Source organism: Sporotomaculum syntrophicum, from assembly GCF_009932395.1.
GTDB classification, from domain to species: Bacteria; Bacillota; Desulfotomaculia; order Desulfotomaculales; family Desulfallaceae; genus Sporotomaculum; species Sporotomaculum syntrophicum.
Map to the genome: position 1 here is coordinate 1 of NZ_LSRS01000002.1, position 83,649 is coordinate 83,649.

71 protein-coding genes, 1 pseudogene and 5 riboswitches are annotated in these 83,649 nt (G+C 45.0%); of the genes and pseudogenes, 9 read left to right on the forward strand and 63 right to left on the reverse strand.

Features of this window, described 5'->3' with window-relative positions; all coding sequences use genetic code 11:
• From SPSYN_RS02475 to panC, 16 genes are all read right to left on the reverse strand, one after another.
• Positions 1–461 (reverse strand): hypothetical protein (locus SPSYN_RS02475; protein ID WP_161820950.1); only part of this gene is annotated, 461 nt, incomplete at its 3' end.
• Positions 462–618: 157 nt separating this feature from the next.
• On the reverse strand, positions 619–2,127 hold the full coding sequence (locus SPSYN_RS02480) for a stalk domain-containing protein (RefSeq protein ID WP_161820951.1): 1,509 nt from the start codon (positions 2,125–2,127) through the stop codon (positions 619–621).
• Positions 2,128–2,309: 182 nt separating this feature from the next.
• The gene (locus SPSYN_RS15675; RefSeq protein WP_202623711.1) at positions 2,310–10,142 is read right to left on the reverse strand and encodes an FN3 associated domain-containing protein; all 7,833 of its coding nucleotides are present in this window, start codon (positions 10,140–10,142) and stop codon (positions 2,310–2,312) included.
• Positions 10,143–10,256: 114 nt separating this feature from the next.
• Positions 10,257–10,376: riboswitch (molybdenum cofactor riboswitch) on the reverse strand.
• A 29-nt stretch (positions 10,377–10,405) separates the two neighbouring features.
• Positions 10,406–11,779, reverse strand: coding sequence for a stalk domain-containing protein (locus SPSYN_RS02500; RefSeq protein ID WP_161820952.1), 1,374 nt, complete (start codon positions 11,777–11,779; stop codon positions 10,406–10,408).
• Positions 11,780–11,852: 73 nt separating this feature from the next.
• Positions 11,853–12,149 (reverse strand): DUF2149 domain-containing protein, encoded by a 297-nt coding sequence (locus tag SPSYN_RS02505; protein WP_243152883.1) that lies wholly within the window; start codon positions 12,147–12,149, stop codon positions 11,853–11,855.
• Complete coding sequence (locus SPSYN_RS02510; protein ID WP_243152884.1) at positions 12,121–12,792, reverse strand: MotA/TolQ/ExbB proton channel family protein; 672 nt, start codon at positions 12,790–12,792, stop codon at positions 12,121–12,123. Before SPSYN_RS02510 ends, SPSYN_RS02505 begins: the two co-directional genes overlap by 29 nt.
• 5 nt (positions 12,793–12,797) lie before the next feature.
• Positions 12,798–14,462 (reverse strand): FN3 associated domain-containing protein, encoded by a 1,665-nt coding sequence (locus tag SPSYN_RS02515; protein ID WP_161820953.1) that lies wholly within the window; start codon positions 14,460–14,462, stop codon positions 12,798–12,800.
• 73 nt (positions 14,463–14,535) lie between these two features.
• Positions 14,536–18,540 carry an FN3 associated domain-containing protein gene (locus tag SPSYN_RS02520; protein ID WP_161820954.1) on the reverse strand — a complete coding sequence of 1,335 codons (4,005 nt, stop codon included), beginning with the start codon at positions 18,538–18,540 and terminating at the stop codon, positions 14,536–14,538.
• A 23-nt stretch (positions 18,541–18,563) separates the two neighbouring features.
• Complete coding sequence (locus tag SPSYN_RS02525; RefSeq protein ID WP_161820955.1) at positions 18,564–20,144, reverse strand: purple acid phosphatase family protein; 1,581 nt, start codon at positions 20,142–20,144, stop codon at positions 18,564–18,566.
• Positions 20,145–20,589: 445 nt separating this feature from the next.
• Positions 20,590–20,706, reverse strand: a riboswitch (molybdenum cofactor riboswitch).
• A 149-nt stretch (positions 20,707–20,855) separates the two neighbouring features.
• On the reverse strand, positions 20,856–21,431 hold the full coding sequence (locus tag SPSYN_RS02530) for a biotin transporter BioY (protein WP_161820956.1): 576 nt from the start codon (positions 21,429–21,431) through the stop codon (positions 20,856–20,858).
• Between the two features lie 108 nt (positions 21,432–21,539).
• Positions 21,540–22,511, reverse strand: a complete 972-nt coding sequence (locus SPSYN_RS02535; RefSeq protein ID WP_161820957.1) for a biotin--[acetyl-CoA-carboxylase] ligase — start codon at positions 22,509–22,511, stop codon at positions 21,540–21,542.
• A 97-nt stretch (positions 22,512–22,608) separates the two neighbouring features.
• Positions 22,609–23,466: a carboxylating nicotinate-nucleotide diphosphorylase gene (nadC, locus tag SPSYN_RS02540; protein WP_161820958.1), complete on the reverse strand. Its 858-nt coding sequence runs from the start codon at positions 23,464–23,466 to the stop codon at positions 22,609–22,611.
• Between the two features lie 38 nt (positions 23,467–23,504).
• Positions 23,505–25,085, reverse strand: coding sequence for an L-aspartate oxidase (nadB, locus tag SPSYN_RS02545; protein ID WP_161820959.1), 1,581 nt, complete (start codon positions 25,083–25,085; stop codon positions 23,505–23,507).
• A gap of 15 nt (positions 25,086–25,100) precedes the next feature.
• Positions 25,101–26,015, reverse strand: coding sequence for a quinolinate synthase NadA (nadA, locus tag SPSYN_RS02550; protein ID WP_161821390.1), 915 nt, complete (start codon positions 26,013–26,015; stop codon positions 25,101–25,103).
• Between the two features lie 158 nt (positions 26,016–26,173).
• Positions 26,174–26,554 carry an aspartate 1-decarboxylase gene (gene panD / locus SPSYN_RS02555; protein ID WP_161820960.1) on the reverse strand — a complete coding sequence of 127 codons (381 nt, stop codon included), beginning with the start codon at positions 26,552–26,554 and terminating at the stop codon, positions 26,174–26,176.
• Positions 26,555–26,558: 4 nt separating this feature from the next.
• The gene (gene panC / locus SPSYN_RS02560; protein WP_161820961.1) at positions 26,559–27,404 is read right to left on the reverse strand and encodes a pantoate--beta-alanine ligase; all 846 of its coding nucleotides are present in this window, start codon (positions 27,402–27,404) and stop codon (positions 26,559–26,561) included.
• A 647-nt stretch (positions 27,405–28,051) separates the two neighbouring features.
• Here panC and SPSYN_RS02565 point away from each other — a divergent pair.
• Positions 28,052–30,244 (forward strand): DNA topoisomerase III, encoded by a 2,193-nt coding sequence (locus SPSYN_RS02565; protein WP_161820962.1) that lies wholly within the window; start codon positions 28,052–28,054, stop codon positions 30,242–30,244.
• 149 nt (positions 30,245–30,393) lie between these two features.
• Here SPSYN_RS02565 and SPSYN_RS02570 read toward each other — a convergent pair whose 3' ends face one another.
• Positions 30,394–31,335 (reverse strand): class I SAM-dependent methyltransferase, encoded by a 942-nt coding sequence (locus SPSYN_RS02570; RefSeq protein ID WP_161820963.1) that lies wholly within the window; start codon positions 31,333–31,335, stop codon positions 30,394–30,396.
• A gap of 264 nt (positions 31,336–31,599) precedes the next feature.
• Here SPSYN_RS02570 and splB point away from each other — a divergent pair, with 264 nt between their 5' ends.
• Positions 31,600–32,619 carry a spore photoproduct lyase gene (splB, locus tag SPSYN_RS02575; protein WP_161820964.1) on the forward strand — a complete coding sequence of 340 codons (1,020 nt, stop codon included), beginning with the start codon at positions 31,600–31,602 and terminating at the stop codon, positions 32,617–32,619.
• Positions 32,620–32,723: 104 nt separating this feature from the next.
• Positions 32,724–33,842, forward strand: a complete 1,119-nt coding sequence (locus tag SPSYN_RS02580) for a nitroreductase family protein (RefSeq protein ID WP_161820965.1) — start codon at positions 32,724–32,726, stop codon at positions 33,840–33,842.
• Positions 33,843–34,056: 214 nt separating this feature from the next.
• A riboswitch (molybdenum cofactor riboswitch) is annotated at positions 34,057–34,175 on the reverse strand.
• 92 nt (positions 34,176–34,267) lie between these two features.
• Here the strand turns inward: SPSYN_RS02580 and SPSYN_RS02585 are convergent.
• The 4 genes from SPSYN_RS02585 to mobB all read right to left on the reverse strand — a co-directional run bounded on the left by SPSYN_RS02585 (position 34,268) and on the right by mobB (position 38,604).
• On the reverse strand, positions 34,268–35,467 hold the full coding sequence (locus tag SPSYN_RS02585) for a VWA domain-containing protein (RefSeq protein WP_161820966.1): 1,200 nt from the start codon (positions 35,465–35,467) through the stop codon (positions 34,268–34,270).
• 62 nt (positions 35,468–35,529) lie between these two features.
• Entirely contained in the window at positions 35,530–36,822 is a 1,293-nt protein-coding gene (locus tag SPSYN_RS02590) for a molybdopterin molybdotransferase MoeA (protein WP_161820967.1), read from the reverse strand.
• Entirely contained in the window at positions 36,761–37,792 is a 1,032-nt protein-coding gene (locus SPSYN_RS02595; RefSeq protein WP_161820968.1) for a molybdopterin-binding protein, read from the reverse strand. The genes SPSYN_RS02590 and SPSYN_RS02595 overlap by 62 nt, the downstream gene beginning before the upstream one ends.
• A 167-nt stretch (positions 37,793–37,959) precedes the next feature.
• Positions 37,960–38,078: riboswitch (molybdenum cofactor riboswitch) on the reverse strand.
• Between the two features lie 13 nt (positions 38,079–38,091).
• The gene (gene mobB / locus SPSYN_RS02600) at positions 38,092–38,604 is read right to left on the reverse strand and encodes a molybdopterin-guanine dinucleotide biosynthesis protein B (protein ID WP_161820969.1); all 513 of its coding nucleotides are present in this window, start codon (positions 38,602–38,604) and stop codon (positions 38,092–38,094) included.
• A gap of 237 nt (positions 38,605–38,841) precedes the next feature.
• Positions 38,842–38,960: riboswitch (molybdenum cofactor riboswitch) on the forward strand.
• A 474-nt stretch (positions 38,961–39,434) separates the two neighbouring features.
• Between mobB and SPSYN_RS02605 the strand changes: the two genes are divergently transcribed.
• Entirely contained in the window at positions 39,435–41,552 is a 2,118-nt protein-coding gene (locus tag SPSYN_RS02605; RefSeq protein ID WP_161820970.1) for a molybdopterin-containing oxidoreductase family protein, read from the forward strand.
• 171 nt (positions 41,553–41,723) lie between these two features.
• Positions 41,724–42,530 (forward strand): formate dehydrogenase accessory sulfurtransferase FdhD, encoded by an 807-nt coding sequence (gene fdhD / locus SPSYN_RS02610; protein ID WP_161820971.1) that lies wholly within the window; start codon positions 41,724–41,726, stop codon positions 42,528–42,530.
• A 159-nt stretch (positions 42,531–42,689) separates the two neighbouring features.
• On the opposite strand, the gene SPSYN_RS02615 is transcribed toward fdhD, so the two are convergent.
• From SPSYN_RS02615 to SPSYN_RS02700, 19 genes and pseudogenes are all read right to left on the reverse strand, one after another.
• Positions 42,690–44,207, reverse strand: a complete 1,518-nt coding sequence (locus SPSYN_RS02615; protein ID WP_161821391.1) for an acyl-CoA carboxylase subunit beta — start codon at positions 44,205–44,207, stop codon at positions 42,690–42,692.
• Positions 44,208–44,452: 245 nt separating this feature from the next.
• Positions 44,453–44,689 carry a hypothetical protein gene (locus SPSYN_RS15680; protein WP_202623735.1) on the reverse strand — a complete coding sequence of 79 codons (237 nt, stop codon included), beginning with the start codon at positions 44,687–44,689 and terminating at the stop codon, positions 44,453–44,455.
• Between the two features lie 117 nt (positions 44,690–44,806).
• Positions 44,807–45,451 carry an MtnX-like HAD-IB family phosphatase gene (locus tag SPSYN_RS02620; RefSeq protein WP_161820972.1) on the reverse strand — a complete coding sequence of 215 codons (645 nt, stop codon included), beginning with the start codon at positions 45,449–45,451 and terminating at the stop codon, positions 44,807–44,809.
• Between the two features lie 9 nt (positions 45,452–45,460).
• Entirely contained in the window at positions 45,461–46,090 is a 630-nt protein-coding gene (thiE, locus tag SPSYN_RS02625; protein ID WP_161821392.1) for a thiamine phosphate synthase, read from the reverse strand.
• Positions 46,091–46,207: 117 nt separating this feature from the next.
• Positions 46,208–46,600 (reverse strand): annotated as a pseudogene (gene folK, locus SPSYN_RS02630) (2-amino-4-hydroxy-6-hydroxymethyldihydropteridine diphosphokinase); the annotation flags it as partial.
• A gap of 23 nt (positions 46,601–46,623) precedes the next feature.
• The gene (gene folB / locus SPSYN_RS02635; RefSeq protein ID WP_161820973.1) at positions 46,624–46,986 is read right to left on the reverse strand and encodes a dihydroneopterin aldolase; all 363 of its coding nucleotides are present in this window, start codon (positions 46,984–46,986) and stop codon (positions 46,624–46,626) included.
• Positions 46,987–47,019: 33 nt separating this feature from the next.
• Positions 47,020–48,219, reverse strand: a complete 1,200-nt coding sequence (gene folP / locus SPSYN_RS02640; protein WP_423828272.1) for a dihydropteroate synthase — start codon at positions 48,217–48,219, stop codon at positions 47,020–47,022.
• Between the two features lie 87 nt (positions 48,220–48,306).
• Positions 48,307–48,891: an HD domain-containing protein gene (locus tag SPSYN_RS02645; protein WP_243152914.1), complete on the reverse strand. Its 585-nt coding sequence runs from the start codon at positions 48,889–48,891 to the stop codon at positions 48,307–48,309.
• A gap of 152 nt (positions 48,892–49,043) precedes the next feature.
• Complete coding sequence (locus tag SPSYN_RS02650) at positions 49,044–49,487, reverse strand: DUF134 domain-containing protein (protein ID WP_161820975.1); 444 nt, start codon at positions 49,485–49,487, stop codon at positions 49,044–49,046.
• A gap of 237 nt (positions 49,488–49,724) precedes the next feature.
• Positions 49,725–51,485 carry a formate--tetrahydrofolate ligase gene (locus SPSYN_RS02655; RefSeq protein ID WP_161820976.1) on the reverse strand — a complete coding sequence of 587 codons (1,761 nt, stop codon included), beginning with the start codon at positions 51,483–51,485 and terminating at the stop codon, positions 49,725–49,727.
• Positions 51,486–51,602: 117 nt separating this feature from the next.
• Positions 51,603–52,001 carry a thioesterase family protein gene (locus tag SPSYN_RS02660; protein ID WP_161820977.1) on the reverse strand — a complete coding sequence of 133 codons (399 nt, stop codon included), beginning with the start codon at positions 51,999–52,001 and terminating at the stop codon, positions 51,603–51,605.
• Positions 52,002–52,176: 175 nt separating this feature from the next.
• Positions 52,177–52,626, reverse strand: a complete 450-nt coding sequence (gene ndk, locus SPSYN_RS02665) for a nucleoside-diphosphate kinase (protein WP_161820978.1) — start codon at positions 52,624–52,626, stop codon at positions 52,177–52,179.
• Between the two features lie 12 nt (positions 52,627–52,638).
• The gene (ftsH, locus tag SPSYN_RS02670) at positions 52,639–54,465 is read right to left on the reverse strand and encodes an ATP-dependent zinc metalloprotease FtsH (protein WP_161820979.1); all 1,827 of its coding nucleotides are present in this window, start codon (positions 54,463–54,465) and stop codon (positions 52,639–52,641) included.
• Between the two features lie 119 nt (positions 54,466–54,584).
• A complete protein-coding gene (tilS, locus tag SPSYN_RS02675) occupies positions 54,585–55,991 on the reverse strand; it encodes a tRNA lysidine(34) synthetase TilS (RefSeq protein WP_161820980.1) in 1,407 nt (468 codons plus the stop codon).
• A 170-nt stretch (positions 55,992–56,161) separates the two neighbouring features.
• On the reverse strand, positions 56,162–58,594 hold the full coding sequence (gene spoIIE, locus SPSYN_RS02680; RefSeq protein ID WP_161820981.1) for a stage II sporulation protein E: 2,433 nt from the start codon (positions 58,592–58,594) through the stop codon (positions 56,162–56,164).
• 101 nt (positions 58,595–58,695) lie between these two features.
• Entirely contained in the window at positions 58,696–59,577 is an 882-nt protein-coding gene (locus SPSYN_RS02685) for a Ppx/GppA phosphatase family protein (RefSeq protein ID WP_161820982.1), read from the reverse strand.
• A 104-nt stretch (positions 59,578–59,681) separates the two neighbouring features.
• The gene (locus SPSYN_RS02690) at positions 59,682–60,068 is read right to left on the reverse strand and encodes a S1 RNA-binding domain-containing protein (RefSeq protein ID WP_161820983.1); all 387 of its coding nucleotides are present in this window, start codon (positions 60,066–60,068) and stop codon (positions 59,682–59,684) included.
• Positions 60,069–60,160: 92 nt separating this feature from the next.
• A complete protein-coding gene (locus SPSYN_RS02695; protein ID WP_161820984.1) occupies positions 60,161–60,505 on the reverse strand; it encodes an FtsB family cell division protein in 345 nt (114 codons plus the stop codon).
• A 207-nt stretch (positions 60,506–60,712) separates the two neighbouring features.
• Positions 60,713–60,997: a transcriptional regulator gene (locus SPSYN_RS02700; protein ID WP_202623712.1), complete on the reverse strand. Its 285-nt coding sequence runs from the start codon at positions 60,995–60,997 to the stop codon at positions 60,713–60,715.
• A 119-nt stretch (positions 60,998–61,116) separates the two neighbouring features.
• Between SPSYN_RS02700 and SPSYN_RS02705 the strand changes: the two genes are divergently transcribed.
• Positions 61,117–61,785, forward strand: coding sequence for a stage II sporulation protein R (locus SPSYN_RS02705; protein ID WP_161820985.1), 669 nt, complete (start codon positions 61,117–61,119; stop codon positions 61,783–61,785).
• A 7-nt stretch (positions 61,786–61,792) separates the two neighbouring features.
• Here the strand turns inward: SPSYN_RS02705 and yabQ are convergent, their stop codons facing one another.
• The 14 genes from yabQ to SPSYN_RS02775 form a co-directional block, all read right to left on the reverse strand.
• Complete coding sequence (gene yabQ / locus SPSYN_RS16400) at positions 61,793–62,302, reverse strand: spore cortex biosynthesis protein YabQ (RefSeq protein ID WP_423828276.1); 510 nt, start codon at positions 62,300–62,302, stop codon at positions 61,793–61,795.
• A gap of 72 nt (positions 62,303–62,374) precedes the next feature.
• A complete protein-coding gene (gene yabP, locus SPSYN_RS02715; RefSeq protein WP_161820987.1) occupies positions 62,375–62,659 on the reverse strand; it encodes a sporulation protein YabP in 285 nt (94 codons plus the stop codon).
• 100 nt (positions 62,660–62,759) lie between these two features.
• Entirely contained in the window at positions 62,760–63,707 is a 948-nt protein-coding gene (locus SPSYN_RS02720; protein WP_161820988.1) for a SpoIID/LytB domain-containing protein, read from the reverse strand.
• A 200-nt stretch (positions 63,708–63,907) separates the two neighbouring features.
• Positions 63,908–64,168 carry an RNA-binding S4 domain-containing protein gene (locus SPSYN_RS02725; protein ID WP_161820989.1) on the reverse strand — a complete coding sequence of 87 codons (261 nt, stop codon included), beginning with the start codon at positions 64,166–64,168 and terminating at the stop codon, positions 63,908–63,910.
• A 36-nt stretch (positions 64,169–64,204) separates the two neighbouring features.
• Positions 64,205–64,480: an HU family DNA-binding protein gene (locus SPSYN_RS02730; RefSeq protein WP_161820990.1), complete on the reverse strand. Its 276-nt coding sequence runs from the start codon at positions 64,478–64,480 to the stop codon at positions 64,205–64,207.
• 118 nt (positions 64,481–64,598) lie between these two features.
• Positions 64,599–66,080 carry a bifunctional methyltransferase/pyrophosphohydrolase YabN gene (gene yabN / locus SPSYN_RS02735; protein WP_161820991.1) on the reverse strand — a complete coding sequence of 494 codons (1,482 nt, stop codon included), beginning with the start codon at positions 66,078–66,080 and terminating at the stop codon, positions 64,599–64,601.
• Between the two features lie 155 nt (positions 66,081–66,235).
• A complete protein-coding gene (gene spoVT, locus SPSYN_RS02740) occupies positions 66,236–66,796 on the reverse strand; it encodes a stage V sporulation protein T (RefSeq protein ID WP_161820992.1) in 561 nt (186 codons plus the stop codon).
• Positions 66,797–66,927: 131 nt separating this feature from the next.
• Entirely contained in the window at positions 66,928–67,959 is a 1,032-nt protein-coding gene (locus SPSYN_RS02745; protein WP_161820993.1) for a peptidylprolyl isomerase, read from the reverse strand.
• A 174-nt stretch (positions 67,960–68,133) separates the two neighbouring features.
• Entirely contained in the window at positions 68,134–71,652 is a 3,519-nt protein-coding gene (gene mfd / locus SPSYN_RS02750; protein ID WP_161820994.1) for a transcription-repair coupling factor, read from the reverse strand.
• A 70-nt stretch (positions 71,653–71,722) separates the two neighbouring features.
• A complete protein-coding gene (locus tag SPSYN_RS02755; protein WP_161820995.1) occupies positions 71,723–71,953 on the reverse strand; it encodes a hypothetical protein in 231 nt (76 codons plus the stop codon).
• A gap of 34 nt (positions 71,954–71,987) precedes the next feature.
• A complete protein-coding gene (locus SPSYN_RS02760; protein WP_161820996.1) occupies positions 71,988–72,356 on the reverse strand; it encodes a hypothetical protein in 369 nt (122 codons plus the stop codon).
• 39 nt (positions 72,357–72,395) lie between these two features.
• Entirely contained in the window at positions 72,396–72,971 is a 576-nt protein-coding gene (gene pth, locus SPSYN_RS02765; RefSeq protein ID WP_161820997.1) for an aminoacyl-tRNA hydrolase, read from the reverse strand.
• A gap of 155 nt (positions 72,972–73,126) precedes the next feature.
• The gene (locus SPSYN_RS02770; RefSeq protein WP_161820998.1) at positions 73,127–73,414 is read right to left on the reverse strand and encodes a hypothetical protein; all 288 of its coding nucleotides are present in this window, start codon (positions 73,412–73,414) and stop codon (positions 73,127–73,129) included.
• A 70-nt stretch (positions 73,415–73,484) separates the two neighbouring features.
• Complete coding sequence (locus tag SPSYN_RS02775; RefSeq protein ID WP_161820999.1) at positions 73,485–74,114, reverse strand: 50S ribosomal protein L25; 630 nt, start codon at positions 74,112–74,114, stop codon at positions 73,485–73,487.
• Positions 74,115–74,222: 108 nt separating this feature from the next.
• Here SPSYN_RS02775 and SPSYN_RS02780 point away from each other — a divergent pair, with 108 nt between their 5' ends.
• A complete protein-coding gene (locus SPSYN_RS02780) occupies positions 74,223–74,993 on the forward strand; it encodes a PRC-barrel domain-containing protein (protein ID WP_161821000.1) in 771 nt (256 codons plus the stop codon).
• A gap of 49 nt (positions 74,994–75,042) precedes the next feature.
• On the opposite strand, the gene SPSYN_RS02785 is transcribed toward SPSYN_RS02780, so the two are convergent.
• The 6 genes from SPSYN_RS02785 to ispE all read right to left on the reverse strand — a co-directional run bounded on the left by SPSYN_RS02785 (position 75,043) and on the right by ispE (position 80,467).
• Entirely contained in the window at positions 75,043–75,987 is a 945-nt protein-coding gene (locus SPSYN_RS02785; protein ID WP_161821001.1) for a ribose-phosphate diphosphokinase, read from the reverse strand.
• Between the two features lie 41 nt (positions 75,988–76,028).
• The gene (glmU, locus tag SPSYN_RS02790; protein ID WP_161821002.1) at positions 76,029–77,393 is read right to left on the reverse strand and encodes a bifunctional UDP-N-acetylglucosamine diphosphorylase/glucosamine-1-phosphate N-acetyltransferase GlmU; all 1,365 of its coding nucleotides are present in this window, start codon (positions 77,391–77,393) and stop codon (positions 76,029–76,031) included.
• Between the two features lie 197 nt (positions 77,394–77,590).
• Positions 77,591–77,845, reverse strand: a complete 255-nt coding sequence (gene spoVG / locus SPSYN_RS02795; protein ID WP_161821003.1) for a septation regulator SpoVG — start codon at positions 77,843–77,845, stop codon at positions 77,591–77,593.
• Between the two features lie 261 nt (positions 77,846–78,106).
• Entirely contained in the window at positions 78,107–78,865 is a 759-nt protein-coding gene (locus SPSYN_RS02800) for a nucleotidyltransferase family protein (RefSeq protein WP_161821004.1), read from the reverse strand.
• Positions 78,862–79,545 carry a GntR family transcriptional regulator gene (locus SPSYN_RS02805; RefSeq protein ID WP_161821005.1) on the reverse strand — a complete coding sequence of 228 codons (684 nt, stop codon included), beginning with the start codon at positions 79,543–79,545 and terminating at the stop codon, positions 78,862–78,864. The genes SPSYN_RS02800 and SPSYN_RS02805 overlap by 4 nt, the downstream gene beginning before the upstream one ends.
• A 49-nt stretch (positions 79,546–79,594) precedes the next feature.
• Entirely contained in the window at positions 79,595–80,467 is an 873-nt protein-coding gene (ispE, locus tag SPSYN_RS02810) for a 4-(cytidine 5'-diphospho)-2-C-methyl-D-erythritol kinase (RefSeq protein WP_161821006.1), read from the reverse strand.
• A gap of 129 nt (positions 80,468–80,596) precedes the next feature.
• Here ispE and SPSYN_RS02815 point away from each other — a divergent pair, with 129 nt between their 5' ends.
• A complete protein-coding gene (locus SPSYN_RS02815) occupies positions 80,597–81,169 on the forward strand; it encodes a L,D-transpeptidase family protein (RefSeq protein ID WP_161821007.1) in 573 nt (190 codons plus the stop codon).
• Positions 81,170–81,186: 17 nt separating this feature from the next.
• A complete protein-coding gene (locus SPSYN_RS02820) occupies positions 81,187–81,906 on the forward strand; it encodes a ZIP family metal transporter (RefSeq protein WP_161821008.1) in 720 nt (239 codons plus the stop codon).
• Here SPSYN_RS02820 and SPSYN_RS02825 read toward each other — a convergent pair.
• Genes SPSYN_RS02825 through SPSYN_RS02835 form a run of 3 tightly spaced genes read right to left on the reverse strand, consistent with a single transcriptional unit; the run spans position 81,895 to position 83,256 of the window.
• The gene (locus tag SPSYN_RS02825; protein ID WP_161821009.1) at positions 81,895–82,341 is read right to left on the reverse strand and encodes a DMT family transporter; all 447 of its coding nucleotides are present in this window, start codon (positions 82,339–82,341) and stop codon (positions 81,895–81,897) included. The two genes, SPSYN_RS02820 and SPSYN_RS02825, sit on opposite strands and share 12 nt — an antisense overlap.
• A 54-nt stretch (positions 82,342–82,395) precedes the next feature.
• Positions 82,396–82,629, reverse strand: a complete 234-nt coding sequence (locus SPSYN_RS02830; RefSeq protein WP_161821010.1) for a heavy-metal-associated domain-containing protein — start codon at positions 82,627–82,629, stop codon at positions 82,396–82,398.
• Positions 82,630–82,659: 30 nt separating this feature from the next.
• Complete coding sequence (locus SPSYN_RS02835) at positions 82,660–83,256, reverse strand: hypothetical protein (protein ID WP_161821011.1); 597 nt, start codon at positions 83,254–83,256, stop codon at positions 82,660–82,662.
• Between the last annotated feature and the right edge of the window lie 393 nt (positions 83,257–83,649).

An 83,649-nucleotide genomic window follows, 5' to 3' on the forward strand; every position in this document is an offset into this window, starting at 1 on the left:
AGATGGCCTGGGAGACCGGTGTCCATGAAATTAGGAAACATATACCGGGGTTCATAGACAAGCTCCTGCACCGTAAAGGTGGCTTTGAAGCCATCACCGGATGTAAATCTTATTTGCGTTGCCTCCGGTTTTAGTCCTCCGGCTACTTCTAACAGATCACCAAGTTTGACACCTTCACCCCTGTACCAGCTCTTGGTAGGCCAGGTGTTTATAGTGCTATAGATTACATCTTGTTGTTCTAAATAAGTTTCTCCGTCAGATAATGGTTCCAAACCCCGGAGCTGATTCTGGGTAATTGTCACAGGCTCGGGGTTATTCAGCCCGGGCCCCGATATGGTAATATTTCCACCAGCAGCAAATGCGACTGTAGGTGCCTGCAGGCAAATTATACTTACCAGTAAAAACAAGCCTAAGACAAGTGACAAAAATGTACACCATCGCTTGTTTATAGTCAGCATCATTTTGCCCCCCCCTTTTTTTTCATAAATTGGTATATCGTACAATAATTATCACTTCTTTAAGTTAATACCTATTTTGAATAACTTTTTACTCATTTCCATTAATTCCGAGCGGAGTTGTTATCTGAACATTCATGGTTTGATCCGCTCCATAAGCCTGTTACCTGGTGACCACGATTTCCTTGGTCACATCTTCGTAATTCACTTGCGCCCCCAGATTTTCACTCACGAATCGCAAAGGAAGAAACGTTCTTTTGGCTACGATTTCCGGTGTGCAATCTATTGTTGACTGAGTACCGTCAACCAGGACGTTCCGGTTACCAATAGTCAGTATGAGTACCTTTCCAGCGTCCGTAATTTTGACCTGACGAGCGTCCGGAATCCATTCCACGCCGGCTCCAAGCGCTTCGCTGATAAAACGGATTGGAACCAAAGTTCTACCTGCCTTGGTATCAATATAGGGCTCAACATCCAGAGTATACAGTTTGCCATTTATGCTGGCCGACAGTTGCCCGATAGTAAGCTTGACAACGTTTACGTCCGGCACCTTTATAGCTATAGTACTAAAAACGGCAAATTTGGTCAGGTGTTTAACATGCGTAATTGCATATAACTTGCCGTTTTCCTGTACCAATGCGGTTTCCAGGGCCACCCACTTTCCGGCAGACTCGTCGTAGTAATGCATCACCGGCTGTTCTTGCACAGCTATCTTTGATGAGTCGTAGCTGAGCTTGATGGTTATGGTCTGGTTACCAAAGTCTCTGTTCCCCGTGGTTGTAATCTCATAGACATCGCTGCAGAGCTTTAGTCGCATGCCTTCGGGAACAACCTCGTTAGCTTCGTTTGAAGTTAACTTAACGGCGCTAACCTCAGCGTTTTCAGGCAAAACACCGGCTGGGATTTCCACGGTAAGATGTTCAAAGCTTATTATTCCTCCGGTTGTGGCTGAGATGAGCTTACTGACTTTGGTTTCTGGTGGAGTAGTAGGGGTTTTATCAACTCTTGCTCCACCACCGCCGGAGCCACTGCCAGCTTTTACTGTAGTAACAGTCGTACTTGGCCCGGTTGTGCTCCAGTTGCCGGTAGCATCTTTAGCTTCTACCTTGAAAGTATAGGTAGTGCCGGCACTAAGGCCGGTAACATTGTATGTCCTGTTTGAGGCACCAACGGTTTCAATAATGGTACCAGCCTTGTATATCCTGTATCCTGTTACTTTAACGTTATCAACTGCAGCACCCCATTCCAGGGTCAGCCCGGTCCGTGTCACGTCACTTACGTTTAATGTGCTGCCTGACGGCCATGTCGGGGCTATTGTGTCAATAGGCGCCCCCGTTACCACGGTCAAGTTTTTGGCAGTAACATTACTGCCTTCACCCACTACAATCGTTAATGTGCCGGAAGCAACTGCAGGTACTTTGAACTCAATTCTGTAATCACCACTATCGTCAGCCTTATTGGCCTCAAATAGAACAATATTTTGAGCTTCGTCAACTACTTTAATGGGCACCCAGGCGGTTGGAGCCGTTTTACCGGTAACTGTTACACTTTCACCAATTGAGGCCGCATTTTTATTTAATTCCATGCTTATTCCATTGGCTGCAGCAATAGCCGGAACACACATCAGCAACAGCAATGCTATTTGCAAAAAAACGACTAGCCTACGATTCATTTTGGTCACTCCTTTAAAGCTGATATTTCTCTCATTAACATTATTCAACTCCCCTTTGTTGGTCGTTGTTGCTCGTGACCTGTATTGAGGTTACAGTTGGGCAAAACGTTATCGCCAAGAATAAACAAGTTTTGCCCAACTCGCCTCGGATAACTCACTAAAGAAGGTTTCGGTTTAAAGTATTACTGCAGAATCACAGGGTTTTGTTCTATTGAATTAGTTAACTCATCAACAATGTAAGCCTTGATTACATCACCTGGCTGAACATTGAAGCCGGCCTGTGCCGAATCCACTACATCAAAATCAGCCCTGGTTGCGTTGAGTCCTAGCTGACTACCGTTTCTCAAATGTATAAAGACAACGGTTTCCTTGCCGTTATGAGAGACCACAGGTTCAATACCGACTGTGAAGTATTTGAACCCTGTTACTCCATCATTTATTGTCATTATACTGATACCGTCCGGGGTAGTCCCAACGGTGTATGCACCATCGGATTCGGGCTCAATATTGTAGACTGGTCTTGTTGAGTTAATTAACTTGATACTTACAATCTGCGAAATAGCTGTTGACCCAGTAACAGCCGGACCAACAAGCCGGAGTGGCCAGTCACTACCAATCTCTGATAAGGGCTCACCGTTCAGCGTATTGGCAATAATGTAATTGTTGTTTCGAATAATATCCGCGCTGTCGATAGTTACTGAATAGCCATCAGCCGCAGTAATCACCACATTATACCCAGCCATAGCCAGGTCATTATTAAAGGCATTATCTGAATGCTGGTCGGCATCATCAATAAATCCCGCGAGGAACCACAGAGGCATGCCTTCCCAGACCTGTCCTTCAGAATCGGTATAACTCGCCTTGTGGTTAGCGCCAAATTGGCAGGTAAGAGCCTGTTCGAAATATGTCTTGCTTACATCATAGTTGATACCGCCGATACCCCGGCCATCTAGTTCCAATGTCCAGTCGCCCTGGGGTATGGAATATATCTTGATTTCTGTAATCCACTTTGCTGCTAAACCAGCACAAGAAGGATACTGTACACCGTCACCGAAATAATAGTGCCAGTAATTTTCCGGAAGCGTCTCGTGCATATCCCATTGGCCGTAAACGTTATCACCGCCCGGCGTAAAGAATAAGCGCATACCATCGGCATATTCGGGCACGTATTTTCCATCAGCCCACCAAGCCAGAATGGCATCTCCCTGGCGTTCTTGCACCGAAGGATCAGTGTATATAGAGGAATAGGGGAGTCTGATCTCCAAACCATCCTTTGCAACCAGTACTATCTCAGTTCCTGCTCCCATGCCACCCATAAAATCACAAAGATCTCTGATACGAGTACCCTTCACAGCATTTTCTATCTTGAAACCACCGGGATATGTCTCATTTTCATCCCAAACATCATCCGGGTTATTTGTGATTCCTTCAAAGCGATATACCGTTGTTCCATCTCCAATCACGTCAAACCCGCTTTCTCTTTCCATCCACATATAATTTACAGTCTTTTCGTCAAGGATGGTGGTACCGTCTTCAGCATATTTGATGATACGAACTTCGGGTATAGGCTGAGGCTGGCCAGTTTCAAAAGACGTTAGTTCAATCTCTACGATATTACCAACGCTGGTACCGCCAAGAGTTCCATCATCTTTAGCAACACCGTCACCTACCAGGCGCAGCGGCCATGAATCCGTTAGAGGCACTCCATTGCATTTGTTGGCAATGATATAGTTATCACTTCGGGCTACATCCGCGCTGTCAAAATCTTTAGTATAGCCGTCTCCGGCTTTAACTAAAATCGTGTAACCGGAATTCGCCAAATTGTAGTCATACTTATGCGGCTGGCGATCATCTACCCAACCCGCTAAGAACCACAGGGGTATACCCGACCAGACATTACCATTACCGTCGGTCCATTCTTTCAAATGGCCTGAATTCGGACATGCCAGAGCGTTCTCAAACTCGGCCTGCGAAATGACATCACTGATCTTGCCATTAAGGTTAAGATTCCAACTGCCGGGCACAACCGCCGGTGTCTGCAGCTCGGGGATTTCAATCCTTACAATGTTACCAACGGCAGAGCCCCCCAGGGAACCGTCACCTTTTGCAACGCCGTCACCCACTAAGCGAATTGGTGCTGATGAACCGGTAAGTGCCTCACCATTGCATTTATTGGCAACAATATAGTCGTTGCTTTTAGCTACATCCGTGCTATTAAAGGTTGTGGAAAAGCCGTCTTTTGCAACCACTTTTACAGTATAACCTTCAGCAGCCACGCTATCATTGAAAGTCCAATGACTGCTTGTCTCAATATCGTCCACCGTACCCAGGAGTACCCATAGAGGCACACCAGACCAAACCTTGCCTTCATTATCAGTCCACTCCTTATAATGGCCTGAACCGGTACAAGCAAGTCCTTCTTCAAACTCTTCCTGGGTAATGGTATCCCTTACATCTCCAATCATCTCCAAGGTCCACCCAGCAGGTGGTTCAAGAATACCGGACAACTCGATCCGAACAATGTTGCCTACCTGTTGCCCACCAAAAACAGCTGAACCTTTTAGATGAAGTGGCCAGCAACCTTTTCCTCCTTCGGTCTGCAACGGCAGTGGTTCCCCATTAAGGGTATTAGCGACGATATATCCGTTATTGCGAGCGATATCGGCACTATCAAGGGTTGTTTTCCAACCGTCGCCGGCTATAACATTAACTTCATAGTTTTGGGCAGCAAGTTCATCATTAAAGTTAAAGTGGTCAGAACCTACATCGGGGTCGTCATCAACCATAGCTACTAGCAGCCATAGCGGTACGCCTCCCCACTTATTACCGTCACCGTCAGTCCAGAACACTTGGTGACCTGATGACGGGCAAGCAAGGCCGCCCTCGAAGTAGTCTTTGGTAACGGTTGCATCCTTGACACCCGATAGCTGAAGAGTCCAGGTCGACGGCGTGGTGGTATCTGTATCCACAACGATTTTCACCGCAGCAGTAGCCACTGCCTTAACAGCATCAAGATCGGACTTTTCAGTAATACCCTGTGCATAATAGAACTCAACCTTGTCACCGTCAACAAGTTCAATAAGATTCAATGCACCTGCAGGATTGTTGTAGCCGTCTTTATAGACATTGTTGACATAAGCATACCACTGACTACCACCTTTTACATAAGGGTAGTTCCCTATATTGTCTAGTAGAAGAGCACCAGAATTGGTGTAATTCTTGTCAGTAACGTCATAGGTAAAACCGCCAGCGGTTGCAGCAGCCTGAAGGGCCCCAAGCGGTGTATCTTTGTCAACAGTGTATTCCTTCCCCGAATTGTATGCAGTCACGCTAAAGGTGTCGCCAGCTGCCAAAACAACTGTTCCCTCGTAAAGAACATCTATTATCGGCGAATCGGCTACCTCAATGTAATCATTCTTTACATCTTCGTCACTGCCGGCTGAATTTGTGACAGTTAGCTTAACACTGTATATACCTGCGGTACTATACTCATAGGTTGGGTTCTGATCAGTGCTATCTACTACGCCGTCATTATCAAAGTCCCAGGCGTAAGTTAGTGGTGTTGTGCCGGTCGACTCGTCGGTAAAGTTTACCGTCAGCGGCGCCGTGCCACTGGTTGTATCAGCGGTGAAAGCCGCCACCGGAACTGATACCGGGACAGCGATGACACCATTTTGCCATTGACCCATTAATGGATAGTTGTCTAAATCGGTCGAAATTGTCTGGTATGGTGTGTCACCAATGCCGTTACCATCTGCGTCAGCACCGGTATAGTTGCCCCAGTAGTTACCCACTAAGCCAGTATACTGAGTATTGTTGAATGAGTAATTCTGTTCCGTCTGGGAGTTCCAGAAGTTACCGGCAACCGCGCCAAAACCCACAGACAATTGACCGCTGGTATTGCCGGTAAAGTTGTTTAGGTAGAAAACGTTACCTTTAGAACCAGTGGCAATCTCCAGGCCATAGTTATTGTTTGAGGAAGTGTTATTATAGATGGTATTATTGTAAGCGTTCTTAACCCTTATCCCAATATTATTTGATTCTGAGGTATTGCCGTTAACAATATTATTGTTGGCATTATCTGCCAAGTAGAGAGCAAAACCTGAACTGTCAGTGTTGTTCGAGCAAATATTGCCGGTTATGGAGTTATCAGTCGTGTTGGACAGATAAATGCCATAGCGACCACTGTTAATACAGGTATTGTTGGAAACCACATTTTCTTTACCTAATGTAACGCTTATACCTTGATTATTTCCAGTGACTTTGTTATTTATAACAGAGACGCCGGACTGGCCATTAACAATGATGCCGGATTTACCCATTGACGTTACTCCTGAAACGGTAAACCCATTAATAACAACATCCGGTGCTGTTACATTAAAGACATCGTCTTTCGGATCGGCCGCCTGAACAATCGTCAGTTCTGCCCCGTTCTCTGACCGAATTTCCAGACTCTTGTCTACATCCACGTTCTCGGTATAGGTACCGTCTTTCACGATGATGGTATCCCCAGAACTAGCCGCCGTCACTGCTGCTTGTATAGTAGTAAAATCACCATTGCCCGAGGCATCAACGTACCAGGTGGATACCGGAGGCGTCTCTTCAATAGTGAAAACGGCAATGCTGGCAGGTAAGGGGAAAACATAAGCGCACACATTATAGTCGCCGGCGGGTACTGCCGGAGCAATGAGAGAAACAGGCGACATGATACCGTTGGCGTCGGTTGTTACGTCTACCTTGCTCTCATCAGCATCCCAGGTGCCGTTGCCGTTAGTGTCAAACCAGATATACTTGCCGGTGGACTGGTTTTGAACAAAGCCACAACCCGTAACGTTTATACTCGTACCGGCACTCCCTGAGCTGGTATCCAGTATTATTCCTGTTACGGTATAAGTTGCAGTGGCTTTGAGACCACTAGCCGGTATATCGGCACATACCTGATAAGATCCCGGTTTTACGGAAGGGACAGACAGGCCTGGCGAAGAAGCTGTCCCCGCGCCACTGGTGGTTACGGATGCCTTATTCTCACCCTCATCCCAGGTGCCGTTGCCGTTAGTGTCAAACCAGACATAACCGGTCTCATTCCCCGAATATCCAGCAATATTCATCCCTATATTGGCTCCCGGGAAGCCCCTCGGAGTGCTAATTTTAATACCCGGAGTAACACAAATGCTTGCTGAAGCCTCTATAGTGTCGTTTTTATTAATGTCTAAAAGAATATTGTAGATACCTGTCGGCGAATTTGGCCAAGTTAGATTTGATACTGATATTGTACCTTCGGCTGTTGTAGTACCAGACCGATAAGCACCATCGTCAAAGAGCCCGTTCCCATTCCTGTCACAGAAAAGTCTAAAGCTTGTGCTTGGAGTAAAACCGCTGCCGGTAACATTGATACCACTGGAATTTATCTGAGCGTTACCATTAGTCGGGTTCACGATTATGCCGCTGTCAGTGATAGTGAAACTGGCGACAGCTTCAATGCCCCCTGGAAAACCAGCCCGTACATTATAGCTGCCCGTGCTTGCTGACGGAACAGTTAAACTTGTGAGCAGGGGAATGGCACCATCTGCATCTGTTTTTACATCAATCGATGGCTCATCATTGTCCAGGACTCCGTTATCGTTTGCATCGAACCAAACTGTCCCTGCCACACTGGCATCAAAGCCGCTACCGGTGACAAATACTGTCGTCCCCGGCTTTCCAGAGTTACTGTTTAGCAATATCTCCGCGCTAATCGGAGCCGGGTTAACATTGATATAGCCGGTCTTGATCTCCTCGTCACTGCCGGCAGCATTGCTCACAGTTAGCTTGACACTGTAAGTACCGGCGTTGCTGTACTCAAAAGTTGGGTTCTGTTCAGTGCTATCTACAACTCCGTCGTTATTAAAGTCCCAGCCGTAGGTTAGTGGCGTTGTGCCTGTCGATTCATCGGTAAAGTTAACCGTCAGCGGCGCTGTGCCACTAGTTGTATCAGCAGTGAAAGCCGCCACCGGAGCAACCGGATCTTCACCTGAATCTACCGTATAATTAAATTCAACAACATCGCTATTTATCTTGCCAGGGCCAATTACAATAGCCTTAATAGTAGTATCCTGTGTGATTTCGATGGGGTGATTAATTTCATTAAAATCTGACCGGTTTGACCACCGTTTGGCAATCCAGTTATACATCGGGCTTTCCACTGTAGGTTCACTGCCGTCCAGGGTATAATGCACCTTATCAGTATCGTTATTAGTAGCGCTTAGTTCTACAAGGGTCCCTTCAGGCACTTCCCCGCTTGCTACACTAGCCGTCGGAGCAGCCCACTTCTCAGGCTCAGCAGTGAGCACTTCCACTTTAACTACTGATTTGGCAAACACTGCATTTGTCTGTTCGGTTACCGCCCTTTGTCCAAAGATCAAATGCAATGCATCGTTTTCACTCATATCGCTAAAATCATTGCTTTCTTCACTTCTTAGAGCAAGGATAGTTTCTACTGCCTCTGCCCCAGCTGATGAGCCTGGAATATAACCAAAGTACTCATGATTTTCCTTAAAATTCGGGAAAAAGTATCGTTGTTCATTTAATAGCTCTTGCACTGTAAAGGTTGCTTTAAAGCCATCTCGACTGGTGAATTTTATCTGCTTCGCTGTATCCTTTATTCCTGCATCATCAAGTAATTCTATTAACTTAACCCCTTCAGCTACATACCACTTCTTTGTAGGGTAGGTGTTAATCGTACTATACAGGTGACGATATTGATCCATCTCCTGTAGATCAGATAAGGTGTACTGTTTGGCTGTTTCTACACCGTCCCCAAGGATTTCCAGCACAGCCTTTTCTATTATCAACGTAACAGTTACATCTTCACTTTCAACTGTAAATGTTCCTGTTGCTTCTTTGTAACCAGCTTTATTTACGCTGTAGCTGTAGGTTCCGGCTTGTAATTTGTATGTGCCGTCTGACTCAGCGGTTATTACTTTGCCTTCGCTATCTTTGACAGTTACAGTCGCATCTGCTGGGGTTACTACAAAGGTCACTGAGTAAGTGGTTGCTTCAGGAACCGTGTACTCAAAGGTAACGACATCGCTGTCTTCCCGGCCGGGGCCGATAACTACTGCCTTGATAGTAGTGTCGTCTGTTATTTCAATTGGGTGATTAATTTCATCCAACTCGCCTGCTCGCGATGACCACCAGCGGCTGGCAATCCAGTTATACATCGGACTGTCTATGGTCGGAGTACTGCCGTCGAGAGTGTAATGAACTTTATCCTCGTCGTTAAAAGGACCTTGCAGCTCCACCATGGTCCCTACAGGTACCTCTCCAGGCTGCGGATCGGCCGTAGGATTAGCCCATTTGGGTGCAGGATCGGTGAGTACCTCGATTTGCGTTACATATTTTGCAAACCTGGCGTTGGTCTGCTGGGTTACCGACCGCTGCCCGTATAACAGATGATTTGCGTCCCCGCGGCTCAGATTTTCATCGTCCATCACATCGCCCAAGTCTTGAGCTGAACAACTTTTATGGGCAATAATGGTCTCAACTTGTACCGCACCCGACGCATCGCCAGGAAGATGGCCTGGGAGACCGGTATCCATGAAATTAGGAAACATATACCGGGGTTCATAGACAAGCTCCTGCACCGTAAAGGTGGCTTTGAAGCCATCACCGGATGTAAATCTTATTTGCGTTGCCTCCGGTTTTAGTCCTCCGGCTACTTCTAACAGATCACCAAGTTTGACACCTTCACCCCTGTACCAGCTCTTGGTAGGCCAGGTGTTTATAGTGCTATAGATTACGTCTTGTTGTTCTAAATAAGTTTCTCCGTCAGATAATGGTTCCAAACCCCGGAGCTGATTCTGGGTAATTGTCACAGGCTCGGGGTTATTCAGCCCGGGCCCCGATATGGTAATATTTCCACCCGCAGCAAATGCGGCTGTAGGCGCCTGCAGGCCAATTATACCGGCTAGTAAAAACAAGCCCAGGAAAATTGGTAAAAGCCTGTACCACCATCCAGACTTCTCATTACCTTTCACTCTGTTCTCTCCTTTCTCTTAAAATAGTTAACTAATTATCCACCGATTACATATCTATTACCACCTCCCAGCCAGAACTAAATACCCGTTGGCCGAAAGGAAGCCTGTTAGATCTTGGTGTTCAAATGTGGCTCCTTTCCACAACGGGAGGCTCGCCCGTTTCCAGGTGAACCTGCCGGCCGGTGACCTTGGGATGTATCCTTTAGGGCACCAAGCTCGGAGCAATATGGTTTTTGTTGCTCACCTCCCTTATAAGATATTCATTACCGGGTAATCAAGATCTGACAGCTGGCGGAATCATATTCCACCCCAGCCCCCAGGGTCTCACTGACAAACCGCAAGGGCACGAAAGTCCGACCAGGCGGAAGCGTTGCCGGAGCACAGTCGATGGTCTGTTTCACACCATTAATCTGAACAACGCTGGTACCCAGAGTCAAGACAATCTCTTTTCCACCATCGGTAATGGTTATCCGTTTGGTTTCAGGATCCCAATTCACGCCTGCCCCCAAGGCCTCACTGACAAACCGCACCGGCACCAGCGTGCGGGCGGTCCTTGTATCAATGTAAGGTGCTGCCTCCAAAGTATAGGATCCACCATCAACACGTGCTTCCATCCGGCCTACAGTAAGCTTGATGGCACTTCCCGTCAGCTTGCCCGGTGTCTCATTGTCATCGGGAATAACTTTATTGTCCGCGGGCTCCGCACCGGCAACCCGGTAGTTAAAGGTTACAACATCGCTGTCCAGCTTACCAGGACCAATAGTAATTGCCTTGATAGTTGTATTCTCATTAATGGGTCCAATAGGGTGATTGATTGTGCCCAAAACGTCAGCCCGAGACGCCCACCACCGGCTGGCAATCCAGTTATACATTGGACTATCCAATGTCGGTGTACTGCCGTCTGTAGTGTAATAAATTTTATCATCGTCATTGTTATTGTTGCTCAGAGTTACCCTGGTTCCCGCAGGAACCGTGCCGCTCCCCGGATTGGCCTGCGGAGCATCCCATTTCTCCGGTTCGGCAGTTAACACCTCGATCTTATTTAGATATTTAAGAAATAAATTTCCTGTCTGTTCGGTAACCGACCGCTGCCCCAGCATTAGTAGCAAGGAGTTTAAGTCATTCATATACTCGGGGTTATCACTGCCTTCGACGCTGATTAGGCCAATGATCGGCTCCACCTCTACCTTAGCCGACGGATTGCCAGGGACATGCCCGTCACCGTCACCACCGCCGGTTTTAAAATTGGGGAACCTGTAGCGCTTATCTTCGAACAGTTCCTTGACCGTAAGCGTCACAGTATAGCCATCGACAGAGGTAAATTTAATCTGCTTAGCCTCCTCTTTGATACCTGCTTGAGTAAGCAAGTCTTTCAACAATACTCCTTTTCCCACATACCATTTCTTAGTGGGCCAGGTGTTAATCGCACTGTATACATACTGGTATTGTTTCATTTCCTCAAGTTCTTCCGAGGTAAACGTTACGGGATTCGTCACCCCGTCCCCCGTAATTTCCAATGAGTCCGATGTGGCCAAAGCCGCGGAAGGCTGCACCAAGCTAAACATACCGAACAGCAACAGCATACCAAAGAAGGTAATCATGAAACTGTAAAACCATTTCTTATTTCCATTTCGCACCGGCAAATCTCCCCTTTCATGCAGATAACCACCACTTACATTCCCGTAACAGGTACCTAAAAACTAAAGTATACTAGTCAGTCAGCATGAACAGCCGCCCAGTTTCAGGGTCTTTGTAAACCGTACCCATCCTTTCGTAAAGCTCACCCTCACCCTGGGTTTTGATCAGGTCTTCACGAATGTCCGGAGTATCGCTCACCTCCTGCCCTTGTTCCAAGTTAATCCTCTGTCCCAAGCCCAAATCGACATTCCAGTTAATGGCCAGGGCAAGCATCAGCCCGCAGGCAAAGACCAGCATGGCGTCCACAATATTGATCACGCCCTCCAAAGGATTAACATCTTCATACTTCCAACGCCTTCTGCTCCTCAATCCGCCTTCGATGAGCAAACACCTCCATTAAACTCTCCATCAAAACCTCAAGGGTACTCAGGTAATCCTCATACCACCTTTTCCGCAGCCGCGAGACAGCATAAGCAAGCCCCCCGGCGGCTAGCCCTGTTACCGTAGCATCAAAGGCAGTCAGCAGAGAATCAGCGAGTGTTTTGGTATCTCCCTCGCCAAGGGCAATCAAGCCCGGTCCCAGAGGAATCAACGTAGCCATCAATCCCAGCATAGGACCCAGACGAGTTACAAGATCGGTTCTGTTGGTTATTCGTTCATAACGCAACTCTTCGTTGGTCAAAAGCCGGCGGGCCAATGCCTGTAGAGAGGCAGCGGACAAATTTCGATGTTCAATCAGCTCGACAAGAACTGATTTATGCCGGCGAAACATACGGCTGCGCTCAATTTGGGCCATAATCTCATCGATATCCAACTTCTGAAAACCATTTATCAACTCTCGCACGTTAACCTTCATAGTCCGCCGTACGGCTATAGCTTCTACCAGCACACCACCCAGTTCAAACACCGATAAAGCCAACAAAAATAACAAGATGGTAATGGTAGGTATCAGCAAACCGGACGAAACGGTATGCATCGTCTCCTTTAGGGGTGTGAAATAAGTTTCCGTCACCTTGCTCATCGCTCCTTTACATATTCTGCGTATCTTTTTCCAGCTCCCGAAAACAAGAGAAGCAGAAACGTCCCAGCCGCATAAACATCCATCAGGTTTTGCGTCTCCTGCAACGGCAGAGGTACGGTATCGGTCGAAATCTGAGATACCTCCCAAACCTGGCTGCTCGGCTGCTCTAAGGCAGCATCGATAGCAAATTTATTATCCAAATCTTCCTTCTCTGCCAGGTATTGCCCCCTGCTTTCCGGAACCGGCAGCTTGTCAGAGGTCTCCGGCATCCTTTCAGAAGCGGTTAAATCAATATCGGGCTCAACTTCTTTCTCAGGTTCAACCGGTTCAGGTTCAGCCGGATCCGGATGTTCGATTTCCAACACCGAAGGCGCCACAGGGGGCTCCGGTATCTGCACTTCTTGAGTACCAACAATGGGCAACTCACCCTGAACACTTTCGCCTTCATCGGGACCGTTTACAATACAGGTAGCTGTATGGTTACCTGCTACCGTCGTTACGGTAATGACAGCAGTGCCCGGTCCAATTACAGTGACCAGACCATGATTATCCACCGTAGCCACACTGGTATCGCTGGAACTCCAGATCACATCTTGGTCAGTGGCATTAAAGGGAGCAACGTTCGCCTCTAACTTGAATGTACTACCGACTGGGCGATCTATTGTGCTCCGGTCAAGGGTCACCCCAGTAGGAGGTCCACCCGGTACTTTCGTCGGGTCAACCGCCTTGCCTGTAAGATCAGCCGTAAAGGTAAAGGTAACTACATCACTGTCTTCTTTACCGGGACCAATAGTTTTCATCTTGATAACGGTGTCCTTTTCAACCTTGATGGGTTGATTGACACCCTCCACATCATCTCTTAAGGGCCACCAGCGACTGGCACTCCAGTTGAACATCGGACTGTTCACAGTCGGTGTACTGCCATCCGTGGTGTAATAAATCTTATCCTCGTTATTATTTTTATTACTTAGGGTGATCTCGGTCCCCACGGGCACAACCATGCCACTGGGTATATTTGCTTTCGGACTATCCCATTTTTCCGGTGCAACAGTAAGAACCTCAATTCTGCTTACGTACTTGAGGAATAGATTGTTTGTTTGTTCTGTAACTGCTCGCTGTCCCATCACCAACAGTAATGCATCCCTGTCATTCATATCATCGGGATTATCACTGCCCTCGGCGCTAACCAAGGCAAGAACGGGCTCTACCTCTACCGCACCCTCCGATGAACCGGGAATGCTCCCGTCACTGGAATGATTATCTTTTAAGCCTGGAAAATAGTAACGTTTATCTTCTAACAACTCCTTTACCGTAAGGGTCACATCATACCCATCGTTCGATATAAACTTAATCTGTTTGGCATCATCTTTGATCCCCGCTAATGCTAGCAGCTCCCTTAAATTAACACCTTTTGCCACGTACCATCTTTTGCTCGGCCAAGTGTTTATCGTACTGTACACATGCTCATATTGCTTCATAGCACTCAGCTCGGCCAAATTCAATGTTATATGATTCGCCACCCCATCACCTGTTATTTCCAGTACATCCGACGTTTCTGCAATGGCAAACGTCGGCATACAGTTAAACAAGCTTGCAAGGAGCAGCAAACTCAAAAGTACTATCAATATGTTCCAAAGGAACTTTCTGTTACTTACTTGCATTGCTCACGCACCTTTTTCGCTAAACATCTAGTTTATCAACACATAGTCATCGATTAGGCATATGACACCGGTGTTATCTGGTAATTGTTATATCATTGGTCTCCGCTACGTAGTCCACTTTCGCCCCTAAAGTCTCGCTCACGAACCTTAGCGGTGTGAAAGTGCGTCCAGGGGGCAATATTGTCGGAGCACAGTCGATAGTTTGCTTTACGTTGTTGACCAGAACGTCACTGGAGCCAAGGGTGAGAATGATCTCCTTGTCATCATCCTTAATACAAATCTGAGAGGTTTCCGACAGCCAGCTCACTTCCGCACCCAGGACTTCGCTGACAAATCGGGCCGGCACCAGCGTGCGCCCTGCCAGAGTGTCGATATATGGGACTGCATCCAAGGGATAAACAATGCCATTCACAGTAGCGGCCATCTCTCCAATAGTAAAGTTGATGACTTTAACCACTTTCTCGGAGACCATCACGGCAAACTTGGTAAAGTGTTCTAACTGCACACTAATGCTAGTACTGGATAACTCACCACCAATACCAACCCATTCCTTCTTGTTTTCATCGTAGTAATAAACAGACGGGGCTTCGCCCACAAGTATAGCATCCGTATCAAAACTAAGTTTGACGGTTACAGCTTTATTAAAGCTGTAACTGGTCTTGTCATCAACGCTGAACTCGTACACACCACTGATTAATTTAAAGCCTGTAGGCATATCGATAGGTGTGGTCACCCGCTCTATTTTTACTTCTACCGGGCTAATGCCCTTAAGGGCATCGGCCGGTATTTCAATAACAACTTCTTCCCCAAGGCTCACTGTACCACCTTCGCTGGGCTCAATTATTGCTGTTACAGTAACGGGGAGCCTAACCATAACGGCAAACTTGGCAACATAGTCCACCCGCACAGTTATGGTATTATTAGACACCTCACCACCAATGTCTACCCATTTTCCCCCAGTTTCCTCGTAGTAGTGGATGGTCGGAGTGGCATTATGACTGACCTTCTCAGGTTCGAATTCAAGGCTGATAGTGACGGGCTTATTAAACTGATAGCCGTTATACCCATCAACGCTAAACTCATAAACACCGTCTAGAAACTTGAAGCCTGTAGGTGCAGCTGGAGGTGTGGACACCCGCCCTATTTTTACTTCCACCGAGCCGGTACCAGCAAGCGCACCGGCCGGTATTTCAATGACGGCTTCCTTGCCAAGGCTCACGGTGCCGCCTTCGCTGGGATTAATTGTTGCTGTTACAGTGATGGGAACAGCGACCATCACTGTAAACTTGGTAAAGTGTTCTACCTGCACAGAAATGGTGTCACCGTCATCGGAAACCTCACCACCGATGTTGACCCATTTTTTCTCAGTTTCATCGTAGTAATGAACAGCCGGGGTTTCACCAGCAGAAACCTCATCCGGGTCGAATCTAAGTTTGATAGTTACTGCTTTTTTAAATTCGCAACTGCTCTTGCCGTCCACAGTAAACTCGTATACATCATCAAGTATCTTGAAGCCTGCTGGTGCAGCTGGAGGTGAGGGCACGCGCTCTATTTTTACTTCCACCGATCTGGTACCAGCCAGCGCACCGGCCGGTATTTCAATAACGACTTCTTTTCCAAGGCTCACTGTACCGCCTTTGTCTGATGTTATAGATTCTGCCCTGCTGTCCGTGGTTCCCGTTACCTTGTAAGTAAAGGTAGCAACGTCACTATTCGACCTGCCGGGGCCAATGGTAATCGCCTTGATGGTTGTGTCCCCGGTCAACTCGATAGGATGATTGATCCTGGCCACGGTTTCCTCGCCTCGGGACGACCACCACCGTTTGGCAATCCAGTTATACATCAGACTTTCAAGGGTCGGGGTGCTCCCGTCGGTGGTGTAATGAATCTTATCCTGGTCCATATTATTATTTTTAAGATGAACCATTGTTCCGGCCGGTACTGTACCATTGTCGTATGGTTTAACCGGCTCCCCGTCAAAAGTTAATTCAGCTGTTGGCTTATCCCATTTTCCCGGTGAGTTAGTGCTAACCTCAATTTTATTTATATATTTCGTAAACAAAGGGCCTGTTTGCTCGGTAACGGTACGCTGCCCAAGCATCAGCAACGGGGTATTTGCATCGTTCATGTAGGACGGGTTATCCGTGCCCTCGGCGCTGACCAGTGCGATAATGGGCTCGACCTCAACCGCTCCCGATGAAGATCCGGGAATGTGCCCGTCGCCGTCACCGCCACCACTCTTGAAATTAGGAAAACGATAACGACTATCTCTTAATAATTCCTGAACCGTAAGGGTCATATAATAACCATCGCTGGAAAAGAATTTGATCAGCTTAGCGCTTCCCTTTATTCCAGCCTCATTGAGCAGTTCCCTTAAACTAACTCCTTTGCCAATATACCATTTCTTGCTTGGCCAGGTGTTAATACAGCTGTAGACATTCTGGTATTGCGGCATTTCTTCCAATTGGAACTGGGTATACTTCTTAGAAGTCGCCACTCCGTCTCCGGTGATTTCTAACACAACTTTTTCGTCGCCAGGTAATTGCCCGCTTGTGGTGGTGATCTTCTGCGTCACACCTGCATCCGGATATCCGGTAGCAATAACAACTATCGTATAGTTACCGGTGGTGTCAAATACGCCGGCCTCAATGGTGATTACTCCTTCTGCAACGCTGTATTTGCCGGTAATAGAAGTTCCGTTGACGGTCACGTCGGTAATAGCGTTGCGCCAGGCTGCATTATCAACAAAGGTCAGTTCGATCGGCTGCCCCACGGTATTGTTCGTAGTATCAGCTGTCAGTGTTGGAGATACGATCGCTCCAGCTTCATCTACTATCAGAGTAAATTCATGACTGTCTGTATTTACCGGTTCTGCACTATCGGTTATAGTCACGGTAAAGGTGAATGTACCGTTCTCAGACGGTGTTCCTTCTAACACTGCACCGTTGAGACTCATACCTCCTGGTAATGCTCCATCAGTAATGGCAAATTTATGCGGTTCCACTCCGCCTACTGCCCTGAAAGTATGACCGGCGTATGCTTTGTTCTGAATTGCCCTGGCCGGGTTATCAGTGTTGATGGCAAGCGGTACACGGTACTCAAAGGTGACGACATCGCTGTCCGCCCGGCCGGGTCCGATTACTCTTGCCTTGATTGTAGTGTTATCTGTTATTTCAATAGGGTGATTAATCTCATTCAAAACGTCTGATCGTGACGACCACCACCGGCTGGCAATCCAGTTGTACATGGGACTGTCTATGGTCGGAGTGCTGCCGTCAAGCGTGTAATGAACTTTATCCTCATCGTTGAAAAGACTGTGCAGCTCTACAAAGGTCCCCACTTCCACCTCTCCCGGATCTACGCTGGAAGTAGGCTCATCCCATTGGGGCACGTCATCAGTGAGCACCTCGATTTTCGTTACATACTTGGCAAACCTGGCATTGGTTTGCTGGGTTACCGCACGCTGCCCGTATATTAGATGATTTGCTTCACTGCGGCTAAAATTCTCGTGGGCATGTTCTCCTGTAACATCTTCAATGTTTTGAACGTAAAAACTCCTGTGGGCAATGATAGCCTCCACCGGCTCTGCTCCCGACGGGTCACCGGGGAGATGACCGGAGAGGCCGTTGCTCATGAAATTAGGAAAACGATACCGCGGGGTATTTAACAATTCATCTACCGTAAAAGTTACCTTAAAGCCATCGGTGGAAGTAAATCTTATCTGGGTGGCATCATCATTTATTCCACCGGCCAGTTTAAACAAGTCGGTCAGTTTAACCCCCTCGCCCCGGTACCAACTTTTAGTAGGCCAGGTGTTAATAGTGCTGTACCACTCGTCATGCTGTGTTAGATAAACCTCGCCGTATATTGATTGCAAGTCCGGTGACAATGCCTCGGTTCCCCGGAGCTGGCTTTGGGTAATGGTTATTGGTCCGGGGATGTTCAACCCGGACCCCGATATGGTAATATCACCCCCCGCGGCAAAAGCTGCCGCGGGTACTAGCAAAGCGACCACACTAGCTAAGCAAAACAATCCGGCTAATAATATGACGCTGATTCTGCTGGGTGATCCGTGCATACGCTTTGTTCACTCCTTTCACTTCATTGTAAAACTATCGGGTTGTGATCAATCGCATTGGTCAGATCATCAACCACATAGGCCTTGACCATATCGCCAGGATGCACATTGAAGCCTGCCTGAGCGGTGTCCACTACGTCAAAGTCCGCTTTAGTTGCGTTGATTCCCAGCTGGAAGCCGTCTCTTAAATGTGAAAAGACGACGGTTTCAACCCCCGCATGTGCTTTTACCGATTCCACCTGCACGCCAAAATACTTCATCCCTGAAACGCCGATGTTTACGGTCATAGCTTTGATACCATCGTTGGTGGACTCAATTTGATAAGCAGAATCAATCACCGGAATGACCGTGTATATGGGGTTACCGGTAACTGGCTGCTTAACTATTTCATAGCTATCAATAATGTTGCCATCGGCATCTTTAGCGATCAAAGTAAGGATATCCCCATTGATACTAATTATTTGATAATTGCTAACGTAGGCTAATTGTTTAGCAATGTAGTCATAATCTGGTCCGGGTCCATAATGCTTTGTCCCCGCATTACCCATTATGTAAACAATACCCTCTCCGTCAGACTGAATAGCACCATTCAACAATGGCTTGGTCCGCATGTAGACATGCTGGTGTCCGACTAAAACCATATCCACCCCGCATTGTTCCAAAAACGGAACCCAATTATTTTGCAAATGTTCCGCCCGCCAATCGTAGACAACCGGGTAAGGTGGGTGATGGAAGACCACTAGTTTCCACCGCTGTTCGCTGTTTTTAAGGTCATTTTGCAACCAGTTAATAAGCTTGTCATAATCACCAATTCCGGGTGCACCCATATAGTTACTATTTAACACGACGATATGGCAGTTTCCGTAGTCGAAGGAGTAAAACTTTTCTTCATATCCCGCTGGCCCGTTCCGGGGCAGGGCAAAAACATTCCAGAACTCATCCGTATTGTCGTGGTTACCCGCGGATAGCATTAACGGAATCCGGCGAAAAACAGGCGAAGCAGCGGTGAAAAACTGCTGCCATTCCTCGGTGCTGCTGCCGTCATCGACCAAATCCCCGCCTAGAATTCCAAATTTGAGGCCGGGATGATCTTCATAAGCTTTACTGACCATTTCCCCCCAAGAATTATAACCTTCTTGAACATCACCCATGTAAAGAAAAGAAAACTTATCGCCGGCCGCAGCGGTGTTGAAAGTAGCCGATTCACTCCAGGACCCTTCTTTACCAACGCGGTAGACGTAACCTGTACCGGGAATCAGTTCCCTGATAGTCGCTACAAAGTGGAAGTATCCATCATTGAAAATGGGTCCGTCAGCAATTACTTCCCGAGCACTATCAAAGCTGCCGCTAAAACCGACATCAGGCTGGTACTGCACCCGGTCCTGGTTGATATCCTCTGTCCTCCAAGTGATAGTTTGTGTAGTCCGGGGGTTTTCCGTCCACGACAGGATACTATATTTGAATAGATTACTATTAAGGTTACTAACACTTGGCTCTGCGAAACAAGGATTGATAATTGAAGAAAAGGCAAACAGTAACGCTACTAAAACCGTCAAGCAGATTATTGTTTTTTTTGCAATGGAATTGTCCGATATAAAACTCATCTTGTTTCTCCCTTTTAATATGTATTAGTATGTATTACTTCACCGTTACCACTATCCCATACCCATCGCACACTTGTTTAATTATTAATTCACAGAGATATTCTCATTCACTATAGTGCGAAGGGGTCAAACTCGTTGTTGTTTTCATACCCCGGGTCGGAAGCAAGTACCAGTGGTTAGCCCTCCATAGCATACGCCATGATAATTTCCTTTCTTTCGCCACACTCCCTCCGGATCCAATATCATAGCGACCTGAGGCATTTACCATTATAATGATAAAAGCAAAGTTATCTTTTATCCCTAATCCAGGACAGGCGGGAATAGCTCGCCTTAAAAAAAACGTGCTGTTCCCCGCCCGGAACTTAGTCATAGAAAGTAAAAAACAGTTTTCCTCCCGCGGAAAACTGCTCATATCACTTGTGGATCCTACCAAAAATAAATCAGATCATACAAGGTATAATTTCCTTTCCAAAAGGGAGGCACAAATGTTTCCATTTATACCCTGAGGTTAATTGCCATTGCCATTTGCTTTAGGCTGGTTAACTCGGAAATCATGGATATTTAGTTAAAGAAAATTATATCTGTTTTGATCTACATTGTCAAAACAAGTTTTTCCACTTTTACGCCAATTATTATATCACTAATTTCATAATTTCAAGGACTTCGTAATCAGATAACTGAGGTTGTTGGTTCTAGACAATTTACCACAAATTAATCCTGCTGCTCTTTCAATACAGGAAGGCGCACCCCCACCATGCGCACAAGCACGCCGGCAGCCAGTGCCTTAAACAGGTCAAATCCAATAAAAGGCATAAAAAAGAGCATCATGATCTGTATCAAATCAAAAGACTTACCCATGTAGTAATTCAATATAACATAAAGATAAGGCAACCCTACAACCCAAATCATCGCCACCCCTGCCAGCATAGACAGGGAAAGACGTAGCGGACCAGCATCCCGCTGGCCTTGTAGAATTAACCCGGTTACGAAAGCAGCCAATACAAAACCCAGCAAAAAGCCAAAGGTGGGTGATAATATATAAGCCGGCCCCCCAAAGGGAGGTTTTTCAAAGACCGGCATCCCTAGCAAACCCATCAGCACATAAATACCCATACTCAGCGCTCCCAACCTGGCCCCTAACAGCCCACCAGCCAGCAGTGCCACAAAGGGCAGCAAGCTAAAGGGCACTATCATACCACCAAGAAAACGAAACAGCAGAGCAGCAACTACGGCCAACGAAGCAAACATGGCCACTAATATCATTTCTCGCGGTGTCAATTTATTCATTAGAGCACATTCCTTTCTTTTCTCGTTTTTTTAGTTAACCAGTTATATAAAGAAGGTTAACTATTGAGTCACAAAAAATTTACCCTCTGACAAAACAGAGCGTAAAATTCAAACTTTACGCAGCGACACCTCCCCTGCCACGAGACGCTGTATTGTACCATCCGGCAATTTAACCAGCAAAGCCCCGGTTTCGTCTACATCCATAGCATGACCAATATAACTGTCTTTAATATTATGTACAGTAACCGGGCAATCCAAAGTAACACATAACTCCCGCCACTTATTCAGTATAGGTACAAAACCTTCCTGCAGCCAACGCCGATACCAAATTTCGAAGGATTGCAGAATAGTCCGAAACAATGGTACCCGGGGTATATGATGCCCGGCTGCGATTTTTAACGAAGTGGCAATCTCAGATAGCTCGGGAGGGAATTGGCTCTTATCAATATTTACATTCAAACCAATACCTGCCACCATAAAATTAACCCTGTCCATCTCAGCATTTAGCTCCACTAGAATGCCGCATAGTTTTTTATCTTCCATCAGTAAGTCATTGGGCCACTTAATGCCCACTGCAACCCCGGTATGTTCACGAACCGCCAGCGCCACCGCAACGGCCACCACCATAGTGATCTGTGGTGTCTCCACTAGATTGACTTGCGGGCGCAAAACGATAGTAAACCACAACCCCTTGGCCGGTGGGGAGAACCAAACACGGTCCATCCGCCCTTTGCCACCGCTCTGACTTTCAGCTACCACTACTGTACCTTCCGGAGAGCCTGCTAAGGCCAACTTTTTGGCCTCCCCGTTAGTCGTTGGCAGATCAGTAAAGAACTCAACCCGGCAACCCATCACCGCGGTGCCCAGTCCAACAGCAACCTCATCGGGGTATGGTACATCAGGCACACTCAGTAATCGGTACCCTAAGTTAGCCCTAGCCTCAATATCATAACCTTCTTCCCGTAAACCTCGGATATGTTTCCACACCGCAGTACGAGACACGCCCAGATCCCGACACAGGTATTCACCTGAGACCCAATCACCGCTTTGTTTTAAAATATGCACAATACTGCTCTTCATATACCAGCACTCCGATGCTTAAACATTATTTCAGATAAAATTCATTATATTGTCTGCAAACAACATTGTCAATCATGGAGCAACCAATAGTTTACCATTAATTACGCATCGGCTTAAGCTCTCCCACATCCAGGCTAATATCCAGTGCAGTTGCTGAATGGGTCAATGCCCCTACCGAAATGATGTCTACTCCGGTAGCTGCAACGTCGGCAATGGTCTGTGTACTCATACCACCTGATGCTTCCACCAACGCACGGCCTTTAACCAGCTGCACTGCCTCAGCCATAGTATGAAGGTCCATATTATCCAGCATAATAATATCTGCTCCTGCCTCCAAAGCCTCCTGTACACCACTCAAATCTTCGGTTTCCACCTCAATTTTAGCGGTATGCGGCACCTGTGACCGGGCACTTGCTACAGCCTGCTTAATGCCACCGACCACTTTGATATGATTATCTTTAATCAATACAGCATCAAACAAGCCCAGGCGATGATTATGACCGCCACCTACTCGGACAGCATACTTTTCCAGTTGGCGCAGTCCCGGCGTTGTTTTTCGAGTATCTACGATGCGCACCTGGTAACCTTGCACTAATTCTACCAATGCCGCCGTGAGTGTAGCTATCCCGGAAAGGCGCTGTAAAAAATTAAGAGCCAGCCTTTCCCCGGTAAGCATGGTCCGAGCTCGCCCGTTTAATTGCACCAGTACCTCACCAGGACTTATCTTAGCCCCTTCGGCCACCTGGGGTATGAATTGCAAATCAGGGTCAAGGTGCTTAAACACCGCCCGTGCTACGGGTAACCCGGCTACAATACCATGCTGCTTGGCTTTAATATAGCCAACGGCGACAATATCGTCAGGTACGATACTGTCCGTGGTGAGATCGCCCGAACCGATATCTTCGGTCAAGGCACGGTCAATGAGCTCATTTAATAAACGTTCGTTTATATGCATTAAAGTACCTCATCTCTATATGCACATCAATTCAGCGGTTACTTGCGTAATATAATATGTTTTTTCCAGCTATTACGTGGTTCCGGGTAATCTTGGCGGAAATGACCTCCTCTACTCTCGGTGCGCATTAGAGCTGATTCCGCTACCAGGCGGCACACTAGTAAACGGTTGTTCATCTCAACAGCCGGCAAGTCCTTAGCTGCGGTATCTTCCAGCCGAGAGTACTCATCTATAAAACTAAGCACCTTTTCCAAGCCTTCCCGGTTGCGCAGCGGGCCAACATACCTGCTCATTAAAGCCCGCAGTTCTTGCTGCAGCAACTGGTAATCCACCGGTTCAGCAAGGTCGGGCAATTCCGCTGCGAAATCAGGCCAAGGGCTCATATTCTCCCGCCAAAGACCAGCAGTGCGCTCCACGATACGGCCACCGAATACCAGGCCGTCCAATAACGAGTTACTGGCCAAACGGTTGGCCCCGTGTACCCCTTGGCAGCCTACTTCGCCGCAGGCGTATAGACGCTCCACACTGGTTTCTCCACAATAATTGGTTTTTACACCACCCATCATATAATGGGCAGCCGGAGCTACCGGCAACATGTCACGGGTAATATCCAGTCCATAACTCAAACAGGTGCGGTTAATATTGGGAAACCGGTGCAAAACCATGTCTGTATCTAGATGACCCAAATCAAGGAAAATGCCATTAGAACCTTTATGTATTTCCTGTAGAATAGCCCGTACAACTATATCCCGGGGCGCCAGTTCAGCAAGTTCATGATAAGCAGGCATAAACCGCTCGCCCCGGTCGTTGCGCAGGTAAGCTCCCTCACCTCGCACGGCTTCAGATATTAAAAACGGCGGAGCGCCCGGCAAGTTTAACACGGTAGGGTGGAACTGGTGAAACTCCATGTCCATCACCTCTGCACCTGCCCGGTAAGCCATCGCAATGCCGTCCCCGGTAGCCACCTCAGGGTTAGTACTATGCTCATAAAGCTGACCCAAACCACCCGTGGCTAAAACAACTGCCCGACTCCGAAAAACCTTTAAGCAATTAGTCTCACAATCGTAAGCCAATACACCATAGCAAACATTATCTTTGACTAAAAGATCTACTGCCATGTGCCGTTCGTGCACCTGAATATTTTGCTCAGCCAGAGCCTTCTCGTTCAATACCCGCTGTATTTCGGCCCCGGTGGCATCACCACTGGCGTGCAGTATACGCCGGCAGCTATGAGCACCTTCCCGGGTTAGTGCCAAACGCTCACCTTCAACATCAAAGCGGGCTCCCATATCCATTAGCTGTAAAACCCGGCGCGGCCCCTCATTAACTAAAATGCGCACAGCTCCCTGGTCACATAGTCCGGCACCGGCCCGCAAAGTGTCTTGATAATGTAATTCCGGAGAATCATCAGAATCCATCGCCGCAGCTATACCACCCTGAGCTTTGTCGGTATTACTGTCCAATATACTTTGCTTGGTCAGCACAGTAACCCCGGCTCCCAGTCGGCTGGCCAAAAGGGCGGTGAAAAACCCGGCAATACCACTACCTAAAATTACATAATCGGTGTTATATATAGGCAGCTCCCGGGTGTTAAAATTCATTATATAATGGTTAGCCACTGGAAAACCCTCCGTTTATTGTACCGCCAGCATTTTTTCCAGGCACTTCAACGCCCGCTCTCTTACCACAGCAGTAACGGTTACCCGAGGCTCCAGAGTTTGTAGTGAGTGCAGCACCATTTCCAAGGTGATTGATTTCATATCCCGACAAACAAGTTTATCCGAAGCGGGATAAAAGCTTTTGCCGGGACACTGTTTATTTAACTGGTGCAGTATCCCTTTTTCAGTAGCTACAATGAATTCTTTGTTTTGGCTTTCTCTGGCAAATCTTAGCATACCAGTAGTGCTGGCCACGTGATCGGCAAGTTCCACTACCTCGGGGCGGCACTCGGGATGCACTAGCACCAGAGCCTTTGGATGTTCCGACTTAACTTTTAGCACATCGTCTGCGGATAACTGATCATGTATAGGGCAACACCCTTCCCAGATGTTCATCGTCCGACCGGACTGCCTGGCCACATAACGACCCAAATTCTTGTCAGGCACAAAAATAATTGGGCGGTCGGTAGGTAACGAAGTTACCACCTGTACGGCATTAGCGGATGTGCACGCAATATCGCATTCCGCTTTAACTTCTGCTGATGTGTTAACATAACACACCACCTGGGCACCTGGCAAATTATTTTTTTTGGCTCGTAATGCCTCCGCTGTAACCATGTCCGCCATTGGACACCCGGCATTTGCCTCGGGTAGCAATACGATTTTTTCAGGTGATAATACAGCTGCACTTTCAGCCATAAAGTGTACTCCACAAAAAACAATCACACCGGCATCGGTAGCAGCAGCCCGACGAGACAGCTCCAAAGAATCGCCTACTAAATCAGCAACCTCCTGGATCTCGGGTGGCTGGTATACGTGACTTAATATAATCGCGTTGCGTTGCTGCTTCAGCTGCATTATTTCTTTTACCAGTTGTTCATGAATAGCAATATCGAGCACGTAATCACTCCTTCATAACGCGAAATTAGCCACCAGGGTATAATATACCCACTATTATACCTAAATTTCGTTATCTCTCAACAAATTTTATATTGTGAATTTGCTCGGGCTACCACCAATGCCATATAACAGGGATTAACACCGGCATATTAAGCTTCTTCGCCGTGTTTTTCCTCCATGATGCGAACAACTTTATTGTTTTCATCCACTAGTATCGCTTTGGGTTTAAAACTGCGAGCTTCATCGCGGTCCATAATAGCATAGGTTATGATAATAACGGTATCACCGGGCTGCACCAATCTGGCTGCCGCCCCATTCAGGCAAATCACACCAGAGTCACGCTCACCTTGTATAACATAGGTTTCCAAACGGGCACCGTTGTTATTGTTAACCACTTGTACCTTTTCGCCGGGCAATATATCGGCAGCTTCCAGCAAAGCCTCATCAATGGTAATACTGCCTACATAATTTAAATTGGCCTGGGTAACTACGGCACGGTGGATTTTGGATTTAAACATATTTAAAAACATTGTTTTATACCTCCACTACCATATTATCAATAAGCCTGGTTTTGCCAAAACGTACCGCCAGTGCAGCAATGCATTTGCAATTTATTGTATCCAGCGGTTCCAAATCGGGCACCGATAATATTTCCACATAATCGATTTCTGCACCGGGAGTAGATAAAATCATCTCCTCTATGCCCAGGCGCAATTTTGGTACACTTCTTTCACCTTTAGCCACAGCATCTCGAAAAGCACACAAACTCCGATAAAGCACTGGTGCGGCCTGGCGTTGTTCTTCATTTAAGTAAACATTGCGAGAACTCATCGCCAAACCATCTGCTTCTCTCACAATGGGCAAAGTAACAATTTCTAAATCCATGTTTAAATCCCGCACCATCTTTTCAATAACCAAAGCTTGTTGGGCATCTTTTTGGCCGAAGAAAGCTTGATTAGGCCGAATAATGTTAAATAGCTTGGCCACCACAGTAGTTACCCCACGAAAATGGCCTGGTCGAGACAACCCGCAAAGTTTATCCGTTATACCGGTTATCTCAACAAAGGAGTTGTATCCCTTCGGGTACATATCATCATTGCCGGGTGCAAAAACCGCGTCTACTCCTACCGACATAGCCATGGCGCAGTCCCGGTCGAAGTCCCGGGGATATACGCCCAAGTCTTCTTTGGGGCCAAACTGGAGCGGATTAACAAACAGAGAAACCACCACAACATCGCACTTTTTTTTAGCTTCCCGCATCAGATTCAAATGACCTTCATGGAAATAGCCCATGGTAGGAACTAAACCAACGGTTTTACCCTCACCTCTAGCTTTGCTTGTAAACTCTCTAATTTCCCCTACCTTACGATAGACCTGCATAGGCACAACTCCTTATGATAATATATCTTTTGGTTACACAAAAGCCCTCCGGACAAGTCCGAAGGGCATAGAATCCCTTGTGCAACCCGTCTCGGTCCTACCGGCTCCAAGCGGAGATATGTCACAGCTTAGTCTTGCGAACAAACCACCTACCCAACCAACCATCTAAACAAACGGTGCAGTTCTAAGCAGATACCGCCCAATACTTTTATCAATTTTAACATACCAATAAAGGTGTAGCAATATTTTTATAATTATTACTACAGTAATTTTTTGTTGATTATAGGATTTTACAATGTAAATTCAAAGCACAGAACTGTTATAATCTTAAGTTTCAAAAAGCTATGAATAAAGTTGGTAATCTAATAAAAGACAGCAACAAACATATTAATATGCGTCCTATAATTTGTCAATGCATTTCACGGCATTATGTACACGGTACTAATGTAGAAATTCCTGAAAGCATATATGGTTTCGGAACGGCAATTGGCTAACCTTTAAGTTGCAGGAGTTCTCCCCGGTGCTGTCAAAGTAATTATTTTATACACCAAATTGGGGATTGTTTATCATCTTGTTAAGCTCGCAGCATGGTGATTTCAAGATGATTATGCTTCTATTTTCCGTCGCACTTGGAGAGGATTATTAATATGGATAAAATACTATTTCTAGCGGAAAAACCATCTGTAGGTAGAGACCTGGCGCGAGTTTTGAATTGCCGTAAAAAAGGAAACGGATATCTGGAAGGCGACAGACATATCGTCACCTGGGCACTGGGCCACTTGGTAACACTGGCCGACCCCGAGGCCTATGATCAAAAATTCAGCACGTGGCGGCTGGAGGATCTGCCTATTCTGCCCCCCTATATAAAACTGGCGGTGATTAAACAAAGCGGCAAGCAATATAATGCCGTTACTACACAAATGAAAAGAAAAGATGTTCGGGAGATTGTGATTGCCACCGATGCAGGACGCGAGGGTGAGCTGGTGGCCAGGTGGATTATAGAAAAGGCGCAGGTAAAGAAGCCACTTAAGCGACTCTGGATTTCGTCGGTTACCGACAAGGCGATCAAAGATGGGGTCAGAAATTTAAGAAACGGCAAAGATTATGAAAATCTTTATGCCTCCGCCGTTGCCCGGGCTGAGGCCGACTGGCTGGTGGGCATCAATGCCACCCGGGCTTTGACCTGTAAATACAATGCCCAGCTTTCCTGCGGCAGAGTTCAAACCCCAACCCTGGCCATAATTGCCGGCAGGGAAAAGGAAATTCAAAACTTCAAGCCCCGGACATTTTACGGCATTATAGCCAAAGCAGATAAATTACATCTAACCTGGCAGGACAGCCAAACTAAAGATACCAGAATTTTTGACCAGGATAGATGCGCCCAAATAATATTGTCCATACAAAATAAAAACGCTGTAATATCAGCGGTAGATAAAACCTACAAAAAGAGTTTTGCTCCCCGTCTGTATGACTTAACAGAGCTCCAAAGAGATGCTAATAAGCTTTTTGGTTATTCGGCCAAGGAAACTCTATCCATTATGCAGCGGCTGTACGAGCAGCACAAAGTACTGACCTATCCCAGAACAGACTCCCGGTATATAACCACGGATATCGTCGATACCATAAAGGAACGGCTTAATGCCTGCAGCGTGCCGCCATATGCTAAACTGGCAGCCAGAATACTGCAAAGCCCTGTAAAGACCAACAAGTCCTTTGTGGATGACAGTAAAGTAACCGACCATCATGCGATTATCCCGACAGAACAGCCGGTTTTCTTAAACAATTTAAGCGATATGGAAAGAAGAATATATGATTTGGTGGTAAAAAGGTTTTTAGCAGTTTTGTATCCTCCCTTTGAGTACGAACAGACCACCATCAGAGCCGGTATCGGTAATGAGCTTTTTACCGCCCGGGGTAAAGTGGTGATTGCCCAGGGCTGGAAAGAGGTGTACAATAATCATTTCGACGAGGGAGAGGATACAGGAAACGATATTGCCGAACAGGTGTTACCGGCTTTAAATAAAGGTGATGTTTTAAAGATATCGGTAGTTTCCCAGACCCGGGGGGAAACCAAACCACCGGAGCCATTTAACGAAGCCAGTCTGCTCTCCGCCATGGAGAACCCTGCCAAATATATGGCCGGGGAAAATAAAGGTTTGATTCAAAGCATCGGTAAAACCGGTGGGCTGGGAACCGTAGCCACCAGGGCCGATATTATTGAAAAGCTGTTTAATAATTTTTTTATTGAAAAAAGAGGCAAAAATCTATTTATCACTTCAAAAGGTAGACAATTGCTTAATTTAGTCCCCGGAGATTTGAAAACACCTGCCTTAACCGCCCAATGGGAGCAGAAGCTGGAGGCCATTGCCCAAGGGAGGCTTAATAAAAACAATTTCATCGGGGAAATGAAGCAGTACGCCAATGTCGTTGTTAATGATATAAAAAATAGCACCAGCAAATTCAAACATGATAACTTGACCGGTGAAAAATGCCCCGATTGTGGCAAACGCTTGCTGGAGGTTAACGGTAAAAAAGGCAAAATGCTGGTTTGCCAGGATAGGGAGTGCGGTTATCGAAAAGGGATCGGGAAAATAACCAACGCCAGGTGCCCCAACTGCCACAAAAAGCTAACCCTGCATGGCGAGGGAGAAGGACAAATATTTACCTGCAAGTGCGGCTACCGGGAAAAGCTCACCGCCTTTAACGAGAGAAGGAATAAAGATACGCAGGATGCCTCTAAAAGGGATGTGCAAAAATACCTTCGACAACAGAAGAGCTCCGATAACGGGCTGACCAACCCCGCCCTGGCAGAGGCTCTGGCCAAATTGAAGCTGAAATAAAGTCATATGTTGAACATTTTTTTGCATAGCACACAAGGAAAACAAACAAGGGAGGTAAAAAATCCCCCGTCTCTCACATCAATGAAGACGGGGGATTTTCATTCACCTTCGGATCTACTAAAAAGCTGGTCAGAACAGCCAAATTCACCCTAACGAATCTTAGTAGCCTTAATCAGTTGCCTGCCGCCCACCTCTTCCCAGGGTGCTGCTTCACAACCGGCAGCAGCTAGCCATGTTTTATATTGCTCAAAAGTCCATGTTCCTCCGGAAGCTGTGTTAATCAGCATATTTACCGCAAATAGTGCCGGCATAACGCCTGTGTCCCGGATCATATCGTTGATGACAATTTGTCCTCCCGGTTCTAGTTCATGCGCTGCGTCTTGAAACAATTTTCTGTTCTCCTGCTCACCATAAATGTGACATACATTACCAAGGTATACCAGGTCATAAGGTCCCGGCGGCAGCCCTTGAGTAAAATCACCTTTAACCATTTTAATGGCTAACTCTTTATCCAGTTCCGGTTGCATCATATCTATAACTTCAGGCAGGTCCTGTATAGTAACCCTGGCTCCATTGCGGGCAAAAGCATTAGCATAAGTTAGCGGACCACCGCCGACATCAAGCACCCTGGGGTTTGCGGGTAAGTCTTTTAAGCAATAAACAACAATTTGCGATGCCGACTGCCGGGCAAAGTGGCTCATGGCCTTGATAAAATGCTTGTTATGTTCGGATGGATCCTTTTTCACTACCGGTTTCCCGCTATTTATTACTTCCGGCAATTGTGTCCATACCTTCATAATGTTATAAGTATGCATGAATGAAAAACCTGTATATTGTTCGTGCTCGGGATTAAAAAAGATGTTGTCCGCTTCTTCAGTGAGCTTAATTTTATCACCATCATATACCAGGTACTTTAAAGCAATCAAAGCTTCAACAACCGTCCACAAAGCTCTGTAGTCGCTATTCGTTTTAGCCGTCAATTCCTTCAGGGTACAGGGATTACTTTTTAATTCTTCAAACAATCCAGTTTGTACAGCTGCGCCAACAATTAAAAATTCCTGGGGTAGCTGAAAGGATTCTGTGTTTGGCATTCAAGTCGCCTCTCTTTATTTCATAATATTTAACATTAGAGATCTTTATTCTTTAGCATTTGTTAATTTCCTTTCTTATTACATAGTGATTTATCCCTAACAACCGGCTTTCGCAACCCATAATACTTCCAGAAGCTATTAGTGAAAAAGCCAGGCACGGAATTTGTGACCGTTCTAAGACATAACCAAGTTATAAATCAGCTATGACTTATGAGGATATACTAAAGCTGTTTGAATAACCCTAGCATCGGAGGGGGGATATTTTTGTTTATACCAAAGCGAGTTTTTTTTGAACAAGCAGCTTTAGATTACCCTCTTGGGCAGCAGTTGTATGCAAGATTCAAGTCTGATGGAGTACCTATTTCCAAAATAGGCAGTCATAACCGGGTGACCGGGATACCCGGCAAAACGCCCCGGGAAGCCTATTTGGAGGCGAAACGCACACTCGTGGTGGGAGTACGTCGCACGCTACAATTTTCGCCGTGCAAACCATCAGCCCACTACCAGCTGCCGTTGAGTACCAGCTGCACCGGCCAGTGCCAGTATTGTTACCTGAACACAACTATGGGCAAAAAACCTTATGTCAGAGTATATGTAAATATTGATGAGATACTACAGCAGGCGGAAAAATACATCAATAAGAGGGCTCCCGAAACCACTGTGTTCGAGGGGGCAGCCACTTCCGATCCCATTCCTGTGGAACCGTACACCGGCTCACTGGCACGAGCTGTGGAATTTTTCGGCCGGCAGCCATTGGCTCGGTTTCGTTTTGTCACTAAGTTCACCGAAGTGGATACGCTGCTAAATGCCCGGCATAATGGACATACCCGCTTTCGATTCAGCATTAATACCGACCACATTATCAAAACCTATGAACAAGGCACACCCGTGGCCCAAGCCCGGTTAAGTGCTGCTCGGCGTGTGGCGGAAGCAGGTTACCCACTGGGTTTTTTAATCGCCCCCATTTTCTGTTACCAAGGCTGGCAGAACGATTACCAAGATTTAATCCAGTTCATGGCCAGAGAATTACCTCCTACGCTCTCGACAGACATTATCTTCGAGTTAATCACTCATCGGTTCACAGCTTCGGCCAAAAAACGTATCCTGGAGGTATTCCCTGATACCACCTTACCTATGGAGGAAGATGAGCGTAAGTTCAAATTCGGACAGTTTGGATACGGGAAATATGTATATGCTAAGGAGACAGTGGAGGAAATTAGAACTTTCTTTTACAGTGAGCTCAGCAACTGTTTCCCGGCAGCTAAGATTGAGTATCTAGTTTAGCACATTCCAAAAGCAAACCACAATAAAACGGTAATAATTATCTAAAGTGTTAGGAGGAGATTACGGTTGTAAAACGAAATTCTTCACAAATGGAGGGATTATAATTGCTCAAACAGTTTTTAGTTGATCCCCAAAAATGCAAGGGCAGCGGCATTTGTGCGGTCTCATGCCCGGGTAAGTTAATTAGTATAAATAAACAAGATAAACTTCCTCACTGGATCGAGGGAGCGGAGCAACAATGTATCCTTTGTCATCACTGCGTTTCATCATGCCCAAACCAAGCCATTACCATTAACAAAATAATGGAAGATAGTGACAGCTTTATAAGAAATAACTTGCTAAAAATCGATCCCCAAAAATGCAACCACGATGGCATTTGTACAGAGGTTTGTCCATTACAGCTAATTACTTTAAATATAAAGGATAATCTCCCCATCCCGGTAGAACAAGCTGAAAAACAATGTATTCGCTGCGGTCATTGCGTTGTAATTTGTCCCACCGGAGCTCTTGCCCTTGAAACAATCAAGCCCGGTGAGCTATGTGTTGACCAGGATGGTTCCTTATATTATGGGCCTGTCTCCACGCAAACAATGAAACCGGAGGATTGCGGACAATTTGACGCGAGTCTCCTACCCTCCCCAGAACAAGTCCGGCACTTCCTGAGCACTCGAAGGTCGATACGCGTTTACAAAACAGATCCGGTAGACAGGGTAGCATTGTCCAGTATCATTGATATTGCTTGCTATGCCCCGACCGCAAGAAATTCCCAGCCGGTAAATTGGCTGGTTATCGAAAATTCTAGAGAGGTCAACTTTCTTTCCGGCTTAACTATAGAATGGATGCGCCAGGTAATAACTAACGAGCCCGAAATGGCCCAAAGTATGAACCTGAAACGATTGGTTAACGATTGGGATAAAGGAATAGATCGAATTTGTCACGGGGCACCGCATGTTATCATTGCCCATGCCCAGTCAAACCTGCCGAGCGCTCAAACCTCCTGCACCATAGCTCTAACTTACCTTGAACTTGCCGCCTTTTCAGCCGGTATAGGTGCCTGCTGGGCAGGATATTTCAATGCCGCCGCCAATTTCTATCCACCCATGCATGAAGCTTTATGCCTGCCTGAGGGACACCAGTGCTTTGGGGCTATGCTGATTGGTTATCCCCGTTATCCATACCACCGCATTCCCGTAAGGAAAAAAGCAAATGTCGCCTGGCGTTAGAAATAGCACTTAACAAATTTAACACTTAAAAAGTATAACACAAGTATAGAGCAGGTCAAAAGTGGAGCAAAAAAAAGCACCCGGCTGTGTGGGGAACCGGGGTTGTTAAGGAGTGTAACATATTAACAGCTTAACCTAAATGAAACTTAACATTTGGTCTGCCGTATTAATATAAAAAAGCTTTACCCTATTATGCAAAAGGATAAAGCTTCTTTTCAAAAAGCCATACTCTCCTTTCCACAATGGGAGGCACACTAGTTTTCCAATGTACCCTAAGGGCCTGGCAACCATACCTTTGGCTTAGGTTTGACAGGCTCGGAGAAATATTTGATTTTAGCCACTTAATTAATACTTCCACATGTTTATACACAATCCCTGCAAAATCATTATATTTTTATAATTTTTTTGTCTTTATTTATAAGCATTCAATTGCTTACCTTAAGCTGTTTAACCGCCTTCTCCAGACCTGTTACCGACAGCTCAAACATAGGAATCAATTTGCGGATCATATTAATGGAACGGGCGCGGTAATTCAATTGCTCATTCCAGGCCTTAGTCGGTATCGGATTTAGCCATACAGCGTGTGAAAAATGCCTGGCCAGACGCTTTAACCAAACAAGTCCCGGCTCTTGATTCCTGTTGTCCCAGTCAATAGCCCCGTTGACCGCAAGTAATTCGCTCTCGGCCATACTCGCATCACCGATAATAATTAACCGGTAATTAACATCGAAATTACGTAAAAAATCATGTGTTGCAATGGCATTTTCTCCAATACAGGCCGGCTTCACATATAGGTTATCATAGATACAGTTATGGAAATAATATATTCTTAGATCTTTTAAATGACTTGAGCGTTTGAAGGCGCTGAATAACTGGCTGCAAAGGTTAATATGCATATCCATTGAACCACCTGAGTCCATCACCAGCACTATTTTCAAATTGTTCTTACGCGGGCGCGCCCAGACAAGTTCTAACCTGCCGGCATGACGGCAGGTAGCGTCAATAGTACCGTTTATATCCAATTCATCTTTAACGCCTTCATGGAGATTGGTAAGCTCGCGCAGGACTCGCAAAGCTGCTTCAAACCTTCTTACCCCAAGAATAACATCGCTGCGGTATCCCCGGTAATCACGCCGGGCTGCCACCTGAATTGCTGAGAAATTACCCGGCACACCACCAATACGGTTCCCTTTCGGGTTAAAACCACCATGTCCAAAATACATGCCGCCATCTTTGGCCACCGCATTGGAAACCTCCTGGTTGTTTTGCTCCTGCTTCTCTGTCTTTTCGGTAAACTCCGGCTGTTTTTCCCTCTCATCAAGATCCTGAGGCAGTGATTGATCACCCACTAGTATTTGGGGCGGCAACCCGTCCTTCAACCATCCTAAAATATCGTCAACCCAATTAGCTGGAGATTCAATGCCGCTAAAATAATTTTGGAAAGCCAGGTCGTAATTATCAAATTGAGTTTCGCTCTTTACCAGAACCGTTCGAGCAACATGATAAAATTCACGTAAGCTGGAAAATGCCAGTCCCTTGCTCAGGGCTTCCATTAAAGTCATCCACTCGACTAGAGATACTGGCACACCGGTTTTCTTAAGCTCATATAAGAAATTTATAAACACGGGGTAACACCCCCAATTATGTTCAACGTCAAATCAGCCTGCAACCTTCCTCAAACGGAGCATTAAAAATATGCCGGTTTGAGCAGAATAACTGACACTGCATCACCTTTCTCAACCGGAGGGTGACCCGCCGGGAGATCTATTATCGCATTCCAGTCGCTGAGAAAAGCTCTGGTCATGCTCGATTTCTGGCCTGGCAATATTTTTACGTTCCACCCGGCATGGGCACAGGCTGCATTGGCCAGCACAAAACGCCGTGGGCCGCCTTTTTTCCCAAAAGCATTGGTACATATAGCAGAAAGCCTGACTTGATGTGGCGCCAAACCCTGCATGGCACGCAAAACCGGCACAGCCAGTAAGTTGAAGCTAACCGCACAGGCCAATGGGCTTCCGGGCAGTGAAATCACCAGTTTTTCCCCAATAGCGGCTGCGCCACTGTGGCTGCCTGGTTTGATTTGAATTCCCCAGAACAATATATCTGCTCCGCTTTGCTCGATTAAGGGGAACGCCTGATCGCAGACACCGTAAGCAGCACCACCGATGGTTATCAGAATATCAGCACGCTCAAGCAACTTTTCAAATAATTCTCCGATTTGAGTAATATTATCAACTCCGGCAACTCTAACATCGATAACCTCTCCCTGCTCCTGCATGACCAAACCGGCCAAAAGCACGCCGTTGCTGTCCCGCATTTGTCCCGTCATTGGTATTTCCCGGTGAGAAACAATATCTGCTCCTAAACTCAAAATAGCAACCCGGGGTTTCCTATACACAATCACTTCATCTATGCCATACGATGCGAGAACACTTGCTATGCCAGCACTTAGGCAAGTCCCCTTTCGCACGAGTAGGTCGCCCTTTAAAAAATTCTCGCCGGGGGGCTTAATATTGCTGCCGGGTTCAATTGATTTACGATATGTAATAAAATCTCCCTTCAGCTCAACGGCCTCTTCAGGTAGCACTGCCACCACCCCACCAGGCAACGGACCGCCGGTAACCACCCCGACAGCCTGATTAGCACTTAGCGAAACGGCGGATATTTCTCCCGGTCGTAGACGCTCTATGACTTTATAAACACCATCACCACCTTCGGCCACAGCATAACCATCCATTGCTGCCTGTGCGCATGGGGGCATATCATGCTCCGCTGCTATATCTTCAGCAACTATGCGGCCCAAGGCTTGCAGCAGAGGTAAAGACCCTGCCGGCATCACCCTAGCATGATCTAAGATAATATCCTGGGCCTTTTCTAATTCGATATTCTCAAGCACCAGGCTTTCCCCACCTCTCATGTTAGATTTCTGTCGATTTACCAAAAGCACAGGCCGGATATCGGCAAGTTTCGCATTCTTCACACAGCCCGCCCTGGCCCAGCGCCACTATATCTGACTTTGTTAAGCGTTCACCGGTAAAAATACGCGGTAGTACCAGATCAAAAACTGTAGTTTTATTAAACATCACACAGCCCGGCAGCCCACAAATTGGCACTTCACCCAGGTAAGCCAGCATAAACATCGAGCCAGGCAATACCGGCGCACCATAAGAAACAACATCGGCCCCGGTTGCCCTTATCCCGGTAGGTGTCACATCATCCGGGTCAACCGACATGCCGCCGGTTAGTATCACCATTTCCGCTCCTTTATCAACCATGCTAAGGATCTCAGTAGTTATCCTATTCGGATCGTCAGGCAAAATTTCATGTCCACATAATTTTGCGCCAAAAGCTTTAACTTTTTTTCTTACAACACTGGTAAAACCGTCTTTAATCCGTCCGTAAAAAACCTCGCTCCCGGTGGTGATGACGCCAACTGAAAGTGGCAGAAAAGGTTTTACAGATAACAATGGCTCCGACTCACTGCAATTCGCTTCAGCTTCATTTAGAATTTCACGTGGTATCGCTAACGGAATAACTCTGGTTCCGGCCACAAGTTGACCTTTAGAGACTACCCGGTTATTATGCACAGTAGCCAAGACTACCCCATCTAAGCAGTTAAGCTGGTTCAACCTATCGCCCCGCACTTTCAGCATGCCGTCATAGGAAGCTCGCAAACTTACCTTGCCCTGGTTTGGTTCATCCCAATATAACCCCGGTCCAGCTGCGATCCTTGCCAGGAGCAAGGCAGCTTCGTCTTCATGCACAAGATTATCTAAGTTCTCCCACACATAAATATGTTCTTTGCCCAAATCACGGAGCTTAGGGACGTCATCATTGGTTAAAATTTGACCTTTACGGAAAGCCCGTTCTTTTTTACTGCCAGGGATAATTCTGGTAATATCGTGACAAAGAACCATACCCACCGCTTCGGTTACAGGTACCTTTTGCATTAATATCCCTCCCAATTTTCTCCTTAAACATCGTCTCGTACCAACTTAGCAAAAAACATTAACTGTATAATTAGATAATTTATTAGCCAAAAACTTAATAACCCTCAATTAGCCTGATTGATAAACACAAAAAAGCTCTGTCCTGAAAAGAAAGAACAGAGCTTGAAAAAACAAGGCAATTCTCTCCTTTCCACAAAGGGAGGCACACCAGTTTCCCAATGCACCCTATCGGTCAGAACACCATACTTAAAAGCTTAGGTTGACTGACTCGGAGTATTGTATTTTATTGTATGTACATCCTAACTTGTTCTCAAGGCGAATTTCTCTATTAATTCAGCCACCCCTGCAACATCATCCGGTTCAAAAAATGGAGCTCTACTATCAAGGGGAACATCACTTACCACGGCCAACAGTTCATCTCCCGGAATATCCGGTCTTTCAGATACATCGTGACGGTACACTTCTATTTTAGGCCAATTACCCCTTTTATACCCTTCAACTAAAATTATATCTACCCCGCTAATCATTGAAATAACCGCCTCTGGTCCAGGATCGGACTCATACTTTCTAACCATAGACACACCATCAGGTGTAGCTAAAGCCACTACATCAGCACCAGCCTGTGCATGCCGCCATGTATCTTTACCAAGTTGATCAAATTCTACATGATGATGGGTATGTTTGACAACTCCAACCTGGTAGCCACGTTTTTTTAACTCAGCAATCAACTTTACCAAAAAAGTTGTCTTCCCTGTGTTAGAAAACCCGGTCAGACCAATTACCGGTGCACACCCTGGATTCTGTAAAATCATTTGCTATCCCCTTAAATAGGCTACATTTTATAAGCTTGACTTGACAGTGTAAATACGCTAAAGTTCAAAATAGCGTTATTTTATTAAGGAATACTAACTATTATACTTAATAATCCTCCTTAAAAAATAATATATAAGTAAATTATTTATGTCAAGATTTTTATTAGCTTACAAAAATCTTGACTTTTATTGTTGATTATATTGTAATCGTGTCGGATATATGCTATTATAATCAAAAAATAAATACTTCTCCGAGCCAGTTTTACCTAAACCCTTAGTATGGTTAACTGGACGTTAAGGTATGTCAGGAAACCGATATGCCCCCCATTGCGGAAAGGAGAAAGGTATCTTTCTAATATAAGGCTTTATCCTTTTCTTGTACCGGATAAAGCTTTTAAAGCCTTTAAGCATGGTGACTGAAAAGTCTAAGTGTGTTGTGAAATCGATATGCTTACCATTGCCGAACGGCTTGAGATATCTTTTACAAAAGCTTTATCCTTTTCAAATTGGGATAGAGCTTTTTATTTTTATATCTTGCCCGCATTAATGGACGAGCTTAATACATACTTAGCAATTAACTAACTACCAGCATTTGATTATCCCTGATAGCATGCGTGACCAAGGTTGGTTAGCAATCAAAGGGGGTGAGCCATTAGGGATATATTAATTCAAAATTAACTTGCCTAAAAGTTAGGCTAACGATCAACCTGGTATGTCAAAGCTTAGCTAAGATCTTAAACGCCTCATTACAGGTGAACAAGGTTACATACTTAGGGTAAGTTAAAATCGTTTCAGTTAAATGAATTACTAAATAGTGGAGGTTGAACAAATTGCAAAAAATTCAAACTGACTGTGGCTTGTGCATTAACTGCTGTGGCATTGATTGCTACGTAGAAGATGGGAGACTGGTAAAAGTTGAAGGCACCCCAAACCACTGGCTAAACAAAGGTCAAATCTGCTCCAAGGCTAAATTTCTGGTAGAGGCTACCTATTCCACTAACCGCCTGCAATACCCGATGAAGAAGGTTGGCGGAAGAATTGACAAGGGCAGATTTGAAAGGATCTCCTGGGAACAGGCCTACAAAGAAATCGGCGACAAACTATTGGAGCTACGCGAAAAATACGGTGCCCGCACCCTGGCAACCTGGACCGGTTCAGTAGGCGTTGAGCACTTTGAAATGGCTGCTTTTAACCAGCGTTTTGCCAAAGCTTACGGCAGCCCTAACTTCTTTAACCCTGAAGGCATCTGCTTCCGTACCCGGATCCTGGCCCGCCAGATCACCTTTGGACGCTATCCGGTAGAACAACCGCGGAATGCCAAATTGATTATTCTCTGGGGACATAATCCGGAGGCCAGTTACTTCCCAATCGGCATAGATATTCGTGAAAGACTTCAAAACGGTGAATTGGAATTGGTGGTTATTGACGTACGCAAAATTCCGCTAGCCAATGAAGGTCTTTACTTACAACCCCGCCCGGGCACTGACGCCGCTATTGCCCTAGCTATGATAAACACTATCATTGAAGAAGACCTGTATGATCACGAATTTGTTGAAAATTGGTGCACCGGCTTTGATAAGTTGACCGAACACGTTAAGGATATGACACCGGAGTGGGCCGCAGAAATCAGCGGCGTAGCGGCCACAGATATTAGAAAAGTCGCCCGGATGTTTGCCAATACCAAAAATGCCGCTATTTTGGAAGGTGTAGGCCACTTGAACCAGTATCAAAACGGCCTGCAAACTGAAAGATGCTTTAACATTTTGATCGCTATTACCGGCAAAGTCGACCGTCCTGGCGGATGGGTCACCTGCCCGCAAGTTCGCCTAGCCGACCTGCGCGTGCCCGTCGAAGAAAAAAGTTTGGGCTACGACGAATACCCGATTTTCCACCAGTTTAACAAACGTACTCCGCCATACGGCTCTGCATCCATGATGACCGAAGCCATGATTACTGAAAAACCGTACCCGATCAAGGCCTTCATTAGCTCGGGCAGCAACCCGGTTTTGACCTTCCCTGATACGGGACGTTTTATCGAGGCTATGAAAAATACCGAGTTATTTGTCAGCATTGACCCTTATATGACCGAAACCAGTCAGCTGGCTGATTATGCTCTGCCGGCCTGCACATTTATAGAAGAGACCGGTGTTGGTGGCTTCCCCTATGGTATTACGCACTGCACACCTTACATTATGCTACGTAAAAAAGTCATTGAGCCACTGTATGAAAGCAAGCCGATCTGGAGCATCTGGAGTGAGTTGGGACGTCAAATTGGTTTAGGCGAGTACTTCCCCTGGAAAACCGACGAAGAGGTAGCGGAACATCTATTCTCCACTACCGGGGTCACCTATCAGCAATTGGTCGAGCATCCTGAAGGTATGTATTTCGGTGAAATAGAATATGAAGTCTACAAAAAAATCGGCTTTGCTACCGATAGCGGTAAAGTAGAACTCTATTCCGCACAAATGGAAGCTTTGGGAGCGGATGGCCTGCCGAGCCATGTTGAGCCGGAACAAAGCTACGTGGCCAATCCGGAACTGGCTGCAAAATACCCGGAAATCTTGCTCACCGGCGCCAGGCACCAGGAATATATCGGAGCCCAAATGCACGATGTACCCGGCCTGCGGGCAATCATGCAAGAACCACATGCCATGATCCATCCGGTTACCGCCAAGAAATATAACATTATCGATGGCGAATTGATGGGCGTGGAATCACCGCGCGGCATGATTAAGATTAAAGCCCATGTAACAGAAGATATCAGACCTGGTGCGGTATCTATTCCTCACGGCTGGGCAGGTTCCAACGTTAATGTGCTGCTGGATGCTATGGTTAGGGACAAAGTGTCCGGTTATATTACTATGAGAGGTAATGCCGTCCGCCTGGTAAAATTAGACCAAGTAACTGAGCTAGGTTCTACAACAGTCTATAAAGAGGTTGTAAGATAAGTCAAATGCACTATTTTGACTCATTCTAGACTAAAACTTAATAATATTGTAAAATAAAGATACGTCGGTGTCATACTAGAGATTATGTACGATACCGGCGTTATTTAATAATCAAACCGTCCTGTTTATAAATAATTATACCTTACCCTATATAGCTAAGGAGGGAGAAGTGTGATTGAGTTAACCGAAGCTTATACTTTAATACCGGTAACCAGGTATAGAAGCGGTGTCTTTTCTACCTGCGAAGACAAGGTTATCAAGGAGGTACCCGTTAACTTAATATTAAATAATTTTGAATTTTCCACTATGACTTGTTCCCCGTACGATCTTAAGGAAATGGTGATAGGCTTTTTGTATTCCGAGGGATTAATACAACACTCGTCAGACATTAAAAGCATTACTATTGATCAGGCCGGCAAAACAGTCAAAGTCGAAACTACGACAGAAGGTGTAACCGAAGATAAATTTGTCAAACGTCTGGTCACAACAAGCTGCTCCCGGGGAGGCCCTTCCCTATATTTTTTTAATAGTGCTAAAAGAGTAACACCCGTCTCTACCGATCTTAAAATTAAAATAACGCCAGGCGAAATCTTTTCTTTATGCAATGAGGTAGAGAGAAATTCTCCCCTGTTCCGGACAACCGGTGGCTCGCACAGTGCCGCGCTCTGTACAAATGAAAAAATACTTTTTATTTATGAAGATGTCGGTAGACACAACGCCGTAGACAAGGTAGCAGGCCATGCTCTGTTAAACAATGTTACTTTGTCAGATAAAATTCTGATCTTTAGCGGGCGGATAGCCTCTGAAATATTAATTAAAGTAGCTAAAATGGGTATCCCGCTTATTGCTGCTCGTTCCGCCCCCACGGAGCTGGCTGTTAATCTGGCCAAGGAATTCGGCATTACTATTGTGGGATTTGTGCGCACCGACAAGTTTACTATTTATTCACATGAATACCGGGTAGTAAAAAATCAATAATTCCATAAAATTAAAAACTACTATAATCAGGCTATATCCTTACCAATTTTTTTGTTAAGTAGCTTTCTTGCATATAAAAAGAGGGCATTTCCATTTTTATAAAAATAGAATTGTAAAGTGCCCTCCCATGTTGCCAAGGTATTATTATCTAATCTTGTTTTAAACAGGTATGTTGCCGTGCTTTTTATTAAGCCGAACTACCTGTTTATTATTTAATATTTTTAAAGCGTTAATAATTTTTTGTCTCGTTTCCCTGGGATCAATAACGTCATCAACATAACCACGGGAACTAGCTACATAAGGATTAGCAAACTTTTCTTGATATTCTTCCACCAACAATTTCTTTGTTGCTTCCGGATTAGCTGCAGTTTCAATTTCTTGACGATGAGTAATATGAACTGCCCCCTCCGGTCCCATTACTGCTATTTCCGCAATCGGCCAAGCATATACAATATCAGAGCGCAGTGAACTGCTGCACATTGCGATATATGCTCCACCGTAGGCCTTACGCAAGATAATAGTTATTTTGGGTACGGTTGCCTCCGCATAAGCATATAGTATTTTTGCCCCATGCCTGATTATTCCGCCAAATTCCTGAGTTGTTCCAGGTAAAAAGCCCGGTACATCCATAAAAGTAACGAGTGGTATATTGAACGCATCACAAAATCTAACAAAGCGACTGATCTTAATGGAGGCGTTGATATCCAGGCAACCCGCCAAGTAATCAGGCTGATTGGCCACAATGCCGATAGACTGCCCATTAATACGTCCGAAACCAATAACCGCATTCTTTGCATAATGTGGATAAACTTCAAAAAATTCACTGCCATCAACTATTGCATTAATAATTTTTTTAACATCATAAGTTAGACAAGATTGATCCGGGATGATGTTTAAAAGCTCTTCTTTATTAACGGATGGCTCTTTAACGGGCTTAAGCGGCGGTTTTTCCTGGTTATTGGATGGCAAATAACTAAGCAACTGCTTTACCATATCCAAACAATGTTCCTCGTTTTCACCCATAAAATGGGCTACACCACTGATTTCGCTATGCGTCACAGCCCCACCCAGCTGTTCCATGCTGACTTCTTCACCGGTTACCACTTGAATTACCTGGGGTCCGGTAATAAACATTTGTCCCGTATTTTGGACCATAAAAATAAAATCCATTAAAGCGGGCGAATAAACTGCTCCTCCGGCACAAGGCCCCATAATCACGCATAATTGAGGAATTAAGCCGGAGGCCATGGTGTTACGGTATAGAATTTCCCCAAAACCGTTTAATGCATCTACGCCTTCCTGAATCCTCGCCCCTCCCGAATCATTTAAGCCTATAATAGGGGCGCCTGTGCGCATGGCCAAATCCAAGACTTTGCAAGTTTTTTGGGAGTGCACCCGTCCAAGTGAACCGCCGGAAACCGTAAAATCCTGGGCATAAACATATACTTCTCTGCCATTAATTAATCCATATCCGGTAACGACTCCCTCTCCGGGGTTATTATCCGGGTCACCGGCAAAGGCTCCTATTTCTTTAAATGTACCTGGGTCAAAAAGATAGTTGATTCTCTCCCGGGCTGTCTCTTTGCCAGCCCTATGTTGCTTGTCAATTTTATTTTCTCCACCGCCAGCATGTACTTTTGCCCTTAACTTATCAAGCTGAGCCATCTTTTTCCGCATAACCACTATTGTAAAAAATCCTCCTCAACACTTATACAGACCTTATATTTTATTATGCCCAAGTACCACCCCATTAAAAAGTTAATTCCAAATTTCAGCTATAATAGCATGACTGCTATTAACGAACAGCAATTAAACCATAGTAAATCCATATGTTAAAGGTTAATTTCGAACTGCGAGCACGTCGCTGCCAAGGGCGACACTCACACTGCCCAAAAAAAACGCCGTAAAACGGCGCTATCGTATTAATGGATGACTGGTTTTTCATAATCAATTTCACTAAGCTCGATTAAATTTTTTCCCCTCCGGTCCAGCTCAGATAAATGCTCATCCAAACGCTTGCGTTTTTTGGGCGCTGGTTGACCTGGCGCTATCTCCCCAGGCCGACCGTATTTTCTTTGCAGCTCCTCCAATTCATGCTGTGAAAGATAATAATTAGTGGAGTTAGAATGTTTTTGGTTTTTAGACTTCACATAATCCATATGTTGTCACCTCAGCTTTTTTGTAATTTGGAAGTTACAAAGCCCCGCATCTTAAACCATGAACCCACCTGATTAGTTTAAAGAATTTTAAAAAATGTACACATGTTAATTAACAACTTATATGGAATGTAAAGTAAGGTATTTCAGAACGTCGGCAAAACCGGATATGGGTATGGCAGGAATTCCCTCTGACCGGCAGAACTCAAACAGTCGTCCTTTAGCAAACACTTGGCTACTACGCCTGGCAGGACAAGTGTCGGAAATGCCATCACCGACATAAATCACTTGACTGCCCGTATCAGTTAAGCTTTCAATTAAGGAACGCTTACAGGTACCACATAAGCCACAGTTCCGATTAATGTAGTTACAACTGATACGAAACCCATTTTCATAGACCAGGTGATTAGCATAATAGGGTAAATTAAATTTAAATTTTTTTAGAATATAATCAATGCAAAAGTCATAGCCATCGCTTAGTACATAAACCGGATAGCCTTGTTCCCTGCAGAAATCAACAAAATCACTGAAGCCTTCATCTATTTGAATTGTATCCAACAGCTTGCTCAAGTCTGCCAATGTGGCATGGAAAAGCTGGAATGTCATGTTAGCGCATTCCTCGGTGGAAATTTCTCTTTTCTCCCATAGCTCATTAATTTGCAGCCAGCCCTCGCCGGCAAAAGTTTCTACCATGGCTGTACAAGTATCCCTCTGGGTAATGGTACCATCAAAATCAACAAACATTACTTTTTTTGTTACCTGCATTCTTATTACCTAATCTTTCTTATGCCAAGCAGTATATAACTCCCTTGAAGCATTGGCCGGATTAAAGCTGCCCAGGATAGCTGAGACAACGGATATGCCATCTACGCCAGACCTCCTGACTTGGCTTACATTTCTCACATTAATGCCGCCGATGCCTACTACGGGAATAGACACAGCTTCTTTAATGCTACGCAGTCCTTCTACTCCCAATGGTTCAATAGGAGTTGATTTGGTTTGGGTAGCGTAAACAGGGCCTGCCCCTAGATAATCAGCTCCGTTTCTTTCCCCATATACGGCTTCTTCGATATTTGCAACAGAATAGCCAACTATTTTCTGTGGTCCCAGCATTTCCCTGACCACCTGAAGAGGCAGGTCCTCCTGGCCAATATGAATACCGTCGGCATCAACGGCCAAAGCAATATCCAACCGATCATTAATCAGTAAAGGCACCTGATACTTACAGGTAAGGTCTTTTAAACCAAGAGCAATTTGATAGAAATCCCGGCTAGACGTATGTTTTTCTCTAAGCTGTACCAGTGTAACCCCACCCTGCAACGCGGCCTCTACTGCATGATATAGATCCCGACCTTCTAAAATAGCACGATCGGTAACCAAGTATAAACTATAATTACAATTCATTTTTTTCACCACATCTTTATATCGTCTTTGCTCAGCATAAATTTCTTGCTCCTCCGCTAAGCGTCGGGCTAATAACTGCGCCTTTTGGCCATCAATAACCAGACCCGGATTTAAATCTGCCAGAGGCACCATAACGAAAGCCCGCTGAGTCATGCGGGGATGCGGCACTTGCAGCTCAGGTTCCAGGATGGTTTGCTCACCATACAGTAATATATCCAGATCCACGGTGCGTGGGCCCCAGCGCATTACCCGCACCCGGCCCAGGTCATTCTCAATTTGCTGTAAGGCAGTAAGCAGTTGGCGGGGAGTTAAAGTGGTACTCACCTCGGCTACGGTATTAATAAAGTAGTTCTGTTCAGTATAACCTATTGGAGCAGAACGGTATAAGGGCGCTACAGTATCAACAGTCAGATTTGGTAATTCATTCAACCGCTTAAGTGCCTCGGCAATAGTAGCCCGGCTGTCGCCAATATTAGCACCCAGACCGATATAACAACGTACTGGTCCCATTGTATCCACCCCAAGCAGAGTATTCACTGATAGCTCACCACCCTGGTTTGGGAACGGACAATTTCTACGGCCATATAGCTAAATTGCCCGAGCACAGGGGCAGCAGGCTTTTTGACCCGGACCAGCACCTGCTGCACATCAAATTGGTGCAGCAATTTGAAAGCTATTTTCTCGGCCACTGCCTCAATTAATTTACAGGGTGAGCCGGTTACCACCTGTCGCACTACCTCATACGCTTCGGCATAGCTCACTGTTTTACTGGGGTCATCACTTTCCCCAGCTCTGCGCAAATCTAATTGTAGTTCCACATCCACCACAAACTGCTGTCCTAACTCCCTTTCCTGGGGTAGTACACCGTGATACCCGTAAAAGCTCATGCTACTCATTACTATTTTATCCAGGCAAATCGCCACCTTCTACTAGTTGGTCCTTTGTTGATTCCGCACCACTGCATCAGTCATCCGGGCAACCCTAACCATTTCCTTAACATCATGTACCCGGACTATATCCGTTCCGCTTGCTATACCCAGCGCAACAGTAGCAGCAGTACCCTCTACCCTCTGATCTAATGGTAAACCAAGTACTTTGCCGATCATAGACTTGCGGGATGTGCCCAGCAGCACGGGTAGCCCTAGACAATCCAGCTCTTGAAGGCGGCGCAACACCTCAAGATTCTGCTCGGACGTCTTGCCCAAACCGATACCGGGGTCAATGATTATATTTTCCCTGGGTATCCCGGACTGCTCAGCTTTCGATATGCTCTCTTGAAAAAATTGTACCATGTCACCCATTAAATCACGGTAGATAGTATTTTGCTGGTTGTGCATCAGTACCACAGGCACTTGGTATTCTGCCAACACAGAGGCCATACCTGGGTCTGCCCGCAACGCCCACTGGTCGTTAATTATATGGGCTCCTACCTCCAAAGCACGCCGAGCTACTAACGCTTTAGTGGTGTCAACACTGATGGGGACGTTAAGCTCACGCACCAGCACCTTCAGTACAGGTATCACCCGGTCCAGCTCCTCTTCTGTGCTTACCGGTGTATAACCGGGACGAGTGGATTCGCCGCCCAAATCAATTATATCGGCACCCTCATCCACCATACGACGAGCCTGAGCTATGGCAGCATCAATGTGATAATACCTGCCTCCGTCGGAAAAAGAATCAGGCGTAACATTAAGAATACCCATCACCAAAGTCCTCTCTCCCAGGGGCAATTTTTTATCTCTGCAGATTAGCTCCCTGGGCGGACGATCCCTCAAATTATTGATTAATTCCTCCAGCTGGTCGGCCAGAATGCCCAGCTGAAAGGGCTGCATACGCAATTTTTTTATAACCTCGCGGTACTGTTTTTCGGTACCCATCAGCAGTACATCGGTTTTTTCCACTGAGCAGTCCACAGAACCCCTGGAAGTAGCGGCATCGGCACCCTTACCAAGCATTTCCTGTTTGATTATGTTAGCTTGTCGGGGTGTTAAGTCAAATATCTTTACCATACGGTGCAACGCTTTTGGTGCCATGACAGCACAGCCGCCAGGATCTACCCCAATTTTTCTAAATTCCTCCATAATTCCGGTCCAGGTTGGTACTACCAAATTATGCATCTTAAAGGACACTATGATCCCCCCGATTTCTCAAAACTTATCCTTATGTAACGATACTCTTTTTATTAATCTAACTCTTTTTTTAGTCTAAAGCCCGGTCTAATATAAAAGTACACCGGCAGTTTCCATATGGCTGATTTTGTAGCAATCGTCCCGAGCAGCACAGTGAAAACATGGGCGGGCTAAATCATCAGCCCGACAGATATACCGGCCCAGTTGACTGGCTTCGGTGCCACCGGTACGGTGCTCAGCAATAGCCCTAATGATCAATCTTTGCTCAGCACCAGTAAATCCAGCACGACTCAATACTTCACCAGCCATACGGGCTCCTGCAAAGGCGTGGTTTTCGCAGGTTTCGTATTCCACCCATCGAGCGATGTCATGCAACAAACCGGCGGCAAATATTATCTCTTTAACTTGCCTAAGTACTCCCGAAATATTTATGGCTGTCGCATTTTCTTTGGGGTCTGCATCAATCAATATTTTCAATAAAGGCTCTTTTCCCGACATATCACTAGTTAAGGAATTGCTAACCATACATGCTTCCAGTACCAACAAATAAGTAATGCGAGCCACATCCAACATGTGCTGTAAATCATGCCGGCAAAAGCGCCTGTTTTGCTCGCATACAGCATTGCGCTCGACACATTCTCTATACAGGGAGTCATTGATAATGCGGTTCACCCGATGCAAAACATTCACTCCTGTAATTACTTATCATACATATTTATGGGATTGCTTTAGCTTTTATCAATAAATACCAAGGAAACAAAGAAATTTTAAGATTTACCTATCTTGTATCAATTTTAAAATTTCCTTTAAATTTCCCAACCTTTTCATCGTGCAGCCTTCATAGGGATGCCCTCCTTGCTTACCCTGGAAACATCGCTGCTCTGACAATGCGGGCAGGTTATATCACAACCACGTGGCCCCATACCGCAGGGTAATTCCCACTCGTGACCACAGTTTAAGCATTTAAAGTAACGCACTACAATTTCAAAATGACCACCCGCTACACGGATGGCTTTACCCTCCAACAATGCTGTAGCTACTTTTCCACGGGCAGAGGATAATATCCGGTGGTAAGTGGGTCGAGAAACGCCCATTTTTTCAGCACAGACCTCTTGTTCAAGACCAAGTAAATCTTTTAGTCTAATAGCTTCCAATTCCTCCACCGTCAGTCGAACAACCTCAAGTTCACTAACTGGTACCCCGGCAGGCTTAAAAAAAGTCGTCTCGGGCATAAATTCAACCCGGCGACATTTGGGTGGTCTGGACATAATAACGCACTCCATTCATATATGTCTATGTTTAAGTTTTCCCCCGAAGCAAATAATCCATGTTCATGTGTAAGTTCTGTTAAAAATAGTCTTTCTCCTGCCGGGTATTAATAGATATAACGCATTAATCCTTTTTTTTGCAATATGTTAAACAACTGCATTTTATTGCGTTAATCAACCTGGTCAGAGTGGATTCTCCCCCCAAAAAAAAGATCCCTTTGCGGGATCTTGTGTTTATTAAAATAAGCCAATTACTTGACCATTTTCAGTGTTAACATCGATTCTCCGGTAAGCCGGGTCAGAACCCGTTCCGGGCATCAAGCTGATTGAACCTGCCACGGGGCAGAGAAACTTAGCACCGGCATAAACAAGAACGTCGCGTATTGGCAATATCCATCTTTTGGGCACACCCTTAAGGGTGGGGTCGTGGGTCAAGCTGAGGTGAGTTTTAACCATCATAGTCGCAAAATCTTGATAAGCCGGGTTTTTTTCGAAAGCCCGAGCCTTTGCTTCAGCCTCCGCCGTCCAACTTACACCATCGGCACCATAAACCTCCCTGGCAATAATATCCACTCTCTGGCGCAGGGGCATTTCCAACGGGTAAAGGAATTTGAAGTCAACTTGGTCGTTGCAGGCGTCGATAACGGCGTCAGCCAGTTCCAGTGCGCCATCACCACCCTTTAGCCAGTGCTCAGACCAGGCGCAGCGGGCCCCTGCTGCCTCGGCAGCGCGGCGTACCGTCATAATTTCATCTTTTGTATCGGTACTAAATGAGTTTATACAAACTACTGGTTTGATACCGGATTTACGCACAGTATTGATATGGTGGACCAGGTTCTCACAGCCTTTTTCCACCAGGCCGACGTTTTCCTTAATATATGCTTCAGGCAGCGGACGCCCGGCGACAACCTCGGGACCGCCACCATGCATCTTGAGCGCCCGGATGGTAGTAGTAAGCACGGAAACGTTGGGAATGTGCCCACTGAAGCGGCACTTGACATTCCAGAATTTCTCAAAACCAATGTCAGCAGCGAATCCACTTTCAGTAACATGATAATCAAACATCTTCAGACCAATGCGGTCCGCAATAATGGAGGACTGACCGATTGCTATATTAGCAAACGGGCCGGCATGCACCAGTACGGGCTGATATTCAGCCGTGCTCATCAATGTGGGGTTAATGGCATTACGCATAAAAGCGGTCATCGCACCGGCTACTTCCAGATCGGAGGTAGTTACCGGATTACCCTTCTTATCATAAGCTACGATAATCTTGCCAATACGCTCCCGCATATCCTTCAAATCCCTGGCTACGGCAAGAATGGCCATAATCTCGGAGCTCACGGCAATATTGAACTTCGATTGCATCATATAGCCGTCCATCCTGCCACCTATACCGATAATGATGTTCCGCAAAGCCTGAGCGCAGAAGTCAATGACCCAGCTAATTTCCACCCGGGTGGGGTCGATATCCAGGCGGCGTAAGTTGCGCTTAGCCAGCTCCTCGTCATCGTAGTTTCTTTCATGCTGCATCCTGGCTGTAAGGGCTACCATAGCCAGGTTGTGAGCATTCATAATATCATTCAGATCACCGGTTAGACCAAGGGAGAACTCAGTCATAGGAATAGCCAGCGCATTGCCCCCGCCGGCGGCAGTACCTTTAATGTTCATGGTGGGCCCGGCAGAGGGCTGGCGAATAGCCGCACCAACATTCATGCCCCGCTTACCAAGACCTTCCGTTATACCCATGGTAGTAGTTGTTTTACCTTCGCCCAGCGGGGTAGGGGTAACAGCGGTAACTTCGATGAACTTGCCGTCCGGCTTGTCTTTCAGACGGTCGATAATCTTCATGAAGTCCAGCTTGCATATTCTGCCATAAGGTATAATTTCGTCTTTTTGTAAGCCTAGCTTCTCCTGCCATTCATAAGGCATGGGCATATTTTTTTCCGCCAGTTCAGCAATTTCATAGTCTTTTAGTTTAGTTGCGTTATACGGCAAAAAGGGGCGCTCCTCTCAAGTATTTTTTATGTTCTATATAGTCATTATTCTTAAATCATTCTTTTATTAGTAGAACCAAAATCTTTTTTAGATTGTTATAAAATAAAAATAAATATTCTATTTTTGCTTAGTTACCCGCTGCAGAAATTGATCGGACTGGACAATAAACCGCTCATGAATTCCCTGCCCAACCAAACGTATATCATCATAGGCCTGTACATCGAAAACCAGCCTTCGACCGTCTATCTCCATTAACTTAGAATGCGCTCTTACATTACCACCGATAGGAGTAGCCGCAACATGTTCCACATTTACCTTGATTCCTACAGTGGAATAACCTTCAGGCAGCAAAGGATCTACAGAACTTAAGGCTGCTTTTTCCATTAAACCAATCATGGCGGGAGTTGCATACACCTTTATCCCGCCACTACCGTAAGCTATAGCAGTATTTTGCTCATTAACCTCAACTTGAGCTATACCAACCAAGCCCGGTTTGATATTATCAGTTAAGAACATTAGCGTCACCTCAACTAAATCAAACTATTAACCATAACTAATTTTCACTTACCAAGTATAAAAAGAATTCATTCTACACAACCCACATATTTCCTGCAGCAAACGACCTTTACTTTAATTTATACAATAATTTTTTTAATATTACACAGAAAAAGAGCAGCTTTTCGCTGCTCTTTTATTCGTAAATCCAGCTATCCAATGCTCTTCGGTATTCAACAATTTCCCCCGGGGCAAAAAACAGATTTAATTCCCTAGCAGCACTTTCCGGAGAATCGGAGCTGTGTACTATATTGCGACCTATATCCATGCCAAAATCGCCACGAATAGTACCTAGTGCAGCTGCCAGCGGGTTAGTGGCTCCCATCATCTCACGAACCGTGCCAACTGCATCTTTACCCTCCAATGCCATCGCCACCACCGGGCAAGAAGTGATATACTCGACCAGGGGTTCGAAAAACGACTTGCCCCGGTGCTCCTCATAATGGCGCTCAGCCAGTTCCCGGTTAATTTGTAGCATTTTAAGGCCTACAATTTTAAGCCCTTTTTTTTCTAAACGCGATGTAATTTCCCCAACTAAATTTCTTTGCACACCGTCGGGCTTTATCATAACATATGTCCGCTCCAATAGCCAAGCCTCCTATGCTTTATTGGCTTCAATGCCTGATTCTTTCATAATATTGCCAAATTCCTCTGCTTCAAGCGTTTCCTTATCCATTAATTTATGTGCTATTTTATGAAGTATATCAATATGCTTATTGAGTAAATCCTTGGCTAACTTATAGTTCTTTTCAATTGTACTCCGGACTTCCCGGTCAATAGCCGCTGCCACCTCTTCACCATAGTTACGGTCTCTTGCTATATCCCGGCCGAGAAATACGGCTTCCTGCTTATGCCCGAAGGTCATTGGACCCAAGACATCACTCATGCCGTATTCCATCACCATTTTGCGCACTAAATCGGTTGAACGCTCCAAGTCGTTTTGAGCCCCTGTACTGATTTCTTTTAATACTAAATCTTCGGCTACGCGACCGCCTAATAGCATGGTTACCTGGTCTAAAAGCTGGGATCTAGTCATATAGTAGCGGTCTTCCTTAGGCAACAACAAGGTGTAGCCGCCGGCTCGCCCTCGGGGTATAATAGAAACCTTGTGTACCGGATCAGTATGAGGCAGTAGATAACCTACCACAGCGTGACCTGCTTCGTGATAAGATACTAATTTTTTCTCATAATCACTGATCACTCGTGATTTTTTCTCAGGTCCAGCAATTACCCGTTCAATGGAATCTTCCAGCTCGCTTTGTCCGATATCATTTCGGTTACGGCGAGCCGCTAACAATGCCGCTTCATTTAACAAATTGGCCAGGTCCGCACCGGTAAAACCAGGTGTGCGCCGTGCTAAAATATCAATGTCAACGTTTGGAGCTAATGGTTTGCCCCGGGCATGCACCAATAATATTTCTTTCCTACCATTGATATCAGGGATACCCACTACAACCTCACGGTCGAAACGCCCCGGCCTCAGCAAGGCAGGATCTAATATATCAGGCCTGTTAGTAGCAGCTATGATAATAATCGCCTCATTGGCATCAAAGCCGTCCATTTCCACCAGCAATTGGTTAAGAGTCTGTTCCCTCTCATCATGACCGCCACCAAGCCCGGCACCACGCTGGCGGCCTACAGCATCTATTTCATCAATAAATACAATACAGGGAGAATTCTTTTTGGCCTGCTCAAATAAGTCCCTAACCCGAGATGCACCTACCCCCACAAACATTTCTACAAAGTCAGAACCACTTATACTAAAGAACGGCGTTCCAGCTTCACCAGCAACGGCGCGGGCTAAAAGCGTCTTACCTGTACCTGGAGGGCCAAATAATAATACTCCCTTAGGAATACGTGCACCAAGTTCATTGAATTTTTTGGGGTTTTTTAAAAATTCCACAACTTCTTCTAACTCTTCTTTAACCTCATCTGCTCCAGCTACATCCGCAAAGGTAACCTTTTTTTTGTCATCGGTATGCAATTTAGCACGGCTTTTACCGAAAGACATGACCCGATTACCCCCACCCTGTGTCTGCTGCATCAGGAAGAAAAACAATAGCACAAATATTAAGATAGGCAACAGAGTGGTTAACAAGCCTGTCCACCAGCTTGGCTTTGGAGGATCCTCTACATCATAACGGACCCCACTGTTCAGCAAGATGCTTTCTACTTTTTCAATCCCCGGAGTAGTTCCCCGCACTTGAAATTGTGTACCATTCGCCTGTTCACCGGTAATTAGGGTAGTATAGTCATCAGGCTGTATAGTCACCTGCTTGATGTTACCTGCACCCAAAGCTGCATAAAATTCATCAAAACGCATTTCCTTTATAGCAGGTGCATCCTGGGTATTAAATTTGATTAATGCAATGGTTACCAAAACTATAAGTAAATATATACTAAGATTTTTGATCACTTTATTCAAATAAGCCACTCCTCTCAGTGACGGAGAAATCCAGCATAAAGTTTATTTTAACAAATAATGAATTTTTAATCAATATAATTTATTTTAATATACTACTTGCTCATTATCTTGTCACAAAATTATTCTTCATAGTCGGCTAGATATAATCGCAGGCAATTTAATGTATTATCAGTAACCTTCCATTTTTCTCCCAGACGTATGCCCACTACCCATACGATATCATTTCCGGATACCACCAAGGGGATGCTATCCCTTATGTAGCGAGGAATCTTTTGATCAATAAAAAATTTTTTTAACTTCACCGTCCCATTCAAACCCAGTGGGGCGAAACGGTCACCGGATAAACGGCGACGCACTATTAAGGGTGCTGATAAAAGGTCACAATCCAAAACACCTTGCCTCGAGTCAAAACCGTACGATTCGATGAACCGACCTACCGGTAAAATTTCAGCACCTATAGACAAACCAACCTCGGGGATATAAGTAATACCCGGCACCTTTAAGAGATATTGATAAAAAGGGACATCTCTCTTTTGCCGTTCTAAGGTAAATTCTAAAACATCATAATTTTTTTTAAAAATTATTCCCCTTGGCAGGTTAATTTGCCTATAACCACCTCCACCATTTATTATTGCCAAAACTTGCTCGATATGTTGGTAATTTAAGTCTGCAGGCTCACCGCAAATTTCGGTCCAAGAGCGACGTATAACCCTGCGCAACAGCGCCTGTGGAACTGCTGACAGCCTACCGGCGTCAAGAAATACGGCATTACCACCGGACAGCATTCTAGCGCGTAAAAAAACATCTCTAGCCTGTTCTTCAAGGTATTCGTCTTCATCCCGGCATATTTCAGCTAACCGGTTTAATGACTGAACCAAATTAGGGTTATATCTTTTTTCCAAAAGCGGCATCAAATCCAACCTGACAAGATTACGCAAGTATTTGGTCTTTATATTACTGGAATCCAGCCTGGTAGCCAGGTCATGTTGCCGACAATAATCTTCGATGTCACGGCGTCTGATAGCCAACAATGGGCGAATATAGAAATCATCCCGCACAGGTAGCATGCCTTTAAGACCGCTCGTACCGGAGCCCCTTAACATATGCAACAGTATGGTTTCAGCTTGGTCGTCCGCATGATGACCCAGTGCTACTCGGGAAGCCCCGGTCTTCACCGCTACTTCGCCAAAAAAACTGTAACGAACTTCACGTGCCGCCACCTGGGGTGAAATACCGCGCTCCTGACTGTAAGCCGTGACATCCCTGGATTCCACAAAAGCGTACAAGTGGAGCCGCTCGGCCAATTCTAAAACAAACCGTGCATCAGCGTCTGCCTCGGCACCACGAAACTGATGATTTAAGTGAGCCACCACCAGTTTTATATCCAAAGGTTCCCGCAGCCTGTATAGGATATGCAATAATGCTACCGAATCAGGTCCCCCGGATACACCCACCACCACTGTTGCGCCTTTATTAACCATATTGAATTTTAATATTTGTTCTGCAACCAATTGAATTAAAGGCATAGTTTCACCCACATTATTCCTGTTTAAAAACTTCCACGCTTTAAATAAATATCCTTCTTTGGTTGTATTTTTATGGACACAATCGGCAATACAACATAAATTTAAAAGCGTGCTTTAAACTCTGTTAGCACGCTTTAATAGATATCATAGGATGTATAATTAATAATAGCTTAGTTTTTATCACCAATAGTTTCAACTCGCGCCACTAGTACGGTCATATCATCTGCACTCCGGTGCCCTTCGCTGCTACCGTTTAAAGCCAAGCGTAAAATCAATTCCGCCACTTCCTGGGGCGGCAAATCAACGATTTCTTTGAGCACCGAAGAAATCCAATCTTCATTTTCTGCTTTAGCAGGATAAGCATCGCTGACTCCGTCTGTCACCACAACTAACATATCGCCGTTATCCATTTCTCCCTGCTGACAAAAAATATTTATATCATCCACGATGCCTACTGGCAAGGAACTTGCTTGAATAACCTGCACTTGATTTTTGCGCACCAAATAACTGGGCGGGGCTCCAATTTTCACTAATTCATATTTCCCGCTATACAGATCCAGTACAGACATATCTAACGTAGCAAAGTTATCCTTTTCAGAACAATGTTCCATCATTACCGAATTAACCATATGAATCGCCAGATCTCGGCTGTAGCCCGCTTTAAGTAATTGCTGTAGTAACGATAACGTAGTTTTACTTTCCGATGCCGCCACTGCCCCGACGCCCATGCCATCGCTGAGTAAAATAGCCAACTGACCATCATTTAAATGCATTATTGCACAGTTATCGCCTGATATATCATTTTCTTTGCCGGCACAGCTAGCCGAGCCGAGTCCTAATTGATAAACCAGATCAGGGTACAATCTAAAAGTGCAAAAATCGTCGTTTTCCAAGTTAACACAATCCTTACAGGAGAGGTCTAAATTTTCATCTGTCAGCCGATTTAGAAAGGGAGCTACATCATAAACACACCTTCTTTTACCAGAGCACGCTTGCATGCTCACCTCTGCTTCACAGCCTCGCGCACCGGAATATAACGACAAAGCTGCTATAGGGATACCGGATTGTTTAAGACATTGCTTGTAGTATTCCGCGCTCTGCCCCCAAACATCTTTTGAATCCAATTCCCGGGCCAAGTTTTCAATTACCCCACGCATACCGCGTAGATGCATGGATACCAATTCCCGGCTTTCGCGCAATCTCCGTGCTAGAAATTGCTGCATGAGCCTTAATTGAAAAAAGCAGTTTATGCCCATAACCAGTTCACGGGGTCTTGCACAGCGATTACGCAATTGGTTATCAAGATCTTCCATGGTCACCGACCCGCTATTTAAGGCAATGGCAAAGCAGTTTTCTATGTGTAACAAAGTACACTGAGACTCTCTTTCCCAGCAAACCTTATTTAATACACAGTCATGACAAACCATATTTTTTACTTGCCTAATTAAATCGTGCCATGATGTATCCTTATCCAAGGGATCAAGTGAACCGCTAACCTGGTCATATGTGTGAGATATTTCTTCAAATACTGCATCCCAGCGTTTAAACCGTTCGACAATACTATTCCGTTCGCCCTCCGCCAACTCGTTAGCAACTACCCATGGAATGCCCACCGGCATATTTTTTTGCACAGCTGTAAAAACCATTTTGGGCAGCAGTAAAAATACCAACCCTGCCAACACAGTTTCCAGCATCAAGCCAGCTATATCACGGCCACTTCCCAGATAAACGGTAAGCAATGTCCCCCCTAATAAAAATCCTGTCACTACACCGATACGCTTCAAGCCTCGGCACAAACCTCCCAAAAAGCCAGCAAAAGCAAATGCTCCTAGCGCTGCTGGGGAAACTGTAAATACAAGACCCGGTACAACTCCAATAACCGCCCCGGCAGCTGCTCCCAAACCAGCACCACCAACATATCCCACCATCAGCACCGTTAAAGAAGCTAATATTCCACCAGGGCTAATCATCCCCCAACGCACCTGACCTGCAGCAGCCACTAAGCTAAGTAAAAAAATAATAAAACAAAAAACTTGTTCACTATTCAATTGCTGACCACTGCAATAACGGCGAATTCCCCCAAAGGCTGCCCTATAAGCCACCGCTAACAAAGCCGCAAAAATCGATTCAAAAAGCACTCTTACATAATCATAAGTAGTAGGTCCCGTGACCGCCACATAACCAGTACCGGCAACTACCAACACTGCAAAAACCAACCCACCTAACCAAAGGCGATAAAAGTTCAAAGTAGACGGCAGCGTTAAGGAAGCTGTGCCCACCACTATCAGCATCACAATACGTGCAGCCAGTTCCCAACCGGTTACCACAGTGGATAACCCCAGCACTGTTCCAATAAGCGCTGCCAATGCATAGGCACGATAGACAAAAAAACCGGCCGCTACCAGTGCAACACCAAAAGGCAAGAGCTCACCCAACAAGAAAGCCCGTCCCAATATAAAACCTGCCGCTAACAAAGCAACCAGCCCGATACCATACCTTACACGCAATCCCGTAAGAGTATGCATCCGGTGGCTTTTAATGCGTCCGGTGTTATAATTAGTATATTTAGATGGCTCATTGTTTAATTGATTATGTTGATGCAAAAAATCCACCCCCTTGATGCAATAATGTTACTTCCATTATATTACAAAAGGGTGGCTATAAAAGCAGTATCTTGGCACTTTATTCCATTTTTATTACGACATTAATCGGCATTAAAAGCCGCTTCCCAAATTAATCCTTCAAGAATGTCTGCCTCGCTCACTAATAGACTATCCCGGGCCAAGCCATGCAAAATAGTGCTCAATATACAGGTACCGTATGGAATTATATCGGCACGCTGGGGCTGTAAACCTGGTAATCGCTTTCTCTCTTCAATAGTCATGTTATTTAATAAACGGTACAGCTCATCTACCTTGTCGAGTGTCAAACGAAAACCATGGATTTTTTCCGGCAGGTAATGTCGCATCAACTGGGCCATAGCTGCCAAAGTAGTTATTGTTCCTCCTACCCCGATCACCTCACCCGGATCATCTAACTGAACAGCACGTAGCGTGTCATCTATGATCTCTCTAATTTTATCATTTCCGCAACCACTTTCGGTCGCCCGTACAGCACCAACATTAGTGCTGACAAAGCGTGTTTCACCAGCGGATTGCCAGATAAATTCTGTGCTACCACCCCCGATATCAATAACCAGTGCATTTCCTATATCACCCAGAGCATTCGTAACCCCTTGAAAACTAAGTCGAGCTTCCATAGAGCCAGAAAGTATCGCCAAATCCAACCCTGTTGCTGAATGTACCCGATTTGCAAATTCTTCCCTATTATCAGCGTCCCTTACAGCACTAGTGGCCGCCACTACAATTTTTTGCGCCCCGGCCCGTTCTGCCCGCAGTGCAAACTCGGCAATTACAGCCAGCGTGCGATCAATCGCAGCTTGTATCAACAGCCCACCCTGAATACCTTGCCCAAGACGGGTTGTTTTTAAATCCCTCAGCTCAGGCTGCACTTTTCCCGAGGGGGATATTTGTGCTACCATTAACCTGGTGGAATTTGTTCCCACATCAATAGCCGCAATTTTCATTATAATCACCTACTCATATAGAAATCTTCCAGGCATCACTGACAGGTAATATAAAAAAAGCATCTCCTGCGGAAATGCTTTTAACAAAGAATATATTTATCTTCTCATGACCTCCGATTACCCCGACCACCGCGCTTAGCATCAGCATTTCGGCGCAAACCCTGCTGTCTTTCTTCACTATCCTTAAGAAAACGATTCAACTTCTCTTCAAAGGAGACCTCAAACTTTTTACGCGGAGCAGGACGACGCTTAACAGTCTCCACCGTTTGTTTAATCGATAAACCAATTTTGCCCTTAGGGTCTACGGAAATAACCTTCACTTTAACAGGATCATTAATTTTCAGGAAATCGTTTATATCCTTAACATATTCTTCTGCTATCTCCGAGATATGTACTAACCCGACTTCCCCATCCGGCAACTCAACAAAAGCACCAAAATTAGTAATCCCAGTTACTTTACCTTGGACAATTTTTCCTGCTTGCACTGGCATAAGTGTAAATATATCCTCCCATTACCGAATGGCTTGATTAATTATATCAAAGCCACATGGCATGTCAAGCGTAAATTAAACCTTCACCGTAATTATTCATCATTAGTCGGGATAGTTACGATCCTTGCCTCGCCCGGTTTTACCAAACCCAGCTTCTCTCTGGCTTCCTGTTCTATATAATCATTAGATTGCAGTCTTTCCAGTTGTTCATACAATCCGGCGTTCTTATTATGTATATCCTTAATCTCAGCCTGCATAGCATCAAGGTTTTGCTGCATAGCATTCAATTGGTCAAAACGGCTGCCCAAAGAAAAAGAGATGTATAACATTAACAGAACAATAATTATCACCGGAATCCTACTGCGTGATAAATTGAAACTCCTTCGACGTTTGACCTCCTGACTATACTCATTTTCGAAAGAATTGCTGTTAGCCAATATTTTCGCCCTCCTCACCAAGACCTAATAACCATTCAGGTTATGATCGGGGACCAATATCCTTTTACACACGTTTATACGCGTATTACACAAATTCTATGCATGGCTAACATTTCCTGCCTGTTGGCAGTTTTTTTAAAACAAACTACCAAATAAACAATTTAAAGATTTTATTGCGCAACTGCACACAAAAAAAGCCGGTCTAGTTTAACCGACTTTTCTCTCTGATAATAAGCTTACATATTCCTCGCCTAATTTTGTCAGACTGCATATTTTGCTTTTACCTTCTGTGGAAACATCCACTAAACCAAGAGCATATAACTGCATAATTACATGGTCAAGTACCGCCCTTTTAACACGGGAGAGTAATGATAAATCTTCTTTATTCATATTTCCCTCGTTAACTAGTGCTTCTAGTACCCGATCAGCTTCTTCAGGTAACCGGTCACCAGCTTTAACCAAGTAATCTGCTAACGTTGTAGTACCAATCATTTTATATTCCTCCTCCTTTATCTAATAATATTGTTAACATTTTTTTCTTAATTAATAAGTTTTATACTATAAAAATTTGGAAATAATATTGTTAATCAATTAATAAAGCAGGTGATCTTGTGCACAAAAGTGTCATTTACCTTCTAATTGCTCTACTTTTGACCAGTACCGGTGGTTATTATTTTTATGAACAACAACGCTCCAAACCAGCAGGCCTAATCAGGCTGCACATCATAGCCAACAGTAATACCTTTTATGACCAAGCACTTAAATACCGAGTTAAAGATCGCATTGTCAGTGAAATGTCACCGGCCTTCAGTCAGGCTACCGATCTCGAGGCGGCCAGGCAAATTGCCGATGTCAATCTAGCAACCATCCAGAAAATAACTGAGGAGGAAATAAAACGCCGGGGTTTTAATTATCCCGTTAAAGTGGTACGAGGGAATTATTACTTTCCCGCAAAAAAGTATAACGTCCAGGCAAGAGACAGTATAAAATCATTAACTTTGCCCCCAGGCCGCTATGAAGCTGTAAGGGTAATCATAGGTTCCGGGGAAGGTGCTAATTGGTGGTGCGTTCTTTATCCACCTTTATGCTTTGTAGATTTACAGCAGGCCGCCCCACCAGTGGTATTGCCGGCTGCTTCGGCTGCACAAGAACAAAGCATAGAAAAAATAACTGAAAATAATATAGTGGAAAAGAGTCAAAAACCCCAAATTAAATATCGTTTTCGGTTGTTTGAGCTAATTAAAAAGACCCTCCATACGAGGGTCATCTTTAATAAGTAACGCTGCCTTATACTTTTCGTTTAATTCTACTGAGAGCTCTGGATAACCATTCTTGGCACCGGCAAAATAATAGCTTTGTAGACGCCGGCAATAAGCGTTTAAATATCTGTATAAAAATATGGCATATTTTACATGTAAACAGACCGACTATTTTAAATGGGAAGGTCGCAATAAGATAAAGCAAACGGATAGGATACAATAATATATTGATCAGCCAATTAACTAACCATATTATTAGTTCAATGGTCTTTATGACTAAGTACCTCATCCTGCGCCGGCTCAAGCGAAAATAACATAGCGCCCCCGCACCTAATCCCAGAAGCACAAAAAAACGAACTTCACCTTGATTATAAAATAATAATAAAGCATATACCATTACAGATGAGCAGACCCAGTATAGAATATCACCCAGTAATGTACCAATTTTTTTTAACCTTAATATACTACCGAGCCCGGCATAAACATCATATAAAAATCCCGCCAGCATCCCTGTCAAAATGGTATATAAAAAAACCATGAACTGACTGGTTACCGGCTCTGCCACAATAATTACCTCCAAAGCTTGCCCGGGTACTCATTGCCGGGTATTTTACTTGAAAATCCTGTTCAACATGCCTTTGCCCCGCAGACTTCCTACATTTTTATTATCAATGAATTCCATTAAGCTAATTCGTCCTTCTACAACCAAATTACCATTTTCTAAATTTAATTGGGTTATGTGCATTCCTTCACCCCTCAGGGTGAGAAAGCCCATATTGGTGACCAGACCAATCTCCTTTTCATTGAAACTTCCCACATGCTCCACCCCATCCACCAATAGATGTCTACGATCAGTTAAAACTATTCGATTGCTAAAATCATTTTTTGGTTCCAAATTGTTTCACCTCCGTGGGCACGGGTAAACCTTTGGTTATATATCTATGCTGGTAAACCGGCTTTATGCAAAAAAAAGTGATCCGGATTGGATCACTCTTTTAATCCCAAAGCTTTTGAATGTCAACATCTTTGTAATAAAATTTAATAATCTCCTGGGGAGTTTTTCCTTCTGAGGCTAATTTATTTGCCCCCCACTGGCAAAGCCCCACACCGTGCCCAAAACCCTTACCCTCCAGAACTAGATTATTGCCCTGCACCTGAGCACCGGTTATTAACGTTGATCGCACCTTATCGCTACCCAAAGCCAATCTCAAATTAGGACCACTCACGGTGGCCGAACCAAGCTGTATCTTTGTCGCTCTTCCCGAAGGTCCCTTTTCCACAATATTCACAGAACTAATATTACCTGGGTCTGCTCCGCTAATTTGTTGCACTGCCGCCCGCACTTGTTGTAGAGGTAATTCCACGCGCCAATTCTTATTTTCAGGAACGGTATTCGCCAGACAGCCATCCTCTGCTCCAGCTTTAATATATGGTGTGGGCTCTTTAGTATAGGCAAGCCCCTCTTGTGCCGTTGCTGATATGCCCCCATCACATGCTGAAAACCATCCTTTTACATAATTGCCTCGATAGGTAATAACCTGCCCCCTGGTGGAGGCCACCGCCTGGCGCACTTTATCGTTTATTCGCGAGGGATTATAAGCCTGAAACTCCTCAATGTCAGTAGATGCATCCGTACCATGCAGCTTTTTTACCCGCTGTGCCTTAATATTTTCCATAGTGAAAGTGCGAGCTAATATTGCTTGGGCAGCCAAGGCATTTTCCGGCCATGTAGGTTCCATCTCGGCTGCAACCACTCCGGCTAGGTATTCCTCTAGTTTAATATTCTTTTTTATGCCTTGTTCCTTGATGTACAGACTAATAGTGGGTTCCTGGTCCGGAGCACCTGGAATAGGCTCTAAAGGCTTTTGCTGCGGTCCTTTCGCACAGCCAAACGATAATACCATAAGCACTAGAGCTACCAGGATTATTTTAGATAAGCGCATTATCATCCCTCCCGAATATTTGTTTTTATTTTTTGTGGGATGGTATAAAAATATGCACCGTCTTCTCTTACTCATAGTCCTCTATATTTCATGGTATTGCCGCTAGTATACCGGACGAGGCAACTCAACAGGAAACACTTAAGCCTAAATACCAGGTAAAATAAAAAAGGCCCCTTAGGACCTTTGGTAATAATAGCCTACTATTCATGCAAATATATATCTTCTAGAACCACATATAAGTCAGCCGCTTGCTTAGCAGGTACGGTTTCCCGTATAGTGACGATCTTAAATTTTAAACGTCGCTGTCCGAATGTAATTTCCACTATGTCATCCGTACGCACTTCAGCTCCTGCTTTTGCCACCCGGCCATTAATCTTTACCTGCTGCCGATCGCAAGCCTCTTTGGCTAGCGTGCGTCGCTTGATGATCCGAGAAACCTTTAAAAACTTATCTAGTCGCACTGCAAAACCAACTCAGTTCAAATTATATTTATGTTACTATGATGAAACAGTTTCGCGTAATGCCTTTCCTGCTTTAAATACCGGAACACGAGCGGCAGCTATATTGATTTCCTCTCCGGTTTGCGGGTTTCGTCCTTTGCGAGCTGCCCTTTCCCTAACTTCAAAGGTACCGAAACCAACCAGTTGAACCTTGTCACCACTGGCCAGGGCTTCCTCAATACTTGATAGCACCGCAACCACTGCTTTTTCGGCGTCTTTTTTGGTTAACTCTGATTTTTCGGCTACATTAGCAATTAGTTCTGCCTTATTCATAAATACCCCCCTCATGAAATTTGACGTATGATAAACACAATTATCCACTAAGCTATTCGTATTCGCTATTTTTCTTGAGGTTCCTTCCTGGGAATTGATTCTTACTACATTTTTTAGCTCATTTTTCTATATTTTTTGCTTTTTCCCATAGTTCATCCATTTCGGCCAAAGACATATTAGCAACATTTATACCTTTAATAGCGGCTTCCCTCTCGATAAATTCAAATCTACGAACAAATTTATTATTTGTAGCTAACAATGCCACCTCAGGGTCTATACCTGTTAATCTAGCTGTATTAACTATCGCAAATAGCACGTCACCGGTTTCAAGCTCAATTTTATCTCGCTGCCCGTTGGCCAGCGCTTCTTTCCATTCTTCCAATTCCTCATCAACTTTACCTAACGCTCCATGATAATCAGGCCAGTCAAAACCAACCCGGGCGGCCTTGCCTTGTATTTTATATGCGCGTGACAGGGCTGGTAAGCCATCGGGTACCCCATCCAATACTGATGACTGTTTTTTTTCTCCACCCCCTTTTTCACTCTGTTTTATAATTTCCCAATTTACCAGCACTTCATCACTATTATTAACCTGAATATTACCAAAAACATGCGGGTGACGGTGAATCATCTTTTGACTAATACAATGCACCACATCATTAATATCAAATACGCCGTTTTCCCTCGCTATCTGAGCATGGAACACTATCTGCAGTAATAAGTCTCCCAGTTCTTCACAAAAATTATACATATTTTCCTTTTGGATGGCATCTAGTACTTCGTAAGTTTCCTCCAGCAAATACGGGGTTAGAGTATGGTGGTCCTGTTCCCGGTCCCACGGGCAACCACCTTCGCCACGCAACCTGCCCATAATATCAACCAGCGGGTCCAATGGAAAATTGACTGGTATTTTTTTAACAGCAGATCTGCACGGAGGTACATATATACTGGTGAGATGATCCAACCAATCATGCCGGTCAATTTCAAACAACTGCACATATTCAATCCTTTGTAATTCCGGTACACCAGCCGCCCGGACAATTGTTACCTGGTGCTCGGGCGGGTATATTTCCAACAAGGTCAACTTAATATCAGCAGCCACCAGACGACTGTAAACCTGCAGCAACACTGTACCGAGTGCCGGGTTCAATAGTTGAACTTCCAACTGCAACCCATCAAGAATCAGTATTCCTTGCACCGGATCAATTTTTAATACCGCGTATAGCTCGTCCATAAAACTCATGGCCGGCATTATATCAACAGCTATTTCCCTTTGCTCTGCCTCGCGTATAATAAAATCTACCGTTGTTTCAGCCACCAGCGGGTGGCCGGGTACAGCATATACCACCGTCTCCTGCATAGCAGCTGCCAAAACATCTTCCGTAATTAGCTGATAGACTTCGTCATAACTGTCTGCCTGCTCGTAATATTTATCAAATGTATAAAAATCGATACCCTGTTCTTTGAGCCAATCAACAACTGGGTGCACCCCGGTGCGTAAAAAAAGATGCCGGGCTTCCTTAAGTATTTTCAAGTTCACCGCGGGCAAAGAGTCCCGGCTTCCGGGACCAAGACCTACCACAATTACCTTAGTATTCAAAATAAAATCCCCCTGAATAAAATCGCTTTACTGTTATTCTTACCAATTACGCGAGCTTTAACGAAAAATCCTTTTAACCAGGCAAAAAATTACCTTAAAACACACTGTCGAAGATAATCTGCCTTACATAAAAAAACGGCCCCTGTTCAGGGCCGTTATTGTTCCATTTGCTTGGCTAGAAAACCAGCCGCCGTTTCAGCAAGTTTTAATTCAAGTTCTCCCATGTCAACATTTAATTCACGAGAAGCAAGAATCACTGCCCCAATGGGGTCACCTTCGGAGATAATCGGCGCAATTACTTCCGCCGCAAGCTTACATTCACCGTCCTCAGTAATCGTACAATCCAAACAATGCGGATCGGTACCTGGATTATTTATTACCACCGCCTTACGCTCATCCATAACTTTTTCGATAACCTTGCTTATTGGTTTATTTAAAAATTCCTTTTTTTGTGCTCCGGAAACAGCAATAATAGCATCCCGGTCAGCAATTAAGGATATGTGTCCTAGCGCCTCATGCAGCGAATCAGCGTATTCTTTGGCAAAATCACCCAGCTCACCGATTGGTGAGTACTTTTTTAAGATTACTTCACCTTCACGATCAACAAAAATTTCCAATGGATCGCCTTCGCGTATTCTTAAAGTTCGCCTTATCTCTTTTGGTATAACCACTCTACCTAGATCGTCTATGCGACGTACTATACCCGTTGCCTTCATAGGCCGCCCTTCCCTCCTTTACCTGTAAATAATCAGGAAAAACTATCTATGTTAGTATATAACCGGAGGGAGTTAATTATTCATTTTTTTCCAATACCAAGTAAAATTATTTTCATCTTACTAAAGAATAACTATTCTTTTGTCGATGGGTTTTTCTCTGCCGGTTCAGACGATTCCTCAGACAATTTGTTAACTACTTCGGCCTTATCTCTAAGCCCCTGCATATAATCAAAAACTTTTTGGTTGATTTTCTCATCGCGCAAGCTTGCACTAATTTGGTTCCTAACTTCAGCTAAGGTATGTGTTTTGGCAGGAATAATCTTGTCCAAACGGATGATGTGATAACCAAAAGTAGTCTTAACTGGTTCTACAGTGTATTCCCCATTCTTTAAGGTAAAAGCGGCGTTTTCAAATTCCGCTGCAAAACCGCTGCCTTTACTAAAGGGTGGATACTGACCACCGCTATCTCTACTGCCTAAATCATCGCTGTACTGCTTGGCCAACTTGCCGAAGTCGGCACCGGCCGCCACTTTATCCACAATCTGCAGCGCCTGCACCTTAGCATCCATATCAGTACGATTTTTACCGTTGGAATAATCACCTACACCAATTAAAATATGGCTGACTTGTCGCTGCTCAGGTTCTTTATATTGAGCTCCGTTTTTGTCATAGTAATCTTTTATTTCAGTATCAGTTGGTTGGGGCACCTCAGCGCTAATTCTTTCGTATAGTTTACTCACAGCTAGTTGTTCTTTCATAAAATCACCCAGCTTAGGCTCGTTTATCCCGTTGGCTGCCAAATACTTTTTAAATTCAGCTTCACTACCTAACTGTTTTTTAATCACCGCAATCTGGTCCTGTACTTCCTTATCCGTGGGCGTTAAATTTAATCGCTCGATTTCCGCCATTACCAAACGGCGATCAATCAGCTGACTTAAAACCTCCTGACGGAGCATTTTTTCCATTTCCTTAGCCTGCTCACCTTCCAGAGTTATACCCTGTTGAGCTAGATTATTTTTTACAGAAGCAACCTTTTCATCTAATTCCTGAGATGTAATATTCTCGCCATTTACCGTAGCCACAACTTGACTACCGCAGCCACCGAGAACAAGTACCGACACCATTAACATCAAGATTAAAAAAACATAACTATATTTACGCAAAACTATCTCCTCCCCTAATAATATGCCGCCTCAGACGGGCGGCAACAACTCACTTAATTATATAGTAAAGGTTTGCACTCTACAATAGCTTAGTCTAATATCAATAAACACTCAATTTCCAATAAAAAGACTAAGTTATTTTTTATACCGTTAGCTAACTTGTGTTAATAAATGTTAATTTGCTAATACTTTTAATAAATTTTCCAGCTCATCTAATTGCTGGGCTGGTGAACGTCCGGCCTCACGGATTTTATATCGAATTTCAAATTCACTATCAGTGTTGCTAAATTTGACTTTATTCCTATAGTATTCCCCCACTTTGACTAGTTTTTCGCCAGTAAGGGTATGCCCAGGGGCAAAGGTAAGCCGGTAAAAACCCTGCTGTTTGTTAACCAGTTTAATTTTTAAATACCCAGCCAAAACTCTGATCTGGGAAATCTTTAGCAGATTTTGCACGGAATTGGGTAAATCACCAAAACGGTCTATCAATTCCTCCTCAAGGTCAGAAATTGTACTCCCTTTCTTTATGGAAGCAATGCGCCGATATATTTCAACCTTTTGATTAGGATCGGGGATATACTCGTTAGGTATATATGCCTCAATGGGCAGTTCTACCACGGTATCCACCGGATGCTCCTCACACTGTCCCCTGGCCTCACGCACCGCCTCATCTAACAGCCTGCAGTACAGATCAAAGCCCACGGCAGCAATATGACCATGCTGTTCTGCCCCAAGTAAATTACCAGCACCTCTGATTTCCAGATCACGCATAGCAATTTTATAACCTGAACCCAACTCGGTAAATTCCTTTATTGCTGCCAGCCTTTTTTCGGCTATTTCATTTAGCACCCGGTCTTTACGAAAAGTAAGGTAAGCATAAGCCAACCGGTTTGTACGGCCTACCCGGCCACGTAACTGGTAAAGCTGAGCTAAACCAAAATGGTCAGCATCTCTAACAATTAACGTATTAACATTTGAAATATCTAGGCCACTTTCGATTATCGTGGTACAAACAAGTACATCATAAGCACCGTCAATAAAGTCAAGCATAATCTGCTCTAGCTCTTCTTCTCGCATTTGCCCGTGGGCAGTAACTATGCGGGCTTCAGGCACTAGCTCTTTGACCCACATGGCTACATTGTCCAGCTCATTAACCCGGTTGTGTACATAATACACCTGACCGTCCCGTCCCAACTCCCGACGGATCGCTTCCCTGATTAATAGCGGGTCTTCCTCCAGTACATAGGTTTGCACTGGAAACCTGTTTTCCGGCGGCGTCTCAAGCAAGCTGGTATCACGTACCCCCACAAGTGACATATGCAAAGTACGGGGAATAGGTGTTGCAGTCAGTGTCAACACATCAACACTGGTACGCAATTTTTTAAGTTTTTCCTTGTGTGTTACACCGAAACGCTGTTCTTCGTCCACGACCAATAAACCAAGATCCTTAAAAACAATGTCTTCCTGCACCAACCGGTGGGTGCCTATAACTATATCTATACGCCCATCTTTAAGGTCCTGGACAATTTGACGTTGCTCTCTGGGCGTCCGGAACCGGCTGAGCATCTCAACCGTCACAGGGTAACCAGCAAACCGTTCCCGAAAAGTATTATAATGTTGCTGGGCAAGTATGGTGGTTGGTACAAGCACTGCCACCTGTTTACTTTCCATTACCGCCTTAAATGCAGCTCGCAAAGCCACTTCGGTTTTACCATAGCCCACATCGCCGCATAGCAATCGATCCATAGGTCGCGGATTTTCCATATCTTTTTTGGTCTCACTTATAGCCCGCAACTGGTCCGGTGTTTCCTCGTAAGGAAAAGCATCCTCAAACTCCTTCTGCCATATGGTGTCTGCTCCAAAAGCGTATCCCTGCACTGTTTCCCGGGCAGCATAAAGGGCCAAGAGTTCCTGGGCCATATCCCGCACCGCTTCCCGGACCCGATTTTTAATCCGGTTCCATTCGGCTCCACCCAGCCTAGAAAGTCGTGGACTATCGACCTCGGCGCCCAAGTATTTTTGCAACAGCGACACCTGGTCAGTGGGCACATACAGCTTATCCTCACCGGCGTATTTGATCAACAGGTATTCCTTGCGAATATTGCCTATATCCAACGGTACTATACCCATGTAGCGACCAATACCATGGTTTACATGCACCACATAGTCGCCAGCTTTCAGGTCGGTAAACAGATCTAAACGGTTACCCGTTTCCCGAGGCTGCTCCCGTTTTTTACGCTTTCGCTGGCCATAAATTTCTCCTTCAGTGATTACCACCAAGCGAGCATTGACCAGTTCAAAGCCCCCGGAAAGCTGTCCGTGACTAATCACCACATGACCTGTCTTAACCTCTGCATCCAGTAATGATATATAAAACGCATCTACTTTTTCATCTTTAAGCGCGTCCAGCAAGTGGTGTCCTCGATCCTGTCCCGTTACCAAAAGTACCACGGCATAACCATTGCGACGCCACTGACGAATTTCATCAGCTAAAAGATTGGTGTGCCCCAGGAAACTGTTCATCGATTTAGCTGTAAAATTAATTATGTTTTGCGGGCGGATAAACGGTGCCTGGCGGGGCATAAAAGAAAAGTATACCGCTCGCCGGGCAGAGATACCTTCATACAGTTCGTCCCAGTTTAAGTAACACTTAACCTGGCCGGGCAGCACCTTACCTTTGCTAAAAAGCTCTGCATATGTCTCGGTTCGCTCCCGTTGAATACTCTGCACAACTTCTCTTATTCTTAAGGGTTCATTTATCAAAACAGGTGTTCCCATCGGCAAATAGTCCAGAAAACTGACTGGCCGGGGATAAAAATAGGGCATAAATTGTTCCAATCCCAGAAAATATACACCCTCATTCAGCATATCAAGCAGATGACCGAAATGTTCTTCGAAGAAGCTCAACGCTGTTGGATCGCTTGATTTGGCTAGTTTGCGCTGAGCGATCTGGTACTCCGCCTTAACAGATCTATACCCCATTTCCCATGATGTTTTACTGGCCACCATTTCACGAGCTGGGGGAATATTCAACCTTTCAATTTTTTTATCTGACCGCTGCGATTCAATATCAAATAGTCGAATAGATTCAACTACGTCATCAAAAAATTCCAACCGCACAGGCGTCTCGGAAATTATGGGGAAAATGTCTACAATGCCACCGCGCACGCTGAATTGGCCAGATCTTTCTACCAATTGAACTCTTTCATAGCCTATAGCTACTAAATGCTGGCCCAGTTCACCGGTATCCTGCAAGTCACCTACAGCCAGCTTTAAGCCAGCACCGGCAAAAACATCCGGTGGGCTTAATCGGCCCAACAGCGCCTCCACAGGTGCTACTATAACCATGGGCTTTAGGCAGCACAACCCTTCCAACACAGTCAGTCGGGCCGCCGTAACATCTATACCGTGAGCTAGCAATTGAAATGGCAATTGTTCACTAATCGGAAATTGCACTACTTGCTTTTGCGGTAGCAACACAGATAAATCATCCGCCACCTGCCCGGCTTCCACCTCATTCGCGGTAACTATCAGCATAGTTGGATATCCGGCATCAACCAGTGCCGCAATAACAAGATTACGCTGGGCACCAGTCAACCCAAATACCTGTTGTTGGCTCCGGTTATCAGCCAATCCATTTACCAGGCTCGAATATTCCGTGGTGTCTTTAATTAATTTTAATAAACCTTGCATTAAGATCACCTTAAAAAGCATCACAAAAAAGCTTTAGCGCCATCACGCTAAAGCTCCGGCCTTTTCCTTCTTAATTAAGTCTCGAAGAGTAAAAAAAATGTTCACTAGTACCGTATATTTCTTCGTAGCACTCATAACATAAGCCCGAGACGACACTGCTTCCATTTTCAGGTTCTAATATCATTATATCCCCCGTTTTTGCTCCAGTCAAGTTATCCAATTCTGTGCTGGAAGTTCGGCTGACTGAATCGGTAATCTCATACACCTGGTCGCAACACTCACAGACGTGGTATATTTTCACTTTTTTCACCCACCATATCCAATAGCTTAACTGGTCACAGCAACCGCACAGTTGTATAGTTCCACAGCCCATGCAACAGAACCACCAGTGCTACAGCAATCGTTACCCCGACATAACCTAATAGCCAGGCTGTAGCTATACCTAATATACTGTGCAGCACCAGTGCCACCAGACCCGGCCAAAGACTGCGCCTATTAAGGAAATCTGAAACTAGCTCCGCACCGCCGAACACCATGTGCGCCAGGAAAATATCAGTGTCTAAAAGAAGCGCCGACCCTGTTTTAGCAACTTCCTCTACCACCGGTGCAACCAGAACAATAATGACCATACTGCCGGCCTGGCCAACCAGACCCAGAATGCAGCGTGCTAAAACTGCGGATAGCAAACCTGCTAATACAAACAATAAACTCCCCTTTTATAATATTGACATTTGCGAGTAAGCTTATACTGTTTGATTGCCGTTGAACTTATTCATGGCGGATATTACCCCATTTCTGATTATCTCCGCCACCACCTCAGGTACGATATCCAATACCCGGGCAATCTTTGCTTCATCTTCGGGGACAGGTTTCGCCAATACCCAATCTACCATTTCTGGGCCAGGCACGGGAGGACGCCCAATGCCTATGCGCACCCGAACAAAATCACCACTACCAATTTTGCCGATTATGGAGGCAAGCCCCCGGTGTCCACCAGCACTGCCGCGCTCACGAATCCGCAAGCGACCTGGCGGTATGTCCAAATCATCATAAATAACTATCAGGTCTGCAGGCGTTAGCTTACACCAATTTAATAGTAGAACAACTGCTTCACCGCTCAGATTCATATATGTCTGTGGCTTGGCCAGGATAATTTTTTCACCCGCATAAACCCCTTGTCCCACAAAGGAGCGTAAAAAAGAACGGTTCACCTCCGTGTTCAACCAACCCGCCAATCGGTCAACCGCCGAGAAACCAACATTGTGCTTTGTTAAAGCATATTTGAGTCCCGGGTTGCCCAAACCCACCAGTAGTTTCAAAATGAACTCCCTCCGCTTTAGTATACTTACCAATGCTTGCTATTATTTTATACTATATTCTATATTTATTTTAAAAAAAAAGTCACCCTCTCCTAAAAAACAGAGGGTAACCAGGACTGTTTATTGCTTTAGTGCAGTACATGTTAACTCCTGCTTTACATTGGAACAGAAACAGCCATTATGGCATGCATAGGTATAAGCATAGCCTCATTAATAGTGTTGTTCATGTTATTCATTCGGTGCACTTCCACGTAATCAGAGCCTACGGCGTGCAGCTTACCCATGACGGGAGTGGATTCTTGGCCCACATAAACGGTAACATTTCTCCCTAAAGAGTTTTTCAGCCGCTCGGTGAAAGTCATTCCGTATCCGGGACCGTATGAGCCCCCCAAACCACCGCCGGTATATCCGCCGGAAGTATATCCGGTTCCAGAATCAGCCATCCCAAATCGCCTCCTTATCTGTATACATATCCCAATTTATGCATGATAAGGAGAAAATGTTCATGTTCACTTAAACAGGCGTTTCATCTCCTGCTGTGCCTGGCTCACCTTCACCGGCTTCAACCTCAACATCAGGTTGTTCCTCTGTCCGTTGTGCCACCACTGTTACTACTGTGGCATCGAGCTCGTCCACCAACTGTAGATTACCTGGCACTTCAATATCACGAACAGCAATAGTATCTCCTACAGTTAATCCTTCTATATTAACGTTAATTTCTCTAGGTATATCGGTTGGAAGACAGGATACCTGTAATTCGCGCAAGATATTTTGTACAATACCATCGCTAACTGCACCGACAAAATTAATTGGTACAGCAGCTTGAATAGCACTATCCAAAGCGATCTGGTGCAGATCTACACTAATTAAATCATGTTTTATAGCTCCATATTGTATATCCTTAATCAACACTTTGTATTGCTTGTCTTCTTCACCTTTAAATCCTTTGATGGTCAGGTCAATCAAAGCATTAGCACCCTGAGATAAAATTTTTTTCAGTGGCCTTAACTCCACCTCAACCGGAATACTACCCACCGCCTTGCCATAAACCACCCCTGGTATCATTTCCCGGCGAGCCAACTGTTTACGATAACTCCTACCTTTTTGCTTCCTGTGATTAACCTGCAAATTAAGATTAGTCATATTAAAACCCCCTTAAGGATAATATTCCCTATTGACGGTTATATCATGCCTACCAACAACATAACATTAAATATTAATAATTTTTGGCGCACAGGGGGTGTGTTAATAATGCGCAAAAGTAGACATTTTACGTCCATGCCGGTAATAAGCCTTGAGGAAGGCCAGCAAATAGGCATCATCAAAGGCCTGGTGGTTAACCCCAGCTTAAAAAGGGTAGCCGCCCTGATTATAGAACAAAAGGGTTGGTTTAACGAGCAAAAATTTATTCCTTTTAGCAATGTACACAGTGTTGGTGAAGACGCTGTAACAGTCAAGCACGGCACAATAGTACAAAAAGGCGGCAACCTGCCGGAAATAATTAGTTTAACTAAAAGCAAGGTAAAGATAAGCGGTGCCCGTATTGTAACCGAGAGCGGCACACTTCTAGGAGAAGCTGACGATTATTATGTAAATCTGGCAACAGGTGAAATAATTGGTTTGGAATTCAGTGGTAGTTTTATTAATAGCCTATTTAGCGGCAAAGCCTTTTTGGATATTAACCATGTCGTTACCATCGGCAAAAACATGATTGTCTGCTCAGATCAAGCTTTGGTTGAAGCAGTAAAATTGGATGGAGGTTTACAGGAAAAATTGCGCGGCGTAAAAGATTCCACTAGCAGCCTATGGGAATCTACTATACAAAAAACACGGGAACTGGGTTCAAATGTAAACAATTCTATCACCAAGGTAAAACGCAATAAAAAACAAGCCGGGGAAACCATTCCTCCAGTTGTGGAGCCAAGCGCCAAGTCAAAAGAACAGGTCGAGCCTGTTGAGCCCGCTAAACAAGAAGAACTTGAAAAGCAAACAGAAAAGAATAATCCACTAAATAAAGATTAACTTAACTTGTATTGCATGCCACCAAAAGCCCCGCCAGGCGGGGCTTTTTTTAGTCGAAAAGTTTACTTACTGATAAATCCTCATGGATACGAATAATAGCCTCTCCTAAAAGCGGTGCTACCGAAAGTATCTTTATCTTATCGATCTTTTTTAATTCTGGCAAGGGAATAGTATTTGTTACCAGCACCTCCCTAATAGGAGCATCTGCTAATCGATTCACTGCAGGTCCGCTTAGTACAGGGTGAGTACAACAAGCATAGACATCATTTGCTCCCAGTTCTTTTAGGGCGACCGCTCCTTGGGTAATGGTACCGGCTGTGTCTATGATATCGTCAATCATGATTACATTCTTACCTTTAATATCCCCTATAATATGCATAATTTCCGCTACATTGGGTTCCGGACGCCGTTTATCGATAATGGCAATAGGAGCTCCAATTCTTTCCGCTAAATCCCGGGCACGCTGTACTCCGCCTAAATCAGGACTCACCACTACAACATTATCCAATTTCTGCTGAATGAAATACTGGGCTAAAAGCGGTACGCCAGGTAGATGATCCACCGGAATATCAAAAAAGCCCTGGATCTGCCCGGCATGTAAATCCATAGTTATAACACGACGGGCGCCGCTCGCAGTGATTAAATTAGCCACTAGCTTAGCAGTAATGGGATCACGTGCCCGTGCCTTGCGGTCTTGTCGTGCATATCCGTAATAGGGAGTTACCGCGGTAATTCTCCGAGCTGACGCCCGGCGAACAGCATCCACCATGACAAGCAGCTCCATCAAATGCTCGTTTACCGGCTCGCAGGTGGGTTGAATAATAAAAACATCCGCTCCCCGCACACTTTCGTTTATTTTAACCTGTATTTCCCCGTCACTAAAGTGAGTTACCTTGGCAGCTCCCACGGAAACACCGAGATAGTGGGCAATTTCCTCTGCCAGGGCGGAGTTGGCGTTTCCGGTAAAAATTTTCAGCTGTTGTCGGGATGACATCTGCGCGTACCTCCAAATAATTAATTGTTAGTCTTTCCCAGTTATTTTTTTCTTTTTTGAGCCCAGCCCTCGATATTCTTTTGTTTATCCCTAGTTAAGCCCAGCGCGCCAGGCGGGACATCTTTAGTAATAGTAGAACCCGCTCCTGTTGTAGCACCGTCACCCACTACTACCGGGGCTACCAAGTTGGTGTTACTTCCAATAAAAGCGTATTCACCTATCCAAGTGCGCGATTTATTTACGCCGTCATAGTTGCAGGTAATCGTACCGGCACCAATGTTTGCCTTCCGCCCAACTTCAGCGTCACCAACATAACTAAGGTGCGGCACCTTACAACCTTGATGGAGGTGAGAATTTTTGAGCTCTACAAAGTCCCCTACCTTGACGTCTTTTTCCACAACGCACCCCGGACGGATATAAGCAAAGGGGCCAATATTGCACTCATCCTCCAACCGGCTATCCAAAACTATTGAATTTTGCACGTTGACGCGGCTGCCTACTGTCACATTGACTAATCGTGATGAAGGACCTATAACACAATTCTCGCCAATTTTCGATTTTCCTTCAATGAATGTGTATGGATATATAACTGTATCCGCACCAATATCAACATCATCATCAATAAACGTTGATGAGGGATCCATAATGGTTACCCCTGATATCATCAGCCTGTCCAAAATTCGCCGGCGCAGTATCTTTTCTACTGCGGCCAGCTGACACCGATCATTTACCCCCAATACCTCATCGACGTCGTCAACAAGCACAGCGCCCACAGAGTCACCCCTAGCAATGTAATACTCGATAATATCAGTAAGATAGTATTCACCCTGAGCATTATCAGAGCCAATTTGTAATAATGCTTCAAATAACCCTTTAGCTGAAAAACAGTAAACACCGGTATTGATCTCAGTAACCGCTAGTTCAGCGGGAACAGCGTCCTTTTGCTCTACGATTTTAGTGATCCCGTTGGTGTCATTGCGGATTACCCGTCCATATCCGGTAGGGTCGGCCAAATTCGCTGTTAGCACGGTAGCAACAGCTCCACTACGGCTGTGTGCAGTGTATAATTCATATATAGTCTGGTGCTGTAGTAGTGGTGTATCACCACAAATCACCAGGATATCACCAGTAAAGTCTCTAAAAACATCAACGCATTGCAATAACGCGTGGGCGGTACCAAGTTGTTCAGCCTGATAAACAATTTCTGCCCGCTCGCCGATCATCTCCGCCACTAAATCACCTTGGTGTCCCACCACTAAAACAGTTTTCTTAACTTCCATGCTTTGCACTGCCAGCAGCACATGCTCCACCATAGGCCGCCCACAGACCTGATGTAGAACCTTGGGTATACCCGACTTCATTCGAGTACCTTTACCAGCTGCCAAAATAACCGCTGCTAACTGCATATAACCCAATACCTCCTGATGGTCATATTTTATCGCCTTCATTATATTATGACACACGCTTTTTAATTCAACAAATAATTGCTTTTCCCTCTCATTATGACATATTTTTACCCTTAACTACCAATTGCTCTAATACTTAGCTAAAAAAGAGAGCTTATCGCTCTCTTTTTTTATAATTACATAAGAAAGTTAAATAATTATATGGCACCACTGTATGCTCTAAGCACCGCTTCCTGAATTATCTCCCGTGCAAAGGTATTGATCGGATGAGCAATATCTCTAAATTCACCACCTGGGGTTTTACGGCTGGGCATAGCCACGAATAACCCGTTTTGACCTTCCACTACTTTGACATCATGGATGACAAACATATCATCCAAGGTTACCGAAACAATTGCTTTCATTTTACCTTCGGTCAATACTTTGCGTACCCGCACATCTGTAACGTTCACGCATTCACCACCTTCCAGCTAACTATTTATGCCAAATTTTATCATAAATCCTTCTACAAATAGATAAAAATCCCTGCCAATTTACTTACTTATTAGAAAAATTTATATAAATTTTCTGCAACAAGAAAAGCGCGCCCATTCGGTCCCCTCTGCGCGCGCTTTTTAGCACTCAATCCTTAGCGCTTGCCACAAATATGACAAGCATAATTTTCTAATGTATAAAAAAACCCGGTGTAACTCAAACCACCCACCGGGCTTTAATCAAGCTAATTCCAATTGTCTATATACAAGTTCAAGGTCACTGGGCTTATCAACGTCAACCCCTACTTCAGGGTATGGACTAATAACTACCCGCCCCTTAATCCCCAACAAGTGTGATACTTTTTTTTGTGCCTCTTGAAGAGAAATATTTTTCATTAAAAATTTAATTAAAAATAACAGCCCCACTAGGCGACAAAGCTTAAAAGGGCTTTTACGGGCATCCACCAACTTTTGTCCTCTAGGCATGCATTCTTCCACTACACCGGGGTTAAACAAAAAAATATTGCCTCCTGTATAAACACCTTCTTTTAATTGCACATAAGTACGCCTGCTGGTGGAGTACTGCTTTTCCACCAATTCCCGGGGCACAATTGGATAATAAAAATCGGCTTGCCCACTACCACAGAGTTCAATAAAATTCTCAATGGCCTGGTGGGTAATCAGCGGAATGTCTGAAGTAACCAGTAATACTCTTTGAGCACCAGGAAGTTCGCGTAAGCCACGCAGCACATTTTCATACAGATGGCCACCGTGCTCAACTAGCACCTCTCTTTTGCTGTCCTGAAAATACATACTTAATTCGCTTTTAGGGCCGACAATAGCAATTCGCTCGATGTGTTCACACTGCTTGAGTGCATCGACTACATATTCCACCATTAATTTGCCCTTAATATCAATCATTGCTTCATACCTGGCGCTGCTGCACTCCCGCAAAGCACCGTCATTTGGGCTGCCTGCAAGCACTAATGCATCAATCACCTTTTATTATCCTCCCCTATGGCGCTAAGGAAAGTTTGTTCGGCGGTTTCAATATGTTCCCGTGCCAGTAGGCTGGCTAGTTCTATGTTATGTTCACTAATAGCCTCAATAATACCTTTGTGTTCGTCAACAGCATGTTTTAAACGACCGGGCTGGGACAGAGAAGTGGTTCGGAAACGCTGTATCTGTTCCTTCAACAAGGTGATAATTTGAATCAATCGCTGGTTACGGCTGGCTTTATATATTAAATTATGAAAATCAGTGTCCCTTTCCACAATACTATCTATCTCACTATCTCCAGCTTCGTATATATGGAGAGATACCCGTTCCATTTCTTCCAGTTCCTCGGCGGTAGCTCTTTCTGCAGCAAGGCCTGCCGCGAGGGCTTCTAAAGCCGCCCGCACTTCAAAAACATCAGCAATGTCCTTAACAGAAATGCCGGCTACATATGCCCCTTTGCGCGGGACCATAACTACAAAGCCTTCCAGTTCCAACTTTCTGATTGCCTCTCGCACCGGAGTACGGCTGACGCCCATTTCCTCAGCCAGCTGGATTTCCATCAGCCGTTCCCCTGGTTCAAGGTTGCCTTGGATAATTGCTTCCCGCAAAGTTTCAAATACTATCTCACGCAGGGGTTTATAGTTATCCAGTTTAATCGGTAATAATCTCGGTTCGTTCAATTCCCCCGCCCCCTATAAAAGTTTACAATACATTTTACCATTATTTCAACTAACCCCGCAAGGTTTGCCAACCAGCTTTGGAAGTACAGAACTTGGTTGCCCATACCCCAAAGTTCCTTTTTTGCAACCTGCCTGCTGTCTTTACCGCCAAAGACTCGTTATCAAATAAACCGAATACAGTAGGTCCGCTACCGCTCATTAAAACACCATTAGCGCCAAAGGCCGCTAAAATCTCTTTTATCTCTCTGATTTCTGAATGTCTAGCTAGGACAACCTGCTCTAAAGCATTGCCCAAACGAGCAACAACACCGCTCACATCGCCACAGCAAACAGCTTGCAGCATACCCTGTCCATCCGGGTGAAAAGGCTTTTTTATATCGTCATACATACGATACACTTGGCCGGTGCTCAATCCAAAGGATGGTTTAACCAACAAAACAGCCAGGGGGGGCAAACTGGGCAGGGAATCCACCTTTTCCCCACGCCCTTGCACCAGAGCTGTGCCACCCTTAAGGCAAAAAGGGACATCAGAACCAATAACAGCGCCCAGAGACTCAAGCTCATTTACACCCATACCCAGCTTCCATAACTCGTTGAGTCCGCGCAAAACCGCAGCAGCATCCGCAGAGCCACCGGCCAAGCCAGCCTCTATGGGAATGTGTTTCACCAGCTTAATTTTAGCACCCTTGGAATATCCTGATTGGCGCCGCAGCAAATCAGCGGCTCGATAGGCTAAGTTTTCCGGGCCGGCAGTAAGATTAGCTCCTTCTACAACAAGTTCAATATCCCTGGCTTCAGTAAGTTCCACCACATCATGCAAGTCCAAAGTCTGCATGATAGTGAACAGTTCATGGTACCCGTCCGCCCTCGTGCCCAGCACATCCAGGACAAGGTTAATTTTAGCATAAGCCCTCACCAGCATCTTATGTCACGCTTTCCTTTATATGTTTAATTTCTTAGTGTATCCAAAAAATGCTGAGAAGACAAGTACCCGACTAAGGCATTTTTGTCCAAATTGTTTCATACATTGTAGAGAAAGGAGCGTGGTCACTTGGCAACTGCCAAGATAGAAGCCGGAGGCCATATATCAATCAATACAACCATCCGCAAACTGAATTATTATATCGGAGAACGGCTCATCAAAGTATACCCCATAGCTGTGGGTAAACCATCCACACCCACCCCAGCGGGCAGTTACAAAGTTAAAAATAAAATTGTCAATCCTGGCGGTGTGCTTGGTACCCGCTGGATAGGCCTAACCATTCCTGGCGGCAACTACGGGATTCACGGCAATAACAACCCTTCCTCCATCGGGCAGGCCGTATCGTTGGGCTGTATTCGCATGCACAACCACCATATAGAGGAACTTTTTCCATGTGTATACATTGGCACACCGGTACATATTTACGTTCGATCTGAACAAGTAACAACTCCCGCATTTAAACACGTCAGTGGAATTAACCTTACCGGAGGCAGCAATAGAAAAACATACACAGTCCGGCCTGGGGATACCCTTTGGAAAATCGCTAAATCGTTTAACGTAAATCTTAATCAGCTAATCTTAACTAACAACATAACAGATCCCAACACAATTGCTGTAGGGCAAACCATATTTATTCCCTGATACAGGCAGGTGATCAATTGACTTTTATATTACTACACTCACTCATTGCTGGTTTGGGCACATGTCTGGGCGCAGCTGTAACTATGCTGTGGGGGCAAATGAAGGAACCTGTATTGGCTGTTTTGCTGGGGCTTGCCTCGGGTGTGATGACCGCAGTGGTGATAATGGACCTTTTGCCCACTTCACTGGCCCTCGCCAGCCCGGGCATTAGCTTAGTCGGTTTTGTCGGCGGTTTTTTATTGGTGACAAGCCTTGACTATTTACTTTCCAAATTAATGCCCGGACATCGTACCAGTCAGGTTTACCTGCGTATGGGTTATTTAATTGCTTTGGGTATCGCTCTACATGACCTTCCTGAAGGTATCGCCATAGCCGCTGGTTACTCGGCCTCGACACAGCTTGGGCCGGTACTGGCTCTTGCCATCGGATTACACAATATACCGGAGGGCATGGCCACTGCTGCCCCTTTAATAGCCGGAGGTATGGGTAGCAGACAAGTTCTAGGTATTAACGCTCTAATCAGCCTGGTTACCCCTCTGGGAACACTGCTTGGCTTATGCATGCTAAAAGTTGCACCTGCCATTAATGCCTTATTGATGGCTTTAGCGGCCGGTGCTATGATTTATATCGTTACCGAAAAACTGGTGCCGGCTTCACTAAATAACCAAGGCATTTATGCCCTGCTGGGCATGATATTTGGCTTTTGGTTTATGTATCGAATGAATTTATTTTTTTAAAATTAAAAAAGCACCGGAAGCCATTAAAGCAGTACCGGCCACCCGGTACCAAGTAAACGATGCCTTTTCCAGACCAAACAAGCCCAAGTGATCCACCAGGCAAGCAGTCATTACTTGTCCAACAATTATTGCAGTAGTGGCTACCGCCACACCCAGAGGAGGTATGGAGCGCGCCACTAAATATATGATAAGTACGCCCAGTAGGCCACCTAGATAAGTATACCAAGGTGCTTCAGTATAACGGTACCACTCTCCATCGCCCAGCTGAAAGACAAAAAGTAATAGAAACACCACCATTAAACCTACTAGGTGAACAATAAAGGTTGTTTCCAACAGACCGATTATTTTACCCAAAGTAGCGTTAAGTGAACCCTGCAGAGCCATAGCCACCCCTGATCCAGCGGCAATCAGCAAGGCCAATAACTTAGCACTCATGTTACATCACCGCCTTCTTAATGACTCATTAAAAAGCGGGCTTCAAAGCCCGCTTTAATAGCGCACGTACGGTGAATAGCCCAAGGAATTTAAAGTGCGGCGTAGGTAATCTCCGCTAATTACAGCCGGGTCGTAATCAACGGTTATCGTTCCTTCATCCAGAACTACCTGAACATTCCGCACCCCATCCACTTGAGTTAAATTATGTTCAATCTCTCGTCCGCCATCTGCGTCACGCAAGCCTCCCACCCATAAGGTCTCTTTAAAGGTACTATCGTTTACACTCAATTAATCACCCCCGGTTGATCTTTACGTCTATCATGTCCCGAATTTCCATTTCAATACCTCACCAGATTTGGGTGGCTGCTCATTTTTTTGACCGCCGGCACCCTCGCCTGTAATGACCGTACCTGAGGCGGAGTTTTTATATTTGTTATCTAGATTTATCTCTCGTTGTACGGGCTGCGGCTTATTCCCCCGTTCTTGACCATGTTCAGTATGGCCGTGGGCTTGCTTACCGACTCCTGCCATACCCAATAGTGGCCCCAACAGACTGAATAGTGCAGTTAGGTCAGGTGCACTGCCCTTAATTTGCCCTCCTACTAGTCCACTACCCAATAGACTTAATAGCGCTGCAGGGTTAAAGGTGTTCTGCCCATCTCCGGTAGCCCCCCCCTTACCCATACCAGAAGCCATTAAGGCCATGACCGGACCCAACAGTGTTTCTATATTGCCAGGACCGGAATTTAATCCGGCACCTGCAGCGCTGTTTTCCCCCTCCCGTTTGAGAACATCAATTATGCCCATCAGGTCAATCAAGCTCAGCATAATTAAAATATTGTCGTCATCCACCTTGTGCTCGGACTGATAGTCCAGTATTTTACCCAATATCTTTTCCATCTTATCCTCATCCATATCTTAACCACCTCATTTATTTTTGTGGTTTGCCATAAAAGTAACTATTTACCGATTATTTTCATAACATATTAAATAAGCATTTTGCATAATTTCTGTAGCATAAAATTCAATGCCATAATTTAGAACTGCAATCGCATTAACTTAACACAGTTATGGTAAGTTGCTATGCTAAATGCTATTTTATAACTGTGGATAATCAAAAATGGACAAAAATACCCCTTTGAGCTATAGAGAGTTTTAAAATACCAGTATCGCCTAAGCTACCTGCTTTACAACTTTGGGCTCAAATACTGAAACCATCGCTGTGGATAACATTGCAATACATGATAATAAGACACGCGCTTTTACTTTTTTGAACCCTCGCACATTTAAGTTTTTTAGGCTCAGGTA

Excerpts from the sequence above, each read along its gene's own strand:
- SPSYN_RS02480 (WP_161820951.1), bottom strand. The coding sequence starts at position 2,127 with ATGAATCGTAGGCTAGTCGTTTTTTTGCAAATAGCATTGCTGTTGCTG.
- SPSYN_RS02515 (WP_161820953.1), bottom strand. The coding sequence starts at position 14,462 with ATGCAAGTAAGTAACAGAAAGTTCCTTTGGAACATATTGATAGTACTT.
- SPSYN_RS02520 (WP_161820954.1), bottom strand. The coding sequence starts at position 18,540 with ATGCACGGATCACCCAGCAGAATCAGCGTCATATTATTAGCCGGATTG.
- SPSYN_RS02525 (WP_161820955.1), bottom strand. The coding sequence starts at position 20,144 with ATGAGTTTTATATCGGACAATTCCATTGCAAAAAAAACAATAATCTGC.
- SPSYN_RS02530 (WP_161820956.1), bottom strand. The coding sequence starts at position 21,431 with ATGAATAAATTGACACCGCGAGAAATGATATTAGTGGCCATGTTTGCT.
- SPSYN_RS02535 (WP_161820957.1), bottom strand. The coding sequence starts at position 22,511 with ATGAAGAGCAGTATTGTGCATATTTTAAAACAAAGCGGTGATTGGGTC.
- nadC (WP_161820958.1), bottom strand. The coding sequence starts at position 23,466 with ATGCATATAAACGAACGTTTATTAAATGAGCTCATTGACCGTGCCTTG.
- panD (WP_161820960.1), bottom strand. The coding sequence starts at position 26,554 with ATGTTTTTAAATATGTTTAAATCCAAAATCCACCGTGCCGTAGTTACC.
- panC (WP_161820961.1), bottom strand. The coding sequence starts at position 27,404 with ATGCAGGTCTATCGTAAGGTAGGGGAAATTAGAGAGTTTACAAGCAAA.
- SPSYN_RS02565 (WP_161820962.1), top strand. The coding sequence starts at position 28,052 with ATGGATAAAATACTATTTCTAGCGGAAAAACCATCTGTAGGTAGAGAC.
- SPSYN_RS02570 (WP_161820963.1), bottom strand. The coding sequence starts at position 31,335 with ATGCCAAACACAGAATCCTTTCAGCTACCCCAGGAATTTTTAATTGTT.
- SPSYN_RS02595 (WP_161820968.1), bottom strand. The coding sequence starts at position 37,792 with ATGCAAAAGGTACCTGTAACCGAAGCGGTGGGTATGGTTCTTTGTCAC.
- mobB (WP_161820969.1), bottom strand. The coding sequence starts at position 38,604 with ATGATTTTACAGAATCCAGGGTGTGCACCGGTAATTGGTCTGACCGGG.
- SPSYN_RS02615 (WP_161821391.1), bottom strand. The coding sequence starts at position 44,207 with ATGCGGAAAAAGATGGCTCAGCTTGATAAGTTAAGGGCAAAAGTACAT.
- SPSYN_RS15680 (WP_202623735.1), bottom strand. The coding sequence starts at position 44,689 with ATGGATTATGTGAAGTCTAAAAACCAAAAACATTCTAACTCCACTAAT.
- SPSYN_RS02620 (WP_161820972.1), bottom strand. The coding sequence starts at position 45,451 with ATGCAGGTAACAAAAAAAGTAATGTTTGTTGATTTTGATGGTACCATT.
- thiE (WP_161821392.1), bottom strand. The coding sequence starts at position 46,090 with ATGAATTGTAATTATAGTTTATACTTGGTTACCGATCGTGCTATTTTA.
- folB (WP_161820973.1), bottom strand. The coding sequence starts at position 46,986 with ATGAGTAGCATGAGCTTTTACGGGTATCACGGTGTACTACCCCAGGAA.
- SPSYN_RS02650 (WP_161820975.1), bottom strand. The coding sequence starts at position 49,487 with ATGTCCAGACCACCCAAATGTCGCCGGGTTGAATTTATGCCCGAGACG.
- SPSYN_RS02660 (WP_161820977.1), bottom strand. The coding sequence starts at position 52,001 with ATGTTCTTAACTGATAATATCAAACCGGGCTTGGTTGGTATAGCTCAA.
- tilS (WP_161820980.1), bottom strand. The coding sequence starts at position 55,991 with ATGCCTTTAATTCAATTGGTTGCAGAACAAATATTAAAATTCAATATG.
- SPSYN_RS02685 (WP_161820982.1), bottom strand. The coding sequence starts at position 59,577 with ATGAAAATTGCGGCTATTGATGTGGGAACAAATTCCACCAGGTTAATG.
- SPSYN_RS02690 (WP_161820983.1), bottom strand. The coding sequence starts at position 60,068 with ATGCCAGTGCAAGCAGGAAAAATTGTCCAAGGTAAAGTAACTGGGATT.
- SPSYN_RS02700 (WP_202623712.1), bottom strand. The coding sequence starts at position 60,997 with ATGATTGGTACTACAACGTTAGCAGATTACTTGGTTAAAGCTGGTGAC.
- yabQ (WP_423828276.1), bottom strand. The coding sequence starts at position 62,302 with ATGGTTTTTTTATATACCATTTTGACAGGGATGCTGGCGGGATTTTTA.
- SPSYN_RS02720 (WP_161820988.1), bottom strand. The coding sequence starts at position 63,707 with ATGCGCTTATCTAAAATAATCCTGGTAGCTCTAGTGCTTATGGTATTA.
- SPSYN_RS02730 (WP_161820990.1), bottom strand. The coding sequence starts at position 64,480 with ATGAATAAGGCAGAACTAATTGCTAATGTAGCCGAAAAATCAGAGTTA.
- spoVT (WP_161820992.1), bottom strand. The coding sequence starts at position 66,796 with ATGAAGGCAACGGGTATAGTACGTCGCATAGACGATCTAGGTAGAGTG.
- mfd (WP_161820994.1), bottom strand. The coding sequence starts at position 71,652 with ATGCAAGGTTTATTAAAATTAATTAAAGACACCACGGAATATTCGAGC.
- SPSYN_RS02770 (WP_161820998.1), bottom strand. The coding sequence starts at position 73,414 with ATGGCTGATTCTGGAACCGGATATACTTCCGGCGGATATACCGGCGGT.
- SPSYN_RS02775 (WP_161820999.1), bottom strand. The coding sequence starts at position 74,114 with ATGACTAATCTTAATTTGCAGGTTAATCACAGGAAGCAAAAAGGTAGG.
- SPSYN_RS02780 (WP_161821000.1), top strand. The coding sequence starts at position 74,223 with ATGCGCAAAAGTAGACATTTTACGTCCATGCCGGTAATAAGCCTTGAG.
- SPSYN_RS02785 (WP_161821001.1), bottom strand. The coding sequence starts at position 75,987 with ATGTCATCCCGACAACAGCTGAAAATTTTTACCGGAAACGCCAACTCC.
- glmU (WP_161821002.1), bottom strand. The coding sequence starts at position 77,393 with ATGCAGTTAGCAGCGGTTATTTTGGCAGCTGGTAAAGGTACTCGAATG.
- ispE (WP_161821006.1), bottom strand. The coding sequence starts at position 80,467 with ATGCTGGTGAGGGCTTATGCTAAAATTAACCTTGTCCTGGATGTGCTG.
- SPSYN_RS02825 (WP_161821009.1), bottom strand. The coding sequence starts at position 82,341 with ATGAGTGCTAAGTTATTGGCCTTGCTGATTGCCGCTGGATCAGGGGTG.
- SPSYN_RS02835 (WP_161821011.1), bottom strand. The coding sequence starts at position 83,256 with ATGGATGAGGATAAGATGGAAAAGATATTGGGTAAAATACTGGACTAT.